General features: G+C 71.3%; 104 protein-coding genes and 6 pseudogenes (1 of these 110 only partly in view). 49 read left to right on the top strand and 61 right to left on the bottom strand.

Annotation, left to right across the window (positions count from 1 at the left end):
* Nucleotides 1–101, bottom strand: a pseudogene (locus ACZ7LS_RS16590) (IS5/IS1182 family transposase); the annotation flags it as partial.
* Nucleotides 102–497: 396 nt separating this feature from the next.
* Here ACZ7LS_RS16590 and ACZ7LS_RS16595 point away from each other — a divergent pair.
* Nucleotides 498–836, top strand: a complete 339-nt coding sequence (locus ACZ7LS_RS16595) for a MerR family transcriptional regulator (protein ID WP_382516325.1) — start codon at nt 498–500, stop codon at nt 834–836.
* 218 nt (nt 837–1,054) lie between these two features.
* Here ACZ7LS_RS16595 and ACZ7LS_RS16600 read toward each other — a convergent pair whose 3' ends face one another.
* The 3 genes from ACZ7LS_RS16600 to ACZ7LS_RS16610 form a co-directional block, all read right to left on the bottom strand.
* Nucleotides 1,055–1,498, bottom strand: a complete 444-nt coding sequence (locus ACZ7LS_RS16600) for a DUF2267 domain-containing protein (protein ID WP_385133597.1) — start codon at nt 1,496–1,498, stop codon at nt 1,055–1,057.
* A 57-nt stretch (nt 1,499–1,555) separates the two neighbouring features.
* On the bottom strand, nt 1,556–1,951 hold the full coding sequence (locus tag ACZ7LS_RS16605; RefSeq protein ID WP_382516320.1) for a DUF2267 domain-containing protein: 396 nt from the start codon (nt 1,949–1,951) through the stop codon (nt 1,556–1,558).
* A gap of 101 nt (nt 1,952–2,052) precedes the next feature.
* Nucleotides 2,053–2,484, bottom strand: coding sequence for an Hsp20/alpha crystallin family protein (locus ACZ7LS_RS16610; protein ID WP_382665117.1), 432 nt, complete (start codon nt 2,482–2,484; stop codon nt 2,053–2,055).
* A 128-nt stretch (nt 2,485–2,612) separates the two neighbouring features.
* Here ACZ7LS_RS16610 and ACZ7LS_RS16615 point away from each other — a divergent pair, with 128 nt between their 5' ends.
* On the top strand, nt 2,613–3,236 hold the full coding sequence (locus tag ACZ7LS_RS16615) for a type III effector protein (RefSeq protein ID WP_385133594.1): 624 nt from the start codon (nt 2,613–2,615) through the stop codon (nt 3,234–3,236).
* A 236-nt stretch (nt 3,237–3,472) separates the two neighbouring features.
* On the opposite strand, the gene ACZ7LS_RS16620 is transcribed toward ACZ7LS_RS16615, so the two are convergent.
* From ACZ7LS_RS16620 to ACZ7LS_RS16630, 3 genes and pseudogenes are all read right to left on the bottom strand, one after another.
* Nucleotides 3,473–3,613 (bottom strand): hypothetical protein, encoded by a 141-nt coding sequence (locus tag ACZ7LS_RS16620; protein ID WP_385133616.1) that lies wholly within the window; start codon nt 3,611–3,613, stop codon nt 3,473–3,475.
* A gap of 76 nt (nt 3,614–3,689) precedes the next feature.
* Nucleotides 3,690–3,893, bottom strand: a pseudogene (locus tag ACZ7LS_RS16625) (Tn3 family transposase); the annotation flags it as partial.
* Between the two features lie 82 nt (nt 3,894–3,975).
* Nucleotides 3,976–4,458: pseudogene (locus tag ACZ7LS_RS16630) on the bottom strand (Tn3 family transposase); the annotation flags it as partial.
* 605 nt (nt 4,459–5,063) lie between these two features.
* Here ACZ7LS_RS16630 and ACZ7LS_RS16635 point away from each other — a divergent pair.
* Together ACZ7LS_RS16635 and ACZ7LS_RS16640 are read left to right on the top strand one after the other, a co-directional pair.
* Nucleotides 5,064–5,294, top strand: a complete 231-nt coding sequence (locus ACZ7LS_RS16635) for a hypothetical protein (RefSeq protein WP_385133591.1) — start codon at nt 5,064–5,066, stop codon at nt 5,292–5,294.
* Nucleotides 5,295–5,540: 246 nt separating this feature from the next.
* Nucleotides 5,541–6,194 carry a hypothetical protein gene (locus ACZ7LS_RS16640; protein ID WP_385133588.1) on the top strand — a complete coding sequence of 218 codons (654 nt, stop codon included), beginning with the start codon at nt 5,541–5,543 and terminating at the stop codon, nt 6,192–6,194.
* 40 nt (nt 6,195–6,234) lie between these two features.
* Here the strand turns inward: ACZ7LS_RS16640 and ACZ7LS_RS16645 are convergent, their stop codons facing one another.
* From ACZ7LS_RS16645 to ACZ7LS_RS16660, 4 genes and pseudogenes are all read right to left on the bottom strand, one after another.
* Nucleotides 6,235–6,606 carry a peptidase inhibitor family I36 protein gene (locus tag ACZ7LS_RS16645; protein ID WP_382516308.1) on the bottom strand — a complete coding sequence of 124 codons (372 nt, stop codon included), beginning with the start codon at nt 6,604–6,606 and terminating at the stop codon, nt 6,235–6,237.
* Between the two features lie 42 nt (nt 6,607–6,648).
* Nucleotides 6,649–7,032 (bottom strand): SH3 domain-containing protein, encoded by a 384-nt coding sequence (locus tag ACZ7LS_RS16650; protein WP_382516307.1) that lies wholly within the window; start codon nt 7,030–7,032, stop codon nt 6,649–6,651.
* A gap of 117 nt (nt 7,033–7,149) precedes the next feature.
* On the bottom strand, nt 7,150–8,136 hold the full coding sequence (locus ACZ7LS_RS16655) for an AraC family transcriptional regulator (RefSeq protein WP_385133585.1): 987 nt from the start codon (nt 8,134–8,136) through the stop codon (nt 7,150–7,152).
* Between the two features lie 276 nt (nt 8,137–8,412).
* Nucleotides 8,413–8,638: pseudogene (locus ACZ7LS_RS16660) on the bottom strand (hypothetical protein); the annotation flags it as partial.
* Between ACZ7LS_RS16660 and ACZ7LS_RS16665 the strand changes: the two are divergent.
* Nucleotides 8,592–8,819 carry a hypothetical protein gene (locus ACZ7LS_RS16665; RefSeq protein ID WP_385133614.1) on the top strand — a complete coding sequence of 76 codons (228 nt, stop codon included), beginning with the start codon at nt 8,592–8,594 and terminating at the stop codon, nt 8,817–8,819. The pseudogene ACZ7LS_RS16660 and the gene ACZ7LS_RS16665 sit on opposite strands and share 47 nt — an antisense overlap.
* Here ACZ7LS_RS16665 and ACZ7LS_RS16670 read toward each other — a convergent pair.
* From ACZ7LS_RS16670 to ACZ7LS_RS16680, 3 genes and pseudogenes are all read right to left on the bottom strand, one after another.
* Complete coding sequence (locus tag ACZ7LS_RS16670) at nt 8,816–9,004, bottom strand: DUF6233 domain-containing protein (protein ID WP_385133611.1); 189 nt, start codon at nt 9,002–9,004, stop codon at nt 8,816–8,818. The genes ACZ7LS_RS16665 and ACZ7LS_RS16670 overlap by 4 nt on opposite strands.
* A pseudogene (locus ACZ7LS_RS16675) lies at nt 8,985–9,561 on the bottom strand (IS5 family transposase); the annotation flags it as partial. The pseudogene ACZ7LS_RS16675 and the gene ACZ7LS_RS16670, both read right to left, overlap by 20 nt.
* Nucleotides 9,562–9,686: 125 nt before the next feature.
* On the bottom strand, nt 9,687–10,652 hold the full coding sequence (locus ACZ7LS_RS16680) for a pirin family protein (protein WP_385133582.1): 966 nt from the start codon (nt 10,650–10,652) through the stop codon (nt 9,687–9,689).
* Between the two features lie 115 nt (nt 10,653–10,767).
* On the opposite strand from ACZ7LS_RS16680, the gene ACZ7LS_RS16685 reads away from it, so the two are divergent.
* A complete protein-coding gene (locus ACZ7LS_RS16685; protein WP_382516295.1) occupies nt 10,768–11,112 on the top strand; it encodes a tetratricopeptide repeat protein in 345 nt (114 codons plus the stop codon).
* Nucleotides 11,113–11,184: 72 nt separating this feature from the next.
* Here ACZ7LS_RS16685 and ACZ7LS_RS16690 read toward each other — a convergent pair whose 3' ends face one another.
* From ACZ7LS_RS16690 to ACZ7LS_RS16710, 5 genes are all read right to left on the bottom strand, one after another.
* Nucleotides 11,185–13,590, bottom strand: a complete 2,406-nt coding sequence (locus ACZ7LS_RS16690) for a phosphoketolase family protein (protein WP_385133579.1) — start codon at nt 13,588–13,590, stop codon at nt 11,185–11,187.
* Nucleotides 13,591–13,626: 36 nt separating this feature from the next.
* A complete protein-coding gene (locus ACZ7LS_RS16695) occupies nt 13,627–15,036 on the bottom strand; it encodes an NADP-dependent succinic semialdehyde dehydrogenase (RefSeq protein WP_382516289.1) in 1,410 nt (469 codons plus the stop codon).
* Between the two features lie 174 nt (nt 15,037–15,210).
* On the bottom strand, nt 15,211–15,585 hold the full coding sequence (locus ACZ7LS_RS16700; protein ID WP_382516286.1) for a WhiB family transcriptional regulator: 375 nt from the start codon (nt 15,583–15,585) through the stop codon (nt 15,211–15,213).
* A gap of 404 nt (nt 15,586–15,989) precedes the next feature.
* Complete coding sequence (locus ACZ7LS_RS16705) at nt 15,990–17,840, bottom strand: transketolase (RefSeq protein ID WP_385133608.1); 1,851 nt, start codon at nt 17,838–17,840, stop codon at nt 15,990–15,992.
* Between the two features lie 97 nt (nt 17,841–17,937).
* Nucleotides 17,938–19,260, bottom strand: a complete 1,323-nt coding sequence (locus ACZ7LS_RS16710; RefSeq protein ID WP_382516283.1) for an NAD(P)/FAD-dependent oxidoreductase — start codon at nt 19,258–19,260, stop codon at nt 17,938–17,940.
* Between the two features lie 437 nt (nt 19,261–19,697).
* Between ACZ7LS_RS16710 and ACZ7LS_RS16715 the strand changes: the two genes are divergently transcribed.
* Nucleotides 19,698–20,147 (top strand): DUF5709 domain-containing protein, encoded by a 450-nt coding sequence (locus ACZ7LS_RS16715; protein WP_356508191.1) that lies wholly within the window; start codon nt 19,698–19,700, stop codon nt 20,145–20,147.
* Nucleotides 20,148–20,257: 110 nt separating this feature from the next.
* On the opposite strand, the gene ACZ7LS_RS16720 is transcribed toward ACZ7LS_RS16715, so the two are convergent.
* The gene (locus ACZ7LS_RS16720; RefSeq protein ID WP_382516280.1) at nt 20,258–20,635 is read right to left on the bottom strand and encodes a hypothetical protein; all 378 of its coding nucleotides are present in this window, start codon (nt 20,633–20,635) and stop codon (nt 20,258–20,260) included.
* Between the two features lie 155 nt (nt 20,636–20,790).
* Between ACZ7LS_RS16720 and ACZ7LS_RS16725 the strand changes: the two genes are divergently transcribed.
* Nucleotides 20,791–21,171, top strand: a complete 381-nt coding sequence (locus tag ACZ7LS_RS16725) for a VOC family protein (protein ID WP_382516278.1) — start codon at nt 20,791–20,793, stop codon at nt 21,169–21,171.
* A 36-nt stretch (nt 21,172–21,207) separates the two neighbouring features.
* Here the strand turns inward: ACZ7LS_RS16725 and ACZ7LS_RS16730 are convergent, their stop codons facing one another.
* The gene (locus ACZ7LS_RS16730; RefSeq protein WP_382516275.1) at nt 21,208–21,741 is read right to left on the bottom strand and encodes a type 1 glutamine amidotransferase domain-containing protein; all 534 of its coding nucleotides are present in this window, start codon (nt 21,739–21,741) and stop codon (nt 21,208–21,210) included.
* 130 nt (nt 21,742–21,871) lie between these two features.
* Nucleotides 21,872–22,930, bottom strand: coding sequence for an amino acid ABC transporter permease (locus tag ACZ7LS_RS16735; RefSeq protein WP_385133573.1), 1,059 nt, complete (start codon nt 22,928–22,930; stop codon nt 21,872–21,874).
* A 636-nt stretch (nt 22,931–23,566) separates the two neighbouring features.
* On the opposite strand from ACZ7LS_RS16735, the gene ACZ7LS_RS16740 reads away from it, so the two are divergent.
* From ACZ7LS_RS16740 to ACZ7LS_RS16785, 10 genes are all read left to right on the top strand, one after another.
* Nucleotides 23,567–24,700, top strand: coding sequence for an LLM class flavin-dependent oxidoreductase (locus tag ACZ7LS_RS16740; protein ID WP_385133570.1), 1,134 nt, complete (start codon nt 23,567–23,569; stop codon nt 24,698–24,700).
* Nucleotides 24,700–25,230, top strand: a complete 531-nt coding sequence (locus ACZ7LS_RS16745) for a GNAT family N-acetyltransferase (RefSeq protein WP_385133567.1) — start codon at nt 24,700–24,702, stop codon at nt 25,228–25,230. Before ACZ7LS_RS16740 ends, ACZ7LS_RS16745 begins: the two co-directional genes overlap by 1 nt.
* Nucleotides 25,231–25,234: 4 nt before the next feature.
* Nucleotides 25,235–26,200, top strand: coding sequence for an ABC transporter substrate-binding protein (locus tag ACZ7LS_RS16750; protein WP_382969090.1), 966 nt, complete (start codon nt 25,235–25,237; stop codon nt 26,198–26,200).
* 16 nt (nt 26,201–26,216) lie between these two features.
* Nucleotides 26,217–27,215 carry an amino acid ABC transporter permease gene (locus ACZ7LS_RS16755; protein WP_382516261.1) on the top strand — a complete coding sequence of 333 codons (999 nt, stop codon included), beginning with the start codon at nt 26,217–26,219 and terminating at the stop codon, nt 27,213–27,215.
* 86 nt (nt 27,216–27,301) lie between these two features.
* Nucleotides 27,302–28,054, top strand: a complete 753-nt coding sequence (locus ACZ7LS_RS16760) for an amino acid ABC transporter ATP-binding protein (protein ID WP_382516873.1) — start codon at nt 27,302–27,304, stop codon at nt 28,052–28,054.
* An 85-nt stretch (nt 28,055–28,139) separates the two neighbouring features.
* Entirely contained in the window at nt 28,140–29,132 is a 993-nt protein-coding gene (locus tag ACZ7LS_RS16765) for an ABC transporter substrate-binding protein (protein ID WP_382516258.1), read from the top strand.
* Nucleotides 29,133–29,793: 661 nt separating this feature from the next.
* A complete protein-coding gene (locus ACZ7LS_RS16770) occupies nt 29,794–31,635 on the top strand; it encodes an APC family permease (RefSeq protein WP_382516870.1) in 1,842 nt (613 codons plus the stop codon).
* Nucleotides 31,636–31,931: 296 nt separating this feature from the next.
* Nucleotides 31,932–32,669 carry a hypothetical protein gene (locus tag ACZ7LS_RS16775; RefSeq protein WP_382665135.1) on the top strand — a complete coding sequence of 246 codons (738 nt, stop codon included), beginning with the start codon at nt 31,932–31,934 and terminating at the stop codon, nt 32,667–32,669.
* Nucleotides 32,670–32,802: 133 nt separating this feature from the next.
* A complete protein-coding gene (locus ACZ7LS_RS16780) occupies nt 32,803–33,726 on the top strand; it encodes a DUF6895 family protein (RefSeq protein WP_382516253.1) in 924 nt (307 codons plus the stop codon).
* Nucleotides 33,723–34,964, top strand: coding sequence for a serine hydrolase domain-containing protein (locus ACZ7LS_RS16785; RefSeq protein ID WP_385133562.1), 1,242 nt, complete (start codon nt 33,723–33,725; stop codon nt 34,962–34,964). The genes ACZ7LS_RS16780 and ACZ7LS_RS16785 overlap by 4 nt, the downstream gene beginning before the upstream one ends.
* A 19-nt stretch (nt 34,965–34,983) precedes the next feature.
* Here ACZ7LS_RS16785 and ACZ7LS_RS16790 read toward each other — a convergent pair whose 3' ends face one another.
* Nucleotides 34,984–36,375: an LCP family protein gene (locus ACZ7LS_RS16790; RefSeq protein WP_382878310.1), complete on the bottom strand. Its 1,392-nt coding sequence runs from the start codon at nt 36,373–36,375 to the stop codon at nt 34,984–34,986.
* A 352-nt stretch (nt 36,376–36,727) separates the two neighbouring features.
* On the opposite strand from ACZ7LS_RS16790, the gene ACZ7LS_RS16795 reads away from it, so the two are divergent.
* From ACZ7LS_RS16795 to metX, 4 genes are all read left to right on the top strand, one after another.
* A complete protein-coding gene (locus ACZ7LS_RS16795; protein WP_382665138.1) occupies nt 36,728–37,294 on the top strand; it encodes a COG4315 family predicted lipoprotein in 567 nt (188 codons plus the stop codon).
* A 15-nt stretch (nt 37,295–37,309) separates the two neighbouring features.
* The gene (locus ACZ7LS_RS16800) at nt 37,310–37,789 is read left to right on the top strand and encodes a hypothetical protein (protein WP_382516242.1); all 480 of its coding nucleotides are present in this window, start codon (nt 37,310–37,312) and stop codon (nt 37,787–37,789) included.
* Between the two features lie 270 nt (nt 37,790–38,059).
* Complete coding sequence (locus ACZ7LS_RS16805) at nt 38,060–39,421, top strand: bifunctional o-acetylhomoserine/o-acetylserine sulfhydrylase (RefSeq protein WP_382516240.1); 1,362 nt, start codon at nt 38,060–38,062, stop codon at nt 39,419–39,421.
* Nucleotides 39,418–40,575, top strand: a complete 1,158-nt coding sequence (metX, locus tag ACZ7LS_RS16810) for a homoserine O-acetyltransferase MetX (RefSeq protein ID WP_382516867.1) — start codon at nt 39,418–39,420, stop codon at nt 40,573–40,575. Before ACZ7LS_RS16805 ends, metX begins: the two co-directional genes overlap by 4 nt.
* A 78-nt stretch (nt 40,576–40,653) precedes the next feature.
* On the opposite strand, the gene ACZ7LS_RS16815 is transcribed toward metX, so the two are convergent.
* On the bottom strand, nt 40,654–42,366 hold the full coding sequence (locus ACZ7LS_RS16815) for a purine-cytosine permease family protein (RefSeq protein WP_385133557.1): 1,713 nt from the start codon (nt 42,364–42,366) through the stop codon (nt 40,654–40,656).
* A 171-nt stretch (nt 42,367–42,537) separates the two neighbouring features.
* Between ACZ7LS_RS16815 and ACZ7LS_RS16820 the strand changes: the two genes are divergently transcribed.
* From ACZ7LS_RS16820 to ACZ7LS_RS16830, 3 genes and pseudogenes are all read left to right on the top strand, one after another.
* The gene (locus ACZ7LS_RS16820) at nt 42,538–42,897 is read left to right on the top strand and encodes an ArsR/SmtB family transcription factor (RefSeq protein ID WP_129771395.1); all 360 of its coding nucleotides are present in this window, start codon (nt 42,538–42,540) and stop codon (nt 42,895–42,897) included.
* A 111-nt stretch (nt 42,898–43,008) separates the two neighbouring features.
* Nucleotides 43,009–44,373, top strand: coding sequence for an MFS transporter (locus ACZ7LS_RS16825; protein ID WP_385133553.1), 1,365 nt, complete (start codon nt 43,009–43,011; stop codon nt 44,371–44,373).
* 355 nt (nt 44,374–44,728) lie between these two features.
* A pseudogene (locus tag ACZ7LS_RS16830) lies at nt 44,729–45,900 on the top strand (YeeE/YedE thiosulfate transporter family protein).
* A 164-nt stretch (nt 45,901–46,064) separates the two neighbouring features.
* On the opposite strand, the gene ACZ7LS_RS16835 reads toward ACZ7LS_RS16830, so the two are convergent.
* Both ACZ7LS_RS16835 and ACZ7LS_RS16840 read right to left on the bottom strand, forming a co-directional pair.
* A complete protein-coding gene (locus ACZ7LS_RS16835) occupies nt 46,065–48,449 on the bottom strand; it encodes an alpha-L-fucosidase (RefSeq protein WP_385133550.1) in 2,385 nt (794 codons plus the stop codon).
* Nucleotides 48,450–48,614: 165 nt separating this feature from the next.
* Nucleotides 48,615–50,123, bottom strand: a complete 1,509-nt coding sequence (locus ACZ7LS_RS16840; RefSeq protein ID WP_382516227.1) for an amino acid permease — start codon at nt 50,121–50,123, stop codon at nt 48,615–48,617.
* Nucleotides 50,124–50,329: 206 nt separating this feature from the next.
* Here ACZ7LS_RS16840 and ACZ7LS_RS16845 point away from each other — a divergent pair, with 206 nt between their 5' ends.
* Nucleotides 50,330–50,533, top strand: coding sequence for a hypothetical protein (locus ACZ7LS_RS16845; protein ID WP_385133547.1), 204 nt, complete (start codon nt 50,330–50,332; stop codon nt 50,531–50,533).
* A gap of 65 nt (nt 50,534–50,598) precedes the next feature.
* Here ACZ7LS_RS16845 and ACZ7LS_RS16850 read toward each other — a convergent pair whose 3' ends face one another.
* The gene (locus ACZ7LS_RS16850; RefSeq protein ID WP_385133544.1) at nt 50,599–52,044 is read right to left on the bottom strand and encodes a dihydrolipoyl dehydrogenase family protein; all 1,446 of its coding nucleotides are present in this window, start codon (nt 52,042–52,044) and stop codon (nt 50,599–50,601) included.
* 129 nt (nt 52,045–52,173) lie between these two features.
* On the opposite strand from ACZ7LS_RS16850, the gene trxA reads away from it, so the two are divergent.
* A complete protein-coding gene (gene trxA, locus ACZ7LS_RS16855; protein WP_129771390.1) occupies nt 52,174–52,563 on the top strand; it encodes a thioredoxin in 390 nt (129 codons plus the stop codon).
* 107 nt (nt 52,564–52,670) lie between these two features.
* On the opposite strand, the gene ACZ7LS_RS16860 is transcribed toward trxA, so the two are convergent.
* The 3 genes from ACZ7LS_RS16860 to ACZ7LS_RS16870 form a co-directional block, all read right to left on the bottom strand.
* A complete protein-coding gene (locus ACZ7LS_RS16860; protein ID WP_385133541.1) occupies nt 52,671–53,861 on the bottom strand; it encodes a thiolase family protein in 1,191 nt (396 codons plus the stop codon).
* A 221-nt stretch (nt 53,862–54,082) separates the two neighbouring features.
* Complete coding sequence (locus ACZ7LS_RS16865; RefSeq protein ID WP_382516218.1) at nt 54,083–54,352, bottom strand: hypothetical protein; 270 nt, start codon at nt 54,350–54,352, stop codon at nt 54,083–54,085.
* A gap of 124 nt (nt 54,353–54,476) precedes the next feature.
* Nucleotides 54,477–55,520, bottom strand: a complete 1,044-nt coding sequence (locus tag ACZ7LS_RS16870) for a LacI family DNA-binding transcriptional regulator (protein ID WP_385133538.1) — start codon at nt 55,518–55,520, stop codon at nt 54,477–54,479.
* 134 nt (nt 55,521–55,654) lie between these two features.
* Here ACZ7LS_RS16870 and ACZ7LS_RS16875 point away from each other — a divergent pair, with 134 nt between their 5' ends.
* Together ACZ7LS_RS16875 and ACZ7LS_RS16880 are read left to right on the top strand one after the other, a co-directional pair.
* Entirely contained in the window at nt 55,655–56,365 is a 711-nt protein-coding gene (locus ACZ7LS_RS16875) for an alpha/beta hydrolase (protein WP_385133535.1), read from the top strand.
* 105 nt (nt 56,366–56,470) lie between these two features.
* On the top strand, nt 56,471–56,953 hold the full coding sequence (locus ACZ7LS_RS16880; protein ID WP_385133532.1) for a type II toxin-antitoxin system PemK/MazF family toxin: 483 nt from the start codon (nt 56,471–56,473) through the stop codon (nt 56,951–56,953).
* Here ACZ7LS_RS16880 and ACZ7LS_RS16885 read toward each other — a convergent pair.
* Nucleotides 56,928–57,878, bottom strand: coding sequence for a TIGR02452 family protein (locus ACZ7LS_RS16885; protein ID WP_382881303.1), 951 nt, complete (start codon nt 57,876–57,878; stop codon nt 56,928–56,930). The genes ACZ7LS_RS16880 and ACZ7LS_RS16885 overlap by 26 nt on opposite strands.
* 172 nt (nt 57,879–58,050) lie before the next feature.
* Here ACZ7LS_RS16885 and egtA point away from each other — a divergent pair, with 172 nt between their 5' ends.
* The 4 genes from egtA to egtD are packed head-to-tail and all read left to right on the top strand — an operon-like array spanning nt 58,051 to nt 62,388.
* A complete protein-coding gene (egtA, locus tag ACZ7LS_RS16890) occupies nt 58,051–59,325 on the top strand; it encodes an ergothioneine biosynthesis glutamate--cysteine ligase EgtA (RefSeq protein ID WP_382969078.1) in 1,275 nt (424 codons plus the stop codon).
* A 17-nt stretch (nt 59,326–59,342) separates the two neighbouring features.
* Nucleotides 59,343–60,671: an ergothioneine biosynthesis protein EgtB gene (gene egtB, locus ACZ7LS_RS16895; RefSeq protein ID WP_382665273.1), complete on the top strand. Its 1,329-nt coding sequence runs from the start codon at nt 59,343–59,345 to the stop codon at nt 60,669–60,671.
* Nucleotides 60,671–61,429, top strand: coding sequence for an ergothioneine biosynthesis protein EgtC (gene egtC / locus ACZ7LS_RS16900; protein ID WP_382665152.1), 759 nt, complete (start codon nt 60,671–60,673; stop codon nt 61,427–61,429). Before egtB ends, egtC begins: the two co-directional genes overlap by 1 nt.
* Nucleotides 61,426–62,388 (top strand): L-histidine N(alpha)-methyltransferase, encoded by a 963-nt coding sequence (gene egtD, locus ACZ7LS_RS16905; RefSeq protein ID WP_382969075.1) that lies wholly within the window; start codon nt 61,426–61,428, stop codon nt 62,386–62,388. Before egtC ends, egtD begins: the two co-directional genes overlap by 4 nt.
* On the opposite strand, the gene ACZ7LS_RS16910 is transcribed toward egtD, so the two are convergent.
* The 3 genes from ACZ7LS_RS16910 to ACZ7LS_RS16920 form a co-directional block, all read right to left on the bottom strand.
* Nucleotides 62,283–63,239: a lysophospholipid acyltransferase family protein gene (locus ACZ7LS_RS16910; protein ID WP_382516197.1), complete on the bottom strand. Its 957-nt coding sequence runs from the start codon at nt 63,237–63,239 to the stop codon at nt 62,283–62,285. The genes egtD and ACZ7LS_RS16910 overlap by 106 nt on opposite strands.
* Entirely contained in the window at nt 63,236–64,051 is an 816-nt protein-coding gene (locus ACZ7LS_RS16915) for a GNAT family N-acetyltransferase (RefSeq protein WP_385133527.1), read from the bottom strand. The genes ACZ7LS_RS16910 and ACZ7LS_RS16915 overlap by 4 nt, the downstream gene beginning before the upstream one ends.
* Nucleotides 64,052–64,347: 296 nt before the next feature.
* Nucleotides 64,348–65,598: an extracellular solute-binding protein gene (locus tag ACZ7LS_RS16920; RefSeq protein WP_382516193.1), complete on the bottom strand. Its 1,251-nt coding sequence runs from the start codon at nt 65,596–65,598 to the stop codon at nt 64,348–64,350.
* Between the two features lie 321 nt (nt 65,599–65,919).
* Here ACZ7LS_RS16920 and ACZ7LS_RS16925 point away from each other — a divergent pair, with 321 nt between their 5' ends.
* Nucleotides 65,920–66,135, top strand: a complete 216-nt coding sequence (locus ACZ7LS_RS16925; RefSeq protein ID WP_385133603.1) for a dodecin — start codon at nt 65,920–65,922, stop codon at nt 66,133–66,135.
* 11 nt (nt 66,136–66,146) lie between these two features.
* Here the strand turns inward: ACZ7LS_RS16925 and ACZ7LS_RS16930 are convergent, their stop codons facing one another.
* Complete coding sequence (locus ACZ7LS_RS16930) at nt 66,147–66,635, bottom strand: phosphatase domain-containing protein (protein ID WP_382880362.1); 489 nt, start codon at nt 66,633–66,635, stop codon at nt 66,147–66,149.
* A 481-nt stretch (nt 66,636–67,116) separates the two neighbouring features.
* On the opposite strand from ACZ7LS_RS16930, the gene ACZ7LS_RS16935 reads away from it, so the two are divergent.
* Entirely contained in the window at nt 67,117–68,301 is a 1,185-nt protein-coding gene (locus tag ACZ7LS_RS16935; protein ID WP_385133524.1) for a Cmx/CmrA family chloramphenicol efflux MFS transporter, read from the top strand.
* Between the two features lie 7 nt (nt 68,302–68,308).
* Here ACZ7LS_RS16935 and ACZ7LS_RS16940 read toward each other — a convergent pair whose 3' ends face one another.
* From ACZ7LS_RS16940 to ACZ7LS_RS16950, 3 genes are read right to left on the bottom strand one after another with little or no spacing between them, the layout of a single operon-like run.
* Nucleotides 68,309–69,058, bottom strand: coding sequence for a succinate dehydrogenase/fumarate reductase iron-sulfur subunit (locus tag ACZ7LS_RS16940; protein ID WP_382665154.1), 750 nt, complete (start codon nt 69,056–69,058; stop codon nt 68,309–68,311).
* Nucleotides 69,055–71,013: a fumarate reductase/succinate dehydrogenase flavoprotein subunit gene (locus ACZ7LS_RS16945; protein WP_385133522.1), complete on the bottom strand. Its 1,959-nt coding sequence runs from the start codon at nt 71,011–71,013 to the stop codon at nt 69,055–69,057. Before ACZ7LS_RS16945 ends, ACZ7LS_RS16940 begins: the two co-directional genes overlap by 4 nt.
* A gap of 1 nt (nt 71,014) precedes the next feature.
* On the bottom strand, nt 71,015–71,725 hold the full coding sequence (locus ACZ7LS_RS16950; protein ID WP_382878350.1) for a succinate dehydrogenase: 711 nt from the start codon (nt 71,723–71,725) through the stop codon (nt 71,015–71,017).
* A gap of 94 nt (nt 71,726–71,819) precedes the next feature.
* Here ACZ7LS_RS16950 and ACZ7LS_RS16955 point away from each other — a divergent pair, with 94 nt between their 5' ends.
* A complete protein-coding gene (locus ACZ7LS_RS16955) occupies nt 71,820–72,776 on the top strand; it encodes a LysR family transcriptional regulator (protein WP_382665156.1) in 957 nt (318 codons plus the stop codon).
* Here ACZ7LS_RS16955 and ACZ7LS_RS16960 read toward each other — a convergent pair.
* The 3 genes from ACZ7LS_RS16960 to ACZ7LS_RS16970 all read right to left on the bottom strand — a co-directional run bounded on the left by ACZ7LS_RS16960 (nt 72,773) and on the right by ACZ7LS_RS16970 (nt 76,923).
* Nucleotides 72,773–74,944 carry a putative bifunctional diguanylate cyclase/phosphodiesterase gene (locus ACZ7LS_RS16960; protein ID WP_382516178.1) on the bottom strand — a complete coding sequence of 724 codons (2,172 nt, stop codon included), beginning with the start codon at nt 74,942–74,944 and terminating at the stop codon, nt 72,773–72,775. The genes ACZ7LS_RS16955 and ACZ7LS_RS16960 overlap by 4 nt on opposite strands.
* Nucleotides 74,941–75,753: an SAM-dependent methyltransferase gene (locus tag ACZ7LS_RS16965; protein ID WP_382516176.1), complete on the bottom strand. Its 813-nt coding sequence runs from the start codon at nt 75,751–75,753 to the stop codon at nt 74,941–74,943. Before ACZ7LS_RS16965 ends, ACZ7LS_RS16960 begins: the two co-directional genes overlap by 4 nt.
* Before the next feature lie 210 nt (nt 75,754–75,963).
* A complete protein-coding gene (locus tag ACZ7LS_RS16970) occupies nt 75,964–76,923 on the bottom strand; it encodes an SCO0930 family lipoprotein (protein WP_382665157.1) in 960 nt (319 codons plus the stop codon).
* A gap of 707 nt (nt 76,924–77,630) precedes the next feature.
* Here ACZ7LS_RS16970 and ACZ7LS_RS16975 point away from each other — a divergent pair.
* The 3 genes from ACZ7LS_RS16975 (at nt 77,631) to ACZ7LS_RS16985 (ending at nt 79,274) form a co-directional block, all read left to right on the top strand.
* Nucleotides 77,631–77,774 (top strand): hypothetical protein, encoded by a 144-nt coding sequence (locus ACZ7LS_RS16975; RefSeq protein ID WP_385133518.1) that lies wholly within the window; start codon nt 77,631–77,633, stop codon nt 77,772–77,774.
* Between the two features lie 14 nt (nt 77,775–77,788).
* Nucleotides 77,789–78,553, top strand: a complete 765-nt coding sequence (locus tag ACZ7LS_RS16980; RefSeq protein ID WP_382516168.1) for a bestrophin-like domain — start codon at nt 77,789–77,791, stop codon at nt 78,551–78,553.
* A 181-nt stretch (nt 78,554–78,734) separates the two neighbouring features.
* Nucleotides 78,735–79,274, top strand: coding sequence for a hypothetical protein (locus ACZ7LS_RS16985; RefSeq protein WP_382516165.1), 540 nt, complete (start codon nt 78,735–78,737; stop codon nt 79,272–79,274).
* Between the two features lie 158 nt (nt 79,275–79,432).
* Here ACZ7LS_RS16985 and ACZ7LS_RS16990 read toward each other — a convergent pair whose 3' ends face one another.
* A complete protein-coding gene (locus ACZ7LS_RS16990; RefSeq protein ID WP_129768503.1) occupies nt 79,433–79,918 on the bottom strand; it encodes a hypothetical protein in 486 nt (161 codons plus the stop codon).
* A gap of 311 nt (nt 79,919–80,229) precedes the next feature.
* On the opposite strand from ACZ7LS_RS16990, the gene ACZ7LS_RS16995 reads away from it, so the two are divergent.
* Nucleotides 80,230–80,898 (top strand): class F sortase, encoded by a 669-nt coding sequence (locus tag ACZ7LS_RS16995; RefSeq protein ID WP_382665158.1) that lies wholly within the window; start codon nt 80,230–80,232, stop codon nt 80,896–80,898.
* Between the two features lie 26 nt (nt 80,899–80,924).
* Here the strand turns inward: ACZ7LS_RS16995 and ACZ7LS_RS17000 are convergent, their stop codons facing one another.
* Nucleotides 80,925–81,770 (bottom strand): polysaccharide deacetylase family protein, encoded by an 846-nt coding sequence (locus tag ACZ7LS_RS17000; RefSeq protein ID WP_382516159.1) that lies wholly within the window; start codon nt 81,768–81,770, stop codon nt 80,925–80,927.
* Between the two features lie 328 nt (nt 81,771–82,098).
* Here ACZ7LS_RS17000 and ACZ7LS_RS17005 point away from each other — a divergent pair, with 328 nt between their 5' ends.
* On the top strand, nt 82,099–82,557 hold the full coding sequence (locus ACZ7LS_RS17005; RefSeq protein ID WP_382665159.1) for a universal stress protein: 459 nt from the start codon (nt 82,099–82,101) through the stop codon (nt 82,555–82,557).
* A gap of 100 nt (nt 82,558–82,657) precedes the next feature.
* On the opposite strand, the gene ACZ7LS_RS17010 is transcribed toward ACZ7LS_RS17005, so the two are convergent.
* Nucleotides 82,658–83,890, bottom strand: a complete 1,233-nt coding sequence (locus tag ACZ7LS_RS17010) for a CapA family protein (RefSeq protein WP_382880793.1) — start codon at nt 83,888–83,890, stop codon at nt 82,658–82,660.
* 277 nt (nt 83,891–84,167) lie between these two features.
* Between ACZ7LS_RS17010 and ACZ7LS_RS17015 the strand changes: the two genes are divergently transcribed.
* The gene (locus ACZ7LS_RS17015; RefSeq protein ID WP_385133600.1) at nt 84,168–84,749 is read left to right on the top strand and encodes a sigma-70 family RNA polymerase sigma factor; all 582 of its coding nucleotides are present in this window, start codon (nt 84,168–84,170) and stop codon (nt 84,747–84,749) included.
* Here ACZ7LS_RS17015 and ACZ7LS_RS17020 read toward each other — a convergent pair.
* A complete protein-coding gene (locus tag ACZ7LS_RS17020) occupies nt 84,686–84,901 on the bottom strand; it encodes a zf-HC2 domain-containing protein (protein WP_382516151.1) in 216 nt (71 codons plus the stop codon). The genes ACZ7LS_RS17015 and ACZ7LS_RS17020 overlap by 64 nt on opposite strands.
* Before the next feature lie 122 nt (nt 84,902–85,023).
* On the opposite strand from ACZ7LS_RS17020, the gene ACZ7LS_RS17025 reads away from it, so the two are divergent.
* The gene (locus ACZ7LS_RS17025; protein ID WP_382516148.1) at nt 85,024–85,539 is read left to right on the top strand and encodes a hypothetical protein; all 516 of its coding nucleotides are present in this window, start codon (nt 85,024–85,026) and stop codon (nt 85,537–85,539) included.
* A gap of 71 nt (nt 85,540–85,610) precedes the next feature.
* On the opposite strand, the gene ACZ7LS_RS17030 is transcribed toward ACZ7LS_RS17025, so the two are convergent.
* The 4 genes from ACZ7LS_RS17030 to ACZ7LS_RS17045 form a co-directional block, all read right to left on the bottom strand.
* Entirely contained in the window at nt 85,611–86,801 is a 1,191-nt protein-coding gene (locus ACZ7LS_RS17030) for a sensor histidine kinase (RefSeq protein ID WP_382665161.1), read from the bottom strand.
* A complete protein-coding gene (locus tag ACZ7LS_RS17035; protein ID WP_382969071.1) occupies nt 86,798–88,357 on the bottom strand; it encodes a sodium/solute symporter in 1,560 nt (519 codons plus the stop codon). The genes ACZ7LS_RS17030 and ACZ7LS_RS17035 overlap by 4 nt, the downstream gene beginning before the upstream one ends.
* Nucleotides 88,354–88,731 (bottom strand): hypothetical protein, encoded by a 378-nt coding sequence (locus tag ACZ7LS_RS17040; protein WP_356507851.1) that lies wholly within the window; start codon nt 88,729–88,731, stop codon nt 88,354–88,356. Before ACZ7LS_RS17040 ends, ACZ7LS_RS17035 begins: the two co-directional genes overlap by 4 nt.
* A gap of 161 nt (nt 88,732–88,892) precedes the next feature.
* Nucleotides 88,893–89,642 (bottom strand): LytR/AlgR family response regulator transcription factor, encoded by a 750-nt coding sequence (locus ACZ7LS_RS17045; protein ID WP_382516142.1) that lies wholly within the window; start codon nt 89,640–89,642, stop codon nt 88,893–88,895.
* Nucleotides 89,643–89,724: 82 nt separating this feature from the next.
* On the opposite strand from ACZ7LS_RS17045, the gene ACZ7LS_RS17050 reads away from it, so the two are divergent.
* The gene (locus ACZ7LS_RS17050; RefSeq protein WP_385133510.1) at nt 89,725–90,390 is read left to right on the top strand and encodes a zf-HC2 domain-containing protein; all 666 of its coding nucleotides are present in this window, start codon (nt 89,725–89,727) and stop codon (nt 90,388–90,390) included.
* Between the two features lie 13 nt (nt 90,391–90,403).
* Here the strand turns inward: ACZ7LS_RS17050 and ACZ7LS_RS17055 are convergent, their stop codons facing one another.
* Nucleotides 90,404–91,279 (bottom strand): Fpg/Nei family DNA glycosylase, encoded by an 876-nt coding sequence (locus ACZ7LS_RS17055; protein ID WP_385133507.1) that lies wholly within the window; start codon nt 91,277–91,279, stop codon nt 90,404–90,406.
* A 211-nt stretch (nt 91,280–91,490) separates the two neighbouring features.
* Here ACZ7LS_RS17055 and ACZ7LS_RS17060 point away from each other — a divergent pair, with 211 nt between their 5' ends.
* The gene (locus ACZ7LS_RS17060) at nt 91,491–92,210 is read left to right on the top strand and encodes an alpha/beta fold hydrolase (RefSeq protein ID WP_385133505.1); all 720 of its coding nucleotides are present in this window, start codon (nt 91,491–91,493) and stop codon (nt 92,208–92,210) included.
* Here ACZ7LS_RS17060 and ACZ7LS_RS17065 read toward each other — a convergent pair.
* From ACZ7LS_RS17065 to ACZ7LS_RS17115, 11 genes are all read right to left on the bottom strand, one after another.
* On the bottom strand, nt 92,198–93,049 hold the full coding sequence (locus ACZ7LS_RS17065; RefSeq protein WP_382516133.1) for an amidohydrolase family protein: 852 nt from the start codon (nt 93,047–93,049) through the stop codon (nt 92,198–92,200). The two genes, ACZ7LS_RS17060 and ACZ7LS_RS17065, sit on opposite strands and share 13 nt — an antisense overlap.
* The gene (locus ACZ7LS_RS17070) at nt 93,046–93,360 is read right to left on the bottom strand and encodes an L-rhamnose mutarotase (RefSeq protein ID WP_382516131.1); all 315 of its coding nucleotides are present in this window, start codon (nt 93,358–93,360) and stop codon (nt 93,046–93,048) included. The genes ACZ7LS_RS17065 and ACZ7LS_RS17070 overlap by 4 nt, the downstream gene beginning before the upstream one ends.
* The gene (locus tag ACZ7LS_RS17075; RefSeq protein WP_382516129.1) at nt 93,357–94,358 is read right to left on the bottom strand and encodes an aldo/keto reductase; all 1,002 of its coding nucleotides are present in this window, start codon (nt 94,356–94,358) and stop codon (nt 93,357–93,359) included. The genes ACZ7LS_RS17070 and ACZ7LS_RS17075 overlap by 4 nt, the downstream gene beginning before the upstream one ends.
* 205 nt (nt 94,359–94,563) lie before the next feature.
* Nucleotides 94,564–95,991, bottom strand: a complete 1,428-nt coding sequence (locus ACZ7LS_RS17080; protein ID WP_382516126.1) for a wax ester/triacylglycerol synthase family O-acyltransferase — start codon at nt 95,989–95,991, stop codon at nt 94,564–94,566.
* Between the two features lie 110 nt (nt 95,992–96,101).
* On the bottom strand, nt 96,102–98,174 hold the full coding sequence (locus ACZ7LS_RS17085) for a SpoIIE family protein phosphatase (protein ID WP_382516123.1): 2,073 nt from the start codon (nt 98,172–98,174) through the stop codon (nt 96,102–96,104).
* Nucleotides 98,175–98,236: 62 nt separating this feature from the next.
* Nucleotides 98,237–99,388 carry a DUF6777 domain-containing protein gene (locus ACZ7LS_RS17090; RefSeq protein WP_382665168.1) on the bottom strand — a complete coding sequence of 384 codons (1,152 nt, stop codon included), beginning with the start codon at nt 99,386–99,388 and terminating at the stop codon, nt 98,237–98,239.
* A gap of 377 nt (nt 99,389–99,765) precedes the next feature.
* Nucleotides 99,766–99,939, bottom strand: a complete 174-nt coding sequence (locus ACZ7LS_RS17095; RefSeq protein WP_382516118.1) for a hypothetical protein — start codon at nt 99,937–99,939, stop codon at nt 99,766–99,768.
* Nucleotides 99,940–100,245: 306 nt separating this feature from the next.
* A complete protein-coding gene (locus ACZ7LS_RS17100; protein ID WP_382516115.1) occupies nt 100,246–101,754 on the bottom strand; it encodes an SDR family NAD(P)-dependent oxidoreductase in 1,509 nt (502 codons plus the stop codon).
* 150 nt (nt 101,755–101,904) lie between these two features.
* Nucleotides 101,905–102,669: a GNAT family N-acetyltransferase gene (locus ACZ7LS_RS17105; RefSeq protein ID WP_382516855.1), complete on the bottom strand. Its 765-nt coding sequence runs from the start codon at nt 102,667–102,669 to the stop codon at nt 101,905–101,907.
* 17 nt (nt 102,670–102,686) lie between these two features.
* On the bottom strand, nt 102,687–103,619 hold the full coding sequence (locus ACZ7LS_RS17110) for an NADP-dependent oxidoreductase (protein ID WP_385133499.1): 933 nt from the start codon (nt 103,617–103,619) through the stop codon (nt 102,687–102,689).
* 246 nt (nt 103,620–103,865) lie between these two features.
* Entirely contained in the window at nt 103,866–106,451 is a 2,586-nt protein-coding gene (locus ACZ7LS_RS17115; RefSeq protein ID WP_382516109.1) for a PA14 domain-containing protein, read from the bottom strand.
* A 289-nt stretch (nt 106,452–106,740) separates the two neighbouring features.
* Between ACZ7LS_RS17115 and ACZ7LS_RS17120 the strand changes: the two genes are divergently transcribed.
* The 4 genes from ACZ7LS_RS17120 to ACZ7LS_RS17135 form a co-directional block, all read left to right on the top strand.
* Nucleotides 106,741–107,802: a LacI family DNA-binding transcriptional regulator gene (locus tag ACZ7LS_RS17120; protein WP_382516107.1), complete on the top strand. Its 1,062-nt coding sequence runs from the start codon at nt 106,741–106,743 to the stop codon at nt 107,800–107,802.
* 166 nt (nt 107,803–107,968) lie between these two features.
* Nucleotides 107,969–109,060: an ABC transporter substrate-binding protein gene (locus tag ACZ7LS_RS17125; protein WP_382516104.1), complete on the top strand. Its 1,092-nt coding sequence runs from the start codon at nt 107,969–107,971 to the stop codon at nt 109,058–109,060.
* A gap of 1 nt (nt 109,061) precedes the next feature.
* Complete coding sequence (locus tag ACZ7LS_RS17130; protein ID WP_382872059.1) at nt 109,062–110,576, top strand: sugar ABC transporter ATP-binding protein; 1,515 nt, start codon at nt 109,062–109,064, stop codon at nt 110,574–110,576.
* Nucleotides 110,569–111,300, top strand: the 5' portion of a protein-coding gene (locus tag ACZ7LS_RS17135) for an ABC transporter permease (RefSeq protein ID WP_382516099.1). The gene runs 234 nt beyond the window's last position; only the first 732 of its 966 coding nucleotides appear in the window; the start codon lies at nt 110,569–110,571; its stop codon lies beyond the right edge, outside the window. The genes ACZ7LS_RS17130 and ACZ7LS_RS17135 overlap by 8 nt, the downstream gene beginning before the upstream one ends.

Raw genomic sequence — 111,300 nt, forward strand, 5'->3', positions numbered from 1 at the left:
ACCCCGCCGCCCTGCGGACGCACCCGCGCCGACGGCAGCAACGGCTTCGCCAGCTCCCACAGCCCGTCCGGAAGGATCCATCCCCACTGTCCACTCCCCATGCCCAACGCAACTGCCAACTGACCATGTAGGACACGGTCTAAGCCAGAGCGGACGCAGGACTGGCGACGGGGCTGGCTGCCGAAGGTGGCGCTGTCACAGGCCTCTGAGCAGTTCGCAGTGCCAGCAGTACGCAGTTGATCACCGAAGGGAGGAGCCAGGCGCCATCAGGATCGCCCGGGCGGAGGTCTTGAGCCCGGGTACCGCAGGACATCGATAGTGAGGTGGTCTCCGGTCAAGCAACCGCGATCCCCGCACCCCCGGCAGCGTTCCCGTCGGGTCAGCGGAAACAGAACGCCGGCGCAGTACCAGGGCCGGCAGATGGTGTAGCAGTTCCTTCGGGGCCCTGGTGTCGTACGACACCAGGGCCCCTCAAGCATGTTCCACAGAGAGGTGCAATGACAGCAGACGACACCTTCGGCCGTCTCGACGACGACGACTACCCCGCCTACACCATGGGCCGGGCCGCCGAGATGCTCGGCACCACCCAGGGCTTCCTCCGCGCCATCGGCGAGGCCCGCCTCATCACCCCGCTCCGCTCCGCGGGCGGCCACCGCCGCTACTCCCGCTACCAACTGCGCATCGCCGCCCGGGCCCGGGAGCTCGTCGACCACGGGACCCCGATCGAGGCCGCCTGCCGCATCGTCATCCTCGAAGACCAGCTCGAAGAAGCCCAGCGCATCAACGCCGAGTACCGCCGCACCGCCGAGTCATCCGCTCCGTCGGCCTCAGCCTGAGACGGCGGAGACCTGCAACTACCCAAGTGGCTTCGCGGCTGGCGACCGCACACACTGCCCGAGACGCTTCGGCGTCCCGGGCAACGTCGTCTTCATCATGGCTCCGGCCCCGCCCGTAGCCCGGCTGTTACGCCGGGGCTGCGGCGACCTCTCCCCGCGGGGTGCGCGGGCCGTGCACCGTCGTCCAACCCTGCCTGGCGCTGGAAGGGCACGGACCTTTACGCGGCCGGGGTGAGTTCGGCGCGGCCGAACAGCAGCGCGTAGCCGGCGGGGAGCTGGTACAGGATGCGGGTGATGAGGTCGGTGCCGGCGTGGGCGGCGACGGCCGCGAAGACGGAGCCCGTGTCCCACCGGGTCGTGGCCAGGGAGGCGCCGGAGCGGGCGGCGAGGTCCTTGACGAAGGCCCATCCAGTCAGCGGCTGTGTGTCGGGGATCTGCGCGGTCAGGACACGTGCGGCCTCCAGGGGCAGGCAGGCGGCCAGATCGACGCGTTCGTCGCCGGTGAGCCGCCGTCCCAGGCCCGAGAGGACCAGACGGACGGCTTCGTCGGCTCGCTCACGGGTGGGGTAGGCGCCTTCGTAGCGGACCTTCTCCAGCATCTGCTCGTACGCCGTCGAGTACGAGTGCTGGTGCTCAAGCGGTGCGCGTACGTCGGTGATCACTGCTGTGCATGCCTTTCATGGGAGCCAGGGTGCCGGTGTGCGGCACCGAGGTAGGGGTCAGGTGGGCTGGGGGCGGCCGAAGAGGAGGTCGTAGCCGGCGGGGAGCTGGAGCAGGATCTCCCCCAGCAGGTCATCGCCGGCCGTGTCGGCGACCGTGGACAGCACGGCGCTGACGTCCCAGGTCGCGGTCTGCTCGGTGGCGCCCTCGATCCAGGCCGCGGTCGCCCGGATGAACCGCTCAGGGGGCAGCGGTCCGGCGCTCTGCAGCGGGTTGAGCAGGATCAGGGCGAAGCCCTCCGGCAGGCGTGCCGCGAGCCGGGCGCGGACCTCGCCGATCAGATGCGCGCCGAGCAGGGCGAGCACCACACGGGCCGCGCGCTCGGCTTCCTCCACAGTGCCGTACTCGCCGCGTTCCTTGACATGGTCGAGGAACGCTTCGCGTCGCAGAGTCATCTCGGCCGCCACCCCTTCTTGTTCTTCGGACTGCCCACGGGGTGCGGAGGGCGGGTGAGGGGGAGATCAGATCCCCGCCCTCCGCACCTGTCCGTCCGGTGTCAGCCGGAGATCTCCTTGTGGCCGGTTGCGACGCCGATGGAGATCTTGCGGGGCTTGGCACGCTCGGCGATCGGGATCCGAAGGGTCAGCACGCCCGCGTCGTAGTCGGCCTTGATGTGCTCGGTGTCGAGGGTGTCGGCCAGCACGATCTGGCGGGAGAAGACGCCCAGCGGCCGCTCGGACAGCTCCATCTGCACGTTGTCGGCCTTCGCCACCGGCCTGCGCTCGGCCTTGACCGTCAGCATGTTCCGCTCGACGTCGATGTCGATCGCGTCCGCGGTGACGCCGGGAAGGTCGAAGGCCACCACGTACTCGTCGCCCTCGCGGTAGGCGTCCATCGGCATCGCCGACGGTTTCGACCAGGTGCCCGGGCCCATCAACTGCTGCGTCAGCCGGTCCAGCTCACGGAAGGGGTCAGTGCGCATCAACATCGTGAAAACACCTCCAGCAGGTTCAGGCAGTTACTGCCAATGCGCTTCACTGACACCGTTGTAACATGTCATCCAATGGATGACAAACATGATGTCGTCTACCTGATGACAACCTGAGGGAGGTGTCCGTGACCGCAGCAGACCAGCCGTCCTTGCCCAGCACCGACGCCCACAGCCCGGTGTCGTTCGTTGCCGCCGCGGCGGCCCTTGACGCCATTGACGACGCCCTGCGTGCAGCCCAGCACGAGACCCCGACCGCCCCCGCCCCCGGTCCGGAACAGGCCCTGGCCTCCTTGTCGCTGCTGCGGCAGGTACGCGAGCAGCTCGCCGGATGGGAGACCGGCCTGATCGAAACGGCCCGCGACGCGGGCGCCAGCTGGGCCGACCTCGCCCACCCCCTCGGCGTCGCCAGCCGCCAGGCCGCCGAACGCCGCTACTTGCGCGGCCGCCCCGGCCCCGCCGGGACCACCGGCGAACAGCGCGTCCAGGCCACCCGACAGGCCCGCGCCGCCGACCGCACCACCGCCGCCTGGGCCCGCCACAACGCGGCCGACCTGCGCCGCCTCGCCGGCCAGATCACCGCCCTCACCGACCTGCCCCCCGCCGCCCGCCGCCCGCTCACCGAGCTCCACGCGGCCCTCGCCCACGACGACCCCGCCGACCTCATCGCCCCTCTGACCGCCGCCCGCCCCCACCTGGCCGCCGCCCACCCCGACCTCGCCGCCCGGCTCGACACCCTCGCACCCGCCTGACCCCCGCCCGGCGCACCGCAACAGCGGCCCGGTCAGCCTCCGCCCCCGGGCGAACGAGCGGAGACCTGGAACCGACGCGGCCGGCCTGCGGGCCACCTGGCCTGCTCCCTCACCGAGCAGGGCCTGCTGGACGGCAGGGCCGAGGGCGTCGAGACGCCGATCGGCGAGGGGCGGACGCAGGTGGTGGTCAAGGTGCCCCGCCGGTTCGTGCCAGGCTGCCGACCGGCCCCGGCCTTTCAGGCGGCCTGGCCGAAGCCGGCCACGGCCGGGGCCTGCTCGTGCAGCGGGGTGAAGTCCACGTCCAGCTTCGGGTCGTACGCCTCCGGCTGGAGACCGAGCTCGTGCGTGCTGTACTCGCCGAACCGGTTGATGTGCATCGGCTTCTCCTGCCTCTACGGGGTCGTTGCCGGCGATGACGCCGCGGTTGCCGAACCCGACCCACTGGAAGAACCGGTTGAACGACTCGACCTTGTTCGTCGCCGCGGTCACCCGCCTGCGCAGCGGGGCGTCGGTGAGGTAGCGCGGCAGCCGCACGGTGCGAATGACGCGGCCGGCCTCGCGGAAGGCGGTGTAGGTGGCGTTCTTCCGCGATCCGGACCGCAGTCGCTTGAGCAGCGTGGAGGAGGAGATCGCCCCCTCCCGCACCGAGACGGCCACCCGCAGCAGGTGCCGGAAACCGCGACTCGATCAGGTACCTGTCGATGACGTTCTTGCCCGGCTCGCCGAACAGGGCGTCGATGTGGACGTACTCGCTGGTCTTGCTGGATCGGTAGAACGTGGAGTCCTTCCAGTTCCGGATGCGGGGCATCAGGTCGAAGCTCAGCAGGTGGGCGAGCGCGAACACCGGGAAGGACTGGCCCTGGGTGTCGGCGTGCACCGTGGTCGGCTTGACCTCGGAGGTGTTCTTCAGCAGGCCCTCGATGATGTACACCGCCTCCCACACCCCGCACGGAATGAAGTGCGTGAACAGCGCGATGTAGGTGTCGGAGATGTGGTGGTAGGCGATGCCGCCCGGCTTGCCGTACCGCACGGAGGTCTCGGCGAGTAGGTTGTCGAGATAGGTGTCCATGTGGGTGCCGTCGGCGGCCACCGCGGTGCCGTCTCCCCGCGCCTGGGAGATGTCGGGCTGGGCGTGCGCGTTGACCAGGTCGGCGACGGCCTCGTTCAGCAGCACGATGGAGAAGTGCCGGTTCGCCGTGTACAACAGCTCGTGCCCGCTCACACCGGGGATGTGCCGGGCGGCCTTCGTACGGGCCCATGTTCGTGCCCTTCACGAACGTCGTGATCACGTAGCGGCCGAACGGGTCGGCTAGCTTGGGCACGTTGCCGGAGGCGGGGCCGAACCGGCGCCACCACTCCACCCAGTACGCCGTGCGGGCGAGGATTCCCATCAGCGACCGCTCGGGCGTCCGAGCCTTGATCTCCTCCTCAAGCCGCTTCGCAGATGGCCGCTGGCCCTCCGAGCGGTGCGGCTTGAGCGAGGGGATGCCGGTCTCCGGGTCGATGACCAGGCCCTCGTTGTCTGGGTAGCCGACGTCCGCCGCCGCGGCGGCGTCCCGCAGTTTGTCCTCCAGCTGCCTGCGGAAGAAGCCGGCGTCGAATTCGGCCGTCTCGCCCTCCTCGGCGAGGCCGACCTCCACCAGGTAGGCGCCCAGCTTTTCCCGCGCGGTCTGCCACGCGAGCAGTTGCTTGGACCAGTCGGCGTACTCCTCCGAGCCGACCACCGCGACATCGCCGGTGCGCGGCTCCTCCGCCAGGGCGGTGAAGACCATCGCCTCGACGTGTTTGCGGACGAACTGCCCGGGCCGGGTCTTGTCGAGGACGGCCTTGCGCCAGTTCTGGGCGGCGAAGGAGATGTCCACCTCCCTGCCCGCTTCGTCGAAGGCGGTGATGTACTCGCCGCGGGCCGCCTGGTGGCGCTGTGCGTGCGCGAGCGCGTCCAGCGCCCGCCCGTCCTCCGGGGTGGCGGTGAACTCCAGCTTCTCCGCGAGGCCGAACATCACCGCCCGATCCCGGCCGATCCGCCCGTACAGCAGCACCTCCCAGAAGTTGCCGTGATGGGCCGAGACCTTCTCGATCTGCTCGTACTGCTTGTCGAACCCGCCGAGCTCCTCCACGGTCGGGGTGACCGCCCCGAGCCCGCCGGCCTGCACCACCGGGGCCTGCGCCAGCGCGAGCAGGGCCGGGGGGACGTCGCCGTCCAGCCGCTTGGCCACTTCATCGAGCGGCGCCGTCTCGTCCAGGCCGTCCAGCGCGGCCTGGGCCGGGGCGCCCTCGTCGATGTTCTTCAGCACGGTGCGGTAGTTGCCGATCAGGGCCTCGACGATCTCCCGCTCGGCCAGCCGGATCTCCTCCAGCTCCTGCTTCGCCTTCTTGACCTTCGTCGCCACCCGCTTGCAAAACATCGTCGCCAGGTCGTCGCGGACCCTCATCCGGGACTTGTGTACCAGGCAGGCCACCAGCCTGAGGCGCTTGACGGGCCGGTGGTCACGCAGCTCCGCCACGTCGGCGGCGTCCGCCTCCCCGGCGAAGTCGGTGACCTTGCCCGCGGCCACCCTGCCCATCCACACGTCCGTGTCGCAGATCGCGGTGTTCACCTCGCGGCGGATCTTCGAGGCCATCACGTCGAAGGTGGAGAACGCCGGCAGCTCCAGCCCGGACTCCACCACCTTCTCCAGTGCGATGTTGATCAGGTCCGCCGGGCGGTTCTTCGCTGCGGCCTCCTTCCGGATCGACTGCTCGGCGCTCCGCCTGGTCGTAGAGCACCCCGCCCCGCTTGCGGACCAGCGTCCGGTGGTTCTTGGCGGTCTTCTCCGCCTGGTACACCGGCAGGGTGCACCGAGGTTCCTGATCCTCACCTTCGATGCCCCGTCGGGGGTGGTACTGGCCGTCTTCGCGGTCAGAAGCTACTCACTCAAAGCCGAGATGACGAATCCTGCACAGCGGCTGCGCCCTTAGCCTGGTGACTCCGGGCGCAGCCCTCAGTGCGCGGACCCGTTCAGCAGCCGCCGAACTCATGGGACCGGACCTTGTACGTGCCGGTCAGGTTACCGCTCCCGCCCGCACCGGTGCAGCCCACCCGGCTCGTGTAGTTCGCCCCGGTGTAGTACACAACACCGGTATAGCCGTTGTTGTAGACGGACCGCACGTTGGCCGAAGAGGACCAGGAACATGTGGTTGTCCCCGCCCGCCAGTCGGGGTCCGAAACCTGCCAGTTGCAGCGCTGGCCTGTGCCGTTCGAGCCCGAGTAGAAGCAGATGTTGCCGATGGGGCACGTGTAGGCGGTGGGGGCAGCCGACGATACTCCGGCGGAGGTCACGACCAGGGCGGCCGCTCCGAGTGCCGCCCCCAGGGTGCTGCTGAGCTTCATGTGGATCTCCCTTCTTTCCTGATGGCTCACGAGGTCCCTTGTCTACTTGTCGCACAATTTGGTCGAACCGCCGCCGCTCAGGTAGTCGTCCCACACCCATCCGATGCTCGCCCCGCCAGTGCTGCGCACCCAGGTCCAGGTGTTGTTGTTGTCGTTGATGGCGTAGCAGTCGTAGCTCACTGACGTATTGGGGGCGAGATAGGCGACGATGGCGCAGCCGCTGTAAGGGCCCGTGTGAACCGCCGCGTTTGTGGTCTTCGTGATCCGGCCCACGGCCGTGTCCTTGTCCTGGTGCGGCCAGGCGGCGTTGCCGCACGTGACCGCGGCCTCCCCCGCGGGAATGGCCTGGGCCACCGGCGCTGCCATCGTTCCGAGAACGAGGGCGGTTCCGACACCGAGTCCCGTGAGTGTCCGGCGTGTACGCATGATGTGATCCCCACGTTGTAAGGCGGCTGTGCCGCCGCGCTCATTCCGCGTGACTACGCGGTCATCCGAGCGTGCCGGTGGGAGCTTCCGATGTCGTTGGCGCTGAGCGACACGGGCTTAACAATCTGTGCCTGGCCTCACGTGGGCGTGGTGGCGGAAGTCCTGCGGTGAGATCCCGTAAGCGGTGCGGAAGGTGCGGCTGAAAGCTGCCGGGTGTGTGAATCCCCATCGGGTGGCGATGACATGGATGGGCTGGTGCACCAAAGCGGCATCAAGCAGGTCTCGCCTCGCGGACTCCAGTCGCTGCTCACGGATCCAGGCGGCGATGGTCTGGCCGTTGCTCCGGAAGGTCCGGTGCAGGTGGCGGGTTGAGATGTGGTGTGCTGACGCGACGCTGTCAGCGCACAAGCGGGAGTCACTGAGGTGCCGGTGCGCGAAGCTCTTGATCTGCAGGATGAGCGCCCGCTCACGCGACTCCTGCGGTACCACTGCGGTGTCGTCGAGGTGGTGCGCGACCAGCGCGCTGAGCAGATCAAGCAGCACGGTGCCCAGACGGGGAGCGTCGGCAGCCCGGTAGGAGCCGGAGTCGTCGGCAAGCCGCGTCAAGAACTGTGCGAGCAGAGCGCCCACGCCCTCGTCGGCTGGCAGAAGAGTTGCCAGCAACGAGTCGAGCCGGTCCCGGGCGAACGGCAGCAACGGCCGGGGCACCTGCGCCACCAGGCAGCGGGCGGTGCCGTGACCACCGTCGACCTTCACCTCGTAGGGCCGGGTGCTCGCATAGACCACCAGACCGCCCGCTTCCCCGACGGCCTCCCGCCGGGACTGACTGATGATCTGGCGCCCCCGCGACACCAGAGCCACGCAGTACATCTCGGGGTCACTGCTGCGGATCAGACGAGCCGGGCGCCGTACCACCTTCGACGAATAGCTCAGCCCGGCCAACTGAGCCACCCCCAGATCCGCGCCCACCAGGGAAGCCTGAAAACTGCCAGGCGAGTCGACCGACATCTCCACAGACATCAACGAGCGTCCGACGATCTCCTGCCACGCCTCCACTCTTTCCGGACGCGGCCAGTCCATGGTGTCGAACAGCTTCTCCAGCATCGAAACCCCCATCGAACAGTCAGCCGGACCCGCTCAGCCTGCTCGATGCACGAACTGACAGGCGGCAGACTCCCCGAAACAAGGCCGAGATGGAGCCAGACATGGCCGCCGAGCTACCCCGGCACACAGGACACGTCGCCCGCTGCACGCGGTGACTACACCGGTGCGGTCGTCCTGGACGAGAACGGCGACCCGGTCCCGTTCGACGGGGCCGCTTCCGGTGCTTGAGCGGGGACAGACGGCGATGTCCTCGTCGCAGAGTTCGTGGCCTTCGGCGGGGAGCTGTTCGGGGCCGAACATGCGCGGCAGGTCGTAGGCGCAGACCTGGTTGATCACCGGGGAACCGGCGGCCTTCAGCATGTCCGGGCCCGTGCGCGATCATCTTGTTCAGGTTCACGCGGTTGCGGGCCGGGTCCTCCACCGCGCCGTACGTGCCGGTCTCGACGCCGGGCATCGTGGTCCGACAGAACCGCTGGTCGTCCAGGTCGCGGAGCCGGGGGCTGGAAGTTGGGCTGGACGAGTCCGTCGCCAAGGCCCGGTCGGGCCGCGGTGAGAGCGAGCCCGCGACGGTGCACGAGATACCGAAGAAGAAGGCCACGGCCAAGAAGGCTGCGTCGAAGAAGGCCACGGTGAAGAAGACGGCCGCGAAGAAAACAGCCGGCCGCAGGTCACACTCCGCTTAGAGGAGCCCCGGCGCCACGTCCGGGTTGCAGTACGGGCAGGCATCCACTCCGTCCGCCAGCATCCGGCGCGCCTCGTCCCGCGCACAACCAGGGCAGGGCCCTTCCCATGCCGCAGTCGCCCTGATGGATCCGCCACGACACCCCGTCGGCGGCCAGGCGCTGTACCTCGTATGCCTTGTCCGCATGGAGGCGGCGAGGCTTGAAGTAGCGTCCTCGGTGGGGGTCGTGTCTCGTTCGGTGATCCGTGATCATGGGCTTCAGTGCTTGGCTGTCGTGGCTGTTCGCCGCGGAGAGGCCGACGAGGAGAAGCAGTCCGTTCGCGTCCGACAGGACGCGCATCCTTGGAACCCGGCCTGCCCCGGTCCACGGGGGCTCGGACCTGTGAGTTCGCCCCTTCTTTAGCCCTCACGTGCGCGGAGTCCAGGACCGCGCGGGAGAGGCCGAGCAGGCCGGCATCGTCCAAGCGGTCCAGGATCTCCTCGTGCAGCCGGCCCCAAACGCCGGCTCTCGACCAGATCAGGAACCTGCGGTGGGCCGTCGACTTCGATATTCCGAAGCACGGCGGCAGCGACCGCCAGGCGCATCCGCTGACCATGACGTAGATGATCGCGGCGAACAGCTTCTCATCAGGCGCGTCCTGGGTCCCACCGCCCTGCGGCCGCAACTTCGACGGCGGGATCAGCGGCTCCGCGATCTCCCACAGCCCGTCCGGAACAATCCAACTCCTGGTCACAGGTACCAACACCTGCAACCGCAACCTCCCCAAGAGCGCACCCAACAGCGGCACGACCGTGCCCCCTCACCAGGCCGGTGAGAGGGCACGGCGAAGGCCACGCGGCGGGTCGCGACAGGATCGATCAGGCCAGATCAGCGCACCCGGCCACGCGGTTTCAAGGCCACCGGCGGGAGTTCGGGGGCCGGCAGCCGGTCGCCGTCGTAGCCCGTCACCTCACCGAAGCGGGTGCTCTCCATCCAGTCCTTTCGCGCCGCCTCGATCTCCTCGTGCGAACGCCCGATGAAGTTCCACCACATGACGATCTCCTCCTCGAAGGGCTCGCCGCCGAGGAGCATCAGACCCGCGTCGGACCCGGCGCGCAGGGGGAGTTCCGTGCGGCCGCAGCCGAGGTAGAGCATGGAGCCGGGCAGTACGGGTACGCCGTCGACCTCCGCCTCGCCGGACATGGCCAGTACGGCGTATTCGAAGTCGGGGTCGAGCGGCAGCCGGGTCTCCGCGCCGCCGGCGAGGGACAGGTCGGCGCCGACGAGGGGGCTGTAGGTGGTGCCGGGCGAGACGGCGCCGTCCAGGGCGCCGAGGATGACGGTGGCGCTCAGGCCCGGCGCGGTGACGACCGGCAGGTCGGCGTGGTGCTGGAAGTGCGGGCTGACCTCGCGGTGGGCGTCCGGGAGCGCCACCCAGAGCTGGGCGCCGTGCAGGAAGCGCGCGTGCGGGCGCGGGCTCTCCTCGGAGTGGGAGATCGCCCGGCCGGAGGTCATCAGGCCCAGTTCGCGCGGGCGTACCGTCTGGAGGCTGCCGAGGCTGTCGCGGTGCAGCACCTCGCCGTCGTGCAGCCAGCTGACGGTCTGGAGGCCCATATGCGGGTGGGGCGGCACCTGCATGCCGGGCTCGTCGGCGATGTCGTCGGGCCCGTAATGATCGACGAAGGCCCAGGCGCCCACCATGCGGCGGCCCAGGTTCGGCAGCAGCCTGCGGACCTCGGTGGACTCCCCCAATTGGACCCGGCGCGGGCTCAGCAACTCACGAACCGGTTCGGCGACGACGAAACCGCGACCGCCGCAGACGGCGACGGATGCCTGACGATCAAGATTGCTCATGGCGGACAACCTATTCCCGTGGTGCCCGGTCGGGCAGTACCCACACGAAATCGATAGTGGAATGTTCAACCATCTTACGGTGTTCACGGTGTACGAAGACGATGGAGGAGGGCACGTGGAGACCACGTACTACGAGTACGGAACGGCCGCCGAGCGCTGGGACCGCGCACAGCTGTTCTTCGACGCCAAGGAGTACGTCACGGCCGCCCGTATCCTCACCGGGCTGGTGGACGAGGTCCCGGAGCAGGTCGCCCCGCGGCTGCTGCTGGCGCGCGCCTACTACCACTCGGCGCGGCTGGCGAAGGCCGAGACCGAGCTGCGCGCCGTCCTGGAGCGCGACCCGGTGGAGCAGTACGCCCGGCTGATGCTGGGCCGCACGCTGGAGCGGCAGGGCAGGGCCGAGGAGGCCGCGCCGCAGCTGCGCATGGCCGCCGCGCTGACCGGCGAGTTCACGCCGTAAGCGGTCGCCCGCCCTGACCGGCGCACGGTGACGCGGCGACGAGCCCGGTTCCGCCGTCCGGCGGGGCCGGGCTCAGCCCGTCCAGGTCCAGTCCGCGACCTCGGGAAGGTCCGTGCCGTGCTCGCGGATCCACGCGTGGTGGCGGGTGCGTACGTCCGCCATCGTCTGGCGTACGGCGACCGCCCGTACCCCCAGCCCCGGCACCCGGTCGATCACGTCCATGACCAGCCGGTACCGGTCGAGGTCATTGCGGACGACCATGTCGAACGGGGTCGTGGTCGTCCCCTCCTCCTTGTAGCCGCGGACATGGAGGTTCTCATGCCCCCGGCGGCGGTACGCGAGCCGGTGGATCAGCCAGGGATAGCCGTGGTACGCGAAGATCACCGGCTTGTCGACGGTGAACAGGGCGTCGTACTCGGAGTCCGTCATCCCGTGCGGGTGTTCGTCATGGGTCAGCAGCCGCGCCATGTCGACGACGTTGATCACACGCACGACCAGTTCGGGCAGATACCGCCGCAGCAGGTCGGCGGCGGCCAGTGTCTCCTGCGTGGGTACGTCCCCCGCGCAGGCCAGGACGGCGTGCGGCTCGCGGTAGCTGGTCTTGGACGCGCTCTCCGTACCGGCCCACTGCCAGACACCCGCGCCCCGGGCGCAGTGGGCGCGGGCCTCGTCGAGCGTCAGCCAGTCGAAGCTCGGCTGCTTGCCGGCGACGATCACATTGACGTAGTCACGGCTGCGCAGCACATGGTCGGCCACGGAGAGCAGCGTGTTGGCGTCCGGCGGCAGATAGACCCGGACGACCTCGGGGCTCTTGTTCAGGATGTGGTCGACGAAGCCGGGGTCCTGGTGGGAGAAGCCGTTGTGGTCCTGGCGCCAGACGTGTGACGTCAGCAGGTAGTTGAGGGAGGCGATGGGGCGGCGCCAGTGCAGCCGCCGCGAGGTTCTCAGCCACTTGATGTGCTGGTTGACCATGGAGTCGACGATATGGGCGAACGCCTCGTAGCTGGAGAAGAGACCGTGCCGGCCGGTGAGGAGATAGCCCTCAAGCCATCCCTGGCACAGATGCTCGGAGAGCACCTCCATCACCCGGCCGTCGGACGCGAGATGTTCGTCCGTGGCGAGCGTCTCGGCCTGCCAGGTCTTGGCCGTGGCCTCGTAGAGCGCGTCCAGCCGGTTGGACGCGGTCTCGTCGGCGCCGAAGACGCGGAAGTCGCGCCGTCCCGAGGTGGCTTCCATGACGGATTCCAGCAACGAGCCGAGCACGCGGGTGGGTTCGTGCAGGACCGTGCCGGGCCTGTCCACGCGTACGGCGTGCCGCTCCAGCCGCGGGACCGGCAGATCCCGCAGCAGCAGGCCGCCGTTGGCGTGCGGACTGGCGCCCAGCCTGCGCGTTCCCGCCGGTACGCAGTCGAGTACGGCGGGACGGGGCGTGCCCGTCGCGTCGAACAGTTCCCCGGGGCGGTACGAACGCAGCCACTCCTGGAGCATGCGCAGATGGTCGGGGTTGTCCCGTACGCCGCTCAGCGGGACCTGATGCGCGCGCCAGGTCCCCTCGACGGGCAGTCCGTCGACTTCACGGGGGCCGGTCCAGCCCTTGGGCGTACGCAGCACGATCACGGGCCAGTCCGGCCGGTCGGTGGTCCGGCCCTCGCGGGCGTCCCGCTGGATCTGGGCGATGCGGTCCAGGGCGCGGTCCATCGTCGCGGCCAGGGCGCGGTGGACGGTCAGGGGGTCGTCGCCGGTGACATGGAGGGGTTCATGGCCGTAGCCGCGCAGCAGGGAGTCGAGTTCGCTCTCCGGCACCCGGGCGAGCACGGCCGGGTTGGCGATCTTGTACCCGTTGAGATGCAGGATCGGCAGCACCGCGCCGTCGTGCACCGGGTCGAGGAACTTGTTCGAGTGCCAGGACGCGGCCAGCGGCCCCGTCTCCGCCTCGCCGTCACCGATCACACAGGCGACCAGCAGTCCGGGGTTGTCCAGCGCGGCTCCGTAGGCGTGCGCGAGGGAGTAGCCGAGCTCGCCGCCCTCATGGATGGAGCCCGGTGTCTCGGGGGCCACATGGCTGGGAACCCCGCCGGGGAAGGAGAACTGCCGGAAGAGCCGCTCCATGCCCTCCCGGTCCCGGCCGACATCCGGATAGGTCTCGGAGTACGTGCCGTCCAGCCAGGAGTTGGCGAGTACGGCGGGACCGCCGTGGCCCGGCCCCCACACGCACAGCGCGTCGAGATCCCGGGCCTTGATCACCCGGTTCAGATGGGTGTGCACCAGGTTCAGACCCGGTGAGGTCCCCCAGTGGCCGAGCAGACGGGGTTTGATGTGCTCCGGCGCCAGCGGCTCCTGGAGCAGCGGGTTGGCCATCAGATAAATCTGGCCGACGGCCAGATAGTTGGCGGCACGCCAGTGGGCGTCGAGGGCGGCGAGCTCTGCCTCGGTGAGCCCCGCCGCGGCCCCCGCGGTGGTCGTGGTCGCCTTGCGCATACCCGCCTCGTCTCCCTGCTGGTCCTGCGGCGTGGTTCAGGAGCCGTCGTCGGGCTCCGCGCCGTGCCACACCGTGGTGATGTCGCAGAACTCCCTGATGCCGTGCGCCGACAGCTCCCGCCCGTAACCGGAGCGCTTCACACCGCCGAAGGGGAGGGCGGGATGCGAGGCCGTCATCCCGTTGAAGAAGATCCCGCCCGCCTCCAGATCCCGTACGAAGCGGCGCACGTCCTCCTCGTCACGCGTCCAGACATTGGAACTCAGCCCGAAGGGCGTGTCGTTGGCGAGCGCCACCGCCTCGTCCAGCCCGGAGACCCGGTAGAGCGTGGCGACCGGGCCGAAGGTCTCCTCGCGGTGGATCCGCATGGCGGCGGTGATGCCGGCGAGCACCGTGGGCGCGTAGTACCAGCCCCGCTCGTGCTCCTTGGGGCGCTGTCCGCCGCACAGGGCGATCGCGCCCCGGCTCAGCGCGTCGTCGACCAGCCTCTCCAGGTCGGCGCGGCCCCGCTCGCTGGAGAGCGGCCCCACGTCGGTGGTCTCGTCCATCGGGTCGCCGACCGTCAGATCACGCATCCCGGCCGTGAACCGCTCGGCGAAGCCGTCATAGACGTCCTCGTGGACGATGAAGCGTTTGGCGGCGATACAGGACTGGCCGTTGTTCTGCACCCGGGCCGTGACCGCCGTACGCGCCGCCCGTTCGATGTCCGCCGAGGGCATGACGACGTACGGATCGCTGCCCCCCAGCTCCAGAACGGACTTCTTGACCTCGTCGGACGCGATCGCCGCGACGGACCGGCCGGCCGGCTCGCTGCCGGTGAGCGTCACGGCGGCCACCCGGGGGTCGCGCAGGATGTTCTCGATCGCGCTGGAGCCCACCAGCAGCGTCTGGAAGCAGCCGGCCGGGAATCCGGCCCTGGCGAACAGGTCTTCCAGGTACAGGGCGGTCTGCGGAACGTTCGAGGCGTGCTTGAGCAGCCCCACGTTCCCGGCCATCAGGGCGGGCGCGGCGAACCGTACGACCTGCCAGAGAGGGAAGTTCCACGGCATCACCGCGAGGACCACGCCCAGCGGCCGGTAGCGGACGCTCGCCCGTACCGCGCCCGCGTCCCGTACGTCGGCGGCCGTGGGGTGCTCGTCCGCGAGCAGGCCCTCGGCGCGCTCCGCGTACCAGCGCATCGCCTTCACGCACTTCAGCGCCTCCGCGCGGGCCGCCGCGACCGGCTTGCCCATCTCGGTGGTCATGGTCCGGGCGATCTCCGGCGCGTCCTGCTCCAGCAGGTCGGCGGCGCGGTTCAGCAGCCGCGCGCGTTCGTCGAATCCGGTGAGCCGGTACCGCCGGAACGCGTGGGCGGCGGAGGCGATCCGGCTCTCGATCTCCTCGGCTCCCAGCGCGTCGAAGGTCTTGAGCGTCTCTCCGCTGGCGGGATTCACCGTCGCGATGGGCATGGGGCGATTCCTCCTCCGTTCGCCTCGATTCGGCAGTCCGACCCTCCCGTGGTCCGCCCGGCCCCGCAACACGGGACGCGCCGGACCGAGGGCGTGGGCACGCCGCACCTGGGCGCGCCGCACATGGGCACGCTCGCGTGGGCGTGGGCACGCTCGCGTGGGCGTGGGCACGCCTCAGGAACGCCGCGGCCGGCCGGGCGCCGCGGACCCGCGCGGGCGTGCCGGAGGGCCGTCCGGGGCCTTGCGCCGCTCGACGCGCCGCCGCAGCCGCCGGCGCTCCTCCTCGTCCGTACCGCCCCAGACACCGGAGGTGCGGCCGGTGGCCAGCGCCCATTCGAGGCACTGGCTCTCCACCGGGCAGCTGTGGCACACCCGCTTGGCGCGCTCAGCCTGCTCGGCTGCCGGTCCCGAGTCCCCCACCGGGAAGAACAGCTCGGGGTCGACGCCGGTGCAGGCCGCGTGCCGCAGCCACTCCCAGGTGTCCGCGTTCTGGCCCGCTTCCACGTCCGGGCCGTTGTTCAGTCGGGCTGTCGTCAGCCGCACAGTCACTCAGTCCTCTCCACGTACTACGTTCCACTCCTGATCGGCCGTCTCCTGTCGCTCGTGGCCGGCTCTGGCCCGGCGCTCGCGCGGGGTGACCCGCGCCGGAACGCAGGTACGTATCCGTCCTTCGCGCTCGGTCGGCCGGTGTGTCGCGGCCGGTGCGGGCCGCGGGCCGGGATGGGGGTTCATGCCGTCTTCCCTCTCTTCGCCGTAGGTCCGGCTGTCCGGTGCTTCCGGATGTCCGGTTCTGCTGTTGTCCGGGTCTGCTGTGTGTCCGGTGCTTCCGTGTGTCTCCGCCCTGAGTGGCTCCCGTTCCGCGTGACTGCTGTTCCGCGTGACTGCTGTTGTGCGTGACTCCTGTTGTGCCGGGTCGCGTTGTGCGCCGGCCGCGTTGTGTGTGCCTCCCGCTGTCAGCGGAGGGTCTGTTCCACCAGCAGCCGCAGTCCCGCCGCGATCGAGTCCGCGTCGATGCCGGCCGCCCTGAGCTGCTCCGCCGGCGTCGCCGAGCCCGGCATGTTCCCCACCGCGAGCCGTACGAGCCGCTTCGGGGCAGGACGTCCGTCCGAGAACACCGCGGCCACCGCGTCTCCGATACCGCCCTCCGGGTGGTGATCCTCGACCGTGACCAGGCAGCCGGTCTCGTCGGCCGCGGCCTGGAGCGTGTCTTCGTCGACGGGCTTGACCGAGTACAGGTCGACGACCCGTACGGGGAAGCCCTCCCCGGCCAGCAGATCCGCCGCCTTGAGACATTCATGGACGGTGATCCCGGCGCCGATCAGTGTCACGCGGTCCGCTTCGGAGCGCCGCAACACCTTGCTGCCGCCGACGGGGAACCGCTCGTCCGGGCCGTAGATGACCGGTGTCGCTCCCCGGAGCGTACGCAGATAGCAGACGCCGGGCAGTTCATGCATCGCCGCCACGAGTCGCGCCGCCTGGTTGGCGTCGCAGGGGTGGAGCACCGTACTGCCATGTATGGCACGGAACATCGCCAGGTCTTCCAGACCCATCTGGGACGGGCCGTCCTGGCCGATCGAGACCCCGGCGTGCGAGCCCACGACATTGATCGAGGCCCGGCTGACGGCAGCCATCCGCAGGAAGTCGTGCGCGCGGGTCAGGAAGGCCGCGAAGGTCGACGCGTACGGGACATGGCCCAGTGCCTGCATGCCGACGGCGGCGGCGATCATCTGCTGTTCGGCGATGTAGCACTCGAAGAACCGCTCGGGGTGCTCCTTGGCGAAGAACTCGGAACGGGTGGAGTCGCTGACCTCGCCGTCCACGACGACGACATCCTCGCGGGCCGTGCCGAGGGCCGCCAGCGCCTTGCCGTAGGCGTCACGGGTGGCGACCGAGTCGCCGATGTCGTACCGCGGCAGCGCGATGGCGCCGCGCCGTCCCGCGCCGCGGGGGTGGCTCCCGGGCTCGGCGGGCTTCGCCACCGACACCCGGATGGAGCGCCGGCCGCCCAGTTCCTCGATGGCGCTCTCCGCGTCGGGCAGCGGCTTGCCGTGCATGCCCTCGCGGTCCTCGACGGAGGCGACGCCGCGGCCCTTCCGGGTGCCCGCGATGATCGCGGTCGGCTTGCGGAAGGTCGACCGGGCCTCGGTGAAGGCGGCGTCGACGGCGTCGAGGTCATGGCCGTCGATCTCGATGGTGTGCCAGTCGAAGGCGCGCAGCCTGCGGCCGTACGCGTCCAGATCCCGCTGATGGCGGGTGGGCCCGCGCTGGCCCAGGCGGTTGACGTCGATGATGAGGGTCAGCGAGTCGAGGTGCTGGTCCCCGGCGTGCTCGATCGCCTCCCATACGGAGCCCTCGGCCATCTCGCTGTCGCCGGACAACACCCAGACGTGGTACGGGGTGTGGGCCAGCCGCTGGCCGGCGAGCGCCATGCCGACGCCGACGGGCAGCCCCTGCCCCAGCGATCCGGTGGCCACATCGACCCAGGGAAGTCGCGGGGTGGGATGGCCTTCGAGCCGACTGCCGAGGGTGCGATAGGTGAGGAACTCCTTCTCGTCCACCGCGCCGGCCGCCAGATACATGGAGTACAGCAGCGGCGAGGCATGCCCCTTGGAGAAGATCAGCCGGTCGTTGCCCGGATGGTCCGGCCGGTCGAAGTCGTAGTGCAGATGGTTGGCGAGCAGATCCGCCATGAGGTCGGCGGCGGACATCGAGGAGGTGGGATGGCCCGATCCGGCCGCGTCGGCGACCCGTACCGAGTCCACCCGCAACTGCTGTCCCAGTTCGGTGAGTTGTCCGCTGTCCAGCTGGTGGTGCCGGTCCTTCGGGCGCTTGCCCTTGGAGTGCTCGCCCTCGGGGCGCCCGCCGTCCGGGTGCTGACTGTTCGTGCGTTGGCTGTTCATGTCACTCCTTACGGGGTGCGCCGGGAACCCTCGCCAGTTCGGGCGAGGACGATTCGAGCGGCACCGTCCACGAGCGGACCAGTCCGAGCTGGACGGACTGTCGCGGCAGCACCGCGTCGAGCATCCAGTCGGCGGCGACCCGCACCCGGTTCCCCGGCATGGCCGCCAGGTGGTAGCCGCGCGTGACGGCCCCCGCGAGCGGTCCCGACAGCGGCACCCCGAGCGGGTTGGCCGCCGCTTTGACTCCGCCGAGGTCCACGACGAACCCCAAGTCGTTGTGTTTGTAGGTCTGTCGCTCCCCGTATCCCAGGGAGGCGGCGACATTGCGGCCCGCCACCTTGCCCTGCCTGCCCGCGTGCTGAGCGGTCATCGGGGTGAACCGGCCCGGCCTGGTGAGATCCGGTACGGCGGCGGCGTCACCGCAGGCGAACACCTCGGGATGGCCGGGCACACCGAGCTCGGGATCCACCAGCACCCGGCCGCGTTCGACGGGCAGTCCGAGACTGGTGACCAGCGGGTCGGGCCGTACCCCCACGCACCAGACCAGCGTGTGGGTCTCGATGAACTCACCGTTGTCCAGCGTGATCCCGGTCGGTCGCGCCTCCTTGACGGAGGTACCGGTCCGTACGTCCACGCCGCGTTCGCGCAGCACCCTCTCCGCGGTGTCCGACAGCCTGTGGTCCAGCTCCGGCAGGACGCGCGGGGCGATGTCGAGGAGCAGCCAGCGGGGTTTGTCCGTCCGGCGCCACGCGGGCTGTTTGCGGACCAGCGCGTCGGTGAACAGCTTGCCCTGGGCGGCCACTTCGGTGCCGGTGTAGCCGGCGCCGACCACGACGAAGGTGGCGCGCGCGGCGGCCTCCGCCCGGTCGCCGGTGACGGCGGCCAGTTCTATCTGGCGGGTGACGTGGTCACGCAGATAGAGCGCCTCGGGCAGCCCACGGAAGCCGTGCGCGTACTCCGCCACCCCCGGGACCGGCAGCAGCTTGTTGACGCTGCCCACGGCGAGGACGAGCCGGTCGTACCGCAGCTCGCCCCGGTCGCCCTCCGGTCCCGTGTAACCGATACTCCGCGCCTCCAGGTCGATGTGGTCGGCCTCGCCGAGCACCAGCCGTACCCGTGGCAGGGTGCCCGGGATGGAGACCGTCACCCGGCGTGGCTCCAGAATGCCCGCGGCCACCTGGGGCAGCAGCGGCAGGTAGAGGAAGTAGTCGGTGGGGTTCAGCAGCACGATCTCGGCCGCCCCTCTGACCCGGTGGGAGAGGGTGCGGGCCGCCTGGTAGCCGGCGAACCCGGCACCGACGATGACTATGCGTTCTCGGCTCACGTTCGACTCCGGAGGGTTGCATTTCGGGTCGTACGGGTCGTTTGGTCACGTGCCCGGCGACAGCGGTGACAAACACGGGGATCGCGCGCGGACGGCCCGCCCACCCTGTCGCAGGGGGCCTCACCTGCCGTTTGACACGGCAGTGATTGGTGGGAAGGTGGACGGAGCGGATGAGCCGCGCACGGGCAGGACGTCACGACACGACTGCCCCGCCCCTCGCGTGCTCCCGGCGGTCTCACCGGCTGTTGTGCCGGAGCCGTTGCCGGTGCGGGAAGGGCGAGCGGCCCGAGCACGCCGGAAGGTGCGGGACACCGGAAGGCGGGAAGGCAAGGGAAGGCAAAGGCGCCATGAAAGCTCTCGTCTACGACGGCAGGGCGCACGGAGGCGAGGAGAGTCACGTGAGCGGCGACAACGGCGAGTCCGACAACGGCGCGTCGATGGGCGACGAGGTCTACCAGCCCGACGGCGCCGACATCGGCGAGGACGAGGGCATCCTCGACGACGAGGACACGCTCCTCGACCGGGGCTCGGACCCCTTCGACGAGGGCTGGTCGCCTCCGGAACGCCCGCTCGGTGTCGAACACGTCGGTACGACGGCCGCCGAGCAGCGGGCGGGGGAAACGCTCGACCAGCGGCTCGCGGAGGAGATTCCCGACCAGGGCGCCATCGTCGGCGACGGCATCGGGGACCTGCCGTACGGCGAGGGTGAGCGGCTGGACGACGAGGTGGGCGACGGACGCTCGGGCCGGCTGGTGGCTCCCGACGAGGGCGCCCACGAGGACGCCGAGAAGGACATGATCGCCCGCGATGTCGGGATCGACGGCGCCGCGGCCTCGGCGGAGGAGGCGGCGGTGCATCTCGTCGCCGAGCCGGACGAGTGGGAGTGAGCGGTGGCAGCGAGCGGGGCGAGTGAGCCTCGCCTGAACGTCGCCGGAACGGGGAAAACCCCTCAAGAACGGGACCCCCGCGCCAGGGCTCGGCGAGCCCCGGATACCGCTCAGCGGTTCTCGCGGTTCTCCAGGCGTAGCTGGACTTCCTCCTCCTGGTCGCCGGAGGCCGTGCCGACCATGCGGACGGTGAAAGCGGAGGCCAGGCTCTTCCGGAGGCTGTCCACCGCCGTGTAGCCGCCCTGGAGGGTGACCGCCACCGGCGCCCTCAGCCTCGCCGGGCGGGGTTCCGCGCGCACCTCGGACACATTGAACGTCGCGATCCATACGGTCGGGCGGCCCACGGCCGCCGCCTGCGGCACATCATCCGCCGCGCGGTCGCAGGCGAAGGCCGTACGGAGCGCCCCGAACACCACCCGCGCGTCTTCCTTCTCGTCACCAGTGAGCGCCACGACAACGTCCGCCTCGGGCTGGTCCGCACTGTTCACGTGGATCTTTCCTCTCCGTCGTCGCTCCCGAACCGATCCGTCTCCAGACTCCCCCTGGTACCCGCGGTGTGCGAGCTGAAGCGGTCAACAGGACGTGCTCCGTACCGCCGTAGGCCCGCCGCGTGCCGCCGGGGAGAGCGGGTAGACGCACTCACATGACCGTCACCAAGAGCAGCGTTCTCGTCCTGGACTGTGCCGAACCGGCGGAGCTGGCCCTGTTCTACTCGGAGTTCCTCGGCGCGGAGACCCGTGTCGGCGCCGATCCGGACTTCGTGGAGATCGTCGGCCACCACGGGGTGCGGCTGGCGATCCGGAGGGACCACGGCCACGCGCCCGCGAGCTGGCCGCGGCCGGAGAGTTCACAGCAGGCGCATCTGCGGATCCTGGTGTCGCAGGACGAGATGGACGAGGCGGAGCGCGAGGCGATCAGCCTCGGGGCGAGGCCCCTGGACACCAAACACAACAGTGGCCCGCGCGATGTGCGCGTCTACTCGGATCCGGCCGGGCACTCCTTCACACTCGCCGTGCGCGCCTGACGGACCGCTGCGGCCGTCCGGCGTCCTGCCGTCCGTTCAGCTGTCGAATTCCTTGAGGAACGCCGAGCAGAAGGCGTTGAGATCCTGGGGCTTCCGGCTGGTGATCAGTGTGCTGGGTGCCGAGGTGCAGACATTGACCTGCTCGTCGACCCAGGTGGCGCCCGCGTTGCGCAGGTCGGTGCGCAGACTGGGCCACGAGGTCAGGGTCCTGCCGCGCACCACATCGGCCTCGATCAGCGTCCACGGAGCGTGACAGATCGCCGCGACGGGTTTGCCCGCCTCGAAGAAGTCCTTCACGAACGCCACCGCTCCGGCGTCCAGCCGCAGGGCGTCGGGGTTGGCGACGCCGCCGGGCAGCACCAGCGCGTCATAGTCACCGGCCGTGCTCGCGGACACCGTACGGTCGACGGGGAAGGTGTCTGCCCGGTCGAGATGGTTGAACCCCTGTACCTGTCCCGGTTCCGTGGAGATCAGCGCGGGTTCGCCGCCGGCGTCCTTCACCGCCTTCCACGGCTCGGTCAGCTCCACCTGTTCCACGCCCTCGGGGGCTACCAGAAATGCCACTCGCATGTGACTCACGCCCTTCCTCGTACCGTGTCTCATAAGATGAGTCTTATAAATTCTCGTCCATCGGGAGCACGGAGGCACGGCGAGGGCGATCCGGGACCCGGCAGCCCGCCGGCCCGTCGTTCCCGCGGTCTCAGAGCGCTTTCGCGTCGGAGGCGCTCGCGGTACGGAGTCGTGCCCCCAGGGCCGTCGTCTGCCGGCGCAGGCGCTGGAGAGGCGTGGGAGGCAGCTCGCGGGCCGCGCCACGGGCGTAGTGGCGCTCGACATAGAACTGGCCCACGGACAGGACGCTCGTGACGGCGATGTACCAGATGGTCGCCACCATCAGCAGCGGGATGATCTGGTACGTACGGTTGTAGATCAGCTGCACCGAGAACAGCAGGTCCTGCACGGCGAGCACACTGACGATGCTGGTCCCCTTGAGCGTGCCGATGAGCATGTTGCCCGCCGTGGGGACGATCGAGCGCATCGCCTGCGGCACGACGATCCGGCGCAGCACCCGCCGGCGGCTCAGACCGAGCGCGGCGGCCGCCTCCGTCTGGCCGGCGTCGACGGAGAGGATGCCGCCGCGCACCACTTCCGCCGCGTAGGCCGCCTCGTGCAGGGTGAGGCCGATCAACGCCGTGAGACCCGCGCCGAAGAGGTTCACCGTCTTGAAGGTGAGGAATTCCGGGCCGAAGGGGATCCCGATGCCCAAGGTCGGATAGAGCGCTCCGATGTTGAACCAGAACAGCAGCTGCACCAGCATCGGAGTCGAACGGAAGATCCACACATACCCCCAACTGATGGTTCGCAGAACGGGGTTGACGGAGAGCCGCATGACGGCGAGGACCGTACCGATGAGGAAGCCCAGCACCATCACGGCGGCGGTCAGCCAGAGGGTGAGCAGCAGGCCGTCGAGTACCGCGGGGGTGGTGAAGTACTGGCTCACCACACTCCACTGGAATCTCTCGTTGCGGACGACGGAATTGACGACCATCGCGAGGCCGAGGAGCGCCACCGCGGCCGACAGCCACCGGCCCGGGTGGCGCCGGGGGACGATACGGGAGATCTCGTCGGGTCCTGGCGGGGAGGACACGGAGGCGCCCGGAGTCCCCGGCGGGACGGTGTCCGCGGGGCCGGCGGGGTGTGTTGTCTTCCGGGAGGCCGCGGCGGAGGCGCGCGGTCCATCGAGCGGGGGCGATACGGACATGAGGGTGCTCCGGCGGGAGAGACGGTCGGCGGCGTGGACCGGGCGGCAGGTGTCATCACGCGTACCGCGTCCCTCAACACGGCCGGTGCGGACCGGTGTTCACACAGGAGCCGGCGCCGCACACCCCTCGATCGTACGGGCGCACGCCGGACGGCTGTCAAGTGGGCGGGACCGTCCGCACTGCCCACAGTGCGAGAGGCTGTTGACTTCGATGAACGTCCCGTGCTCAATTGGCTCCATGCAGAAGCAGCTGCCGTTGGTCATCCGCGGCCACATAGACTTCGGTCGAGTGTGGTCCGCTTCTTGTTGCGCCTGACCCGGCAGCGGGCCGCCTGACCGGCCCCTCCCTCCCTCGGTGACCCCGTCCCTTCGGTGAACCCGTCGCGGGCCGATTTCCCTTGTTTCACCGGGCGTTCGCTGCCGTTCTCTTTCTGAAGCGCTCCACGTCTCCCCCGTCATCGCGCCTTCGTTTCACTCACGTCATCGCGCTCTCGCACCGTCCTGTCCGGCTGTCCCGTACGGCCGGCGGTCTCCCGTGTCCCCCGCTTCCCCGGTCCGCCGTGTCCACGGCCCCGGGGGCTTCCTCGGCATGCCGTCCCGCCGACGCACGCCCCTCTCCCGCACGAAAGGTCCGTCATGCCCGTGGAGTTCCTCGGCATAGCCGCCACCCACGACGGGTCGGAGACACGTCCCCGATCCGGCGCAGCGCTCGACAAGGAATACACACTCAAGCTGGCCCGCGCCCATGAGGACCACGGCTGGGACCGGGTGCTGTTCGCGTACGGTTCCGGCTCGCCCGACCCCGCTCCCGCCGCCGCGTACATCGCTTCCCGGCTGGACACGCTGCAGATCCTGCTCGCGCACCGGCCGAACGTCTCGTATCCCACCTTCGCCGCCAAGACGTTCGCCACGCTCGACCAGATCAGCGAGGGCCGGCTGACGGTGCATTTCATCACCGGTGGCAACGATCACGAGCAGGGGCGCGAGGGGGACACCCTCACGAAGGACGAGCGCTACACCCGAACCCGTGAGTACATCGAGATCGTCAAGCGGATCTGGACCACCCACGAGTCCTTCGACCACGAGGGCGAGCACTACCGCTTCCACGATTTCGTCAGCGATGTCTTCCCCGTCCAGCGGCCCAGGCCCGATGTCTCGTTCGGCGGTTCCTCGGCCGCCGCGTACGCGGCCGGCGGCGCCGAGGCGGACATCTACGCGCTCTGGGGCGAGCCGCTGGCGAAGACCGCCGAGCAGATCGAGGCGGTGAAGGCCGCCGCGCGCGCGGCGGGCCGTACCACCCCGCCCCGTATCCAGGTGGCCTTCCGGCCGATCATCGCCCCGACGGAGGAGCTCGCCTGGGAGAAGGCGCACCGTACGGTGGACGCGATCAAGGCCCACAAGGAGAACGGCGGGCCTGCCGTGGTACGCCATCACCGGCGGGGCGATCCGGAGAACACCGGCTCGCAGCGGCTGCTCTCGATCGCGCGGTCCGGTGAGCGCTACGACCGTGCGCTGTGGACTCCCACCGCCGCGGCCACCGGGGGCGCGGGCAACTCCAACGCCCTGGTCGGTACGCCGGAGACGGTCGCGCGGGCGCTGCTCGACTACTACGACCTCGGTGTCGACATCATCTCCGCGCGCGGTTACGACCTGCTCGGCGACGCCATCGACTTCGGCCGCCATGTCATCCCGCTGGTCCGCGAAGAGGTCGCCAAGCGCGACGCGGCAGGCGCGGCCCGTGGTCCGGAGACCCTGGTCGAGGCAGGCTGATGACCTCCGTCGCCGAACCCGGCGGTCTGACCTGGCTGTCGGCCTCCGTGTCCGATCCGCTGACCCAGCCGATGCTGCGCGAGCTGGGACACGAGTACTCCACCCGCTACGGCAAGGACGCGCACGGCGAGCTGGCCCGTTATCCCGCCGAGGAGTTCGACCCGCCGCACGGGATCCTGCTGCTGTTGCTGGAGCACGGCGAGCCCATCTCCGGCGGGGCGTTCCGCCGCTACGACAACACCACGGCCGAGCTGAAGCGGATCTGGACGCACTCCGCGCACCGGCGGCGCGGGCTGGCGAAGCGGGTCGTCGCGGAGCTGGAGCGTGTCGCCCGCGTACGGGGCTACGGCCGCGTCTATCTCACCACCGGGCCGCGCCAGCCGGAGGCCAGGGGGCTGTATCTGGCGGCCGGTTACACACCGCTGTTCGACACCGCGGCCGATCCGGAGACCATCGGTCCGCTTCCCTTCGAGAAGTACCTCGCCGGCCTGCCCGCCGGCTCTCCCGATTCCGCCGAAAGAGAGGTGTGACCCCGTGCGCATCCTGATTCCGGGCCGTGCGCGGCCCGCGCGCCACCAGGTGGCCGCCGCGCTGGCGGCCGCCCTGCTGCTGCCGGTGCTCGCGGGCTGCGGCTCGGACGTGGCCGCCGGGAAGGGAGCGGCGGGCGCCGCCTCACCGGCGCCGGCCGACGATGTCACCGCCTCGCTGAAGAAGAACACGTCGCTGGCGGCCCTGCTCCCCGAAGATGTCAGGAAGCGGGGGACCGTACGGATCGCCTCTTCCGTGGGAGCGCCGCCCAGCGCCTACTATCCCGACGCCTCGGCCGGCCGCCCGGCCGGACTGGACATCGACATCGCCGACGCGGTCGGCAAGGTCCTCGGGCTGCGACTGGGCCGCGAGGAGGCGAGTTTCGAGGCGATCCTGCCCGCGCTCGGCAGTGGCAAGTACGACGTCGGCACCGGCAACTTCGGGGTCACCGACGTGCGCCGCAAGACCATCGACTTCGTCACCTACATCAACGACGGCCAGGGCTTCGCCGTGCGCGCGGACGACAAGAGCCTCGATGCGGTGACCCGGCTCGACCAGTTGTGCGGCAAGACCGTCGGAGTGGGGGCGGGCACCACCTTCGAGGCCACCCTCAACTCCCAGAAGGGCGTCTGCGCCGACGCGGGCAAGAAGCCGTACCAGGTCAGTGTGTACTCCGAGAACGGCGCGCTGCTCACCAGCCTCCAGCAGAGCCGGGTCGATGTGGTCATGTCGACGATCAACGGCCTGCGCTACCAGGCGTCCCAGCCGGCCGCCGGGGTGAGGTTCCTCGGCGAGTTCCACCGGCTCGATGTCGGCTTCGCCTTCGCCAAGGGCTCCCCGCTCCTCACAGCGTTCCAGGGGGCCGTCAACCAGCTGATCGACGACGGCACCTACCGCCGGATCCTCGACAAGTGGGGAACGGAGGACTCCGCGATCGAGGAGTCGCAGATCAGTCCGCCCGAGAAGAAGTAGCCGGCAGGAGCCACCGATGGACACCGCAACCGGCGCCGCGAAAGCCGCGCCACCGCCCGGACACGTCGTACCACCGCGGAGACCGGTCCCGGACCGGGATGATCTCGCCGCGCTGAAGGTCGTGCCCGCGCGCCACTACTGGCGCTGGGTGGCGGGCGTGGCCGCGCTCGTCGTGGTCGCCCAGTTCAGCCATGGTCTGATCACCAACCCGGGCTGGGACTGGGACACCTTCTTCCTGTACCTGTCCGCCGACACCGTGCTGAACGCAGTCTGGGTGACGCTCCAGCTCACCGTGTACGGCACGGCGCTCGGCTTCGCGCTCGGTGTCGTCCTCGCCTTCATGCGGCTGAGCAGGAGCGTCATCCTGCAGACGGTGGCATGGACGTACATCTGGGCCTTCCGCTCGATCCCGCTCATCGTGCAGCTGCTGTTCTGGTTCAATCTCGCCTATCTCTACAAGGAGTTGGGGGTCGGGATCCCCTTCGGCCCCGTCCTGTGGAGTTTCGACACGCTCAACCTGGTGAGCGCGCTGTCGGCCGCTGTCATCGGGCTCGCGCTGCACCAGGCCGCCTACGCCGCGGAGATCGTCCGCGGCGGAATCATCTCGGTCGACGCCGGGCAGCTGGAGGCGGCGGCCGCCCTGGGCATCCCCCGGCTGCGGCAGCTGCGGCGCGTCCTGCTGCCCCAGGCGATGCGCGGCATCCTGCCCAACGCCGCCAACGAGGTGATCTCCCTCTTCAAGGGGACCTCGATCGTCTCGGTGATGGCGATCGGGGAGCTGTTCTACCAGGTGCAGGTGATCTACGGCCGCAACGGGCGGGTCGTACCGCTGCTGATGGTCGCGACCGCCTGGTACATCCTGCTGACCACGCTGCTGACCATCGCCCAGTACTACGTGGAGCGGCACTTCGCGCGCGGCGCCGAGCGTACGCCCCCGCCCACACCGCTCCAGCGGGCCCGGGCCTTCACCCGCAGGATGCGGGCCGCTGCCGCCACCGGAGGTATCCAGAAATGAGCACCGACTCCGAATCGGTCACCGGCGCCGCCGCCACCGTCACCCCCGCCGGTCCGACCGCCGGTCCGACCGCCGATAGCGGTCTGATGGTCGAGGTACGCGGTGTCCACAAGAACTTCGGCACGCTCGAAGTGCTGCGCGGGGTCGACCTCCAGGTCCGCGCCGGCGAGGTCACCGTCGTACTGGGCCCGTCGGGCTCGGGGAAGTCGACGCTGCTGCGCAGCATCAACCACCTCGAAAAGCTCAACCGGGGATACATCAGTATCGACGGCGAGCTGATCGGCTACCGCCGTGCGGGCTCCAAGCTGCACGAACTCAAGGAACGGGAGGTGCTGAGGCAGCGTCTGCACATCGGTTTCGTCTTCCAGAACTTCAACCTGTTCCCGCATCTCACGGTGGTCGAGAACATCATCGAGGCGCCGATCTCGGCGCTGCGCCGGCCCCGCAAAGCCGCCGTGGAGCAGGCCGAGCGGCTGCTGGAGCGGGTGGGCCTCGCGGACAAGGCCGACGCCTATCCGCGTCAGCTCTCCGGCGGCCAGCAGCAGCGCGTGGCCATCGCCCGCGCCCTCGCGCTGGAACCGAAGGTGCTGCTCTTCGACGAGCCGACCTCCGCGCTCGACCCCGAGCTGGTGGGTGAGGTCCTCGATGTCATCAAGGACCTGGCCCGCAGCGGCACCACCATGATCGTCGTCACCCATGAGATCGGCTTCGCCCGCGAAGTCGCCGACACCGTCGTCTTCATGGACGACGGTGTGATCGTCGAGCAGGGGCCGCCGGCGGATGTGCTCGACCGCCCGCGGCACGCGCGCACCAAGGCGTTCCTGTCCAAGGTCCTGTGACGTCCGTCCGCTCGGGCCCCTGTCCGTCCGTCCGCACCTTCCTCCGTCCGTCCTTCCGTTTCGCCACCCTGCCGAGGAGTCCTCCGTGCCGCCCCGTCGTCGTCCTCTCCGTATCACCGCCGCCCTGCTCGGCCTCGTCACCACGTTCTCGCTCGCCGCCTGCGGCAACTCCGCCGACGGCAGCACCGACAAGGTGGCGCCCGAGACCGGCGACAAGAAGGGGGTCCAGATCAATCTGGGCCCCGACCAGAAGCGGATCACCACCCCCAAGGTGGATTCCATAGCGGCCCTCGTCCCGGCGGAGATCCGGGAGCGCGGCACCCTTGAGGTCGTCAACTCGGCCGGTTCCGTGCCTCCGCTCGACTTCTACGCCACCGACGACAAGACCGTGATCGGGGTGGAGCCGGACCTCGCCTCGCTGATCGCGAACGTCCTCGGCCTGAAGCCGCACTACAACACCGTCGACTGGGCGAACATCTTCGTCGGTCTCGACAGCGGCAAGTACGACCTCGGCCTCAGCAACATCACGGTCACCGAGGAGCGCAAGGAGAAGTACGACTTCGCGACCTACCGGCTGGACAACATCGCGTTCGAGGCCAAGAAGGGCACCGACTGGCGGGTGAAGGGGCCGGCGGACGTGGCGGGCAGGACGATCGGGGTGGCCTCGGGCACCAACCAGGAGAAGCTGCTGGTCGACTGGAGCAAGACCAATGTGGAGAAGGGCCTGAAGCCCACCGAGATCAAGATCTACCAGAATTCGAGCGACTACTATCTGGCGCTCGGCTCCGGCCGTCTCGACGCGTACCTCGGCCCCAACCCGGTGGCCGCGTACCACTCCGCCTCCACCGGCGAGACCGAGATCATCGGAGCGTTCTCGGGTGCCGGGGACGAGGTCCAGGGCAAGATCGCGGCCACCACCAAGAAGGACAACGGTCTCGTCAAGGCGTTCCAGCAGGCGATCGACACCGTCATCAAGAACGGCACGTACCAGCAGGTGCTGGAGCGGTGGGGGCTGGCGAACGAGGCCGTGTCGTCCTCCGAACTCAACCCCGAGGGACTGCCGAAGACCGCTCAGTAGCCGGACGGCCTCCTCGTACCGGTCCCGGATCCGCTGACGGGAGACAGCACGGGTGCGGGACCCACCAGGGCCGGGGCGTCCCCGCCGGGCGGCCGGCGAAGACGCTCCGGCCCGTTCGGCACCCCTCACACACCTGGGAAGCACGTCGGCAGCGTGCCGTGGCCGCGCCGGGCCGTACGTCCGAACGGGTTGTCGCCGTCCCCGGCCGTGTGTCGTCCGGCGCGGGTGGGGCCGGTGGCACGGTCCGCCGAAGAGACTCGCGGGTGTGACGGATACCCAGGGACCCCAGGGAGACGAAGGCCGCGACGGCGGGGGCAAGGACCAGGGCGACACCTCGCCCGCGCCGCTCTCCGTGCCGGAACTCGACGCCGAGCAGGCCACGATGCTGCGGCTGGTCGGGCGGGAGTGGGAGCGGGTGTCCGCCACCCCCGAGGAGTGGCGTCGTGCGCTGCCCGTGGACCCCGATACCGGCAGCTATCCGGAGCCGGCGCAGATCGTCCCGGCCCGCTTCGGCCGTTTCGTACAGGTGCCCGTGCTCAGCGCGCCGCCGTCCGAGGCCACGGACGGCGAGGTCGTCACGCCGCTCGGCAGGTTCGGCGGCTTCGTCCGGCGGGTGACGCTGGGGGCGCCGCTGAAGAGCACGGCCATCGCGCGGGAGCGGATGCGCAAGCTGATCGCGCTGCCGGTGCTCTCCGCCGACGCGCTGTCGTCGGTGGCGTACGGCCCCGAGGCGCTGCTGGCGGTCCTCGTGCTCGCGGGTACCGCGGGGCTCGCGTACTCGTGGCCGGTGGCTCTCGCGATCGTCTTCCTGATGCTGGCCGTCGGGCTGTCGTACCGTCAGACGATCCGGGCGTATCCGCACGGGGGCGGCTCGTACATCGTCGCCACGGACAACCTGGGGCGAGTGGCGGGGCTGGTGGCGGCGGCCGGTCTGATGACGGACTACGTGCTGACCGTCGCCGTCTCGGTCTCCTCGGGGATGGCGGCGGTCACCTCCGCGGTCCCCGGACTGGCCGATGACGCCGTGCTGATCGGTGTGCTGGTCATCGCCGTGCTGCTGGCGGGGAATCTACGGGGTGTCCGGCAGGCCGGGGCGCTGTTCGCCGCGCCCACCTACGCCTTCATCATCGCCATCGCCGCGCTGGTAGCCGTCGGTGTGTACAACGCGGCCGGCCGGGACTTCGAACCCGTGCCGACGCCGCCGCTGCACGCGGTCGAGGGCGTGGGCCTGCTGCTGGTGATGCGCTCCTTCGCCTCGGGGGCGACGGCGATGACCGGCATCGAGGCGATCTCGAACGCGGTGCCCGCCTTCAAACCGGTCTCCTGGCGCAACGCGCGCACCACTCTGTCCTGGATGATCGGGCTGCTCATCGCGCTGTTCGCCGGCACGATGGCGATGGTCTATCTGGAGGGTGTGATCCCGGAGTCGCGGGAGACGGTGCTGTCCCAACTGGCCCATCGCAGCTTCGGTTCGGGCGCCATGTACGTCTTCACGCAGGCGGCGACCGCGCTGGTGCTCCTGCTGGCGGCGAACACGGCGTACAACGACTTCCCCCGGGTGCTGTACCTGCTGGCGCGCGACAACCACGCACCACGGATCTTTCTGCGTCTCGGCGACCGGCTGGCCTTCAGCAACGGGATCATCCTGCTCTCCGTGGCGGCGGTGTGCGTCTACGTCGCGTTCGAGGGGAAGACGGCCCTGCTGATCCCGCTGTACGCCGTCGGGGTGTTCCTCGCCTTCACCCTGTCGCAGAGCGGGATGGTGATGCGCTGGTGGCGCGGGCGCGACCGGCACTGGCGTAAGAGCCTCTGCTTCAACGCCACCGGCGCGCTGCTCTCGGCGGTGGTCTTCATCACCGCCGGAATCACCAAGTTCACCGAGGGAGCGTGGCTCGCGATCCTCACCGTCGCCCTGTTCCTGCTGGTGACGACGCGGATCCGGCGTCATTACGACCAGGTCGGGGAGGCGCTGCGGCTGCATCCCCAGACGATCGAGGTCCCCAGCCGTACGATCACACCGCAGCCGTGCGCGGAGCCGCCGGCCGGCGCCGGGACCCCGTCGGCCAGGACGGCGTACCCGGAGACCGAGGAGACACCGGAGGAGATCCGCCATCTCTCGGTCGTCCCGGTCGACACGCTGCACCAGGCGAGCATGCGCGCGCTGGCGTACGCCGCTTCCCTTCAGCAGCCCCTCCTGGTGCTGCATGTCAGCCCCAGCGACGAGGACGCCGAGCGGTTCCGCGAGGCCTGGCAGCTGTGGGGCGACCATCTTCCGCTGCGGATCGTCCTCTCCCCCTATCGGGCTACGGTGGCGCCGCTCATCAGCTATCTCGAATCCCTGCACCACCAGCGCCCCGATCTGACCATCACGGTGATCCTTCCGGAGATCGTCGAACGGCACTGGTGGCACCGTCTGCTCCACAGCCCGCTGGCGGGACGGCTGCGGCGCGCGCTCCGGTCCCTCCCGAAGATCGTGGTGACCACCGTTCCGTTCCATGTCTGACTCCTGGGCGCCAGATGACCGTTCATCATCCCAATTGGCCGGTTTGTCGCGTGTCACTTAGCGTGGGCGGTGCATTGCCCAGACAGGGCATCAGGCATCTACATGAGGAGCCCATCGATGCTTTCTCAGACTGTCCGGCCGAGCGAATTCGCTCTGGACCACCACGCGTTGACTATGGCGATGGCAGAACCCGAGGCACCCTTCAGCGACGCTCCCATCTACGCACCTGAAGCGGGGGGCCTGCTGCTCCTGCTGGCTCTCCTTTCCCCGAAGGAGCCGAAGGAGCCGAAGGACCTGTGAACCCCGACCGGTCGCGGACCGCTTATCAGGAATCGGCGGCCGGCCTGGCACGACGTGCCCTCGGCGCCCTGCGGGGCACCGAGGGCACGGCCATGGTCGCCGCACACGTCGAGAGCGCCCAGGACCCCGGGGCCGCGCTGGCCGCCATCCGGCTCCTCGGCGCCGATACCTTCGCGCCGGTCGTGCTGGCGGGTGCCCCGCTCCACCACGAGGACGCCCAGGCCATCGCCCTGGCGTTCTCGGCGCTGCCGCCCGCACGGGACGTGGCGCTCCCGCCGCCCGCCGGACCCGAGGGCCCCTGGCTGATGGCCTGGCGCGACTGGGGCACCGTCACCCTGCTGACCGTGCTCACGGGCGGTGACGGCATGCGGCTGACCGCGCCGCGGCCCGCGCACCCGGCGGACGACGCGCCGGCCGACGACGCGGCGGGATGGGCCGAATGGTCCGTCAGGATGGGGCAGTTGGCCACACTGGCGCTGCCGGGTCTGGACGGTCCTGTGCATGACGCCGCCCGCAGATCACCGCTGGCTCTCGCGCGCGGGGCGACCCGTGCCGTACTGCGCCGGGACTACCCCACCGCCGCGCGGATCGCGCGCTGGCTGGCCTGGCTGCGCTCGGACGGCGTGAGACTGCCGCTCGACGCGGCTCCGCTGGTGGAGCACATCGGCCTGCTGGCCGGCGGGGACCGACTGGCGCTGGACACGGCGATCTCCCGTCGGCTGATCGCCATGTGACCCGGCCCGGCCCCGCTCTGCGCCTACCCCCTCCCCTGGCCCTGGCCCTGGCCCCTCTGATCCTCCGGCCCCTCCGGATCCTCCGCCAGAGCCACCCGGATCCCGCACTCACACCCGATCGGACCGAGACCCGATGGCCATGCCCGTCACAGAAGCCGCCCACCGGATCGCCTCCCAGGCGCTGACCTGGCTCCATACCCAGCGGGAGCACGGCGCCCTGCCGCCCGACACCACCGCCGAACTCGCCGAGCCCGACAGCGTGTACAAGCCGCTGGGCGAGACCGCGCTCGCCGCCTCGCTCGTCCTGCGCGAGGGCGTGGCCGGCTCCGCCGAACTACGCCTCGCCCGCGAGCTGCTGGACTTCAGCTGGAAGCAGCTCGGAGGCGGTGCCATGCTCCATGAGCGGCTGCTGCGCTACCCGATGATGACCGACCCGTTGGAGACATACGCCCACTTCGCCCGCTGCGACTACCGCCATGACGCACTGGACCGGCTGCTGGCGCACACCACCTCGCTGCGTTCGGCGCGGGCGGCGGAGATGCTGCCGAACCGCCGCCTCGCCGTCGCCAACGCGGCGCGGATCGGCGGATTCGACCAGGGCGGCCTCGCCACCGACTGGGCCACGCTGTCCCGCGCGACCTGGCTGGGCGCGTGCCCGGAGCCCTGGCTCATCGACTGGATGACCGCCTACTGCATGACACACACCGTCTTCCACCTCACCGACTGGGGCAGGCTGCCCTCGGGGCTGCCGGGCGATCTCGCCCAGTACCTCGCTCGCTGGCTGCCCGCCTGGATCGACATCTGGGCCGAGATCGGCGAATGGGACCTGGTCGCCGAGCTGCTGATCGTCGGCGGCTGCCTCCCCGAGCCGCACCTCGATCCGGCGGCGTGGGAGCGGCTGGCCAGGATCCAGCACGCGGACGGGCTGATGCCCCGGGACGGCCAACCCGTCAGCGAGGATCCCGCCGAACGCTTCGCCGCGCACCACCACACCACCGTGGTCGCGGTGGTCGCCGGGACCCTCGCCATCTCCCGTGCCCTGGGCGCCCGGTCGTGACACCGGGCGCGGCGGGGGCGGAGGAGGCGACCGGAACGGCGCGGCCGACGGGGACGGAAGAGGCCGGGGAGACGACGGGGACCGGCGAGGGCGCCGGAGCACGCGGGGCCGCGATGTACGTGGCGAACGCCGACGCCGGGCCGCGTCCGCCCGGCTGGGCACGTCGTCCCGCCGAGGCCATCAGGGCGGCGGCGCGCACCGGCGCGGTCGCGGTCGCGCTGCGCCACGGCGACCGGCGGGCCGTCGTGACGTACGGCAGCACCTCGCACCACGGCGGGATCCCCGTCACGGCGGACACCCGGTTCGAGATCGGTTCACTCACGAAGTGCTTCACGGCGCTGCTGCTCGCCGAGCACGTGGCCAGGGGCGAGGTGGCGTACGGCGATCCGCTGGGCCGGTTCCTGCCGCCGGAAGCCCTCCCCCGGCCGCGCGGCGGACCCATCACCCTGCTTCATCTGGCCACCCACACCTCGGGGCTGCCCCGGCTGCCCCCGGGGTTCCTCGGCGGCGCGGCGGCCGACTGGTTCTCCAATCCGTACGCCCGTCTCTCCACCGCCGATCTGCTGCGCGCCCTGGCGAGGACACGTCCGCACGCCCGCCCCGGCGAGCGCGTGCGGTACTCCAACTTCGGTGTGGGGCTGCTCGGTCATCTCCTCACCCGCGCCGCGCCCGGCGGCGGCCCGGGGTACGGGGGCGGACAGGGGTACGGGGACCTCCTCGCGGCCCGGGTGCTCGGCCCGCTCGGGCTGACCCGCACCAGCTGCGGGCCCGGTCTTCCGCAGGCAACGGGCTACTGGCACGGACGTGCCCGGCCGCCGTGGCTGATCCCCGGGCTCGCGGGAGCCGGCGCGCTCCGGTCCAGCGCGCGCGATCTGCTGAAGCTCCTCGATGCCGGGCTGGACGCCGCGCCGGACGTCCCGCCGGGCGCCGCGCCCGCGGTGCCGGTGCCGGTGCCGGTGCCGGACACGTTGCGTACCGCTCTGGTGGACGTGGTACGCCCCCGGCTCGCCCTGCGCGACGGCGGCAAAAGGCTGGCGCTGGTCTGGAACATCCGCGTCCGTCCGGACGGCGACGTCTACCACCACTCCGGCGGCACCCGGGGGTTCAGTGCCTTCGCCGGGTTCAGCCCGCGGCACCGCACCGCACTGGTCGCGCTGACGAACACGAGCCCGACCCTCGGCCAGACGTTCATCCAGAGCGCGTACAACGCGCTGCTGTCCCTGCCACGGCCCGTCTGACGCGTGGCGGAGTCGCCGGTCACCCCGTGACATGGGGCAGATCGGGACCGATGGTGAGGGTCAGCGTGCCGCGCCCGGTCCCGTCCGAGGGGACGGGGTCGAGGCCGGGGAGTCTCGCGGCCAGGGACCGGGCCTGTGCCGCGAAGCCCTCGGGGTAGGTGAGCGTGCTCCGCCCCGCCGGGGCGGGGGCGTTGCCGGTCGCGCTGATCCGGAAGCCGAGCGCGCGCAGCTGTTCGGCGGTCTCGCGGGCCTTGCCGGGGACGTCGGTGCCGTTGAGGACGGCGACCCGCACGGTGCCGGCCGCCGGGGGCAGTTGCTCCGCCGCTTTCAGCAGGCGGGCCCTGGACATCTCCCGGTCCTGGATGAGGGCGGTGAACAACTGCTGGGCGGCGGGCGGGTTCCAGACGACGTTGGCCGTGTCGCCCGGGACGTCTCTGGCCCGGGGATAGTGGGGGACGGTCAGGAACGTGATCCGTTCCGTGGGCATGCGTTTGATACCTGATGCCAGGTCGTACAGGGGTTTGAGACCGGCCAGTTCGGGGTCGGTGGTCAGCGATGCGGTGGCCGAGTCGAGGAATCCGTAGAGCGCCCGCGGCTGGTACAGCCGCGTCCTGGCCTTGGCGGCGAGGGCGCGCATGAACTCCTGCTGGCGGCCGATCCGTCCGATGTCCGTTCCGTCGCCGAGGCTGTAGCGGGCGCGTACGTAGCCGAGGGCCTGGTCGTTCTTCACCGTCTGGCAGCCCGCGCGGAGATCGAGATGGGCCTTCGTGTCGTGGATGGGCAGCGGGGGGCAGATCTCGACGCCGCCCAGGGCGTCGACCATGCCGGTGAACCCGCGGAAGTCCACGATCATGAAGTGGTCGACACGGATACGGGTGTTCTGTTCGACGGTCTTGATCGCGCAGGCGGCGGCCTTGGCGGTGTCGCCCGTGGAACCGCCGATCGCGAACGCCTGGTTGATCTTGAAATGATGGGGAGCCGAGACAGTGCCGTCGCCCTGGCCGCACGCGGGGATCCGGACCCACGAGTCACGGGGGAACGACACCACGGTGGCCCACTCGCCGCTGCCGCCGACATGCAGCAGCATCAGGGTGTCCGACTGCATGGTGGTCAGGTTCCTGCCGAAGGCACCGCCCTGCCCCTCGCGGCTGTCGGAGCCGATGATCAGGACGTTCTCGCCCTGGCCGGCCCTGGGCCGGTTGTCGCCGAGGGCGTCGTCCACGCCCGCGCCACGGATGTTCCCGCTCAGCGCGGTGTAGAACCAGCCGCCCGCCATGGCCGTGGCCAGCACCAGGGCGGCGGCGGCCAGGGCGAGCCAGCGGCCGGCCCGCCGGTACTGGTCCCGCCTGCTCGGCCGGCCACGTGGTGAGGGGGCGGGACGGCCCCTCGGGCTCATGGATGCTGCGTTCATGGCGTCAAGCCCCTTTCGGACGAGGATGGGGATCGGTCCCCGGGGTCCGGATCAGAGCGGCGCGCCGTCGGACTCCCGTGTGGTGAACAGCGGACCCGGCCCGCTGGGCACGGCCGTCCGGGGCATCTTCGTGCCGGAGGTCGTCGTCCTGCCGGCGGCGCGGTCGTCGCCACGCACCTCACGGCGTACCCGACGACGCTCCTCGCACGCGCCCCGCTGCCCGCTTCGCCGCGTACATTCGGACGGCTCTGTCCGGTGGCCCCGTAGCGGGGCGTGGCGTGTAGTGGGTGGTACCGCCGTGATCGGGCGGGCGGTTCGCCGCCCGAGGAGCGGCCGGATCCGAGGAGCCTCGATGGGGACCAACACCGGACGTGCCACCGCGATGGCCCTGGCCCTGCTGTGCGCGGCGGCGGTCACCGGATGTTCGGGCGGCGGTGGCGGTGCTCCGGCGGAGGCGACCGGGGCGCCCGAGGACCTCACGGCGGCCTCCGCGTCCGCCACCGCGAGCCCGTCCCCCTCCGCGACGGTGGCCGGCAAGGTGTCCGCGAGGTCCACTTCTCTCGGAAAGATCCTGGTCGACGGCGAGGGGCGGACCCTCTATCTCTTCGAGGGGGACAAGCCGAACAAGTCCACCTGTACGGGTGACTGTGTGAAGATCTGGCCGCCCCTGACCGTCACCGGAAAGCCCGAGGCGGGGACCGGCGGGGTGAAGGCGAACCTGCTCTCCACCACCACGCGCGACAACGGGGCGAAGCAGGCCACCTACAACGGCCATCCCCTGTACCGGTTCACGGGCGATCACAAGCCCGGTGACACCAACGGCCAGGGCGACTTCTGGTCCCACGGCACCTGGTACGTGCTCGGCACATCAGGCAAGAAGAACACCACTCCGCAGCAGAACACCGGCGGCGGCTACTAAACCCCGGGAGAAGTGATGTCCTCAGCGCCCTCCGGCGTCCGCTCGGGCTCCGGCCGGAGACTCCGGCCGCTGCGCGGAGCGGCCCGGTTGCTGGCCGCCGCCGGTCTCGCGTGGGACGCGTATCTCCACGCCTATCTGGCCGACCAGTACGACGTGGTCACCGCGACCATCAGCCAGGGCGACCTGTTCCGTATCGAGGCCGGTCTGGCATCGCTCGCGGCGTTGTTCGTGCTGGTCTGGCAGCGGCTGCCCGGCGATCTCTTCGCGTGGTGTGTGGCGGCCGGCGGTCTGGCGCTGCTGCTGGTCTACCGCTATGTCGATGTCGGCCAACTGGGCCCGATCCCGAACATGTACGAGCCGATCTGGTACGGCGACAAGAAACTCACGGTCGTCGCCGAGGCGATCGCCGTGGTCATGACCGCCTTTCTGCTGATCACGCACCCGTGGGCGCACCGTGGCCGTCGCCGCGCGGGCCGGCGTGGCCGCAGGACCTGATGGATCCGTCGCCCGCCGCCCGCCGTCCGCCGTCCGCCGTCCGGCACACCGCGCCGCGCCACGCCCCGACCCCACCGGACTCGCCGACGGACCGTCAGGTCCCCTGCGCCCTGTGCTGCCGGGATCGGCTTGTGTTGCCGGGATATTGCGGGTTCATGGCCATGCGCGCGGCGCGCTTCCGGCCATGACGCGGCGGCTCTACCTTCCGTAATCAAGCGATCCCGCCAGTCAAGCGATCCCGCTGCCACAAGAACCCGTGCGAGGCCTGATATGAGCCAGCCCGTAGACTCCATCACCGGGGGACACACTCCCGAGGACAACTCCCGGCAGGACGCCGGTCCCTCGTGGTCCTTCGAGACCAAGCAGATCCACGCGGGGGCCGAACCCGATCCGACGACCGGCGCCCGCGCGGTGCCGATCTACCAGACGACGTCGTTCGTCTTCAAGGACACCCAGCACGCGGCCGATCTGTTCTCCCTCGCCGAACCCGGCAATATCTACACCCGGATCCACAACCCCACGCAGGACGTCCTGGAGCAGCGGATCGCCGCCCTGGAGGGCGGGGCCGCGGCCGTCGCGCTCGCGTCGGGGCAGGCCGCCGAGACGCTGGCGATCCTGACGCTGGCCCGCGCCGGGGACCACATCGTCTCCAGCACCTCGCTGTACGGCGGGACGTACAACCTCTTCCGGCATACGCTCCCCCGGTTCGGCATCGAGGTGTCGTTCGTCGACGACCCGGACGACATCGACGCCTGGCGGGCCGCCGTACGCCCCAACACCAAGGCGCTGTTCGCCGAGACGCTGGGCAATCCGCGCGGCAACGTCCTGGACGTGCGGGCGGTGGCGGACGCGGCGCACGACGCCGGGCTGCCGCTGATCGTCGACAACACCGTGCCGACGCCGTATCTGCTCCGTCCGATCGAGCACGGCGCGGACATCGTGGTGCACTCGGCGACGAAGTTCCTCGGCGGGCACGGCACCACCATCGGCGGGGTGGTGGTCGACGGGGGCACCTTCGACTTCGGCGCGCACGCCGAGCGGTTCGCGGATTTCCACACCCCGGACGCCAGTTACCACGGGCTGCGCTACTGGCCGGATCTGGGCCCCGGCGCCTTCGCGGTCAAGCTGCGGGTCCAGCTGCTGCGCGACATCGGCCCCGCGCTCTCCCCCCACTCCGCGTTCCTGCTGCTCCAGGGCGTCGAGACGCTCAGCCTGCGCGTCGAGCGGCACACGTCCAACGCGCTGGCCCTCGCCGAGTGGCTGGAACAGCGCGACGAGGTCGCCGCCGTCCACTACCCGGGCCTGGCGTCCAACCGCTGGTACGAGGCCGGGCGGCGCTACCTTCCGCACGGTGCCGGCGCGGTCCTCGCGTTCGAACTGCGCGACGGGGTCGAGGCGGGCAAGAGGTTCGTGGACGGGGTCGAACTCTTCAGCCATCTCGCCAATATCGGTGATGTGCGCAGCCTCATCATCCACCCGGCGTCGACCACCCACAGTCAGCTCGGCGAGGAGGAGCTGGCGGCGACGGGCACCGCTCCGGGGTTGGTGCGGCTCTCGGTGGGGCTGGAGAACGTGGCCGATCTCAAGGCCGATCTGGAGGCGGGGTTCCGCGCCGCGAAGGCGGCGTCCTGAACACCTCCGCCGAACCGGCCACGCTCCCCCTCCCGCCGGCCACGGGCGGCTGGCAGGAGGGGGATCCGGCCGGCCGCCGCTCCTGGGTGGCGCTCGACGGTCCGCTCCCGCTGGAGGCGGGCGGAGCGCTGCCCGGGGTTCGGCTCGCGTACGAGACCTGGGGGCGGCTCGCGCCCGACGGCTCGAACGCGGTGCTGGTCCTGCACGCGCTGACGGGGGACAGCCATGTCGCGGGACCGGCCGGGCCGGGGCATCCCACAGGGGGGTGGTGGGATGCCCTGGTCGGTCCCGGCCGGGCGCTGGACACCAGCCGCTGGTTCGTGGTGGCTCCGAACGTGCTCGGCGGCTGCCAGGGCAGTACGGGCCCCGCGTCGGCGCGGCCCGGCGGAGGCCGCTGGGGGCCGGAGTTCCCGTATCTGACGCAGCGCGACCAGGTCGCCGCCGAGGCGGCGCTCGCCGACGCGTTGGGGATCGCGCGCTGGGCCGCCGTCATCGGCGGGTCCATGGGCGGTATGCGCGCGCTCGAATGGGCCGTGGGCCGGCCGGAGCGCACGGGCTCACTGCTGGTGCTCGCGTGTCCCGCCGCCGCCTCCGCGGAGCAGATCGCCTGGGGATCCGTCCAGATCGCGGCGATCCGTTCGGACCCGGCGTGGCAGGAGGGCCGTTACCACGACGCCCCGGCCGGTGGCGGTCCGTACCGGGGGCTGGGGATAGCCCGCCGTATCGCGCATGTGACCTATCGCAGTGAGCCGGAGCTCGGCACCCGGTTCGGCCGGGGACCGCAGCCGGGCGGCCATCCCTGGCGGGGCGGCCGGTACCAGGTCGAGTCGTATCTCGACCATCACGCCGCGAAGCTGGTGCGCCGGTTCGACGCGGGAAGTTATGTGACGCTCACCGAGGCGATGAACGGCCATGACGTGGGCCGGGGCCGCGGTGGCGTCGCGGCGGCGCTGCGCCGGGTCCGGATGCCGGCCCTGGTCGCCGGGGTCGACTCCGACCGGCTCTATCCACTGGCCCAGCAGGCGGAGCTGGCCGCCGCCATCCCGGGAGCCGACCGGCTCAGAACCATCGAGTCGCCGTACGGACACGACGGCTTCCTGATCGAGACCGCGCAGGTGGGGGCTCTGATCGAGGAGTTGCTGTCCCAGGCGTGACCCCCGGCGGCCCGGGCGTGACACCCGGCGGCCCGGGCGTGACACCCGCTGGGCCGACGGGGCGGCGGCCGCCACGTGTCACGGAGCGGCGGGCGCCGTGGGCGACGCGGGCAGCAGATGGTCGCCCGCACTGTCCGTGCTCAGGCAGAGCGAGCAGACCACCGCGTCGTGGGTGAGGCAGGCGGCCAGGTCGGGCCGTTCGAACTCCTGCCGGCACACATGGCAGACGTACGTGGTCGCGCTGGGGTTTCCCTCGGCGTCGAGCAGCGGCTCGTCGATCCCGTCGTCGGTGCGCCGCAGATAGTAACGGCCCTTGGTGGCCACGGCCATCAGCGGTGTGACGACGAACGCGATCACGGCGGCGGCGACGGGTGAGTACGGCTGGAGTGTGTCGCCCAGCGCGTGGAAGTACATGGCGATCGAGAGTCCGGACGCGGCGACGAAGGCCACCACGCCCACCGGGTTGACCGCGTAGAGCATGCCCCGGCGGAACTCGGGCGCGTGCGGGGAGAGTTTGAGCAGATACTTGTTGATCATGATGTCCGTGGCGACGGTCACGACCCACGCGATCGCGCAGTTGGAGTAGAACCCCAGGATGCTGTTGAGGAAGCTGAACATGTCGGCCTCCATCAGGATCAGCGCGAACGCCAGATTGACCAGGACGAAGATCATCCGGCCCGGGTAGCGCTTGGTGACGCGGGTGACGGAATTGGTCCATGCCAGCGAACCGGAATAGGCGTTGGTGACATTGATCTTGATCTGGCTGATCACGACCAGCACCACGGCCAGCGGTACGACCAGCCAGGACGGCATCATCGCGTCGAAGGCGCCGCGGAACTGCTGGATGGGTTCGGTGGCCGCCGCCGGCCCCACCTCGGAGAGGATGTACACGGCCAGGAAGACCCCCATGGCCTGCTTGAGCGCGCCGAGGATCACCCAGCCGGGGCCGGCCATCACCACGGCCGTCCACCAGCCGCGCTTGTTCGCCTCGGTCTTGGGCGGCATGAAGCGCAGGTAGTCGATCTGCTCGCCGATCTGGGCGATGAGCGACAGGCACACGCCCGCGCCCAGCAGTACGGAAGCGGTGTTGACACCGCCGTCGCCGTCGGTGCCCGCGTACGCGAGGAAACGGTTCACCGTGTCCGGGTCGTTGGCGACCAGATAGACCAGCGGCCCGGCCATCAGCAGCAGCCAGACGGGAGTCGTCCAGACCTGGAGTTTGCTGAGTGCCTTCATCCCGTAGATGACCAGCGGGATCACCATGAGGGTGGAGACGAGATAGCCCAGCCACAGCGGCAGCCCGAAGCCCAGTTTCAGCCCCTGCGCCATGATCGAGCCTTCGAGGGCGAAGAAGATGAAGGTGAAGCTGGCGAAGATGACACTGGTCAGCACGGACCCGTAGTAACCGAAGCCGGAGCCCCGCGTGATGAGGTCCAGATCGATGTTGTACCGCGCTCCGTAGTACGCGAGCGGGAATCCGGTGAGGAAGATGACGGCCGCCGCGAGGCCGATCGCGGCCAGCGCGTTGCCGGTGCCGTGGGTGAGTCCGATACCGGCGCCGATGGAGAAGTCGGCGAGATAGGCGATGCCGCCGAGCGCGGTGGTCGCCACGACCATGGGGGTCCAGCGGCGGTAACCGCGCGGCGCGAAGCGGAGGGTGTAGTCCTCCAGGGTCTCGCCGGCCGCCCGGTCGCCGGTTCTCGTGGTGTCCGCCGCCGGCGCCGCGGCCGTCCCGGCCCGAGAGGGCTCCGGATGGCTGTCGGGAGCTATCAGCCGTGGTTCGGTGCTCATGCCACGCCTCCTGGTGGGCCGGGGTGGGGGCGGGAGCGGCTTCCCACGCGGGGAGAGTAGGCAGCCGGTGTTTCCCACCGGCGTTCACCGGATGACGGAGAGGTTTCCGGGCCGGACGCCGCCACGACCGCGGGCGGGGAGTGTGCCACGAGCCGCGCCTACGATGGGCCCATGCCCGGACGCCATGGATCCTCAACAGCGAGCGACGCGCATCAGCACACGCCCGGCGCCTCCGAGCTGGCCGCGGCGGCGTCCGTCTTCTCGCTGCTCGCCGACCCCACCCGACTGCATCTGGTGTGGCTGCTGACCCGCGGCGAGTCCGATGTGACGGCGCTGGCGGCCGCGTGCGGAGCGGCGCGGCCCGCGGTGAGCCAGCATCTGGCCAAGCTGCGGCTGGCGGAACTGGTGCGGTCGCGCAAGGACGGCCGCCATGTCGTCTACGCGCTCACGGACGGCCATCTCCGCAGGCTGGTGGTGGAGGCGATCAGCCACGCCAACCACCAGGTCACCGGCGAACCCTGGCACGACTGAGCCTCCCCGGCCTCTCCCCCGCGGCGCGATGCACACCCCAACGCGTGCATGGATGCGCACACGTGCATTAGATTGGGACGACGCACCCGACGGCCGGTCAAGGACAGTCGCATGCTCACTGTGCTGCGCAACCGCACCTATCGGCATCTCTTCGCGGCCCAGGTCGTCGCGCTCGTGGGAACCGGGCTCGCGACGGTCGCGCTGAGCCTGCTCGCCTACGACCTCGCGGGGGCGGACGCGTCCGCCGTCCTGGGGACGGCCCTGGCCATCAAGATGGTCGCGTACGTGGGCGTCGCGCCGGTCATCGGCGCCTTCACCGACCGGATTCCACGCCGCGCGCTGCTGGTGTCGACGGATCTGGTCCGCGCCGCTGTCGCGCTCTCGCTGCCCTTCGTCTCCCACGTGTGGCAGATCTATGTCCTGATCTTCCTGCTGCAGTGCGCCTCGGCCGCCTTCACCCCGGCGTTCCAGGCGACGATTCCCCGGCTGCTGCCCGAGGAACGCGACTACACACGGGCCCTGTCGCTCTCGCGGCTGGCGTACGACCTGGAGAGTCTGTTCAGTCCCGCGCTGGCCGCCGCGCTGCTGACCGTGATCTCCTACAACTGGCTGTTCGCGGGCACCGCGCTGGGTTTTCTGGCGTCGGCCGCGCTGGTGGTCTCCGTACTGCTGCCCCGGCCGGCGCCGGTGGAACGTACCGGGGGCGCCCGCGCGAAGGCGTACTTCGGCGCCCGGCTGTTCTTCGCCACCCCGAGGCTGCGGGCGCTGCTGTGCCTCGATCTGGCGGTCGCGGCGGGCGGCGCCATGGTCACCGTCAATACAGTGGTGCTGGTACGCGGCGATCTCGACCGGACCGCCGGTGATGTCTCGCTGGCGCTGGGCGCCTTCGGGGGCGGGTCCATGGCCGCCGCTCTTCTGCTGCCCCGGCTGCTCGACAGGGCCGGTGACCGTACGGTGATGCTGCCCGCGGCGTTCGTGCTGCCGGGTGTGCTGGCCGCCGTCTCGCTGGGCACGGCCGTCGCGCCCGGACGGTGGGCGTGGCCGGCTCTGCTCGGCGCGTGGACGCTGCTGGGGATCGCCTCGTCCGTGGTGCTCACCCCGAGCGGGCGCCTGCTGCGCCGCTCCGCCGCGGCCGCCGATCTCCCGGCCGCGTTCGCCGCGCGCTTCTCGCTGTCCCACGGCTGCTGGCTGCTCACCTATCCCCTGGCGGGATCGCTGGCCGTGGGGGCGGGCCTGCCCGCGGCGGCCGGGGCGCTGGCCGGGGTCTCCCTGGCCGCCGCCGTCGCGGCGGTGGCCCTCTGGCCGCGCCGGGACCCCGGCCATCTCGGTCATGTGCACAGCGAACTCCCCGCCGGACATCCGCACGTACGGGACGCGGTGGCCACCCACGCCGGGTGGTGGCACGGCCACGACTACCGGATCGACGCCCTCCACGCGCGCTGGCCCGCACCGGCGCGGACGTCCGCCGAGATCTGACGGCGGCCCGACGGGCCGCACCGGCCGGCGGCACCCGTGCGGGCCCCGATCCGACCGTATGGCGAGACGCTGGTCCACAAGGCGGAAACCGGCCCTTATGCTCATCCCCATGTCCGCACCCGCCCGCCTCCTCTGTCTCGCGCTCTTCGCGAACTCGGCGTGGTGTGTCGACGACGGCCTCTGTCGCCGCGCGACCTGTCCTCGCTGAGCCGGTCGCGGCTGAATCCCGTCGTCGCCGAGCCCTCGGCCGACAGCCGCCGAGTCCTCTTCCCGGCCGCTTCCGCCATGGCCGTCGCCGACCGCGGCGGACACGCCGGCCCCTCCCGTATCCCAGCCCGTCCCCGGAGATCCCGCAATGACCGCACCGCCCGTGGAGGCGACGAAGTCCGCCGCCCTGCTCGCCCCCTCCCCCACCTCCGTACCCCGCCCCGAGGCTCCCCCGGCCCCGCCCGTGCGCCGGGTGCCTCTCGTCGTGTCCGCGCTGATCGCCGTGGCACTGACCGGCTATGTGTGGTCCGCGCATGGCGCCCGGCCCGGTGTGCTCCTGCTGCTCGGCCTCGGTCTCGGCGTGGCGCTCTTCCACTCGCGCTTCGGCTTCACCTCCGCGTGGCGGCAGCTCGTCGCCGTCGGCAACGGCACCGGCCTGCGCGCCCATACCCTGCTGCTCGGGACCACGGCGACCCTGTTCGCGCTGCTGATCGGCACCGGCACCGGCCTCTTCGGTTCGGTGCCCGCGCCGTCGGCCGGACCCCTGGGCGTGGGGCTGCTGGCGGTTTCATCGCCGGTTCGACCCTCGCCGCCTGGCAGTTCGGCCTCTGGAAGGACCTGCCCGCGTTCGAGCCCGTCGTGCTGGCCGACCACATCGGCTGGTTCGGCTCCTGGGCCGTGACCATGGCCGCGCTCGCGCTCATCGTGCTCGTGTCGCGGCGGCTCCAGGCGCGCCGCAACCCGCCGCCGACCGGCCCCGTACCGTCCGCGCGCGGCGCCGCCGCCCGGGTGCTGCGCGGCTCCTGGCCGCTGGCCGCGGGAGCCCTGGCACTCTCCGTGCTCGGCGCCGGCGTACTGCTGGTCTCCGGCGGCGCCTGGGGCGTCACCAGCGCGTTCAGCCTGTGGGGTGCGGAGCTGGTGCGCGCCCTCGGCGGGCACCCGGAGACCTGGACGTTCTGGCAGCAGCCCAACAACGCCGGGATGCTGGCGGGCCCGGTGCTCGCCGACAAGAACAGCCTGACCGATATCGGCATCATGATCGGCGCGGCGGTGGCGGCGGCGCTGGGCGGCACCTGGACGCTCCATCGCGGCGTGCCGTGGCGGACCGCCGTCGCCGCGGTGCTGGGCGGTGTACTGATGGGGATCGGCGCCCGGCTGGCGGGCGGCTGCAATATCGGCGCCTACCTGGCGGGCATCGCCTCGGGAAGTCTGCATGGCTGGATCTGGGGGGCCGTCGCGATCCTGGGCACCTGGGCCGGCCTGAGGCTGCGTCCGCTGTTCGCGCTGAGCAACCCCAAACCGGGGGACGGTATCTGCTGAGCACCGCCGGCATGGCCCGAGGAGGCTCGGGGCGGGAGCGGTTCCCGCCCCCAGCCCCCTCGGAACCTCAGGACGGCCTCAGGACCTCAGGACGGCCTCAGGTCCTCGGGACGGCCTCAGGTCCTCGGGTCCTCGGGACTCTGGGACTTTGCGGCGATTAGCCCTCAGGACCGCCAGTCGACCTTGAACACCCACACGTGCCGCCCGGACGCACGCGCCGCCGACGGTACGTCGATGACCAGCGAGCCGCCGGTCGTACGCCAGCTCAGCGCCCGGTCGTGGCCGAGCAGCGTCACCCGGTCCCCGGGCCTGACGGGCACCGGAGCCTCGACCGTGAGGGTGCTGCCCGGCCGGGTGAGCGAGTGGATGTAGAACGCCTTCTCCGGCCGGACCGTGAAGCGCAGGTCCTCACCGAGCTGCGGCATCCTCGCCCAGTACGTACTGCCGTAGATCGCCTCGCCGTTGACCTTCAGCCACTCCCCGGTCTCCCGGAGCCTGCGCTCCATGATCTCCGGGATGGTGCCGTCGGCCCGCGGGCCGATGTCGAGCAGGAAGTTGCCGTTCTTGGAGACGATGTCGACGAGGGAGTGGATGACCTCCTCGGTCGTCATGTACTTGTCGTCGGGGGTGGCCCGGTTGTAGCCGTAGGAGCGCGGGTCCAGCCCCCGGCTGGCCTCCCACTTCGCGGTGACGACCGAGTCGTACGTGGTGTACTCGGGCGTGGTGAAGTCGTGCGGGCCGATGCCCGAGCGGTTGTTGACGGTCACCTCGATGGGGCGTGCCCGGTTCTTGGCGTGGTTGAAGTACTCCGCCAGGACGCGATGGCTGTCGTTGTCGCCGCCGATGTCGCACCAGAGGATCTCCGGGTCGTACCCCTCGATCAGCTCCAGCATCTGCGGGGCCTGGAGGTCCTTGATGTAGTCCTGGCCCGCGAAGTGGCCGGTGTACGGGACGGGTTCCAGGGTGTACGGATTGCGGGGCGCGTGCCCCTCCCAGGGGTGGTCGGGGTTGAACCACTCCGGCATCGAGAAGTACAGACCGCGGTGCAGCTCCGGTGTGTAGCGGCGGGACGCGTCGAAGAGTTCCCTGATCAGATCGCGTTTCGGGCCCATCTTCACGGAGTTGCGGTCGGAGACCTTGGTGTCCCAGAGGGCGAATCCCTCATGGTGCTTGGAGGTCAGGACGTGGTACTGGGCGCCCGCGTCCCGGAACAGCTCGACCCAGGAGCGCGGATCGAACCGCTCGGCGCGGAAGAGCGGGATGAAGTCGTCGTAGGCGAACGACTCGCCATAGGTCTGGCGGTGGTACGCGTACGTCGGGTTGTCCGGGTCCTGCATCTGCGACCAGTACCACTCGGCGTACTGCACGCCGACCGGCGCCCACGCGGGCACGGAGTAGACCCCCCAGTGGATGAAGATCCCGAACTTCGCGTCCTGGAACCAGTACGGCGCCTGATGGGTGTTCAGGGAGTCGTCGGTGGGCCGGAAGTCGGGCACGCCCAGGGTGAGGGAGCGGCGCGCTGCGGCGGCTTCCCGGCCCCGGCCGCGGGCGACGATACGGCCGTCCGCACGGGTGCCGGGTGAAGTGCCGGGGCCGGGGCGGATGCCGATCCGTACGCGGGTCTCGTCGCCGGGAGCGAGCCGGGTGACACGGGCGGGTGCGACCGTACGGGCCCCCGGGACGTCCACAGAGAGGGTGAGCCCGTCGGCGGCGAGAATGCCCACCGTCCCCGCGTTGACGACCGTGGCCTCGACGCTCTGGGCGCCATGGTCCAGTGAGGAGGTCGTCGAGCGCGCGCCGCGGAGCGCCAACGCCCGTCCCTCGGCGGCCGGTTGGAGGGAGAGCGCGAAGATGTGCAGCGAGGAGGAGTTCGCCTCGGCGGGGCGGGTGACCGGCAGCGTGAGGGCCACCGCCTCCCTGCCCGGGTCGAGGGCGACCGCGGACGCGGCGATCACGACCTGGTGGGGGTCCTCGGCGCCGGTGGGGCCGTAGCGGTACGGGGCGACGAGGGCGCCCGTGCCCGCGTACCAGTCGGGGCCGCCGAGGGAGGCGGTCGAGGTGGTGCCGTCCGCGTAGTGGACGGTGACCTCCCCCGAGGTCTCGCCGTAACTGCTCGCCGTCAGGAAATGGCCCGACAGATACCGGCCCGGGGGCAGTTCGACACGCTGCCCGAGCGCGACGATGTTGTTCTTCGCCCCCGCCGTGGCGGCCGGGAAGAGATAGGCCAGTCCGTCGATCTCCACCTCCCCGGCGGGCAGTTCCCCGCCGGGGAAGGTGTAGCCGGAGCCGTCGAAGTTCCCCCCGCGGGCGTCGGCGGTGTCGATCCCGTCGTTGTCGAACCACCGCTCCAGGGGTACGGGGAGAGCGGCCGGGACCGTGCCCCAGTCGCCGTCTCCCCCTTCCGTCCCCGTCTCCGGCCCTGTCGCTGTTTTCGCCCCCGGCGGCGTGGTGTGCGGACTCGCGTCGGCCGTGGCCGGGTGGACCAGAGCGGCGCCGATTGCCGCTCCTGCCGTCATTCCGAGTACATGGCGTCTGGGAAGTTCCGTCATGAGATCCGATGATTGGAGCATGACAAGAACCTGTCAACGCTCCTTTCAGGACCGGATTTTCTTGACCGACCGTATCCATCGGATGAATCGAGAGCCATGATGGATCGAGGGCCAGGATGGGTGGAGGGAGGAACGGGATGCGCCCTGACGGGAAGGGACAGGGCCCTAGGGAGTGTCCCTGTCGTCCCCGGCGTTCCCGGCGGGCGTCGTGTCCCCGTTCGCGGCGGACGCCGCCGCCGTGTCGCGTACCCGTCCCCGCACCGCGAACCAGCCCACGACCAGGGCCGCCGCGATCACCGGAACGAGCAGCACCGTACGGCGGCCGACCCCGCCGTCGGCCCACATCAGCACGACGACCCCGGCCAGGAAGGCGAGGGTGACCAGCTCGACGAACGGCGACCCCGGCAGTCGGTAGGACGGGCGCGCCAGCCGGCCCTCCTCGGCCCGCCGGACGAAGACCAGGTGGCAGAGCATGATGATGGCCCAGGTGGTGAGCACACCGAGCGCGGCGATATTGAGGACGATCTCGAACGCCTCACCCGGCACGACATAGTTCAGACCGACGCCGAGCACACAGACGGCGGCGGTGAGCATGATCCCGCCGTACGGCACCTGGTGCCGGTTCATGAGCCCGGTCCAGCGGGGCGCCGAGCCCGCCATCGCCATGGACCGCAGGATGCGACCGGTCGAGTAGAGGCCGGAGTTGAGGCTGGACATCGCGGCGGTGAGCACCACCAGATTCATCACGTCGCCCGCCGCCGGCACACCGATCTTGGACAGCACGGTGACGAAGGGGCTTTCCGAGGCCGAGTAACCGTCGTACGGGATCAGCAGGGCCAGCAGCACGACCGAGCCGACGTAGAAGACCAGGACCCGCCACATGATGGAGTTCACCGCGCGCGGCACGACCTTGTGCGGCTCGGCCGTCTCGCCCGCGGTGACACCGATCAGCTCGACGGCCGCGTAGGCGAAGACGACGCCCTGGAGGACCACGACCACCGGCAGCAGACCGGACGGGAAGAAGCCGCCGTTGTCGGAGATGACATGGAGGCCGGGCGTCTGCCCGTCCACCGGCTGCCGGGTGACCAGCAGGAAGATACCGATCGCCATGAAGGCGACGAGCGCGGCGACCTTGATGATCGCGAACCAGAACTCCATCTCGCCGAAGATCTTCACCGAGATCAGATTCACACTGAGCACCACGGCGAGCGCGACGAGGGCGAGCACCCACTGCGGCACCTCGGTGAAAAGGCTCCAGTAGTGGGCGTAGAGCGCGACGGCCGTGATGTCGGCGATACCGGTGGTCGACCAGTTCACGACATACATCCAGCCGGCGGTGTACGCGCCCTTCTCGCCCAGGAACTCCCGGGCGTAGGAGACGAAGGAGCCCGACGACGGCCGGTGCAGGACCAGTTCACCGAGGGCGCGTACGACGAAGAAGGCGAAGAGGCCGCAGACGGCGTAGGCCAGCGCGAGGGCGGGCCCCGCGGAGGCGAGCCGGCCGCCCGCGCCGAGGAAGAGCCCGGTGCCGATCGCGCCGCCGATCGCGATCATGTTGATGTGCCGGGACTTGAGGTCCTTGCTGTATCCGGCGTCCCCCGCGTCCGGTGAGGAGGCGTCGACCGGGTGTTCCGGCGGGGACGGCGGCGTGTCCTGGACTGCTTCCTCGCGCACGGCTGTTCAGCTCACTTCGTAAGTGGGGGGTTTAGCGGCACGTTAGATCAACTTCATTAGTGATCTCCCTAGGCTGTGCGCGGACGTCACGAACGGGGCGGGAAATGAGGGACCTTGACGAGCGGGTCCGTCCCAGGAAACTCACTCGTGAGGGTCCGTCCCCGGAAACTCACCCGTACCGTTGGGCGTCGGTCAGCGAGCGGCTGATGGCCCTGGCACCCGAGAGGCCGAGCGGCCACGTCCTCGGGCTGCACGCCTCCGGCATGCTGACCGCGCGGGGGGTTGGCGCGGCCCTGGCGGGAGCCGCCGCCGAGCACATGCCGTCATCGACGGCGATGGCGCTGACGGCGGCGGCCTCGCCGGCGGTCACCCTGGCCCTCGTCGTCCCCGCGCCCGCGCGGCGCGGATGAGACGGACCGGACGGGCGGGCGGGGCTCGACGACACGGCGGGACGCGGTGTCCGGCGGCGGGACCGCTACCCGCGATACGTCTCCAGCAGGCGCAGCCACACCTCGCTGATCGTCGGGTAGGACGGAACCGCGTGCCACAGGCGGTCGATGGGGACCTCGCCGACGACCGCGACCGTGGCGGAGTGGAGCAGCTCACCGACGGCCGGGCCGGCGAAGGTGACTCCCCGGAGAATCCCGCTGTCCAGGTCGACGATCATGCGGGCCCGGCCGCGGTACCCGTCGGCGTAGAGGGACGTGCCCGCGATGCCGGCCATGTCGTAGTCGACCGCGCGAACGCGGTGGCCCGCCGCTTCGGCCTCCGCGAGGGTGAGGCCCACGGCACCGACCTCCGGCTCCGTGAAGACGACCTGGGGGACGGCGGCATGGTCGGCGGTGGCGGCGTGGCTGCCCCAGGCGCCGGCGTCCAGGGTCGGTACGCCCTGGGCCCTCGCGACGATGACGGCACCCGCGATACGGGCCTGGTACTTGCCCTGATGGGTGAGCAGGGCGCGGTGGTTGACGTCACCGACCCCGTAGAGCCAGTCGGTGCCCTCGACCCGGCAGGTGTCGTCGACGGTCAGCCAGGAGCCCGGTTCCAGGCCGACCGACGCGAGACCGGCGTCGTCCGTGCGGGGCGCGCGGCCGGTGGCGAAGAGCACCTCGTCGCACTCGATCCGCTCACCACCGTCCAGCGTCACGGTCACCGGTCCCGTCCCGCCGTCGCGCTCGACCGCGCTCACCGAGACGCCCGTACGGACCGTGGCGCCCGCCTCCGTCAGCGACTCGGCGACCAGCTCTCCGGCGAAGGACTCCATCCTGGGCAGCAGGCGGTCACCCCGCACCAGCAGCGTGACGTCCGAGCCCAGCGCCCGCCAGGCGGTGGCCATCTCCACGCCCACCACTCCCCCGCCGACGATCACGAGCCGTCCCGGGACCCGCGATGAGCTGGTCGCCTCGCGGCTGGTCCAGGGCTTGACGGCGGCGAGTCCCGGGAGATCGGGCAGTACGGCCCGGCTGCCCGTGCACACCGCGACGGCGTGCCGCGCGACCAGCACCGTGATGCCGCCGTCGGGGCCCGTGACGGCGACCCTCTTCCTGCCGTCCAGCCGGCCGTGTCCGCGGTGGAGATCGGCACCGGTCCCGTCGAGCCACGCGACCTGGCCGTCGTCCTTCCAGTGCGCGGTGAACTCATCGCGATGCGCGAGCACGGCCTTGGCGTCCAACGGCCCCTGCACGGCCTGGCTCACCCCCGGGACGCGCCGGGCGTCGGCGCGTGTGATCGCCGGGCGGAGCAAGGCCTTGCTGGGCATACACGCCCAGTACGAGCACTCGCCGCCGACGAGTTCGCTCTCGACGACCGCCGTGCTCAGCCCGGCCGCCATGGTCCGGTCGGCGACGTTCTCCCCGACCGGTCCCGCGCCCAGCACCACAACGTCGTATTCAAGGGTTTCCGTGGCATGCGTCATCGTCATAGGGGCCAGTCTGGTGCGCGTCCGGTCGCATGGCCACACGATCTTCGGGCAGGGGCCAGGAATACGGCGGTGACGCACACCGTTGTCGCAGGCGCCGCAACCCGGAGAGTCAGGAAGAGGTATCAGGCAATGGCCACTGTGGAACTCACCAAGGAGAACTTCGACCGGACGGTGTCGGAGAACGACTTCATCCTGATCGACTTCTGGGCTTCCTGGTGCGGTCCGTGCCGCCAGTTCGCCCCGGTCTACGAGAAGGCCTCGGAGCGCCACGAAGACCTCGTCTTCGCCAAGGTCGACACGGAGGCGCAGCAGGAGCTGGCCGCCGCGTTCGAGATCCGCTCGATTCCGACGCTGATGATCGTCCGGGACAATGTCGCGGTGTTCGCCCAGCCGGGCGCGCTGCCCGAGACCGCCCTGGAGGACGTGATCGGACAGGCACGCGCGCTGGACATGGACGAGGTGCGGAAGTCGGTGGCCGAGGCCGAGGCGCAGGCCAAGAACGGCGAGGCCGCTCGGTGACCGGGGGCGCTCGGTGACCGCGGCCGCCAGGTGACCGGGGACCGGGTGGCCGGCGGCCCGCAGTGACCGGGAGCGCCCCGCCGGCTCCGTCGTCTCCCGTCGCCCCGTCAGCGTTCCAGAACCAGCGCGAGGCCCTGTCCCACGCCGATGCAGAGCGCGGCGAGGCCCGTGCCCGAGCCCGCCGCGGCGAGCTGGTGGGCGACGGATCCGGCCAGCCGGGCTCCGGAGGCGCCGAGCGGATGACCGATCGCGAGGGCGCCGCCACGCGGGTTGACGACGGCCGGATCGAGTCCGGGCCATTCGGCGAGGCAGCCCAGCGACTGGGCGGCGAAGGCCTCGTTGAGTTCGAACGTGGTGAGATCGGCGAACGTACGGCTGGCCTTGCCCAGAGCCCGCTGGACCGCCTCGACCGGGCCGAGGCCGAAGAGCTGCGGTTCGACGCCGGTGACCGCGGAGGCCCGGATACGGGCGAGCGGTTCGCGGCCCGTCTCGCGCAGCCCCGTCTCGTCGACGAGCAGCAGCGCGGCGGCGCCGTCATTGAGGGGTGAGGCGTTGCCGGCCGTCACGGTCCCGGTCCCGTCCGTACGGAAGGACGGCTTCAGCTTGGCGAGCGCCTCCATGGAGGTGCTGTCGCGGACGCATTCGTCGCGGGCCAGGTCCACCCCGTCGTACGGGACGACCTCGCCGTCGTAGAGGCCCGCGGCCCAGGCGTCGGCGGCCTTGCGATGGCTGGCGAGGGCGAACGCGTCCTGCCGCTCCCGGGTGATCGCGTGCTTGTCCGCGATCAGTTCGGCGCCCTCGCCCAGCGGAACCGTCCACTCCGCGGGCATCGCCGGGTTGGTCATGCGCCAGCCGAGGGTCGTCGAGTGAAGCTGCTGATGCCCGGCCGGAAAGGCCCGCTCCGGCTTCTGGAGCACCCAGGGGGCGCGGGACATCGACTCGACCCCGCCCGCCACGACGACGGACGCGTCGCCGAGGGCGACCGCGCGGGCCGCCTGGATGACCGCTTCGAGGCCGGAGCCGCAGAGCCGGTTGACCGTCACCCCCGGGACGGACACCGGCAGTCCGGCGAGCAGCACGGCCATGCGCGCCACGTCGCGGTTGTCCTCGCCCGCGCCGTTGGCGTCCCCGAACACGACGTCGTCGATCCTGGCCGGGTCGAGCTCCGGAGAGCGGTCCACCAGGGCCCTCACCACATGGGCGGCGAGATCGTCGGGGCGTACGGAGGCCAGCGCACCCCCGAACCTGCCGATCGGGGTACGGACGGCGTCGACGACATAGACATCGCGAATGGTCATCGGATCTCCGGCTTCTCTCCCACAGCGTGACGCGGTGCCGGCGGTGAGCGCGGGCGCGGGGCGGCTGTTCCGCACGTCTGCCCTCGCCCATCAGGGTGTCCGCCCCGTGAACCATCGTTCACACCGGCCCCGCCAGAGTCTCTGTCCGGAGACGATCTCTGTCAACGGCCGCACCGCTCCCGCTCCGGCACCCCGGGCATCGCGCGACGGGCCGGGGAGCGTCAGCCGGCCGGAGCGTCGACCACGCGGACCGACAGGCCGTAGTCCACTTCGTACCCGTCGATCAGCAGCGCCTCGACCGTGCGGGTCTCGGGGTCGATATCGGCCTCCATGCCGTTGCCCGCGTAGCGCGGATAGCCGGAGGCCCCCGTTTCGCCGGTCGCCTCGACGAGGGCCGAGCGCAGTGCGTTCGCCGAGCTGGGCGGCCCTTCGTCGCCCTCGGTGTGCTCGGCGACCAGCAGGATCTCGAAGCGCGCCGGAATGGTGGTCATACCTCCGACGCTAACCATCCCGTCACGGCCACGCATGTCGCGGCCCCCGCGCCGCGCGCTCCGCCGTACCGGGCCCCGCCGCACGCACGGCGTCGCGCCCGCCCGCACCGACGGCGCCCGGGGGTCAGCTGGACTCGCGGTGAACGACCCGCGAGTCCATCAGGTCATGCCGCTCCGGCTCGCCGCCCGGGTCACGGACCGCCCGGTCGACGAGTTCGGCCAGCCACTGCCCCGTCACCACGTCGATCCGCACCGTCGAGAGCCGGGGCCGCAGCAGTCTGCCGAGCAGCAGATCATCGCAGCCGATCACGGCCGTCTCCGCCGGGATGCCGATTCCCTCGTCCTGGAGCGCGCGCATCAGGAGCATCGCGTACCCGTCGCTGAACGCGAAGACCGCGTCGAGGCCCAGTGCCCGCCAGCGGGCGGCGAGGGCGGCGGCCGAGTCCTCCTCGTACGCGAGCGGCAGCGGGACGATCCGTACGCCCGTGCCGGCGCCCCCGTCGGCGGCGGCCTCCGCGGCGGCGCGGGCGCCCGCGAGCCGGGGTCCTGAGAACGTCTCCAGACCGGGTTCCCCGGGCATCACCACCCCGATCCGGCGACAGCCACGTCCGATCAGATGCGCCACCGCCCGGCCGCCGATCCCGCTCTGGTCCATGACCAGCGCGTGCGCGCCCTCGACCTGTCCGGGTCCCACGGTGATGACGGCCTTCGCGCCGGACCGTTTGAGCACCTCCACCCCGTGCGGGGTGAGGGCGATCTCGCTGAGCGACACGACCGCGACGGGCCGCAGCTCCGCCCAGGCGCGGGCCGCCCCGTCCCCGTCCAGACCGAGGCTGCCGTACTGCACCACGGTGTAGTCGAGCCGGCGCAGCGCCCACTGGAGTTCGTTGAAGAAATGGCTGTAGAGCGGTCCGACGGGGATGTGCGCCGTGGGCAGCAGAACGATCCTGGTCTGTCCGGCCCGCAGGGAGCGCGCGGCGGCGTGCGGTACGTAGCCCAGCCGCTCGGCGGCCTCGCGCACCTTGCGGCGGGTGGGATCGCTGATGCGCACGGCCGAGGTGTTGTTCAGTACGTACGAGACGGTGGCCCGGGAGACTCCGGCCAGCCGGGCGACATCGGCGCTGGTCGGAACGGGACTTTCAGCGGGCTGCTCGATTGACTGGGTCATGGCAGCCGGTATCTTTCCAGACCGGTCCGCGGAGGTCCGGCGGACGGCCGAACCAGCACGCCGGCACGGATCTGCGCCATGCCGGTGAGCCCGCGAGCGAACGGTCCGACCCGAGATCCTGGAAGGCACGCACTGTGCGACTTCACACCCGTACCTGGGGCGAGGGCGACCGCGTCGCGCTCCTGATCCACGGCATCATGGCCGACCACCGCACCTGGCGCCGTGTGGGCCCCGCCCTCGCGGCCCGCGGCCTGCGCGTGATCGCCGTCGATCTGCGCGGCCACGGCGCCACCGGGCGCGGTGACCACAGCGGTGACTACGCCATGGAGCTCTTCGCCGACGACCTCGTGGAGACGCTGCCGGCCGGAGCCGACGTGGCGATCGGACACTCCCTCGGCGGGCTCGCCCTCTCCCTCGCCGCGGCGCGGCTGGCGCCGGAGCGTGCCGTCTACTCCGACCCCGCCTGGTATCTGCCGCGCGTCGAGGGGGAGTTGGACGGCCCAAAGGCGCTGGCCCGCGCCAAGACCCTGTCACGGCAGGAGATCACGGCGCTGAACCCCCGGTGGGAGACCGAGGATGTGGAGGTGGAGCTGGAGACCCTCGCGCTCTGGGACGAGAACACCGCGTTCGGTCTCGCCCCGGCGTTCGGCGCCGATCTGCTGCCGGCCGCGCCGGTCGTCCCCTCGCTCGTGCAGCTCGCCGGTCCGAGCACCATGATCTCCCCCGCGAACGCGGCGGAGTTGGCGCGGCGAGGCTTCCATGTCCGTACGGTGGCGGGCGCCGGGCACACCATCCACCGCGACGACTTCGACGGGTTCATGACGTCCCTGGACGGCTGGATATGACCGGGCCCGCGATGACCGGCGCGAGGGCGGTCCCTTCCCGGATCCGCTGGTCCGGAAGGGGACCCGCCCCACGGAGCGGCCCGGGGACGATCTAACGTCGTCCGGATGACGCCCATTCCCGGCGCCGGCAGCGGCGACCGCACCAGTGACAGCAGCGACCTCCATTCCCCCGGCCGTGGCGGCCCGGCCGCCACGACGGAGGCCGAGCCCCGGGACGTGGGGCGGGTCCGCACCTCGTACGCCCCGGAGCACGACGGTGATCCCGACCCCGGCGAGATCGTCTGGACCTGGGTGCCCTTCGAGGAGAACGACGGGCGTGGCAAGGACCGTCCGGTGCTGGTGGTCGCCCGCGAGGCGGCCGGCACGCTGCTCGCCGTACAGCTCTCCAGCAAGCGGCACAACCGGGACCGCGAGTGGGTACCGATCGGGGTCGGGCCGTGGGACCGCGCGGGCCGTGAGTCCTGGGTGAATGTGGACCGGGTGCTGCGCGTCCACGAGAAGGGCATGCGGCGCGAGGCCTGCGCGCTGGACCGCGGACGGTTCAACCTGGTCGTCAACCGCCTCAGGGAGCTGTACGGCTGGCGCTGAGGCGCGCCACCGCGCCCTCGGGCGCCGCATGGTCCGCGAACACCCGCCGGAACGCCCCCAGCGTGGTCCCGGCCGCCGTACGGTCGAGTACCGCGAAGACCGTCTCGTCGAAGCGGCCCGCGAACCGGCCGCCACCGGTGAGCGCCGTCCGGAACGCGTGCGCGACCTGCTCCGGGTCGTTGCGGAAGACCCCGCAGCCCCAGGCGCCCAGCACCAGCCGCCGGTAGCCGCGCTCCGCCGCCGTCTCCAGCACGCGTTCGGCGCGAACGGCGAGCGCGGCGGGAATCCGGTGGACCTCGGCGGGGGCGTTCCGGGCGATCACCCCCGCGTTCGGCGCGGGCGAGGTGAGGAAGCCGGCCCGGTACGGCGTGTCGAGCAGCCGGCCCCGGTCGTCGCGGAAGACCGGCACGCCGGGTGAGTGGATCACCCGGTCGGTGTAGAAGGGGCTCCGGTCCGCTCGGTGGTGCGCGTAGAACTCGGGCACGCGCAGCAGCGTCGTATACAGCGCGGAGGCCCGGCAGAGGGCTTCCTCCTGGGCCTGCGCGCCGTTGAGATACCCGCCGCCGGGGTTGCGCGCGGAGGCGAAGTTGAGGACGGCGACCGGTCCGGAACCCTCCGCCGTCAGCCGCCGCGCCGCCTCCGGGCTGCTCTCGCCGGTGACCTCGATGACCGGCGCGCGGCTCGCCCCGCCGGTGGCCCGGCCCCCGTCCGGAGCAGTGCCCGCCGCCCGGTCCCGCGTGGGCGCCGTCGCCCCGTCCGGGGCCGGCGCGAACGCGACCGGGCCGGGTCCGTACATCCGGGTGCCGGCGACCGCCGCGTCCACGGCCGCGCGAATGTCCACGTCACAGCCGTTTTCCGTACGGTAGCCGCCCGTTCGGACGATCTCCTCTGTTTCTTTCGCGATCCCTCGCAGCCGTGCGCTCACGCGGAAATCCTGCGTGAACGGCCGCCTTCGGGGCAACCGGATTTCTGACGAAACGATGACTGCAGGGGCACTCTTGTGCGAAGCGGCGAGAGTGGCTTTAGGTTGGACGAAGCACTTCGCCCCCAACCCGGGAGCGGAGTCCGGTCACGGTCTTCGACAGGAGGATCCGGCCATGCCATCCGACGGTTTCCCCGACGAGGGAACACCACTCGGCGAAGATGACGCCGAGGATCTACTACGCGGTATCTGTTTCAAGACGGGCCCGCCCCGCACCGTGGGTGTGGAACTGGAATGGCTCGTGCACGACCTGCGCTCCCCCGAAAGAGCGGTCCCGGCCCACCGCCTCAGAGAGGCGTACGAGGGGCTGAGGGACCTGCGCCTCGCATCGGCACTCACCTTCGAACCCGGCGGCCAGCTGGAGCTCAGCTCCCCGCCCGCCGCGTCACTGATGGAGTGCGTCACCACCACCGCCGCGGACCTGGACACCGTACGCCCGGCCCTGCGTACGGCGGGACTCGCGCTCGCGGGTCTCGGACAGGACCCCTGGCACTCCCCGCACCGCATGCTGCGGGAGCCGCGCTATGACGCGATGGAGACCTACCTCGACCGGATCGGTCCTGCCGGGCGCGCCATGATGCGGACCACGGCCTCCATCCAGGTGTGTCTGGACGCGGGCCACGAGGAGCCCGGCCCGCTCGGTTACGGCCGGCGCTGGCAACTCGCCCATCTGCTGGGCGCGGTGCTGGTGGCCGCCTTCGCGAACTCGCCCATGAGCGAACGCAGACCGACCGGCTGGCGCTCCACCCGGCAGGCGATGTGGGCACAGCTGGACCCGGCCCGTACCGCCGCGCCCTCGGCGCGCTACGAACCCCGTGCCGCCTGGGCGGCGCATGCCCTGGACACACCGGTGATGTGCATCCGGGCGGAGAAGGGGCCCTGGCCGGTGCCCGACGGGCTGACGTTCCGGGAGTGGATGAGGTCCGGGCTGCCGCGTCCGCCGGTCCGCGCGGATCTCGACTACCACCTCACGACGCTGTTTCCGCCCGTCCGGCCGCGTGGTCATCTGGAGTTGCGGATGATCGACGCCCAGCCGGGCGAGGACGGCTGGATGGTGCCGCTCGCCGTCACCACCGCGCTGTTCGACGATCCCGAGGCGTCGGAGACCGTCTACCGCACCGTCAAGCCACTGGCGGAGACCGCGGGTTCGCTGCCCGCTCCGCGCAATCTCCTCTGGGCGAACGCGGCGCGGCACGCGCTGAGCGACCCGGAGCTGCACGCCGCGGCGATCGCCTGCTTCGCCATCGCCCAGGAAGCACTCCCGCGCGTCGGCGCCACGAAGGCCGTACAGGACGCCGTCGCGGCCTTCAACGACCGCTACGTCATGCGCGGCCGATGTCCCGCCGATGATCTGCGCGCCTCTGTGAACGGGAAGGACCCCAGGCCATGACCGACTCCGCGGAAACCATGGAAGGCGCGGACAGCGTGGAAGCCGTCGGGACAACGGCGGAACGGCTGCGGCGGCGCGCCGTCGAGGCCCTGACGGCCGCCAGGGACCGTACCGCTCTGCTGACCTCCTGTGTCGACGACCACGAGCTGACGGCGCAGCACTCGCCGTTGATGTCCCCGCTGGTCTGGGACCTGGCGCACATCGGCAACCAGGAAGAGCAGTGGCTGCTGCGGACGGTCGCGGGACGCGACGCCATCCGCCCGGAGATCGACTCCGTCTACGACGCCTTCGAGCATCCCCGGTCCGCGCGGCCGACGCTGCCGCTGCTGCCCCCCGCCGAGGCGCGCGCCTACGCCTCCGACGTACGCGGCAGAGTCCTGGACATCATCGAGCACACCCCGCTGCACGGCGGTCCGCTGCTGGACGCGGGGTTCGCCTTCGGGATGATCGCCCAGCACGAGCAGCAGCACGACGAGACCATGCTCATCACCCACCAGCTGCGGCGGGGCCCCGCCGCGCTGACCGCGCCCCCGCCGCCCGCCGGGGACACCACGGGACTGCCCTCAGAAGTGCTCGTACCGGCCGGGCCCTTCACGATGGGCACCTCCACCGAGCCCTGGTCGCTGGACAACGAACGCCCGGCCCATCAGCGGCTCGTCCCGGCGTTCTTCATCGACACGGTGCCGGTGACCAACGGTGCATACCAGCACTTCATCGACGACGGCGGCTATACCGACGAACGCTGGTGGGCCGCGGCCGGCTGGGAGCAGATCCGTACGCACGACATCGGCGCTCCGCTGTTCTGGCGGCGCGAGGGCGGGCAGTGGCTGCGCCGCGCGTTCGGCGTGGTGGAGCCGGTCCCCGCGGACGAGCCGGTGCTCCATGTGAGCTGGTACGAGGCCGACGCGTACGCCCGCTGGGCGGGGCGGCGGCTGCCGAGCGAGGAGGAGTGGGAGAAGGCCGCCCGGCACGATCCCGTCTCCGGCCGGTCGCTGCGGTACCCGTGGGGTGACGACGAGGCCACCCCGGAGCGCGCCAATCTCGGCCAGCGCCATCTGCGGCCGGCCCCGGCGGGCAGCTATCCGCGGGGCGCCTCGCCGCTCGGCGTACGGCAGTTGATCGGGGACGTCTGGGAGTGGACGTCGAGCGACTTCCTGCCCTATCCGGGGTTCGCCGCGTTCCCGTACCGGGAGTACTCGGAGGTGTTCTTCGGCAGCGCCCACAAGGTCCTGCGGGGCGGGTCGTTCGCGGTGGACGCGGTGGCGTGCCGCGGTACGTTCCGCAACTGGGATCTGCCGGTCCGCCGCCAGATCTTCTCCGGTTTCCGTACCGCCGGGGATGTCTGATGTGCCGCCATCTCGCCCGGCTTGGGCCGCCGGTGACGCTCGGTGAGGTGCTCATCGCGCCGCCGCACGCGCTGTTCCGGCAGTCCTGGGAGCCGCGCCGGCAGCGCAACGGCACGGTCAACGCCGATGGTTTCGGGGTGGGCTGGTACGCGGAGGGCGATCCGCTGCCCGCCCGCTACCGCCGTGCGCGGCCCATCTGGGGGGATCTCGGATTCACCGATCTGGCGCGGGTGATCCGTACCGGCGCCCTGCTCGCCGCGGTACGTGACGCGACCGAGCCGGGCGCCGACGGGGAGGCCGCCGCCGCGCCGTTCTCCGACGGGCCGTGGCTGTTCAGCCACAACGGCTCGGTCGGCGGCTGGCCGGGCAGCCTCGCGGGCCTGGCCGCGTCCCTCCCCGCCGAGGAGCTGCTCACCCTCGCGGCCCGCAACGATTCCGCGCTGGTATGGGCCCTGCTGCTGCACCGGCTGCGGGCCGGTGACGAAGTCGGCCAGGCACTGCGAGACACCGTCCTCGACATCGCCGCCGCCGCGCCGGCCTCCCGGCTCAATCTGCTGGTCACCGACGGTGAGCGGATCGCCGCGACCGCGTGGGGGGACACCCTCTGGTATCTCACCGATCCCGGGGGCCACTGGACCGTGGTGGCCTCCGAGCCGTACGACGACGACGCGCGCTGGCGCGAGGTCCCCGACCGCACCCTGCTCGTGGCGACCCGCGACGACGTGCTGTTGTCCCCACTCAAGGAGCCACCCGAGTGAGCCCGTTCCTGCTGACCCGCACCCTGCCCGAGGACGCCACGGACGCGGCCCTGCGCGCCGATGTGCTCCAGGGGCTGACCCGTACGCCCAAGGTGCTGCCTCCCAAATGGTTCTACGACTCCCGGGGCAGCGAACTCTTCGAGGAGATCACCAGGCTGCCCGAGTACTATCCGACCCGCGCCGAGCGGGAGATCCTGCTCGCGCGGGCGCCGGAGATCGCGGCGGCGACCGGGGCGCGGACCCTCGTGGAGCTGGGGTCCGGTTCGTCCGAGAAGACCCGTCATCTGCTGGACGCGCTCACCGGTCTGCACAGCTATGTGCCGGTGGATGTCAGCGAGAGCGCGCTGACCGGGGCCGCCGAGTCCCTGCTCGCCGAGCACCCCGGACTCCATGTGCACGCGCTCATCGCCGACTTCACCGGGGGGCTGGCGCTGCCCGGCACCCCGGGCCCCCGGCTGGTCGCGTTCCTCGGCGGCACGATCGGCAATCTGCTGCCGGCGGAACGCGCGTCGTTCCTGGCATCGGTCCGGGGGCTGCTCGCGCCCGGTGACGCGCTGCTGCTCGGTACGGACCTGGTCAAGGACGAGTCCGTCCTGGTCAGGGCGTACGACGACACGGCCGGGGTGACGGCCGCCTTCAACAAGAACGTCCTCCTGGTCATCAACCGGGAGCTGGGCGCGGACTTCGATCCGCGTGACTTCGACCATGTGGCGCTCTGGGACGCCGAGCACGAGTGGATCGAGATGCGGCTGCGCGCGCGCCGGGACCTCACTGCGAAGGTCCCGGAGCTGGATCTGGTGGTGCACTTCGCGGCCGGCGAGGAGGTGCGCACGGAGGTGTCGGCGAAGTTCCGTCAGGACCGGGTACGCGCCGAACTGGCCGGGGCGGGCATGGAGCTGGCGCACTGGTGGACCGATGAGGAGGGCAGGTTCGCGCTGTCGCTGGCGACCGCCGTGTGAAGGACGCGGTCCGTGGCCCCGTCCATGACCGCGGTCCTGGCGGCGCCGTCCGTGACCGTGCGGGCGATCCCCGACCGGGCGTCCCCCGCCAGCTCGCGGCGGTCGGTGTGGCGCCCGGCGGGGATCAGCGGCAGGACCGTGATCTCCGCCGTGAGCCCGCCGGCCGTCACGACCCGCCACAGCGAGGCGGTGATGGTGTCGTCCCCGACGAACGCCGGAGCGCCGGACGGCTCCCCGTCCGGCGCGCGGTAGGTGACGCGTACCGGACGGACAGCGGCGTCCGCGTCCAGGGCCGCCTGGAAGACGGCGGTGGTGAACCGCCCCTCGTCGCGCCCGCACCAGGTGCAGGCCTCGGGGAAGACGATCACCCGCGAGCCGGCGGCGAGCGCGGTGGACAGGGTCCGTACGGTCCCGGGCAGCGCCCGCAGCCGCTCCCGCTCGACGAACAGGGTGCCGCCCAGCGCGGCCATCGCGCCCAGCAGCGGCCAGCGCCGTATCTCGCTCTTGGCGAGCATCCGCCCGGGGAAGACCGTGGCGAGGAGCGGTATGTCCAGCCAGGACACATGGTTGGCGACGACGAGCACCCCGGAGCCGCGCCGGGGCGCGGGCTCCCCCACGACACGGACGCGCAGGCCGAAGAGCCGTAGCACCATGCGCGCCCAGTGCCGGGTGAGCAGGTCCCGTACGTCTCCGCCCAGGACTCTGAGGAAGGGGGCCGTCAGCGCGCCGGCCAGCACGAGACCGATCCCCGCGAGCAGCCGTACGGCCCCGGTCAGTGCCCCGGCGGCCGGGCCCTGGTGGGTGGAGCAGTCGCGGGGGGTGCAGGGCGCGGTGGGCAGCCAGGCGCTCATGCGCCGGGGGCGAGCGAGAGGAAGTGCCGCAGGTAGCGCGGGTTGGTGCGGCGCATCGACAGCAGCACGTACAGGTCGGCGACGCCGAACTCCGGGTCGTGCGCGGGCGCGCCGCACACCCAGGCGCCGAGCCGCAGATAGCCGCGGAGCAGCGGCGGCAGCTCGGAGGGCCGGGCAGCGGCGGCGGACGCGTCCGGGGTCCAGAGGCGGTGCGGGGTGACCCAGTACTCCTCCGGCGCCAGGTGCTTCTCCTTCACGGTGCTCCAGGTCGAGGCGGCGAGCGCGCCGCCGTCCGCGAGCGGGACCGAGCAGCAGCCCGCCAGCCAGTTGTAGCCGCTGTCGGTCATGTAGCGGGCGAGCCCGGCCCAGATCAGGGCGATGACACCGCCGGTGCGGTGCAGGGGGTGGACGCACGAGCGGCCGACCTCGACGAGATCGTGCCGGATCGGGGCGAGCCGGGAGAGGTCGAACTCGCTGTCGGAGTAGATCCGTCCGGCTGCCCTGGCCCGCTCGGGCGGCAGCAGCCGGTACGTACCGACGACCTCGCCGGTGCTCTCCTCGCGCACCAGCAGGTGGTCGCAGTACGCGTCGAAGGCGTCGACGTCCAGCCCCGGTTCCGGGCCGTCGAGCCGGGCGCCCATCTCGCCGGCGAAGACCAGGTGCCGCAGCCGCTGGGCGGCCCGGACGTCCTCCTGGTCGCGGGCGAGGGACACGACATAGCGCGGCTCGGCGGGTCCGGGCCCGGACCCCGTGGCGGGGACGGGGACAGCGGGACCGGCGGGGACGAAGGGAGCGGGGGCGATGGCGGACATGCGGACTCCTGTGCCGGTAGGGAAGGCAGGCCGCCGGGGTCCGCCGCTCGCGCGACGGGCCCGGCACCTAGTTTCTTCCGTGGCCGACTGGATTTGACATGACCACACGGCGGAGAGCGGATGTGAGACGGCTGAATGGCCGGGAGTACGGGGGGCGCGCGATTGGTCCGGGTTCAGCGGCTCAGCCCGTGGACCTCGGCGGGAGGTCTCGGCGGGAGGTCTCGGCGCGCGCTCTCCCCCGAGACCTCGGCCCGCCGCCCCCGCCCGCGCCCCCACCCGCGCCTCCGCCCGCGACCTCAGCCGGACAGCAGCGCCGCGCTGATCTGCTCGGAGGCCGTCCTCGCCGATTCCTCCGGGTCCTGGCCCTCAAGGACGGCCGTCATATACGGCTTGATCGGGTTGTCGGCCTCGACGCTCGCCCACTGCGGGGAGTTCGGGGTGGCCCGCCCCCGCGCGGCGCCCTCGGCCATCGCGGCCGTGCTCGCGTCACCGCGGATGACCTCGGCGAGGGTCGTCTTGTTCGGCACATAGCTCATCGTCCGGGCGAGGTCCGTCTGCCAGGTCTCGCCCGCCAGCGCCTTGACCACCTCGACGGCGGCGGAGTGATGGCTGGAGTTCTTCGGGACGATCAGATCGGAGCCGCCGGTGAAGACGGCCCCAGGCTTGCCGGCGTTCTTGCCGGGAATGGGGAAGAAGCCGAGCCTGCCCTTCAGTTCGGGGTTCTTCTCCTCGATGATCCGCGCCGAGCTGGGGGTGGAGATGATCTGCGCGACATCGCCCTCGGCGAAGACCTCCGCCTGCGGGGGCTTGGCCTCGTCGGAGTTCTTCGGTCCGTCGCCCAGCGACTGGAGGTCCTTGTAGAAGTCCATGCCTCTCAGCGCGGCGGGCGTATGGATCGTTCCCTGCCACTCGCCACCGGACTCGACGGCCAGCTCACCGCCCTCGTCCCAGATGAACCCGGCCAGGGTGTACCAGTCCTGCCCGGCGAGGTAGATGCCCTGGTTCCCGCCGCGGTTCAGCTCGGCGGTGTCGTCCAGCCACTGCTCCCTGGTCTTGGGCGGATTCTCGATCCCGGCGAGCGCGAACAGGTCCTTGTTGTAGATCACGACGCGATTGGCCGCGTACCAGGGGATGCCGAACTGCGCGCCGTTGATGCTGCCCGGCTGCGCGAGACCGGGCAGCCAGTCCTCGCTGCCCAGATCCCGTACCGACTCCAGGGTGAGGTCGCGCAGATTGCCGCTCTCCGCGTACTGGGCGACCTGGGTGTTGCCGACCTCGATCACATCCGGCGTGTCCTCGCCGTCCAGCGCGGCCAGCACCTTCTCGCCGATCCCCGTCCACTCCTGGATCTTGATGTCGAGCTGGACGGACGGATGTTCCTTCTCGTAGTCGTCCACGAACCGCTTGAGGAAGTCGTCCGAGACGCTGTCCTTCATCAGCCAGACGGTGACCGTCACGGAGTCGTCCCCGCCGGGCAGCATTGCGCAGCCGCCGAGGGCGACGGAGGACACAAGGGCCACGGAACAGACGAGAGGGCGGTTCTTCACGTAGGTCAACCTTCTGGCGTGAGTGCACGGAGCAGGAAGAGAGGGCCCGACGTGGGGGGAGCGAACCGGGTTCGCACGGGTGTGTGGGATTTTGGTATGGACCAAACGGCCGGTCAAGTCCCGGAAGCGAACGGAACGCGGACGGAAGGGAACGCGCCGCCGTGACGCCCGCCCCCGGGCCCGCTCTCCGGACGGACGACGCCCCTGCGGACGCGCTCGCGCGGCGCCATCCGGCTCCGGACGTCTCGCGGAGCGCCGCGCGGTGAGGCACGGTGGAGTGACACCGCGACACCCATGACGCGCGAAGAGGAGAGCGACGCCATGTCCCACCACACCTACCGGGTCACCGAGATCGTCGGCACCTCGCACGAGGGCATCGACGACGCCATCCGCAATGGCGTCGCCCGCGCCTCCCAGACGCTGCGTGGTCTGGACTGGTTCGAGATGACGGAGGTACGGGGCCATATCGTCGACGGCGACATCGAGCACTACCAGGTCGGACTGAAGGTCGGCTTCCGCCTCGACGACGCTCACTGAGCCGGTCGCGGTCAGGTGCGGCCCTCGCGCTCCTGCGCGTCCTTGAGCGCCTGCGACGTGCTCGCCCAGCGGGCCCGTACGACCCGGAAACCGGCCCGTTCGGCCGCGTCACAGACCAGTTCGTCGTCGTCCACCAGCATTCGCACCTCCCGGCCTCCGGCCAGCCTGCGCAGGATCTCCAGTTTGGTCGTACGCGCGGGCCGCCGGTCGTCGTTCCGGCGCATCCAGATCCGCCCCTCGGGCAGGCCGTGTGCGCGCAGCCAGGCCAGCGTGTCCGCGCGGCAGCGCTCCGGACGGCCGGTGAGGTACATGACCTCGCACTCGTCGGCGGCCTCCGCGGCCAGCCGTACCCCCTCGGCCAGTGGTGTGTCCTGTCCGGCCGCGCCGAAGAATCCGTTCCAGTCGCGGGGCCGCCGCTCCAGGAAGTGCTGACGGTGACCGGTCTCCGCCAGCGTTCCGTCCAGGTCGAATACGGCCAGCGGCCTGCTGTTCCCCGTCATCCCGCTCCCCGTCGCGCGCGTCATGTCCCGCCAGCCTAAGGGCTGTTCCGTACTCCCCGGCGGGCGCGCGACGAAGGCCCACGGCTCGCCGCCGCGTTCGACATCGCGGGCCCGGCCCCGCTAGCCTGCCGCCATGTCCAGTCCCGAGGCGTCAAGACTCTAGCCACCGGCCGTCCGGTGGCCCGCTCACGTTGTCGCGTCGCCACGCTCCGCGGCCCATGGGGCCGTTCGCGCTGTCGGCCGCTTCGCGCCGCCATCGGATCGCCGTAGTACGGACTGTGTTCGGCCCCGACCGGGTGTCACTTCCCTGATGCCGGGGCTCTTCGCGCGGTGGCCGCCGCGTGTCTCCTGGCCGGACCGCCGATGAGCGGCGTCCGTACGGATGCTCCCGCGGCCCGCCGCCGCCCTGTCGGCGCCTTCGCCGACTGCCTTGTCGGTCCATTCGGTCACACGATCCACGGTGTGGTTGCGGAGTTCTGTTATGCCATTCGCTCTCTACCTGCTCGGACTGGCGGTCTTCGCCATGGGGACGTCCGAGTTCATGCTGTCCGGCCTCGGGCCGGACATCGCAGACGATCTGGGGGTGTCCATCCCGGCGGCGGGGTCGCTCACCTCGGCGTTCGCCGTCGGGATGGTCATCGGCGCACCGCTGATGGCGCTGCTCGGTCTGCGCTGGTCGCGACGGCACGCGCTGCTGGTCTTCCTGCTCACGTTCCTCGCCGTCCATGTGGCCGGCGCGGTCACCACGAGTTACGGGGTACTGCTGGTCACCCGGGTCATCGGGGCCCTGGCCAACGCCGGGTTCCTCGCGGTGGCGCTGGTGACCGCCACCGGCATGGTCGAGCCGAACGCCAAGGGGCGCGCCACCTCCGCGCTGCTCGGTGGTGTCACCATCGCCTGTGTCGCGGGCGTTCCCGGCGGGGCGCTGCTCGGTCAGCTGTGGGGCTGGCGCGCGGCGTTCTGGGCGGTGGCGCTCGTATCGGTGCCGGCCGTCGTGGCGATCCTGCGGGCGGTCCCGAGCGGCGGCGCCGGTCCCGCGGGGACGAGCGCGCGCCGGGAACTGCGCGCGCTGCGCGAGCCCCGGCTCCTGGTGACGCTGCTGCTGGGCGCGCTGGTGAACGGCGCGACGTTCTGTACGTTCACCTATCTCGCGCCGCTGCTCACCGAGGTGGCCGGACTCGGCTCCGTGTGGGTGCCCGCCCTGCTGGCGCTCTTCGGTCTGGGTTCGTTCGCCGGGGTCACCATCAGCGGCCGGTTCGCCGACGTACGGCCCGTCCCGCTGCTGGTGGGCGGAGGCGTGGCGCTGCTCGTCGGCTGGGCCGTCTTCGCGCTGACGGCCGGGAACCCGGTGGTGGCGGGCGCGTTCGTGTTCGTCCAGGGGACCCTCTCGTTCGCCGTCGGCGCCACGCTGATCTCGCGGGTGCTCTACGCGGCGACCGGGGCGCCGACCCTGGCCGGCGGGCTCGCCACGGCCGCGTTCAACGTGGGCGGCGCGGTCGGGCCATGGGCCGGCGGCGTCGCGATCGGCGCCGGACTCGGCTTCCGCGCACCGCTGTGGGTCAGCGCGCTGCTGGTGGCCCTCGCCCTCGTCACCGCCGGCGTCGCCCGGGGAGTGCTGCGCGGGACGGCCGACGACGACGAGGGGGTGGCGACGGCGGCCCGGTAGCCGATGCTCAGGAGCGTGAGACCTTACGGGCCGCCCGCAGCCACTCCTTGTTCATCGCCGCGATGGACGGCAGCGGGATCCCCTTCGGGCAGGCGGTGGCGCACTCACCGGCGAGGGTGCAGCCGCCGAAGCCCTCCTCGTCCATGGTCGCGACCATGTCGAGGACCCGGGTCTCACGCTCCGGTGCGCCCTGCGGCAGCACATTGAGGTGGTTGATCTTGGCCGAGGTGAAGAGCATCGCCGAACCGTTGGGGCAGGCCGCGACGCAGGCGCCGCAGCCGATGCACTCGGCGTGCTCGAAGGCGAAGTCGGCGTCGGGCTTGGGCACCGGTGTGGCGTGTGCCTCGGGCGCGGCGCCGGTGGGAGCGGTGATGTAGCCGCCCGCGCCGATGATCCGGTCGAACGCGGACCGGTCCACCACCAGGTCCTTGACCACGGGGAAGGCCCCGGCCCGCCAGGGCTCGACGTCGATGGTGTCGCCGTCGTCGAAGTGCCGCATATGGAGCTGGCAGGTGGTGGTGCGCTCGGGGCCGTGGGCGTCGCCGTTGATGACCACACCGCACGCGCCGCAGATGCCCTCGCGGCAGTCGTGGTCGAAGGCGACCGGTTCGTCGCCCTTGAGGATCAGCTCCTCGTTGAGGGTGTCGAGCATCTCCAGGAACGACATGTCCTCGGAGATGCCGTCGATGCCGTAGGTGACCATGGCGCCGGGGGCGCCGGCGTCCGGCTGTCGCCAGACGCGCAGGGTGAGCCTCATGCGTAGCTCCGCTGGGTGGGGTGGACGTACTCGAAGACGAGGTCTTCCTTGTGCAGGACGGGCGCGGTGCCGGTGCCGCCGAACTCCCAGGCCGCGGCGTACGAGAACTCCTCGTCGCGGCGGGCGGCCTCACCGCCCTCGGTCTGGGACTCCTCGCGGAAGTGGCCGCCGCAGGACTCGGCGCGGTGCAGCGCGTCGAGGCACATCAGCTCGGCCAGTTCCAGATAGTCGACGATCCGGTTGGCCTTCTCCAGCGACTGGTTGAGCTGCTCGCCCGTGCCCGGCACCTTGATCCGGCGCCAGAACTCCTCACGGATCTGCGGGATCCGGTCGAGCACCTTGCGCAGGCCCTCGTCGGTGCGGGCCATTCCGCAGTGCTCCCAGAGGAGTTCGCCGATCTCCTTGTGGAACGAGTCGGGCGTACGGTCGCCGTCGACGGCGAGCAGCAGCCGCAGCCGGTCCTCGGTGTCGGCGACCGCCTCGGCCACCTCGGGGTGGGAGTCGTCGATCTCCTCCTGGTGCGGATTGCGGGCGAGGTAGTCGTTGATGGTGGACGGCAGGACGAAGTAGCCGTCGGCCAGGCCCTGCATGAGCGCGGACGCGCCGAGCCGGTTGGCGCCGTGGTCGGAGAAGTTGGCCTCGCCGATCGCGAACAGGCCGGGCACGGTGGTCTGGAGGTCGTAGTCGACCCAGAGCCCGCCCATCGTGTAGTGGATCGCCGGGTAGATCCGCATGGGTACCTCGTACGGGTTCTCGGCGGTGATCCGCTCGTACATCTCGAAGAGATTGCCGTACTTCTCCTCGACCGCCTTGCGGCCGAGCCGGTCGATGGCGTCGGCGAAGTCGAGATAGACGCCCTGGCCGCCGGGTCCGACCCCGCGGCCCTGGTCGCAGACGTTCTTGGCGGCCCGTGAGGCGATGTCGCGCGGGACGAGATTGCCGAAGGAGGGGTAGATCCGCTCCAGGTAGTAGTCGCGCTCGTCCTCGGGAATCCCGGCCGGGGGCCGCTGGTCGCCGCGCGCCTTCGGCACCCAGATACGCCCGTCGTTGCGCAGCGACTCGCTCATCAGCGTCAGCTTGGACTGGTGGTCGCCGGAGCGCGGGATGCAGGTGGGGTGGATCTGGGTGAAGCACGGGTTGGCGAAGTAGGCGCCGCGCCGGTGCGCCCGCCAGATGGCGGTCGCGTTGCTGTTCTTGGCGTTGGTGGAGAGATAGAAGACATTGCCGTAGCCGCCGGAGGCGAGGACGACGGCGTCCGCGAAGTGGGTGGAGACCGCGCCGGTGATCAGATCGCGGGCGACGATGCCCCGGGCCCGTCCGTCGATGACGAGCAGGTCGAGCATCTCGGTGCGCGGATGCATCTCGACCGCGCCGGCCGCGATCTGCCGGGACAGCGCCTGGTAGGCGCCGAGCAGCAGTTGCTGGCCCGTCTGGCCGCGGGCGTAGAAGGTACGGGAGACCTGGACGCCGCCGAAGGAGCGGGTGTCGAGGAGTCCGCCGTACTCGCGGGCGAACGGCACGCCCTGGGCGACGCACTGGTCGATGATCTCGACCGAGACCTCGGCGAGCCGGTGGACATTGGACTCGCGGGCCCGGAAGTCGCCGCCCTTGACGGTGTCGTAGAAGAGCCGCTGGATGGAGTCGCCGTCGTTGCGGTAGTTCTTGGCGGCGTTGATGCCGCCCTGCGCGGCGATGGAGTGGGCGCGGCGCGGCGAGTCCTGATAGCAGAACTGGACGACGTGGTAGCCCTGTTCGGCGAGTGTGGCGCCGGCGGCGCCGCCCGCGAGGCCCGTACCGACGACGATCACGGTGTGCTTGCGCCGGTTGGCCGGGTTGACCAGCTTGGCTTCGAAGCGGCGCCGGTTCCAGCGCTCGGCGACGGGCCCGTCCGGCGCCTTGGTGTCGGCGATCGGCTCGCCGACGGTGTATGCGGCGTAGTCGGTGGGTTCGTTCATGTCAGCTCACCACTCCGGTCATGACGGCGACGGGTACGGCGACGAATCCCGCGGTCAGCGCCACCGCCAGCAGATTGGCGGTGCCCTTGAGAACGCGTTCGCGGGCGGCGTTGCCCGCTCCGAGGGTCTGCGCGGCGCTCCAGAACCCGTGCTGGATATGGAGTCCGAGGGCGAGCATCGCGACGAGGTAGATGACGTTCCCGTACCAGGTGGAGAAGGTGTCCACGACGTTCTGGTACGGATGGCCGGCCTGGAAGCCGCCGGAGTGCACCGTGCCGGTGGTCAGATCGAGGATGTGCCAGACGATGAACAGGGCGAGGATGATCCCGCCCCAGCGCATGGTGCGGGTGGCGTATCCGGCGCGGGCCCGCTTGTGCGCGTACTTGTCCGGGCGGGCGGCGAGGTCGCGGCGGCTGAGCTGGTAGGCGCAGACCGCGTGCAGGACGACCGCGACCACGAGGACGACTCGGACGATCCAGAGCGCCCACTCGTAGTGCAGAATCGGTTCGCCAATGGTGCGCAGCCAGTGCGCGTAGCCGTTGAACTCCGGTGGTCCGAAGAAGATCTTGAGATTGCCCAGCATGTGCGCGACCAGATAGCCGAGCATGATCAGGCCGCTCACGGCCATGACCGTCTTTTTCCCGATCGTCGATCCCCAGAGGGTGCGGGTCATGGACGGCCGTTGGTCCGTCCCCCGCGTTGCCAGCGCCATGGACACCACGCTAGGCCGCGCGATACCTAGAGGTCCAAGACATGGTCCGGCTGATCTCCATAGGCAGTTCCTATCGCGGGTCTACCCTGGCTCCATGCAGTTCCAACAGCTTCTCTACTTCGTGGCCGTCGCGGAGACCCGGCACTTCACCCGCGCCGCGGAACGGGTCCATGTCTCGCAGCCTTCCCTCTCCCAGCAGATCAGAGCGCTGGAGAAGGAGCTGGGGGCCGAGCTGTTCAGCCGCGCCCGCGGTAATGTCACCCTCACGGACGCGGGCGAGGCGCTCCTGCCTCTCGCCCGGCGGATCCTCGCCGACACCGAGACCGCGCGCGTCGAGGTGCAGGAGCTGGTCCAGCTGCGGCGCGGCCGGGTCAGGCTGGGGGCGCCGCCGAGCCTGTGCACCGGACTGCTGCCCGATGTCCTGCGGGCCTTCCACGATCTGCACCCGGGCATCGAGCTGCTGATCGAGGAGAGCGGCTCCCACGACCTCGTACGGGAGCTGGCGCGCGGGGCGCTGGATCTCGCCCTCGTGGTGATGCCACTGCCGGCCGCGTCGCCCGCGCTGACCACGGTCGAGCTGCTGCACGAGGACCTGGTCGTGGTCTCCTCGGCCGCCGCCCCGGCCCCGCGGCGGCCGGCCAGGATCGCCGATCTGGAGGGCGAGCCGCTGGTGATGTTCCGGCACGGCTACGACCTGCGCGACCTCACGGTGGCCGCGTGCCGGGCCGAGGGGTTCGAGCCGTCGTTCACCGTGGAGGGCGGTGAGATGGACGCCGTCCTCGGTTTCGTACGGGCCGGTCTGGGCGTGGCGGTCGTACCGAGCATGGTCGCGGCACGGGCGCGCGATCTGAGGGTCACCGCCCTGGCCAGGCCGGGGCTGCGCCGTACGATCGCACTCGCCCACCGCAGCGACGTCGCCCCGCCGCGTGCCGCCAGGGAGCTGCAGAAGGTCCTGCTGGCCACCCAGCCCGCGGCCCCGGAGGGATCCGGGACCGCGGGCGGGGGCGGAAGCGGGGCGCCGGGCCGTCGCGCGTCGGACAGGGCCCGCTAGACCGCGTCCGCGAGTGCCAGCGCGTGCAGTTGCTCGGGCGGCCCCGGTCTGGCGTAGTACCAGCCCTGGGCGGTGTCGCAGCCGAGCCGGCGCAGATGCTCCGCCTGCGCCCCGGTCTCCACCCCTTCCACGGTCACGGCCAGCTCCAGGCTGTGCGCGAGCGCGACGATCCCCTCGACGATCTTCAGATCGACCGGATCCGCCGGATGCTGCTGCATGCCCTGGGTGAAGGAACGGTCCAGTTTGAGGACGCTCACCGGCAGCCTGCGCAGATTCGCCAGGTTCGAGTAGCCCGTGCCGAAGTCGTCGAGCGCGATGTCCACGCCCATCTCGGCGAGCTGGCGCAGCGGCTTGAGCAGATCCTCGTCCGCGCCGATCAGCGCGGACTCGGTGACCTCCAGGCAGAGCGCGCCCGGCGGGAGACCGATCCGTTCGAGCACCTCCACCGTGTCGGCGACCAGCCCGGGGTGGTGCAGCTGGGTCGGCGAGAGGTTCACATTGATCCGCAGCGGGCCGCCGAGCGCGCCCTCGGGCAGCTGGTTCTGCCAGAACATGGCCTGCCGTACGGACTGTTCCAGCACCCAGCGGCCGAGCGGCACGATCAGTCCGGTGTGCTCGGCGAGCGGGATGAACCGGTCGGGGCCCAGCACGCCGTGCTGCGGATGCGACCAGCGCACCAGCGCCTCCGCGCCGTGCACCGATCCGTCGTCCAGATGCACGAGCGGCTGGTACTCGATGAAGAACTCACCACGCTCCAGGGCCGCGGGCAGCGCCGTGGTCAGCCCGTGCCGGGTGATGGCGCGGGCGTCGGCCTCCGGATCGGCCACCTCGTAGCGGTTGCCGCCCGCGGCCTTGGCCCGGTACATGGTGATGTCCGCGCTGCGCAGCACCTCCGCGGGGCTCCGCCCGGCGGACGGTCCCTCCACGATGCCGATGCTGCCCCGGACCGTGAACTCCCGTCCTTCGAGCCGGATCGGAGTGGTCAGTACGTGGAGGATCCGGGAGGCGAGGTCGGCCACGCCCCGCTGGGTGTCGGGCCCGGTGGTCAGCGCCACGAACTCGTCGCCGCCCAGCCTGGCCACCATCTCGCCCGGCGCGGTGGCGCAGCTCTGGAGCCGGTCCGCGACCTCGACCAGCAGCCGGTCGCCCGACGAGTGGCCCAGGCTGTCGTTGATCGCCTTGAAACCGTCGAGGTCGAGATAGCAGAGGCCGAAGCGGCCGCCGCCGCCCGCCGAGAGCGTCTTCTCCAGGCGCTCGAAGAACAGCGTCCTGTTGGGCAGTCCGGTCAGCGCGTCATGCGTGGCCTCGTACCGCAGTCGCAGATTGAGCAGCCGCCGCTCGGTGGTGTCCTCCATCAGCGCCAGCTGGTACTGCGGGGCGCCCTCGGCGTCCCGCAGCAGCGAGAGGGTCAGATTGGTCCAGAGCACCGTGCCGTCGTTGCGGTAGAACGGCTTCTCGGTCCGGAAGTGCTCCCGCTCGCCACGCACCAACTCGTCGTAGAGGCGCCAGACATGGGCCGAGTCCTCGGGGTGGACCCACTCACTCACATTGCGGCTGCGGACATGGTGTTCGAGTCCGCCGAACATCTGGGTGAGGGTGTCGTTGACCTCCAGCACATTGCCTTCGAGGTCGGCGATGCCGATGCCGATGGCCGCGCCCTCGAACACCGCGTGGAACCGGGCCTGCGTGGCGTGCAGCGCGTCCTGGGCGTCGTTGCGCGCGGCGAGCGCCGAACGGGCGATGGCCTCCTGCTCGCTCAGGGTGCGCTCGCGCAGCGCCTGGGCGAAGCCGGCGGCGAGGGAGTGCTGGAGACGGGCGCAGCGGGCGCGGTTGTCCTCCGCGGTCAGCTCCTCCGTACCGCAGTACAGCACCAGATAGGAGTCGATGACGCCGAGCGTACGGCTGAGGGCCTCGGGGTCCGTGCAGTGCGCCGCCACGAGGGCGGTGCCGACGTGGATGGCGGGCGCGGTGTCGAAGGGGTGCGCGTGCAGCGCCTCCTGCAACTCCCGGGCCAGCGGCAGCAGATGCGTTTCGAACTCGGGGCGCGTCAGGGACGTGGCCGTCGCCGGGAAGATCGCCCGGCTCCAGATCGTCGCGAAGCGCCGGAGTCTGTCTTCCAGGCCGTCCGGTTCGCTCTCGGCGGCTGATGACTGCGCGGGCACCATCACGCCTTGCGTCCCACTCCGCCGAAGCCCGAGAAGGCGTACGGGTCCTCCTGGTCGGCGGGGCTGTCGGGCCGCCAGTGCGGCATGGACACCAGACCGGGCTCGACCATCTCGAAGCCGTCGAAGAACCGGGCGGTCTGCTCGCGCGTACGCATGATCAGCGGGTTGCGGATGTCCTTGTAGACGGCGACCGCGGCGCCGGTCTGCTCCTGCGGGAGCGGTACGCCGTCGTACGAGGCGTGGGTGAGGACGAGCAGGCTGCCGGGCGCGAGCGCGTCGCGCAGCTCGGCCACCGCGCCGTACGGGTCGTCCTCGTCCTCCAGGAAGTGCAGGACGAAGACGAGCAGCAGCGCCACGGGCCGCTCCAGGTCCAGCAGTCCGCGTGCCTCGGGACTGTCGAGGATCTTCCCGGGTTCGCGGAGATCGGCGCTCACGATGGCAGCGTTGTCGTCGCCGTCGAGAACGGCCTGGCTGTGGGCGACGGCGACCGGGTCGTGATCGACGTAGAGCACCCGGGCGTCGGGGTTGCCGGCCTGCGCGACCTCATGGACATTTCCGTAGGTCGGAATGCCGGATCCGATGTCGAGGAACTGGGTAACGCCCTCGTCCAGTGCGAATTTGACCGCGCGGCGCATGAAGGCGCGGTTCGTCTTCATGATCGTGGGAAGTCCCGGCATGAACCCCATTGCCTTGCGTGCCGCTTCCCTGTCCACCTCGAAATTGTGCGAACCGCCCAGATAGTAGTCGTAAATGCGGGAAACGCTCGGCATCGATATGTCGATGCCCTGCGGTGCCCAGGCGGGACGCTCCATCGATGTCTCCAACAAGTCGCCACGGGATGCGGCCAAGGTACACGGCCGGTTGTTCGAGCCGAGGCTACTGATCGCCCGCCAAGAGAGCGAGCCCAAACGGAAATTAGCGATCCGTTCTTGGTCACACGCCGTTGGCACGTGCGTTCGGTCCGCCGTCGCACGGAGCGGTGCGACGGCGGACCGACAGGCCGGAGACGCGCGGCGTGGGGACTACTTGGGCGCTCCGACCAGCTTGGAATCCGGGGAAACCGCGAACCAGGTGCCGCCAACGCCCTGACCATTGGTATCGCCCGGCTTTGTGTCACCGGCGAAGGTGTAGATCGGCCAGCAGTCGATGCTCTGCTGCTTGATTCCGTCGGGCCTGTCGAAGGTCACGAAGCCCTTCTTGATGATCCCCTCGGTGTCATTCTTGTCGACGGGGGCGACGACCGGCCACTTCTCCAGACAGGCCCCGGTGCAGGCCGACTTCATCGGCCAGGCGGAGTCCTTCGTGAACCGATAGACCGTCATTCCCTTCGAATCCACCACAATGTCACCGAGTTTGGGGTCCTTGCGGACCGAAAGCCCGGGAAGTCCGGCGGGGGTGACGTCCGCGCCCGCACCGGAGCCCGCACCGGCCACCGCGGCCTTCTTGCCGTCGGGGGCCGAGGCGAACCAGGTGCCGCCCACACCCTGGCCGTTGGCGTCGCCGGGGCTGGTGTCCTTGGCGTACCGGTACATCGGCCAGCCGTCGACGGTGAGTTGCTTGGTGCCGTCGGCGCGGGTGATCTCGCCGAGCAGTGTGGCGTCGGTGCCGGCCGCGGCCTTGGCGTCACCCGCTGCCACCACCGGCCAGGCCTTGACGCAGTCGCCCTCGCAGTTCGACTTGGGCGGGCTCGCCGTGTCCTTGTCGAAGCGGTAGAGCGTGAACCCCTCGCTGTCGGTGAGGACCTCGCCGAGCTTCTTGCTGTCCCACACGGCGAGTTGACCGGCCGGCTTGGCCGCCGCCGCGCCCGCCGCGCCCGTATCGGATCCGTATCCGGTGTCCGCTCCGTATCCGGCGTCGGCCGGCTTGGCGGCGCCGACGGACTGGCCGTTGGTGTTGGTCCCCTGGTCCTGACCGCACGCCGTCGTCAGGGCCAGTACGGCCACCGCGGTCACCGCGAGCGAGGCGTTCCGCCAGGTGTTCATGTCAACTCCCGTTATATGTAGGCCAGTTGAGGCGCCTGGTTGCGCTGCTCATGGTCCTAAGTACGGAGCGGGGGCGGCCTCGCGTTCAACGCGGCAGGAAAAAACTTCCGCGGCGCAAGCCCAAAGCCGCCACATCCCCCTATTCGAGGGAATTCGACCGGCTTTCCGCGTGCCGCGGCCCGACGCGGAACAAGCTGCTGCCCGTGTATGGATCACTCGTCGGACGGCTGCTCGCGGCCGCCGTACTCATATCCCTGTCGGCGCTCCCGCTGCCCGCCGTGGCCGGCAGCTGTGCCTACGCGCCCCTCGGGCCGGGTGGTCCCGGGGGCCCGTCGGGAGCCGTAGCCGTGGCCGGCGGCGACTGCCGGCCGACTCCCACTCCGCCCGAGCCACCACCCAAGCCCACCAAGCCGCCCAAACCGACCAAGCCACCGAAGCCCACCAAGCCGCCCAAGCCGTCGAAACCGCCCAAGCCGTCGAAGCCACCGAAGCCCACCCCTCCGACGCCGCCCACGCCCCCGGCACCGCCGCCCCGGCCGTCGCCGCCTTCGCCTCCACCGGTCCCCAGCGCCGTACCCGCGCCGCCCTCGCCCGCCGTCCGGGTACCCCTGCGGCAGCCCAGGCCCGCACCGCCGCCGCCCGCACCGAAGCCGGAACCACCGGCCCCGAGTCCCACGCGGCCTTCGCCCATCCCGTCGGCGGCACCCATGCCGTCCTCGGTGGCGCTGCCCGTCTACCGCAAGGCGACCCGTGACCAGCCGGGGAGTGGCCCCTCCCCTGTTCTGCTGATGCTCCTGATCACGGCCCCGGCCGTGCTCGCCGTAGCCGTCCTGCGTCCCCGCTCGCGCTGATCCACGGAGATCTCATGTCGGAATGGCTCGTTCTGAGCATCGCGATGGCCGCCGCCTGCGCGGTCGTCCTGACCATCGTCGTCATCAACAACCGCCGCGTCCGCGAGGACGACGACCCCTCCGAGACCCCTGACGTCATGGACTACATGACGATGATGATCGGCGTGATCTACGCGATCGTGCTGGGTCTCGCGATCGCCGGTGTCTGGGAGGGCCGCAGCGCGGCGCAGGAGACCGTGCGCCAGGAGGCCCAGGCGCTGCACGAGGTCCGGCAGCGCGTCCAGGTCTATCCCGCCGAGGTACGGGACCGGATCCGCGCCGATGTCGACGCCTATGTCACCTACGTCGTCCGCGACGAGTGGCCGCACATGTCCGAGCACGAGGCGCTGAGCGCGAAGGGCACCCGGCTCTTCGACCGGATCCGCACGGACGTCACGCGGTACGCTCCCAGGACCGATCTGGAAGGACAGGCGTACCAGCCACTGGTCGACCAGGTGGCCGCCGCCGATGACGCCAGGGGCGCGCGGGGGCAGACCGCGGGCGCCACCATGCCGGGGGTCGTCTGGTTCGGCCTCATCACCGGCGCCGTGGTCACGGTGGGACTGATCTTCGTCCTGCAGATCCGCCGTACATTCCGGGAGTTGCTGCTCGCGGGGCTGTTCAGCGTACTGATCTCGTTCCTGCTCTTCCTCATCTGGGACTTCGACGCTCCCTACGGCCGCGGGATCAGCGCGACCGCGGCGCCCTTCCTCGATCTGTTCCCGGGGATCGGGTCCTGAGGGCCGACCGGATCCCGAGGAGTACGGGTGTCCGCCGCCCGGGGGACACCCGTGCCCCATTCGCCCGTCAGCGATCGCGGCTGTGATAACGCGCTCCTAGCGTTTCGGGCATCGAGGTGCATTCCCTGCCTTATGTGGAAACGGTTCCGCAGCTGCTCCTCGGGGACCCGGAGGATTCACCATGCGCGCGATACGTGCCGCGTCCGCCGCTCTGCTGGCAGTGTCCGCACTCGTACTGACCGCCCCCACCGCGACGGCCGCCGTCGACGGCGGAAACGCGCCGTTCGGATTCACCGTCACGCCCTCCACGGTCGCGGCGGGGGGCAGGGTGACGCTCTCCGTCACCAACTGCGGTACGACCGCCACCGCCTCCTCCGGGGTCTTCGACACGGTGAACATCGCCTCGGGCCGGTCGGCCACCGCCACGGTCGACTGGGACGCCAAGGCCGGTGCCACGTACCAGGTGACCTTCACCTGCAACGGCCAGTCGGGGAAGACCAGTCTCCGGATCTCGGGCGCCACGCGGAACCCGACACCGGCTCCGACGGTCACCCGCACCACGGGTGCCACCGTCGTGCCGGGAGGTGTCCGGGGAGGGCTCGGCGGCAGCGTCGGCGGGATGAACACCACTGAACTCGTCGCCGGTACGGCGCTGGTGGTCGCGGCGGCCACCGGCACGATCTACGCCGTACGCCGGCGCGCGGAGGGCCGTAAGCACTGATCACCGGCCGTTCGGCGGCCGCCCGGACACCGGGCGCCGCCGGGCGTCCCCGTCACACGAAAAGGCCCCCGCCCCGAGTCCTCGGTCAGGACTCGGGGCGTTGGGCGTTCGGGGCCCCGCGGACCCCCGGTGGAGGCTGCCGGGAGAAGGGCGCCCGGTCAGATCCCCACACCGGCCGGTCCGCGACGGCGCGCGAGGAACAGCGAACCGCCGACGGCCGCCGTGGCGACGAGCCCGCCGCCGAGCGCCATCTCCGTGGAACTGGGGCCGATGGACCCGCCGAGCCCGCCGAGCGCGCCCCGCCCCTCCAGCACCCGGAACTGGTGGGTCGCGACCCGGTCGTTGTCACTGCACCTGACGGCGAGGTTGTAGTTGCCGGGTGTGGCGTCGTCATGGATCCGGGCCCGTGCCGTGGAGTGCCCCGACGCGTTCACGGACAGCTCGGCCCGGCGGAAGGCGTTGGACGTGACGGTGCCTCCGTGGCCGCAGCCCCGGGCGCTGATCTCGATCGTGCTGCCCTGGTGGACCTCGAACGGATTGATCGTGACATTGGTCGGACCGTTGGTGGCGACGGCCAGCGGAGCGGAGAGCGCCACGGCCGCGCAGGCGGTGGCGGTCACCGCCAGAGCGCGTGAAGCACGCATCGTTGAACCTCCAGCGGAAGGCGCCCCAAAGCGGTGCTCCGGGAGATTCGACGAGTACGCCCTCCATGACGAACCCTCACCGGGCTCCTCCGGTACCGCATTTCGGCGCTGGTCCACCTCGGTGAGCCGACACGCCGTCAGAAGGACGCCCACCGGACGGATCCGCAGGTCACAGACCGTCAGAGATTTTACGTTCCGGTTGCTCGGATGGGTCAGCCGTCACGGCTCCCGCCACCCGTTCGCCCTCCAGTGATCGCCACCGGGTTGCGACGCACTTACCGTGCGTGCAGGCGTCCACGAAGGGGAGAACTATGCGCACGGACCACAACGCCCCGGAGTCGCGGAAGCGCTCGCCCTGGGGTGTTCTGGCTCTCGTCATGCTCACCGGCATCGCGATGATGCGCAACGGGGTGGACGTACCGCTGGGACCACCGCAGCCCGCGGCGGCCGCCGCGCTGGACAGCGTGCCCGACCCGGCGGCGGCCGCCTCCACCGGCGACTCGGAACCGGACGTGAGGCCGCTGCCGTACGCGCCGATGTCCCGGGTACGGATCCCGGCTCTCCGGGTCGACGCGCCGGTCGTGGACGTGGGCCTCGACCCGGACGGCTGGATCGCCGCCCCGCCGCCCCGGGACCCGAATCTCGCGGGCTGGTACCAGAACGGCATCGCGCCCGGCCAGCGGGGCACCGCGGTGGTCGTCGGCCACGTCGACAACAAGTCGGGGCCCGCGGTCTTCTTCGGTCTCGGCTCGCTGGAGAAGGGGGAGCACGTCGAGGTGGAGCGCTTCGACGGCAGGACGGCGGTGTTCGAGATCTACGGGGTGGAGGTCTACTCGAAGAACGATTTCCCGGCGGCCCGGGTCTACGGCGACTCCGGCCATGCCGAGCTACGGGTGATCACCTGCGGGGGCGGCTTCTCGAAGGCGAACGGGTACGACGGCAATGTCGTCGTCTTCGCCCGGCTGGTCAGGACCCGCTGACCAGCCGGGGGGGCGGCCGGGGAGTCTCATCGGTGGGGCACTGCGATGCGGTACCCGGCGTCCAGCAACTGGGGCAGATAGCGGCGCAGCGCCTCCACGCTCTGCGAACGGTCGCCGCCCGCGTCGTGGTTGAGGACGACGACTCCCGGCCCGGCGCCGTTCAGCACTCTGTGGACGATGCTGTCGGTGCCGGGGGTCTCCCAGTCGAGGGAGTCGACGGTCCAGGCGAGCGGCTCCATGCCCATCTCGGACCCGATCTCGAAGGCGTGCCGGTTCCAGGCGCCGTAGGGCGCGCGGTACCAGAGGGGCGGGGTGCCGAGGATGTCCTCGACGACCTGGCTCGTGCGTCCCATCTCGCCGCGGATCTGCGACGGTCTGAGCGTGGTCATCAGCGGATGCGACCAGGTGTGGTTGCAGATGATGTGGCCGTCGTCGTCGGCCTCCCGCAGCAGGTCGGGGTTGGCGTCGGCCATCTCGCCGCAGACGAAGAACATCGCCCGTACGTCGTAGTCGCGCAGGGTGCGCAGGATGCCAGGGGTGTAGTCGGGGTGGGGCCCGTCGTCAAAGGTGAGGACCATCGAGCGGCCCAGTTCCGGCATCTCCAGGATGGGCGCCTTGCGTACCGGCGGCAGGGGTCTGCGATAGCGGGGCTGTGCGCCCTCCGTCATGGGCTGGAGCCGGTACGCGGAGGGTTTGAGAGGGGCGCTCGCCCTGTTCCCCGCCTGTGCTCCACTCGCCGGAGGCTGCGGAGCGGGGCTGCCGGGTGTCTGGGCCTGTCCCGCCGTCAGCAGCCGGGTGGTGAGCGCGGCGCCGAGGCAGGCGGCGATCCGCAGGACCGCACGGCGCCCCGGAATCATCTGATCCTTTTTCATGACCAATGGCTCGCACGGTGGATGCTCCGTGCCGCTCACCAACACCGGTTATCCGGGGGAAAGTACCCGATGGGGTGAGCCATGAAGGGGACAGGGCGCAGGCGGGCCGACGCCGGGTGCAGTGTCTCACGAATGGCCGGAGGGCCCGGACACACCAGAGGGCGGGCGGCCCGGGGCCGGTCCGCTCCCCGGCCGGCCCGAGCGGCCGGACGCGCGGCGCTCCGGCACGGCTCGCGGCCCGTACCGCCCTTGTCCCGGCCGGACCGCGGTCCGCGCTCCGGGGAGACCGCCGCCGGTCCGTCCGCCGGAAGCGGATACTCTGCGTGCCGTGACTCAGCAGCCCACTCAATTCGAACGTGGTACCGACGGCCCGAAGGTGATCGTCGTCGGCGTGGACGGTTCGCAGTCCTCGTTCCGCGCCGCCGCGTACGCCGGCGGCCTCGCACGGCGCCAGAACGCCCTGCTCGCCATCGTCTACGTGCAGCCCGTCATGCCCGCCGGCGCCGCCCTCGGCGCCCCGGTCGCGGAGACGACCGGGGAGATCGCCGAGGGTCTGGTGGAGGAGATCCGGGTGGCCGTGGAACGGGTCAAGGACGTCTGGGACGTCCGCTGGGAGTTCCACACCTTCCACGGGGACCCGTACAGCGGACTCGTCACGGCGGCCGACGAGCTGAAGGCGGATGCCGTGGTGGTGGGGGCCTCGGAGTCGGCGGGGCACCGGATCATCGGCTCGGTGGCGGTACGGCTGGTCAAGGCGGGCCGCTGGCCGGTGACGGTCGTCCCGTAGGGCATCCGGCGTACGTCCCGTCCGGCCCGCGTCGTACGCCCCGCCCCCGCCCGTATGTCCCTGCCGACGCCGCCCTCCCGCGGCCCTCTCAGCGGCCCTCTCAGCGGCCCACGGTGAGGCCGTCCTTCGCCGCGCCCCGGCTCAGGACCGCCTCGCTGATCTCCGACTGGATCTCGCGGTAGTCGTCCCGCTCGGAATCGCCCCGTACCGCCTCCGGCAGATTGACCACGCGTCCGGTGTCGAGGTCCCACATCTGAGGGATGAACTCGGCTTTCCTCACCGGCCAGCGCTCCCCCGGCCGGGCGGGCGGCGCGAAGGTGAACCGGCCGATCGAGCCGTGGTTGCCCCGTGCGTCCAGCTCACCGTCGTCGTTGGTCATCGTCCCGGCGATCTGGTCGCCCATCCCGTAGATGATCCAGGTGCCGTTCACCTTCTCGTACGGCTGCGGGACATGCGCGTGGGTGCCGAGGATCAGATCGATGTCGGGACGGCCGCCGGTGCGCGACGCGGTGAGTTTCCTGCCCAGGCCGAGTTGCTGCTCGTCGGGGTCCGTCTGCCACTCGGTGCCCCAGTGCAGGCTGATCACGACCACATCGGCGCCCGCCTTACGCGCGGCGCGGGCATCCGCGATGATCTTCCGCTCGTCGATGAGGCCGACGGCCCAGGGCTGCCCGTCGGGAAGCTCGTAGTCGTTGGTGCCGAAGGTGTACGCCAGTTGCGCCACCTTGGCGCCGCCCGCCGTCAGCAGGACGGGGCGCGCGGCCTCCGCCGCCGAGCGGGCCGTACCGGCGTGCCGTACGCCCGCCTTGTCGAAGGCGTCGAGGGTCCGGTGCACCCCGTCGGCCCCGTCGTCCAGGCTGTGGTTCGAGGCGGTGGAGCAGGAGTCGTAGCCGGTGGCCCGCAGTCCGGCGGGGATCTCCGGCGGGGAGACGAAGGCCGGATAGCCGCTGTACGAGCCGTCCTTCTCGCCGAACACGGTCTCCATGTGGCAGATCGCCACATCGGCGCCGGAGACCACCGGCTTCACGCTGTCGAGCATCGGCCCGAAGTCATAGCCCTCGCCGTCCGCGTCGGCGTTCGCCCGGTCGATGACGGAGTCGTGCGGCAGCACGTCCCCCGAGGCGACGAGCGTGAACCCGCGCCGCTGCGCCGTGGAGCCGCCCGCGGCGGAAGGTGCCGCGGAGCCGCCCGCCGAGGCGGGTGCCGCGGAGCCCGGCCGCGGCGGGCCGTGCGGGACCGGGGCGTCGGGCCGCTCGGCACCGGTACAGGCCGCCGCGGTTCCGATGAGCAGCGCCGCAGCGGCCACCGCTCCCTGTCGCATGCGCTTCGTCATCGGGCAGGCTCCATTTTCCGGGGGATACCGTCCCAACGAATCCATATATTCATATAAATGGATGTCAAGTGACCAAGCCGGTACAGCGCGCGAAAGGGTCCAAACGCCGCCGTCCGACCGTTCACCGCACCACTCGCCGCAGTGAGCGACCGCTCGTCGCAGACCTCGGTGCGCTGTCTGTCCCTCGGCGGCGCCATGCGTTCGGATACGCCAGGCGGCAACGGAGCCGCGTACGACGGCGACCCCGGCGGGAAGGGTGTTCACGATGACCACAGCCATGGCCGAGGAGAGGACCGACGAGCGGGCACTGACGGAGCTTCAGCGCGAACACGGGCCGGCCCTGCTGAACTTTCTGCTGGGCCTGACCTACGGCGACCGGCAGCGCGCCGAGGATCTGCTCCAGGAGACGCTGGTCCGCGCCTGGCAGCACCCCGAAGCGTTCGAAGGGCCCTTCGACTCCATGCGGCCCTGGCTGTTCACCGTCGGCCGCAGGCTGGCCATCGACGCCCGCAGATCCCGGCTGGCGCGGCCCACGGAGATCAGCGACGGGATCCTCGCCGCCACACCCGACCCCGAGGACCGCACCGAATCCGCGGTCGCGGTGCTCGACGTACGGAAAGCGGTGCGCACGCTGAGCCGGGAGCACCGCGAGGTGCTCACCCAGATCTACTTCCGCGGGCTGAGCGTGAACGAGGCGGCGCGGGTGCTCGGGATTCCGCCCGGCACGGTCAAATCCCGTTCGTACTACGCGCTGCGCGCGCTGGCCCGTTCGCTGCCCGGCTACAGCGCGCCCGGTTACCGCAGATCGTCCTCGTCCAGGAGCGCCAGCGACGACGGCGCGTCGGCCACTTCCAGATAGGCCGCGCCGCACGGGCCGCACTCCGCCAGGTGGTCCGCGACCCGCCGGTCCTCCTCGGGTGCGAGCGCTTCGAGTACGTAGGCACCCAGGAGCGACCGCACATGCGGGCCGGAATCGTCCGCTCCACCGTCTGACGCGTCACCGTCGGCCACACCCGTCACAATCCTCTCCCGTCCGCCGACCGATCCTGCCTTTCTGGCCACGCGCGGCGGCCACCGCCGGTTCAATGCTCCGTGAAGCTGGCTTCGGGGGAAGAAAGGAAGGCGGAAAAGCGATGCGTCCGGAATGTACCGAGGGGGCGGGTGGTGGCGGCCTCCTGGTGCCCATGGCTTGGATGTACGCGGAGTACATCGCCGACGAGCTGTTGCGCACCGGTGATCTGATGCCGCCGACGACGCTCGAATACCGTGCGGGGCGGGACGCGCTGGCCCTGACCATCTTCCTCTCCGACAGCTCGGTGGGCGGCCCGCGCGTGGTGGCCAGGATGGAGGAGTGGCGCTCCCTCACGGCGTACGGGACGTGCTGGCGCGAATGGGTCTGCGGGCGGATCGACCGGTTGGAGGCGGCCGCGTTCGAGGCCGGCCGGGAGGCCCGTGATCCGGATCTGGAGCTGGCGGGCGCGGCGTGGCGGTGGCTGGAGGAGACGGAGCTGCTGGCGCCGGATCTCGATGCCGTGGGCCCGGCGTACGACGATCCGTTCCCGGCCGGCGAGGCGGAGGGTCCCCAGGTCTGGACGCCTGCCTGGCAGCTCGGTCTGCCGCTCGGCCATCTGGCGATCCATCTGTTCTGACCGGCGGCTGTCCCGGCCGGCGGCTGTCCCGATCGGCACCTGCCCCGACCGGCGGCGCGCGGGCGGGGCGCTCAGGTGCCGTGCACGCCCGCGCGGTACTTGGGAATCCGTACCGTGATCTTCGTGCCCGCCCCCACGCCCGTCTCGATGACCAGGCCGTACTCGTCCCCGTAGACCTGGCGCAGCCGCTCGTCCACATTGAGGAGTCCGATCCCGGTGGACGCGCCGCCCTCGCCGCGCAGGATCCGGCGCAGCCGGTCCGGCTCCATACCGACCCCGTCGTCCTCGATCACCACCTCGGCCTCGGCGCCCGCGTCGAGCGCGCTGATGGTGATCCGGCTCGTGGTGACGGCTCCTTCGAGGCCGTGCTTGACGGCGTTCTCGACGAGCGGCTGAAGGCAGAGGAACGGCATCGCCACCGGCAGGACCTCCGGGGCGACCTGGAGCGTGACCGAGAGCCGGTCACCGAACCGGGCCCGTACGAGCGCCAGATACTGGTCGATGGAGTGCAGTTCGTCGGCGAGGGTGGTGAAGTCGCCGTGCCGGCGGAACGAGTAGCGGGTGAAGTCGGCGAATTCCAGCAGGAGTTCCCTGGCCCGCTCGGGGTCCGTCCGGACGAACGAGGCGATGGCGGCGAGGGAGTTGAAGATGAAGTGCGGGGAGATCTGGGCCCGCAGCGCCTTGATCTCGGCCTCGATCAGCCGGGTGCGGGAGCGGTCGAGCTCGGCCAGTTCCAGCTGTACGGAGACCCAGCGGGCCACCTCACCCGCCGCCCTGGCCAGGACCGCCGACTCGCGCGGCGCATAGGCGACCAGGGTGCCGAGGACCCGGTGGTCGACGGTCAGCGGTACGGCCACACCCCAGCGCAGCGGGCAGTCGAGATCGCCGCAGCCGCTCGCGAAGGCGGTACCGCGTCCGCTGGCGAGGAGCCCCTCGACCTGTGCCATGACCTGCCGGCCGTGGTGTTCGCCCGACCCGTCCCAGGCGAGCACCCGCTCCCGGTCGGTGAGGCAGAGCGCGTCGGTGCCGAGCAGGGAGCGCAGCCGGCGGGCCGCCTTGCGGGCGCTCTCCTCGGTGAGACCGGCCCGTAGCGGGGGCGCGGCGAGCGAGGCGGTGTGCAGCGTCTCGAAGGTGGCGCGCTCCACGGGGGTGCCGACATCGCTGGTCCGCTCGGGGCGCGCGGTGCGCCGGCCGAGTACGAAGCCGCCCGCGAGGAGCAGCGGACCGAGCACGATGAGTACGGCGAGTGCGGATCCGCTCATCGGGCGCCGCCGGTTCCGCTGATGTCTCCCATGACGGTTCCGCCACCGGCCGCGCCGGGGCTCGGGCCCGCGCCCGCTTCGCGGCTGCCGGACATCAGGGCCTCCGGCAGATGGAACCGCGTCATCGCCGCGTTGGTACCGGGTGGTATCCGGCCGCGCGTGGCCAGCGACACCAGGATCATGGCGAGGAAGCCGACGGGCACGGACCAGACGGCCGGCCAGGCGAGCAGCGCGTGCGGCCAGCCCGACCGTACGGCCCCGCTCACCGTGATCACCGTGGCGGCGAACGCCAGACCGCCGCCGAGCAGCAGTCCCGCGATCGCGCCGGGCGGGGTGAGGCGCCGCCACCAGATGCCCAGTACCAGCAGGGGACAGAACGACGACGCGGAGACCGCGAAGGCCATGCCCACCGAGTCGGCCACGGGCATCCCGCTGACCAGCAGCGACCCGCCGAGCGGTACGGCCATGGCGAGCGGGGTGGCCAGCCGGAAGTGGCGTACGCCCCGGGAGGGAAGGACGTCCTGGGTGAGGACCCCCGCGACGGCCATGGTCAGCCCGGAGGCGGTGGAGAGGAACGCGGCGAAGGCGCCGCCCGCCACCAGCGCGCCGAGCAGATCACCGCCGAGCCCGCCGATCGCCCGCTCCGGCAGCAGCAGTACCGCGGCGTCGGCGTCCGTGCCGTAGGGGAGTTCGGGGACATACAGCCGGCCCAGCGCGCCGTAGACGGGCGGCAGCAGATAGAACGCGCCGACCAGCGCCAGGACGATGACGGTGGTCCGGCGGGCGGCCCGGCCGTTGGGGCTGGTGTAGAAGCGGACGACGACATGCGGCAGCCCCATCGTGCCGAGGAAGGTCGCCACGATGAGACCGTAGGTCGCGTAGAGCGGATGGTCCGCGCGGCCGGTGACCGCCGCCGTCAGATCGAGGTCGACGCGCGGCCGTCCGTCGCCCTGCCAGGCCAGCAGCAGGAAGAGCGCGGGCACGAGCAGCGCGGTGAGCTTGAGCCAGTACTGGAACGCCTGGACGAAGGTGATGCTGCGCATCCCGCCCGCCGCGACGGCCACCACCACGACCAGGGCGACCAGCACGCCGCCGAACCAGTCGGGCGCGCCGGTGAGGATCTTCAACGTCAGCCCAGCGCCCTGGAGTTGGGGTACGAGATAGAGCCAGCCGGCACCGACCACGAACACACTCACCAGTCGCCGCACCGCACGCGATTCGAGCCGGCCCTCGGCGAAGTCGGGGAGGGTGTACGCGCCGGAGCGGCGCAGCGGAGCGGCGACGAAGAGCAGCAGGACGAGATAGCCGGCGGTATAGCCGACCGGGTACCAGAGCATGTCGGGGCCGTGCAGCAGCACCAGGCCGGCGACGCCGAGGAAGGAGGCGGCGGAGAGGTACTCGCCGCTGATCGCGGCGGCGTTCAGCGCGGGCCGTACCGTGCGGGAGGCGACGTAGAAGTCGGAGGTCGTACGGGATATCCGCAGCCCGAAGCCGCCGACGAGGACGGTCGCGAGCACGACCACGGTGACCGCGGTCACCGTGTAGCTCTGGCTCATGGAACGGGCCGGCCCTTCACGAGCCGGGCGAAGTCGCGTTCGTTGCGCTCCGCGCGCCGCACGTACCACCAGGCGAGCAGGGTGAGCAGCGGATACGCCGCGAAGCCGAGCACCACCCAGACCGCCGTCGCGTCGCGCAGGGTGGCGAAGGCGAGCGGCAGCGTGCCCGCGACGAGCGCGAGCAGCGCGAACGCGGTGATTCCCGCCCGCAGTTGACTGCGCATCAGGGAGCGGACATAGGCGTCGCCGAGCGCGGTCTGCTCCTCGATCTCGGCCTGGGCGCGGTAGCGCGGCAGGGGGCGGACGCGACGGGGCTCACCGGTGACCACCTCGCGCCGGGGCGCCGGATGCCGGGACGCGGGCTCCGCCGTCATGTCCGTCCCGCCTTTCTCTCTGGTTCTCGCTGCCTTTCTCAGGCTCCCCGCTCCCCGCTCTCCCGCCCCGCCCCGCCCCAGGTCCCTGTGCGTGTCCAGGCCCGGCGCGGTGCTCGGGCCCGGAGTGTACGCAGCGTGGTGATCCCGGGGGAAGCCCCTGGTCAGCGGCCGCCCTGCCGCATCAGCAGATCGCGCAGGGCGCGGGCGTGCCGCCTGCTGACCGCGAGCTCGGCGTCGCCGACGCGGACGCTCATCGCGCCCGCGTCGAGCCGTAGCTCGTCGATCCGGGCGAGGGCCACGAGATGGCGGCGGTGGATCCGTACGAAGCCGCGCGCCCGCCAGCGCTCCTCCAGCGTGGTGAGGGGGATACGGACCAGATGGCTGCCGGTGTCCGTGTGCAGCCGCGCGTAGTCGCCCTGCGCCTCGGCGTAGGCGATGTCGTCGACGGCGACGAAGCGCGTCACCCCGCCCAGTTCGACGGCTATCTGATCGGCGGCGGGGGCGGAGACCGGTCCGCGCTCCCCCACCAGTTCGGCGACCCGGCGTACCGCCTCGGCGAGCCGCTCCCTGCGGACCGGCTTCAGGACGTAGTCGACGGCCTTCAGATCGAAGGCCTGGACGGCGAAGCCCTCATGGGCGGTGACGAAGACGATCAGCGGCGGCTCGGCGAAACCGGCCAGCAGCCGGGCGACATCGAGCCCGGTCAGCCCGGCCATATGGATGTCGAGGAAGACCACATCGATGGCGGCGGGGTCGTCGGGGCCCGCGTCGAGCGCCGCGCCGATCCGCCGCAGCGCCTCGGTCGCGCTGGTGGCGCCCTCCGCGCCACGGATCCGCGGGTCGGCCCTGAGCAGGTACAGCAGCTCCTCAAGCGCCGGTTCTTCGTCGTCCACAGCCAGTACACGCAGCATGACGCCGGAGTGTAGGCGGTGGCCGGCGCACAAGGACTCCCACGGCTTGAGTCATTCCGCGTTCCGCTGCGTAACAGACAGCATGCGGACCTTGGACCTCCATCGTGATGCCGGCGCCTACGCACTGGGCGTGCTCGACGCCGCGGACGCCTTCCGGTTGGAGGACCATCTGACGGACTGTCCGCGCTGTTCGGAGCTGCTGGCCGAATTCGGCTCCGTGAAGGAGCAGTTGGACGCGTACGCGCGGCGCACGCCCGCCGGGACGGCGCCGTACACCGCCGCGGGTCCGGAGCTGCTGGCCGGGCTGCTCGGCCGTACCGCCGCGGGGCGGCGCCGGGAGCGCGGACGGCGGCTCGCGCTGGTGGCCGCGGCGGTGGTGCTCGCGGTGGGCGGTCCGCTCGCCGTCCTCGCCGTGGTTCCCCCGGCGGATCCGGGCACACCGGTGACCGCCCGGTGGACCGCGTCGGACCGGTCGACGGGCACGGCGGCGGTGGTGACGGCGGCGGAGAAGGCGTGGGGGGCGGATATCGGTCTTGAGCTGGTCCGGTCCGGTGACTCCGGCTCGTGCGCCCTGATCGCGGTGGGCCGGGACGGATCGCGGGAGACCGTGACGTCGTGGGCGGCGCGGGCGGGCGGCTCCACGCCGCTGGTGACCCGGGGCGGGGCGGCGCTGCGGCCCGGCGAGATCGACCACTTCGAGGTCCGCGCGTCGGACGGCCGCCGTGTGATGACCATCGGCGGGCAATGACCGCCGGCCGGTCTCACTTGAGGAGCCGCGACATCCTGCGGTCGGCGAGCGGCTTCCCGCCCGTCTGGCAGGTCGGGCAGTACTGGAGCGAGGAGTCGCTGAAGGAGACCTGGCGGATCGTGTCACCGCAGACGGGACAGGATTCACCGGTACGGCCGTGTACCCGCAGCCCGGTCTTCTTCTCCGCCTTGAGCCGCCCGGCCGCCACTCCACGCGAGCGCTCGACGGCCTCGCGCAGCGTGTCGCGCAGTGCCTCGTACAGGGTGGTGATCTCGTCCTCGGAGAGGTTCTTCACCGGTTTGAACGGCGACATCCTCGCCGCGTGCAGGATCTCGTCGCTGTAGGCGTTGCCGATGCCCGCGATCAGGCGCTGGTCGCGCAGCGCGCCCTTGATCTGCCGGTTCTCACCAGCGAGTAGCCGGGCGAAGGCGGCCCGGTCGAAGGCGTCGTCGAGCGGATCGGGGCCGAGGCGCGCGATCCCGGGGACGTCCGCGGGAGCGCGTACGAGATGCACGGCGAGGCGCTTGGTGGTGCCGGCCTCGGTGAGATCGAACCCGTCTCCCCCGCCGAGGACGGCACGCAGCGCGAGCGGCCCCTTGCCGGGCCGAGGGGGCGCGGCCGGGAAGGAATCCTTCCAACGGAGCCAGCCCGCGCGGGCGAGATGGATGGCGAGATGCAGTTCGCCGTCTCCGGCGTCACGCGCGACGATGTCGAGATACTTGCCGTGGCGGGCGATCGCGGTGACCGTGGCGCCCTCCAGTGCGGAGAGAGGCGGATCGTATGTTTTGAGCACATTGATGGCCAGTGGCAGGACACGGACGATCTCCCTGCCCACCAGCCGGCCGTCGAGAAACTCGCGCAGCGCTTCGACTTCGGGTACTTCCGGCATGCGTCCAGGGTGCCGCAGCGGCCCGGGTCCTGCCTGGCACACAGAGCCAGGCGGGATGTGTCAGACAGGGCCGGGTGAACGCCCGGCGGGCCGGGCGTGGGTTCCACGGCCGGCGCGGCGACGAATCCGTTCGCCGGATCGTTCACGGAAGAGCCCCGCCAGAGGTGCCCCGGCAGCCCCCGGGGCTCCCGCCGTCGGAAGGAAGGCCCCCGTGTCCGTACGCGATCGCCGAGCCCCCGTCCAGCCCGCTCTCGTGCTCGACAGAACCGCCGCGCGCCCCCGCGCCGCCGTCCTGGTGCTGCACGGAGGGCGCGAGGAGGGTGTGGCGCCGCCGGCCCGGCTGAGTCTGCCCGGCGCCCGGATGTGGCCGTTCACCCGCGCGGTGCTACGGGCCACCGACGGGTACGACGTCGTGGTGGGCCGGGTGCGCTACCGCTGCCGGGGCTGGAACGGCAGCCGGGCCGACGCGGCGCGCGACACCCGCCGGGCGCTCGATGAGCTGGAGCCTCTGGTCGGCCCCGTGCCCGTCGTGCTCGTCGGGCACTCGATGGGTGGCCGTGCCGCCCTGGCCGCCGCCGGGCACGAGCTGGTCACCGGGGTGGTGGGGCTCGCGCCCTGGTGTCCGCCCGATGAGCCGGTGGCGCAGCTGGCGGGTACCAGGACGGTGCTGCTGCACGGCGACCGTGACCGGGTCACGGATCCGCGCGGCAGCGTCGAGCTGGCGGCCCGCGCCCGTACGGCGGGCGCCGAGGCGTGTGCCGTACTGCTGCCGGGCGGTGATCACGCGATGCTGCGCCGCGCGCGTGTCTGGCACACCCTGGCCACCCACTCGGTCACCGCGCTGCTGGGCATGGAACCCTTCCCCGGCCCGGTGCGCCATGCCTTCCCCGAGCCGGCCGAGGACGGCATCGACCCGGTTCAGAGGGCGTAGACGCGCCGCGCGGTGTCCCGGAAGACCGCGTCGCGCTCGTCCTCGCTCAGTCCGTCGGTCACGGTGCGGGCCGCGTCGAGGACCTCTCCGTACGTGGCGGCCAGCCGGCACACCGGCCAGTCGGAGCCGAACATCAGCCGTTCGGGCCCGAAGGCGTCGAGGACGGTGTCGGCGTACGGACGCAGCCCCTCGGCCGTCCAGGAGTCCCAGGCGGCCTCGGTGACCATCCCGGAGAGCTTGCAGACGGTGTTCGGCCGTGCGGCCAGCGCCCTGACCAGGCCCGCCCACGGCTCTGTCGCGCCCCCGGCGATCGGCGGCTTGCCGAGATGGTCGAGGACGAACGTGAGTCCGGGCAGCAGTTCGGCGGCCTTCGCGGCGGCGGGCAGCTGGTGCTCCAGGATGACCAGGTCGTACACGAGTCCCGCGGCGGCGACGGCGGCCAGGCCGCGTTGTACGTCCGGGCGCAGCAGCCACTCCGGGTCGGGCTCGCCCTGCACCTGATGGCGTATCCCGACCAGCCGGCCGCCGCCGGGCAGCTCACGCAGTGCGGCGAGCGTGTCCGCGACCCCGGGTGCGGTGAGATCGGTCCAGCCGACGACGCCCGCGACGAGATCGCTGCCGTCGGCGGCGGCGAGGAACTCCGGGGTCTCCTCGGGGACCCCGATGGTCTGGACGAGTACGGTCGCGGACACTCCGGCGGCCCGGGTCTCGGCGGCCAGGTCCGCGAGGGTGAAGCTGCGGCGGATGGGGGCCATGGCGGGGCCGGTGATCCAGTCCTGGTCGCGTACGGACAGATCCCAGATGTGGTGGTGCGCGTCGATCACGCCCGGCGGTGTCATGACAGCTCCCAGACGACGGGCAGACCGGCTCCGGCGCCGGCCGCGGAGTAGTCGTGCACGACGTCCAGCAGCTCGGTCATCCGGGCCTGCCAGGCGACGTTGACCGGAAGCTGGTCCAGCTCGGCGAGGAGACGGGGGTAGTCCTCGCACTCCAGCAGATGGAAGAGATCGGTACCGCCGCGCCAGATCGTCCAGGAGGTGGCACCCGCGGCGCGGATCGCGGCGGTGAGTTCGGCGGGCACCTCGCGGTGCGCCGCCTCGTACTCCCCGATCCGGTCGGCGCGGACCTTGGTGTGCAGGGCGACCCTCATGACAGCACTCCGTCCTCGGTCAGCGGTTCTTCGGTGAGCAGCCCTTCCGCGCGCAGTTCGGCCCACAGGTCGTCGGGGACGGTACGGGCGGCCAGTCCGGCCGCGTCGCGCACCTCCGCCGCGGAACGGGCACCGACGAGCACGCTGGCGACGGCCGGATGACGCGACGGGTAGTGCAGGGCCGCGGCCCGCAGGGGCACTCCGTACCGCCGGGCGACGGTGTCCATCCGCAGGGCCCGGTCGAGCAGCTCGGGCGGGGCCGCGGTGTAGTCGTATGTCGCGCCGGGGCGCGGGTCGGCGAGCAGCCCGGAGTTGAAGACCCCGCCGACGACGACGCTCCTGCCGCGCGCGAGGGCCTCGGGCAGCAGCGCGGTGAGCGCCGAGCGGTCGAGCAGGGTGAAGCGGCCGGCGCACAGCACGACGTCGGCATCGGTGTCGCGGAGGAAGCGGGTGAGCATCGCCGTCTGGTTCATCCCGGCGCCGATCGCCCCGACGACGCCTTCGTCGCGCAGCCGTTCCAGCGCCGGGTACGCCTGCCGGAAGGCTTCTTCCGCGTGGTCGTCGGGATCGTGCAGATAGACGATGTCGATCCGGTCCACTCCGAGCCGCCGGAGGCTGTCCTCGATGGAGCGGCGTACTCCGTCCCCGCTGAAGTCCCAGACGCGGCGGTGCGTGGCGGGTACGGCGAAGCCGTGGGCGAGATCGTCGCCGAGGGGTCCGGCGCCGGACACGGGGTCGAGCAGCCGGCCCACTTTGGTGGAGAGGGTGTACGCGCCGCGCGGCCGGTCGCGCAGTGCCTCGCCGAGCCGCCGCTCGGAGAGTCCCAGGCCGTAGTGCGGCGCGGTGTCGAAGTAGCGGATGCCCGCGTCCCAGGCGGCGTCCACCGCCGCGGCGGCCTGCTCGGGGTCGACGGGGGTGTAGAGATTGCCGATCCCGGCCGCCCCGAAGGACAGTCCGGTCACCCCGACCGTTCCGTGTCCGAGCGTGGTGTGCCGCATACCGCTGCCGCCTCCCGATGTAGCCGCTGCCGGCCGCCCCGCCCATGCCGAGAACGACCGAGATGCCGATCACGATGAAATATTCATCGGATGACTGGGCGCGTCAACACCCCTGAAGCAGCTACTTACGAGGAGTTCGCATCCAGCTGTCCGATCTCTCGGGGCTCCGCAGGGCGCTGTCGGCCCTGTGCGGGGCTGCCCGGAGCTACGTGCGGGCCGCTCGGGCGGGGCCGGCGGAACGGATCCGGCCGCCCGGCCCGGTGACCCGCAGCAGTTCCCGTAGTTCCTCGGTCATCCCGCGCGCCAGCCGGTCGAGGTCCGGCACGGCCTTGCCGTCGGCGACCAGCCCCACATGCACCCGGCCGCCGTAGGTGGACAGCGCCACCGCCAGGGACTGGCCACGGGCGAGCGGCGCCATCGGGTACACCTCGCGCAGCGGGCAGCCGCCGAGCGAGAGCGTGGAGCGCGGCAGCGGGACGCTCGTCACCAGGATGTCGAAGAGCATCCTGGCCGCGCTGCCGGCGAGAGGCGCGCCCAGCCGGTGGGCGAGCGGCGGCAGTTGGTCCGCGAGGACGGCCACCGCGCCGGCCCCGCGCGAGGGGCCGCCGGACTTGTTGCGGTCCATGCCCAGGCGTACGGCGGTGAGCCTGGCCCGCGGGTCGGCCTCGGCGACCGGCAGACCGAGGAGATAGGCGGAGAGCCGGTTGCCCGACCCGGACGGACCGCCCGGCCTGCGCCGGGTGACCGGCACGAGCGCGCGCGGCGCGGTGGCGGGCAGCGGCTCGCCCCGTTCGAGCATCCAGCGCCGCAGCGCGCCGGTCACGGTCGCGAGGAGGACGTCGTTGGCCGTGCCGCCCGCGGCCCTGCGGATCCGCTGGACGTCCTCCAGATCGAGCAGGGCGGTGGCCAGCCGCCGTGTCCCGCTGGATCCGGCGGTGAGCGCGGGCATACCGCGCGGGTCGAGCCGGCTGGCCCGTACGACCGAGGCGCCGATGCCGACCGCGCGGCCCAGCTCCTCGATCCGGCCCCTGGCGAGCCCGGCCACCTGCCAGGGGCCGGGAAGCCAGGACCGGGGCGGCACCGGGCGCGGCCGGCGGTCCCCCGCCGCCCGCGCGTCGGCGATCTGGTCGAAGATGCCGGCGCCGATGGCGACGGCGCGCATGCCGTCGGCCAGCGCGTGGTGCAGCTTCACCAGGACGGCGAAGGGGCGGCCGGCTGCCGCCGCCCGGCTGTCACCGGCGCCGCCACTGCCGTCCTCCGTCGTCAGGACGTACATCTCCCACGGCGGGATGCCGCGTTCCAGCGGACGTTCCATCAGCTCCCCGGCCAGCCGCGCCGCCTCCGTCGCGAACTCCCCCTCCGGCAGCGGCAGTCGGCGCACATGGCGGCGTACGTCGAACTCCTTGTGCACCGCCCAGGCCGCGCCGCCGACCGGCAGCCAGACGTCCCGTACCCGCATCCTGAGCCGGGGAATGGCGGCGGCGCGCGCGGCGAGCAGTTCCCGGGCGCCCGCCGCGCCGGCCGTGCCGGGTACCGCGGTGAAGACCGCGAGCGCGCCGAGGTGCATGGGATGGTCCGCGGATTCGAGATGCCAGAAGGCCAGATCGAGAGGTGCCAGCAGCTCGGTGGTCAAGGGAACCCCAGGTCCTAGAAGGCGAGGTGCGGCGACGGGCTCATCCCCTCGCCTTTGTCCGCTTACGGTCAAGTACGATCAAGTCACCTACAATTAACGACGAAAACCGCTCAATGTGACGGTCGGTCCGGGACGATGAAGTCGCACCACACACACTTGCCGCTGCCGCGCGACTCCACGCCCCACTCGTCCGCCAGCCCTTCCACGAGCTGGAGCCCGCGCCCCGAGACCCCGGAGGCCCCGGCTTCCCGGCGGTGCGGGAGGGCGCTCGAACCGTCCTCCACCTCGACCCTCATCCGCCGCTCCGCCCCGGACACCACCCGTACGGTCACGACGGCCCCGCCGTCGGTGTGCAGCAGCGCGTTGGTGATCAGCTCGTCGGCGGCCAGTTCGATCTCGTCGGAGCGCTCCCTGGCCCCCCAGGCGGCCACCGCCGCGCGGATCATGTGCCGTACGGTGCTCAGCCCCTCCGGGTCCCGCTGCGCGACCTGCTGCTGGAGCCGGCCGCCCGAGCGGGGGGCGCGCGTGCCCAGGCGGCGCAGCAGCAGCACGGCGACATCGTCCTCGCCGCCCCGCGCGTCCACCACCTCGCAGAGCCGGTCGGCCAGCAGCTGGAGATCGCGCGGACCGTCCCGTACCAGCGCGGCCAGCAGTTGCAGCCCGTCGTCCAGATCGGCGCCCGGCTGCTCCACCAGCCCGTCGGTGTAGAGCAACAGGGCCTGTCCTGGGTCCAGTTCGATCGTCTCCACCGGGTAGTCGAGCCGGCCGAAGGCCGCGGAGAGGCCGAGCGGCATCCCGCCGGGCACCGGCAGTCTGCGGCAGCTGCCGTCGGCTTCCCTGATCAGCGGATCGACATGGCCGGCCCGGACCAGCTGGATCACTCCGGTGGCGAGGTCGGCCTCCGCGTAGGTGCAGGTCGCGAAGCGGTCCGTGTCCAGCTCATGGAGGAAGACCGAGGCCCGCGCCATCACGGTGGCCGGCGCGTGCCCCTCGGCCGCGTACGCGCGCAGCACGATGCGCAGCTGCCCCATCACGGCGGCCGCGTGGGTGTCATGGCCCTGTACGTCGCCGATGACCGCCCCGACCCGGCCGCCGGGCAGCGGGATCACGTCGTACCAGTCGCCGCCGATGTCCCGGCCGAGCCGGGCCGAGCGGTAGCGGACCGCGATCTCGGCCCCCGGCACCGCGGGGATCCGGCGGGGCAGCATCGCCTGCTGGAGCCCCTCGGCGAGATCGTGTTCCTGCTCGAAGAGGACGGCGCGCTGGAGGCTCTGGGCGATGCTGCTGCCGAGCGCGACCAGCAGATTGCGGTCCTCGGCGGTGAAGCCGCTCTTCTCCCGGTAGAGCAGCCCGAGGGCGCCGATGGGCCGCGCCTGGGCGATCAGCGGCAGATAGGCGGCGGCGTTGATGCCCAGCCCGCGGATGTCCGGCCACAGCACGGGGTAGCGCCGCGCGAACTCCTCGGCGGACTCGATGAAGCGCGGGACGAGCGTGCGGACGACCTCGCTCATCGGGTACGGCTCGTCGGTGCGGGTGATCCGCGTCCCCGGTACGTAGGAGCCCTCGGGGCCCTCGGCGACCAGGTGGATGCGCCCCGCCTCCATCAGCCCCATGACCAGGCTGCTGGCCCCGAGGTGTGCCAGGCCGTGCGAGTCCTTGAGCACGTCGATGACGTCCTGGACGGTCCTGGCGTGGGCGAGCGCGGTGGCCGTGCCCTCGACGACGCTCGTGCGCACCCGGCGCACGGCGCTCAGTTCGAGTCGCGCGGCCGAGTCCGCCAGCTCCTGGGAGGCGTCGCGGACGATGCCGATGACGCGGTAGGGCCGGCCCGCCGGGTCACGGCGGATGGCACCCTGGGTGTGCGTCCAGCGCGGGCTTCCGTCCCGTCGCCTGATACGGAGGTACGCGCCGTAGGTGGCGCTGCCGTCCCGCAGCGCCCGCTCCACCACCTCCGCCAGCCGGCTGCTCTCGCTCTGCGACAACCGCGTCTCCAGGCCGCTCAGCCGGCCGTCGTACTCGGCGGGACGCAGATCGAAGACCGCGAGGGCGGGATCGTCGAGATGCAGGAGCCCGCTGTCGAGGTGCCAGTCGAAGGTCCCCATCCGGTTGAGGGACAGACTGATGTGCGGACGGGCGGGCCAGTCGTCGGGGAGCGACAGGGGGCCCGCTTCCCGTTCAACCATGGAGACACTCTGTCATCATTTGTCGGATTCTTCGAGCGGTCCCGTCGGCCTCGGACCCTCGGTCAGCCGGCGAATGTCACGGGGCCGACCAGTTCCTCGCCCGACAGCGGACCGTCCGGCGACGGAGCGGACAACTCGTCCCCGGGGACCCGCGCGGGGTCGTCCGGACCGGTCAGGATCTCCTCGTCGGACAACGCGAGATCTCCGCCGCCCTGCTCCGGCTCCACCGGTCCGTCGGGCGGCATCACGCCGTCGTCCGGTACGAGCGGCGCGTCCCCCGGCTGGTCGGGCACGCCCCGGCCCCGGTCCACGCCGTTGCCGCGCGGGACGTCACCGGACGCCGATCCGACGCCGGCGGGCGCCTCGGGCATGCCCGGCCGGGGCGGCTTCACCACGTCCGGGTCCGTGATGTCGGCCTCCGGCCCGTACCGCGGCGGCACCTCGGGCGGCTTGTCCCGCCGGCCCTCGGTGCCGATCTGCCGCTCCATCCAGGAGTTGGAGGCCAGGTCGACGATGATCAGGCTGGTGATGGCCTCGGGGGTGCGGTTGATGACGACGACCCGCTCGGGCTGATAGCCCTTCCACTTCGCACCCCGGTACCGCACGGAGCCCTTGGCCGCGACCGGCGGGCTCAGGGGGCTGCCATCGGCGCAGCGCACCCTGGGCACGCCCCGGTTGTCCACCATGACGGCGGTGCCCGCCTGCAGTACGGACTGGAAGGCTGCGGCCGTTCCCTCGCGGTAGCCATGGCTCGTCACCCGGATGTCGGGCCGCAGCACGACAGGGGTCAGTCCGTGCAGGTAGTGAGGGACGGAGTCCTGGGTGACACCCACTCCTTCGGCGAAGGCGCGGGCCTTCGACCGGTCCTGGGTGAGGAGACGGATCTGCCGGTCCACCTCGCAGCTGGCGGCCGAGGTGCCGCCGTAGAGCCCCGGCGTGGAGCCCGGCAGGGCGCGTGGCGTCCGTACGGTCCCGCCCGCCCCGCCCCGGGCATCCGGCGACGGGGGCCGGACCGCCGGACTGACCACGGCATCGGGGCTCACGGTGGACCGTGTGAACGGGTCGGGGCCCGGATCGGCGGCCGGCTGGAGCAGCAACTCCTCGGCGCTCGCCACATCTCCGCCACCCTCGTCCCCGCCACAGCCGGCCGTGATCAGAATCCCCGCGGACAGCACGGCGAGCGTGACATACCGACGACGGTGGGGTGAGCGCACCAGAATCTCCCGACTCTTCCTCCATGGATGTCCCCTTATGTGTGCCGGATGCCTCTCCACCCCGCAAGCGGGAACAACGACGACAAGCCCGGGAGCCGGGCACGTCCGGGCGGCGGCATACGCGCGTGGCGACGCTTGGACGTGTCCGGGTCCCGGGCGTGATGAGGGGCGTTCCCGCTGGTCAGCCGGGTCGTGATGGCCGGCGCACGGTCGGTCGTCCGCGCAGGGGAGCGATCACCGCGGGCATGGCGCGGCCCCGCAGCGCGCGGTCCTCGCGCACTACGCCGCCGGTGGACGGCGCCGCATATGCGTGGTCCCGCACCCCGGCCGGTGCGGGGGTACGGGACATACGGCGTTCTGCCGGTCGTTCCGGTGCGTCAGTCGATCCCGGGGAGGATGTGCGGCTCCGCCAGGTCGTCCTCGTAGCCGGCCAGCCTGATCGGAGCCGACCTGGCCCATACTTCGAGGTTTCCTAGCTTCTCGGGCCGGCGGACCCGTTCGGCATACTCCGCCGGACGCTGCTCGTGCTTCGTCGTGAGATCTGGTGTCACCGCGCACTCCTCTGTGTCGCGTAACTCTGGAACAGGACACGTTTCCGTCGCGGTGGCGCCGTTGTCGGACGGGACCGCGGCCTTGGTAGTGGGCCTGTCCCAGCACAGCCGTGGGGATGGTGTATCCCCTGATTGGCCGTCCGTTCGCTCCAGCGTAACCATATGAGCGTCAACCCGCTCGATAGGGCTCGCATTCGAGTGAAATTCCGGCCACTCGGCCCAGGGCCGCTGGGCCGAGTGGTGGCCCGACGGGCGGGCCGAGTGGTGACCTGACGGACCATGAGTCCGCCGGCCGCCGGTCCCCCGTCACCAGTTGGCGGGGGCGTAGTCCTTGAGGAAGCAGCCGTACAGGTCCTCGCCGCTCTCGCCCCGGACGATCGGGTCGTACACCCGGGCCGCGCCGTCGATCAGGTCGAGCGGGGCGTGGAACCCCTCGTCGGCCAGGCGCATCTTGTCCGGATGCGGGCGCTCGTCGGTGATCCATCCCGTGTCGACGGCGGTCATCAGGATGCCGTCGCTCTCGAACATCTCCTGGGCGCTGGTACGGGTCAGCATGTTCAGCGCGGCCTTGGCCATGTTGGTGTGCGGATGACCCGCGCCCTTGTATCCACGGCTGAAGACTCCCTCCATCGCGGAGACGTTCACCACGTAGGCACGGGCCGCCTCGGCCGCGGCCATCGCCGGACGCAGCCTGCTGATCAGGATGAAGGGCGCGGTGGAATTGCACAACTGGACTTCGAGCAGCTCGACCGCGTCGACCTCGGAGACCGTCTGGACCCAGCTGTTGGTGTCGTGCAGATCGGGCACCAGGCCCCCGGCGTCGATCGCCGTGCCCGCCTCGATCCTGGCGAGCGTGGCGGAGCCGCCGACGAGCGCGAGCCCGGTGACGTCGGAGGCGCTCAGCGCCTCGGCGCCGGCGGCGGGCAGTACGGCCTGGGCACCGCTGCCGAACGCCCCGATGACCTGGGAGGCGGGCAGTTCGCCCGCGGGCAGCGGCGCGGACTCGGCGGCCAGCAGCTCGCTGTACGCCTGTGGGGAGCGGCGTACCGTCTGCGCGGCGTTGTTGATCAGGATGTCCAGCGGGCCCTCGGCGGCGACGGAGTCGGCGAGGGCGACGACCTGCGCGGGGTCCCGCAGATCGATGCCGACGATCTTGAGGCGGTGGATCCACTCGTCACTGTCCGGCATCGCCTTGAAGCGGCGGACGGCGTCGCCCGGGAATCGGGTGGTGATGGTGGTGTGGGCGCCGTCGCGCAGCAGCCGCAGCGCGATGTACATGCCGATCTTCGCCCGGCCGCCGGTGAGCAGCGCGCGCCGTCCCGTGAGGTCCGTACGGGCGTCGCGGCGGGCCCGGTTCTCGGCGGCGCAGGGCTGGCAGAGCTGGTGGTAGAAGGCGTCGACCTCGGTGTAGCGGGTCTTGCAGATGTAGCAGGAGCGCGGGCGCTGGAGTACGCCCGCGATCTCGCCGCTGACCGAGGAGGAGGGCAGCAGCCCCTGGGTCTCGTCGTCGATGCGCTCGGCGGAGCCGGTGGCGGTGGCTTCGGTGACGGCCTTGTCATGGGCGGTCTTGGCCGCCCTGCGCTCCTGGCGGCGGCGCTGTTTGACGGTCCGGTAGATGCCGGCGGTGGCCCGCCGGACCGCGATCGCGTCGGGGTGGTCGACGTCGAGCTTGTCGAGTTCGTCGAGCACGGCCAGGCAGACGGCCATGCGCTCGGGGTCGATGCCGGGGCCGTACTCCTGGCTCTCGGCGTACACCGGGCTCTCGGCATACGGCCGGCTGTCGCCGTACGCCGGGCTGTCCTCTGTCACCGTCATCGCTGCTGCCGTTCCTCGATCACTCGTCACACCGGGCACCGGATTCACCTGTACGCCGGAGTCCCCGATGGGGCTTTCATGGCTGTTTGCGGCCATCCCCGCAGGTCAGGAGCATACCGACGCGCCGGGGGCCAACAAAATCCCACTATCTTAGCCGGTCCCGCCGCCGGCCTCGACGCTCCGGGACTCACCGGCCGGGACACGGACCCCGAGGAACCTCGTCGTCCGGCGCAGCCGGAAGCCGAGCGTCTCGTACAGCCGGATGGCGTTCGTGTTGGAGGCCGCCGCGTGCAGGAACGGCTGCTCACCGCGGGCGCGGATGGCGTCGGCGACCGCGAGGACGAGGCGGGCCGCCAGGCCCTGGCCCCGGAACGCGGGGTCGGTGCAGACGGCGCTGATCTCCGTCCAGCCCGGCGGGTGCAGCCGCTCCCCCGCCATCGCCGCCAGCGCCCCTTCGCGGCGGATGCCGAGATACGTGCCCATCTCGATGGTGCGCGCCAGGAACGGGCCCGGCTGGGTGCGCTCGACCAGGTCGAGGATCTCCGGCACATCGGCGGGGCCGAGGAGTACGGCCTCCTCGTCCGGTGCGGTCCTGATGTCCGTGCCGACGAGCTGTACTCCGTCGGCGCTGAAGGTGATCTCCCAGTCGTCGGGCGGCGGCACCCGGTAGCCGGCGAGCGCCAGCGAGCCGCCGGGGCCCGCGAGCGCGGCGGCGTCGGCCCAGTCCGCGGCGTCGGGGTCGTCGGGCAGCGCCAGCCACGGCGAGACGTCGGGCGGATAGCGCAGCAGCCGGCCGCGCCGCTCGGCGAAGTGCGCGTGCGGTCCGGTGAGCGAGGCCAGCGCGGGATGGTCCAGCGGGTGGCCCGGCACGGCCGGGGACGGCTCCGGCGCACGGGGAGCGGGCGGACGGGATATGGCCCCCGGCGTGCCGGTCACGCGCCCACCTCGATCACGATCTTCCCCTGGACGTGCCCGGCCTCGACCGCGCGCAGCGCCTCGTCCGCCCGCTCCAGCGGGAAGGTACGGGTCACGAACGGCCGCAGGGCGCCGCTCACCGCGAGCCTCGCGACCTCGTCGAGGACCGCGGCCGTCCGCTGCCGTACGACCACCGCGCCGCCCAGCTGGGGAACCGTCGCCTTGTCCGCCACGCTGAACAGTTTCGTGCGGTCCACGAGCAGCTCGGCCACGGCCTTGAGATCGTCGCCGCCGACGAGGTCGAGGACGGCGTCCACGCCGTCGGGCGCCACGGCCCGTACGCGCGCGGCGAGGTCGGGTCCCGGCTCGACGTGCACGGCGCCCAGGGACTCGGCGAACTCCTTCTTGCCCGCGCTCGCGGTGCCGATGACACGCAGTCCCGAGGCGCGTGCGAGCTGGACGGCGGCCACGCCCACACCCCCGCCGGCGCCGGTGACCAGCAGGGTGGCGCCGGACGGCAGATCGGCCTGGCGTACGGCGTCGTACGCGGTCGCCGCCGCGACGGGCAGGACGGCCGCGTCCGTGAACGACAGCGCGTCCGGCTTGTGCGCGGTGATCCCGGCCGGCAGCAGGGTGTACTCCGCGTATCCGCCGGTGAGGGTGGAGCCGAAGACCGCGTCACCGACGGCGAAGCCCTCGACGCCCTCGCCGACCTCCTCGACCACGCCGGAGGCCTCACTGCCCAGTGTCTCGGGCAGCGAGGCGGGCGGCGCGCCGGGCCTGCGGTAGCCGGCGCGCAGCTTCCAGTCGACGGGGTTCACGCCCGCCGCGCGTACGGCCACCAGCAGCTGGCCGGGGCCGGGGCTCGGTGTCGGCCGGTCGACGAAGGTCTCCGCCTCCGGACCGCCGTGCCGGGTGAAGACGTACGCCTTGGACGTGGCCCTGGGCATGAAGGCTCCTCGCTCTGGCCGGTGGCTTCCGTCGCCGCCTCCGCCCACGTCGGACGCGGTGACAGCAGATTCAAGGTGGATCACCGGTCAGCCTATTCCCGAGGTCACACGGTATTCACGGGGGCCGGGCGTGCGTGCTTCGCGAGGGCCGGGCGTGCGGGCGGCCCGGCGGCGGCGAACCCCGGTCCGCCCGGCATACGGGCGGACCGGGGTCGGGGCCGGATCAGGACGTGCGTACTCCTCGGATCAGGAGGTGGCGCACTCCATCGACGCCGGGTCCGAGGCGTCACGGATCAGCGCGTCGTGCGCTGCCTTGAGCCGTTGGACGTCGGGCTTCATCACCTTGCGGTCGTAGGTGAGCAGTCCGTTCAGCTCTCCCTCCACATCGCTGATCTGGGTGTAGACCGCGCCGTTGCTCCCCTGGCAGGCGAGCTTGCGGACATTGCCGAGCTGGGCCAGATACTCGTCGGTGTAGGCGGCCTGGTCGACGCCCACATAGGTGTGCTGCACCGGCCAGGCGTGGCCGGGCACCGCGAGTCCCAGTCCGCCGTACTCCCCGCTGACCAGCGCCCGTTTCCCGTCGGGCGCGGGCAGTTGCGGGCTCGGATAGCCGTGAGCGTCGGCGATGTCGCCGTTGCCGCCGTCGACCGCGCCGCAGCAGTTGACCCCGCTCATGTTGTTCACCAGCCGGCTCGGGTCCCACGCCTTGGCCTGGTCGGCGATCCGCGCCTGGTCGTACTGGCCCCAGCCCTCGTTGAAGGTGACCCACATGACCACCGAGGGGCTGCTGCTGTGCTGGTCGATCATCTTCTTCATCTCGTGCTCGTACTGGGCGCGGGACGCGGCGTTCGGCGTGATGGTGTTCATCGCCGGCATGTCCTGCCAGACGAGCAGTCCGAGCCGGTCCGCCCAGTAGAACCAACGGTCCGGCTCGACCTTGATGTGCTTGCGTACGGAGTTGAAGCCGAGCTTCTTGTGCATCTTGAGGTCGTACGCGAGCGCCTCGTCGGTCGGCGCGGTGTGCAGCCCGTCGGGCCAGAAGCCCTGGTCGAGTGTGGCCATCAGGAAGGTCGGCTTGCCGTTGAGCACCGTACGCGGCGCTCCGTCGACCTTCTCGACCGTGAGGGAACGCATCCCGAAGTAGCTGCCGACCTTGTCCTTTCCGGCCGTCACCTCCAGCCGGTAGAGATACGGATCGTCGGGCGACCACAGACGCGGGTCGCGGACCGGCACGCTCAGGGTGCTTCCGGCGCGGCCGGTGACCGTGCCGACCTTGCGCTTTCCTTCGTACGCGGTGGCCGTGACCGGCACACCGTCCCGGATCCCGCGCACCTCGACGGCGAGCTTCTCGCCCGCGACGTCGGGGGTGAGCCCCAGCGAGCCGACGTGGTCGGCGGCGACCGGTTCCATCCAGACGGTCTGCCAGATACCGGAGGACGGGGTGTACCAGATGCCGCTCGGGTCCAGGCGCTGCTTGCCCATGGGCGGGTTCTCGCCGCCCGCCGCGTCCGTCGGGTCGTAGACGCCGACGATCAGTTCCTGGGTGCGGCCGGGCTTGAGCGCGTCGGTGACATCGGCGCTGAACCGGTCGTAACCGCCCTTGTGCTCGGTCACTTTGGTGCCGTTGACGTATACCTCGGCCTGCCAGTCGACGGCGTCGAAGTTGAGGTTCAGCCGCTTGTCCTGGCCTATCCGCCAGTTCGGCGGCACGGTGAAGGTGCGGCGGTACCACATGCGGTCCTCGTGCCGTTCGATCCCGGAGAGCTGTGACTCCACGGGGTACGGGACGAGGATCCGCTCGCGCAGTGTGGTGCCGACCGGCGGGCGCTCGCCCTTCTCGGCGGCGGCGAACTGCCACTGTCCGTTGAGGTTCTGCCAGGCGTCGCGGGTCAGCTGCGGCCTGGGGTACTCGGGGAGCGCGTTCCCGGGGCGTACGTCCTTGGCCCAGGGGGTGGAGAGCTGGTACTCCGAGGTGTTGGGCCCGCTGCTCCAGAAGGCCGCGACGGGCTTGCCCTGTTGGGCGGCGAGCCCGCCCGCGCCGTCGTAGCGCAGATCCGCGGATCCGCCCTTGCCGACGACCGGTTCCTTCAGGGTGACCAGCAGCCTCCTGGCGTCCCCGGGGTCGCTCCGCACGCTCCCCAGCGGCCAGGCCGCGCCGCCGATGACCGCGCTGAGATGCGAGGCGAGTCCGGCGGGCGGGGCGGCCAGCTTCTGGACGAAGTCGAGCCGCAGGGTACGGCCGTCCGGCAGGACGGTGGCGGCGGTGGCGCCGTCGTAGGCGAAGCCGTCGGGCAGCCGGAACGCGGACTGGGGCACCGGCCGCTTGCTGCCACCGGGCTCGGTCCACCTCAGGTGGAGGTTGGAGCCTCCGTAGTGCTCGAAGTACTCGACCTTGATGTCGTAGGCCCGGTCCGCGGTGAGTTCGAGGGACGGGGAGGTCTGCTCCTTCTCCCAGTCGTCGACCCAGTGGTCGATGGCGATCCGGCCGTCGATCCAGAGCCGGAATCCGTTGTCGCCGGTCATCGAGAAGGTGTGCGCGCCGGTGGTGGCCGGAACGATCTTCCCGGTCCAGCGCACGGTGACGTCGTCGGCCTGTCCGGTGGCGGCCGTCAGCCGCGGTTCCAGATTGCCGAAGTCGATGGACGGGTCGAACCCGGTGGCCTTGAGTTCGTGGAAGTCGAAGGCCCCGGGGGCGGACTGGGTGTAGTACTCGCCCTTGAGCCCATGGGCCTCGACCGGGTCGTCGGCGGCCGAGGCGGCGGGGACCGCGGTGAGTCCCGCGAAGCCCAGGACGGAGGCGAGCAGGAGAGCCAGTTTTCTTCGGATGCGCACATGTCCTCCTTGTGGCCAGTGCCGCGACCGGCGGTGTCCGTCCGTCGGGAAGCGGCGTCGGGCGCGTGCCGGACGTCGTGACGGGGCGGGCACCACCGGGAGGGACACTGGGGTGGCGGCTCGTTGCGACAGTCTGTACAACGTTGGAAGGAACGGCAGTTGGCATGACAGCATGCCGTTCCGCCCGCTGTCCAGGGTCAGGACACAGCGCGGGCCGATGCCATTTCCATCGATGTACGAACAGGGCAGGGGGCGGGCCCGCGGGCGCCGCCCCGGAGGGGAAGTGCGGGTGTCCGTCAGCCTCAAGGACGTCGCGGAACGAGCGGGCGTCTCCATCAAGACCGTCTCGAATGTGGTCAACAACTACCGTCATGTCACCCCGGCGATGCGGGCCAGGGTGCAGCGGGCGATCGACGAGCTGGGCTACCGGCCGAATCTGACGGCCCGTCACCTGCGCAAGGGCCGTACGGGCATCCTCGCGCTGGCGGTGCCCGAGCTGGGCAACCCGTACTTCGCCGAGCTGGCGGGCGCGGTCATCGACGTGGCCGCCGAGCACGAGTACACCGTGCTGCTCGACCACACCGGAGGCCGCCGGGAGCAGGAGATCCTGGTCAGCCAGGGGTTCCGGGCACAGGTCATCGACGGGCTGATCCTGAGCCCCATCGAGCTGGAACGGGAGGATCTGCTCGCCCGCGACCACGACGCGCCGCTCGTGCTGCTCGGCGAGCGGGAGTACGACCTGCCGTACGACCACATCGCGATCGACAATGTCGCGGCGGCCAGGACGGCGATACGGCATCTGCTCGCCGTGGGCCGGTCGAGGATCGCCTTCCTGGGCGCGCGGACCGACCGGGTCAACGAGCCCTCGCATCTCCGGCTGCGCGGCTGGCGCGCGGAGCTGACCGAGGCGGGGCTGCCGGCTCCGGACTCGATGATCGCCCCGACCGGGGGCTGGGACCACGCGGACGGCGCGGCGGCGATGGCGCGGCTGCTGGACTCCGGGGTGCTGCCGGACGCGGTCTTCGCGTACAACGACCTGATCGCCATCGGCGCGATGCGGGTGCTGTCGGAACGGGGGCTGCGGGTCCCCGGCGATGTCGCGGTGGTGGGATTCGACGACATCACCGAGGGCCGCTACGGCACGGTGACGCTGACCACGATCTCGCCCGACAAGCAGACCATCGCCCGGCTCGCCGTGCAGTCGCTGGTGGCGCGGCTGCGGGAGACGGCGAGCGTCGCGGACGACCCGGAGACGCCGGGCGGGGCCAGGCCCCCCGGGAGCACGCGCGCGCGTGAACTCCGGGCCGATTTCAGGCTGGTGGAGCGGGAGAGCACGGTCGGCGGCGGGTGACCGCGGCGCTCCGGGTGTTCTCCGCCGTTATCGCGCGAAGGGTTTACAGGCTCCGTACAACGATGTAAAAACCCTTCCGAACGATCTCAACGCACAGCACCTCTGTACGAGTTGACCTCCCGTGAGCGCCCTGCGCGCCGGGGCCGCGCCGAGATGGGGTTCCGCCATGAAGCCGTCCGTCGTCCGCCGTACCACCACCACGACCGTTCTGGCCGCGAGCCTGGCCGCCACGCTCGCGCTCACCGGCTGCGCGAAGTCCGAGGACGACGCCTCCGGCGACAAGAGCGCCTCCGCCGGGGCGGAACCGGGCCAGCTGGTCGCCTCGCCCGGCGCCGGAGGCTCCAAGACCTGCACCATCGAGCGGTTCGGCGGCGAGAAGACGGATCTCGCCGGCGCGACCGTCGGCTTCTCCCAGTCCGAGAAGGAGGCCAACCCCTTCCGGATCGCGGAGACCGCCTCCATCAAGGCCGAGGCGGAGAGGCGGGGCGTCAAACTGCTGACCGCCAACGCGCAGACGCAGTTCTCCAAGCAGATCAGCGATGTCCAGGACCTGATCGCCAAGGGCGCGGACCTGCTGGTGATCGCCCCGCTGAACTCCGACGGCTGGGGTCCTGTGCTGCGTTCGGCGGCCGCCAAGAAGATCCCGATCGTCACCATCGACCGGAAGATCAACGCGACCCCCTGCAAGGACTATGTGAGCTTCATCGGCTCGGACTTCGTCGAGCAGGGCAAGCGCGCCGCGGACCGGATGATCGAGGCGACCGGCGGCAAGGGCAAGGTCGCGATCCTGCTCGGGGCAGCCGGAAACAATGTCACCACCGAGCGCACGAGCGGGTTCAAGGACCAGATCGCGGCCAAGGCCCCCGGCCTGGAAGTGGTGTTCGAGCAGACGGGTGAGTTCGCGCGGGAGAAGGGCCAGCAGGTCACCGAGCAGCTCATCCAGTCGAACCCGGACATCACCGGGATCTACGCCGAGAACGACGAGATGGGCCTCGGCGCCGTCAACGCCCTGAAGAGCGCGGGCAAGAAGGCGGGCGCCGTCAAGATCGTGACGGTCGACGGCACCCGCAACGCCGTGCAGGGCATCGTGGACGGCTGGATCTCCGGGGTCATCGAGTCCAACCCGCGCTTCGGGCCGCTGGCCTTCCAGACCCTCGACGCGTTCACCAAGGGCGAGGAGGTCGCCCAGGACATCGTCATCCAGGACAGCGCGTACACCGAGAAGAACGCCGCCGCCGATCTGGGCAAGGCCTACTGACGTGCTGTCGGTGACCGGACTGTCGAAGACCTTCCCCGGCGCGCGGGCCCTGGACGGCGTGGACTTCGCCGTCGGCCCCGGCGAGGTCCACGCGCTGATCGGTGAGAACGGCGCCGGCAAGTCCACCCTCATCAAGCTGCTCACGGGCGTGTACCGGCCGGACGAGGGCGAGATCCTCTTCCGGGGCGAGCCGGTGCGGTTCGCCACCCCGCTGGAGGCGCAGCACGCCGGGATCTCCACCATCTACCAGGAGGTCAATCTCGTCCCGCTGATGAGCGTGGCCCGCAACCTCTTCCTGGGGCGCGAGCCCCGCGGCGGGCTCGGGCTGATCGACTTCGGCCGGATGCACCGGGAGGCGGACGAGGCGCTGCGGGCGCTCGGGCTGCGCGTCGACGTACGGCGGCCCCTGCGCACGCTCGGCGTCGGCGCCCAGCAGATGGTGGCGCTGGCGCGGGCCGTCTCGGTCGACGCGCGGGTGGTCATCATGGACGAGCCCACCTCCTCGCTCGAACCGCGCGAGGTCCGCACCCTGTTCGAGGTGATCAGGATGCTCAAGGGCCGCGGCATCGCGGTGGTGTATGTCAGCCACCGGCTGGACGAGCTGTACGAGGTCTGCGACACGGTCACCGTCCTGCGCGACGGCAAGCGGGTCCACACGGGTCCGATCGCGGATCTCGACCGGCTGCGGCTGGTGTCGCTGATGCTGGGACGCGAGATGGGCGAGGTGCGCGGCGAGGGGCTCACCAGATTCACCGGCGGGCACGACACCGGCACCGAACCCGTCCTCGAAGCACTGGATCTGACGGTCCGTCACCAGCTGGACGGGGTGTCGGTGCGGGTGCGGCCAGGCGAGGTGGTGGGACTCGGCGGGCTGCTCGGTTCGGGCCGCAGCGAGACCGCGAAGGCCATCGCCGGGGCGCTGCCGCCCGACTCGGGCCGCGTGCTGGTGGCGGGCGAGCCGGTGCGTACCGGCTCCACTCCCGCCGCGATCCGGGCGGGCATCAGCCTGCTGCCCGAGGACCGCAAGGCCGAGGGGATCGTTCCCGGGCTCTCCGTACGGGAGAACATCGCCCTGGCCGCGCTGCCGGGACTCTCCCGCTTCGGCCTGGTCGACGACGCCCGGATCGACCGGGTGGTGGACACCTTCATGAAGCGGCTGCGGATCAAGGCGTCGGGACCGCACCAGAAGGTCGGCGAGCTGTCCGGGGGCAATCAGCAGAAGGTGCTCCTCGCCCGCTGGCTCGCGATGCGGCCCAAGGTACTGCTGCTGGACGAGCCGACCCGGGGCATCGACGTCGGGGCCAAGGCCGAGGTGCAGCGGCTGATCGACGAACTCGCCGGCGAGGGGCTCGGGGTGCTGCTGATCTCGTCCGACATGGAAGAGCTGATCGAGGGATCCGACCGGGTCGTGGTCCTCAAGGACGGCGCCGTGGTGGCGGAGCTGACCGGAACCGATGTGACGGAGGACCGGCTGCTGCACGCCATCGCCTCACAGGGGGGAGCCCGCGATGACTGACCTGGCGGCGCCCAGGCGCGTACCGCTCGACCGCGCACGGCTGCTGACGCTCCTTCAGGAGTACGGCGTGTACGCGGGCGTGGCCGTCCTGCTGCTGGCCAACGCGCTCTTCACCCCGCACTTCCTGTCCGCGGAGAACTTCCGTACCCAGGCCGTGCAGGTCGCGCCCGTCCTCATCGTGGCGCTCGGCATGGCACTGGCCATCGGCAGCGAGGGCGTCGATCTCTCCGTCGGCTCGGTGATGGCGCTGTCAACGTCCCTGCTCTCCCTCTACCTGGGGTACGGGCCGTGGATCGCGCTGATCGTGGCGGTCATCGGCGGGGCCGCCGTGGGACTCGCCAACGGCTCGCTGATCGCGTTCATCGGGGTGCAGCCGATCGTGGCGACCCTGGCGCTGATGGTCGCGGGGCGCGGCGTCGCGCTGGTGCTGCTCCCCCAGCTCAAGGACGTACGGGACCCGACGATGGCCTCGCTGGGCTCCGGGGATCTGCTCGGCATCCCGTATGTGGTGCTGATCGCGGCCGTACTGGCGCTCGCCGTCGCCTTCACCGTACGGCGCACGACCTTCGGCCGGCAGCTGCTCGCGATCGGCGACAGCCGGCCGGCGGCGAAGCTCGCCGGGCTCCCGGTGCGCAGGGTGCTGATCGTCGTCTACATCTGCTCGGGTGTGCTCGCCGCGATCGCGGGGGTGCTGGCCACGGCGCGGCTCCAGGCGAGTGACCCG

This window comes from Streptomyces sp. NPDC039430 (assembly GCF_055639435.1).

Excerpts from the sequence above, each read along its gene's own strand:
- ACZ7LS_RS16595 (WP_382516325.1), top strand. The coding sequence starts at position 498 with ATGACAGCAGACGACACCTTCGGCCGTCTCGACGACGACGACTACCCC.
- ACZ7LS_RS16605 (WP_382516320.1), bottom strand. The coding sequence starts at position 1,951 with ATGACTCTGCGACGCGAAGCGTTCCTCGACCATGTCAAGGAACGCGGC.
- ACZ7LS_RS16610 (WP_382665117.1), bottom strand. The coding sequence starts at position 2,484 with ATGTTGATGCGCACTGACCCCTTCCGTGAGCTGGACCGGCTGACGCAG.
- ACZ7LS_RS16620 (WP_385133616.1), bottom strand. The coding sequence starts at position 3,613 with ATGCACATCAACCGGTTCGGCGAGTACAGCACGCACGAGCTCGGTCTC.
- ACZ7LS_RS16645 (WP_382516308.1), bottom strand. The coding sequence starts at position 6,606 with ATGAAGCTCAGCAGCACCCTGGGGGCGGCACTCGGAGCGGCCGCCCTG.
- ACZ7LS_RS16650 (WP_382516307.1), bottom strand. The coding sequence starts at position 7,032 with ATGCGTACACGCCGGACACTCACGGGACTCGGTGTCGGAACCGCCCTC.
- ACZ7LS_RS16655 (WP_385133585.1), bottom strand. The coding sequence starts at position 8,136 with ATGCTGGAGAAGCTGTTCGACACCATGGACTGGCCGCGTCCGGAAAGA.
- ACZ7LS_RS16670 (WP_385133611.1), bottom strand. The coding sequence starts at position 9,004 with ATGCGGACAAGGCATACGAGGTACAGCGCCTGGCCGCCGACGGGGTGT.
- ACZ7LS_RS16680 (WP_385133582.1), bottom strand. The coding sequence starts at position 10,652 with ATGAGCAATCTTGATCGTCAGGCATCCGTCGCCGTCTGCGGCGGTCGC.
- ACZ7LS_RS16690 (WP_385133579.1), bottom strand. The coding sequence starts at position 13,590 with ATGCGCAAGGCGACCACGACCACCGCGGGGGCCGCGGCGGGGCTCACC.
- ACZ7LS_RS16695 (WP_382516289.1), bottom strand. The coding sequence starts at position 15,036 with ATGCCCATCGCGACGGTGAATCCCGCCAGCGGAGAGACGCTCAAGACC.
- ACZ7LS_RS16715 (WP_356508191.1), top strand. The coding sequence starts at position 19,698 with ATGGGCGACGAGGTCTACCAGCCCGACGGCGCCGACATCGGCGAGGAC.
- ACZ7LS_RS16725 (WP_382516278.1), top strand. The coding sequence starts at position 20,791 with ATGACCGTCACCAAGAGCAGCGTTCTCGTCCTGGACTGTGCCGAACCG.
- ACZ7LS_RS16730 (WP_382516275.1), bottom strand. The coding sequence starts at position 21,741 with ATGCGAGTGGCATTTCTGGTAGCCCCCGAGGGCGTGGAACAGGTGGAG.
- ACZ7LS_RS16735 (WP_385133573.1), bottom strand. The coding sequence starts at position 22,930 with ATGTCCGTATCGCCCCCGCTCGATGGACCGCGCGCCTCCGCCGCGGCC.
- ACZ7LS_RS16740 (WP_385133570.1), top strand. The coding sequence starts at position 23,567 with ATGCCCGTGGAGTTCCTCGGCATAGCCGCCACCCACGACGGGTCGGAG.
- ACZ7LS_RS16745 (WP_385133567.1), top strand. The coding sequence starts at position 24,700 with ATGACCTCCGTCGCCGAACCCGGCGGTCTGACCTGGCTGTCGGCCTCC.
- ACZ7LS_RS16755 (WP_382516261.1), top strand. The coding sequence starts at position 26,217 with ATGGACACCGCAACCGGCGCCGCGAAAGCCGCGCCACCGCCCGGACAC.
- ACZ7LS_RS16760 (WP_382516873.1), top strand. The coding sequence starts at position 27,302 with ATGGTCGAGGTACGCGGTGTCCACAAGAACTTCGGCACGCTCGAAGTG.
- ACZ7LS_RS16770 (WP_382516870.1), top strand. The coding sequence starts at position 29,794 with ATGCGCAAGCTGATCGCGCTGCCGGTGCTCTCCGCCGACGCGCTGTCG.
- ACZ7LS_RS16780 (WP_382516253.1), top strand. The coding sequence starts at position 32,803 with ATGGCCATGCCCGTCACAGAAGCCGCCCACCGGATCGCCTCCCAGGCG.
- ACZ7LS_RS16790 (WP_382878310.1), bottom strand. The coding sequence starts at position 36,375 with ATGAACGCAGCATCCATGAGCCCGAGGGGCCGTCCCGCCCCCTCACCA.
- ACZ7LS_RS16795 (WP_382665138.1), top strand. The coding sequence starts at position 36,728 with ATGGGGACCAACACCGGACGTGCCACCGCGATGGCCCTGGCCCTGCTG.
- ACZ7LS_RS16800 (WP_382516242.1), top strand. The coding sequence starts at position 37,310 with ATGTCCTCAGCGCCCTCCGGCGTCCGCTCGGGCTCCGGCCGGAGACTC.
- ACZ7LS_RS16805 (WP_382516240.1), top strand. The coding sequence starts at position 38,060 with ATGAGCCAGCCCGTAGACTCCATCACCGGGGGACACACTCCCGAGGAC.
- ACZ7LS_RS16815 (WP_385133557.1), bottom strand. The coding sequence starts at position 42,366 with ATGAGCACCGAACCACGGCTGATAGCTCCCGACAGCCATCCGGAGCCC.
- ACZ7LS_RS16820 (WP_129771395.1), top strand. The coding sequence starts at position 42,538 with ATGCCCGGACGCCATGGATCCTCAACAGCGAGCGACGCGCATCAGCAC.
- ACZ7LS_RS16825 (WP_385133553.1), top strand. The coding sequence starts at position 43,009 with ATGCTCACTGTGCTGCGCAACCGCACCTATCGGCATCTCTTCGCGGCC.
- ACZ7LS_RS16835 (WP_385133550.1), bottom strand. The coding sequence starts at position 48,449 with ATGACGGAACTTCCCAGACGCCATGTACTCGGAATGACGGCAGGAGCG.
- ACZ7LS_RS16845 (WP_385133547.1), top strand. The coding sequence starts at position 50,330 with ATGGCCCTGGCACCCGAGAGGCCGAGCGGCCACGTCCTCGGGCTGCAC.
- ACZ7LS_RS16850 (WP_385133544.1), bottom strand. The coding sequence starts at position 52,044 with ATGACGATGACGCATGCCACGGAAACCCTTGAATACGACGTTGTGGTG.
- trxA (WP_129771390.1), top strand. The coding sequence starts at position 52,174 with ATGGCCACTGTGGAACTCACCAAGGAGAACTTCGACCGGACGGTGTCG.
- ACZ7LS_RS16860 (WP_385133541.1), bottom strand. The coding sequence starts at position 53,861 with ATGACCATTCGCGATGTCTATGTCGTCGACGCCGTCCGTACCCCGATC.
- ACZ7LS_RS16865 (WP_382516218.1), bottom strand. The coding sequence starts at position 54,352 with ATGACCACCATTCCGGCGCGCTTCGAGATCCTGCTGGTCGCCGAGCAC.
- ACZ7LS_RS16870 (WP_385133538.1), bottom strand. The coding sequence starts at position 55,520 with ATGACCCAGTCAATCGAGCAGCCCGCTGAAAGTCCCGTTCCGACCAGC.
- ACZ7LS_RS16880 (WP_385133532.1), top strand. The coding sequence starts at position 56,471 with ATGACGCCCATTCCCGGCGCCGGCAGCGGCGACCGCACCAGTGACAGC.
- egtA (WP_382969078.1), top strand. The coding sequence starts at position 58,051 with ATGCCATCCGACGGTTTCCCCGACGAGGGAACACCACTCGGCGAAGAT.
- egtB (WP_382665273.1), top strand. The coding sequence starts at position 59,343 with ATGGAAGGCGCGGACAGCGTGGAAGCCGTCGGGACAACGGCGGAACGG.
- egtC (WP_382665152.1), top strand. The coding sequence starts at position 60,671 with ATGTGCCGCCATCTCGCCCGGCTTGGGCCGCCGGTGACGCTCGGTGAG.
- ACZ7LS_RS16910 (WP_382516197.1), bottom strand. The coding sequence starts at position 63,239 with ATGAGCGCCTGGCTGCCCACCGCGCCCTGCACCCCCCGCGACTGCTCC.
- ACZ7LS_RS16915 (WP_385133527.1), bottom strand. The coding sequence starts at position 64,051 with ATGTCCGCCATCGCCCCCGCTCCCTTCGTCCCCGCCGGTCCCGCTGTC.
- ACZ7LS_RS16925 (WP_385133603.1), top strand. The coding sequence starts at position 65,920 with ATGTCCCACCACACCTACCGGGTCACCGAGATCGTCGGCACCTCGCAC.
- ACZ7LS_RS16930 (WP_382880362.1), bottom strand. The coding sequence starts at position 66,635 with ATGACGGGGAACAGCAGGCCGCTGGCCGTATTCGACCTGGACGGAACG.
- ACZ7LS_RS16935 (WP_385133524.1), top strand. The coding sequence starts at position 67,117 with ATGCCATTCGCTCTCTACCTGCTCGGACTGGCGGTCTTCGCCATGGGG.
- ACZ7LS_RS16940 (WP_382665154.1), bottom strand. The coding sequence starts at position 69,058 with ATGAGGCTCACCCTGCGCGTCTGGCGACAGCCGGACGCCGGCGCCCCC.
- ACZ7LS_RS16945 (WP_385133522.1), bottom strand. The coding sequence starts at position 71,013 with ATGAACGAACCCACCGACTACGCCGCATACACCGTCGGCGAGCCGATC.
- ACZ7LS_RS16950 (WP_382878350.1), bottom strand. The coding sequence starts at position 71,725 with ATGGCGCTGGCAACGCGGGGGACGGACCAACGGCCGTCCATGACCCGC.
- ACZ7LS_RS16955 (WP_382665156.1), top strand. The coding sequence starts at position 71,820 with ATGCAGTTCCAACAGCTTCTCTACTTCGTGGCCGTCGCGGAGACCCGG.
- ACZ7LS_RS16965 (WP_382516176.1), bottom strand. The coding sequence starts at position 75,753 with ATGGAGCGTCCCGCCTGGGCACCGCAGGGCATCGACATATCGATGCCG.
- ACZ7LS_RS16970 (WP_382665157.1), bottom strand. The coding sequence starts at position 76,923 with ATGAACACCTGGCGGAACGCCTCGCTCGCGGTGACCGCGGTGGCCGTA.
- ACZ7LS_RS16975 (WP_385133518.1), top strand. The coding sequence starts at position 77,631 with ATGCCGTCCTCGGTGGCGCTGCCCGTCTACCGCAAGGCGACCCGTGAC.
- ACZ7LS_RS16980 (WP_382516168.1), top strand. The coding sequence starts at position 77,789 with ATGTCGGAATGGCTCGTTCTGAGCATCGCGATGGCCGCCGCCTGCGCG.
- ACZ7LS_RS16985 (WP_382516165.1), top strand. The coding sequence starts at position 78,735 with ATGCGCGCGATACGTGCCGCGTCCGCCGCTCTGCTGGCAGTGTCCGCA.
- ACZ7LS_RS16990 (WP_129768503.1), bottom strand. The coding sequence starts at position 79,918 with ATGCGTGCTTCACGCGCTCTGGCGGTGACCGCCACCGCCTGCGCGGCC.
- ACZ7LS_RS16995 (WP_382665158.1), top strand. The coding sequence starts at position 80,230 with ATGCGCACGGACCACAACGCCCCGGAGTCGCGGAAGCGCTCGCCCTGG.
- ACZ7LS_RS17000 (WP_382516159.1), bottom strand. The coding sequence starts at position 81,770 with ATGAAAAAGGATCAGATGATTCCGGGGCGCCGTGCGGTCCTGCGGATC.
- ACZ7LS_RS17010 (WP_382880793.1), bottom strand. The coding sequence starts at position 83,890 with ATGACGAAGCGCATGCGACAGGGAGCGGTGGCCGCTGCGGCGCTGCTC.
- ACZ7LS_RS17015 (WP_385133600.1), top strand. The coding sequence starts at position 84,168 with ATGGCCGAGGAGAGGACCGACGAGCGGGCACTGACGGAGCTTCAGCGC.
- ACZ7LS_RS17025 (WP_382516148.1), top strand. The coding sequence starts at position 85,024 with ATGCGTCCGGAATGTACCGAGGGGGCGGGTGGTGGCGGCCTCCTGGTG.
- ACZ7LS_RS17030 (WP_382665161.1), bottom strand. The coding sequence starts at position 86,801 with ATGAGCGGATCCGCACTCGCCGTACTCATCGTGCTCGGTCCGCTGCTC.
- ACZ7LS_RS17035 (WP_382969071.1), bottom strand. The coding sequence starts at position 88,357 with ATGAGCCAGAGCTACACGGTGACCGCGGTCACCGTGGTCGTGCTCGCG.
- ACZ7LS_RS17040 (WP_356507851.1), bottom strand. The coding sequence starts at position 88,731 with ATGACGGCGGAGCCCGCGTCCCGGCATCCGGCGCCCCGGCGCGAGGTG.
- ACZ7LS_RS17045 (WP_382516142.1), bottom strand. The coding sequence starts at position 89,642 with ATGCTGCGTGTACTGGCTGTGGACGACGAAGAACCGGCGCTTGAGGAG.
- ACZ7LS_RS17050 (WP_385133510.1), top strand. The coding sequence starts at position 89,725 with ATGCGGACCTTGGACCTCCATCGTGATGCCGGCGCCTACGCACTGGGC.
- ACZ7LS_RS17055 (WP_385133507.1), bottom strand. The coding sequence starts at position 91,279 with ATGCCGGAAGTACCCGAAGTCGAAGCGCTGCGCGAGTTTCTCGACGGC.
- ACZ7LS_RS17065 (WP_382516133.1), bottom strand. The coding sequence starts at position 93,049 with ATGACACCGCCGGGCGTGATCGACGCGCACCACCACATCTGGGATCTG.
- ACZ7LS_RS17070 (WP_382516131.1), bottom strand. The coding sequence starts at position 93,360 with ATGAGGGTCGCCCTGCACACCAAGGTCCGCGCCGACCGGATCGGGGAG.
- ACZ7LS_RS17075 (WP_382516129.1), bottom strand. The coding sequence starts at position 94,358 with ATGCGGCACACCACGCTCGGACACGGAACGGTCGGGGTGACCGGACTG.
- ACZ7LS_RS17085 (WP_382516123.1), bottom strand. The coding sequence starts at position 98,174 with ATGGTTGAACGGGAAGCGGGCCCCCTGTCGCTCCCCGACGACTGGCCC.
- ACZ7LS_RS17100 (WP_382516115.1), bottom strand. The coding sequence starts at position 101,754 with ATGACGGTGACAGAGGACAGCCCGGCGTACGGCGACAGCCGGCCGTAT.
- ACZ7LS_RS17110 (WP_385133499.1), bottom strand. The coding sequence starts at position 103,619 with ATGCCCAGGGCCACGTCCAAGGCGTACGTCTTCACCCGGCACGGCGGT.
- ACZ7LS_RS17125 (WP_382516104.1), top strand. The coding sequence starts at position 107,969 with ATGAAGCCGTCCGTCGTCCGCCGTACCACCACCACGACCGTTCTGGCC.